The following is a 109,730-nucleotide window of genomic DNA, read 5'->3' on the forward strand; positions in this document are numbered from 1 at the left end:
CTGCGCAAGATCCTCGGGACCGAGGACAAGCCCGATTTCATGGACGAATACGAGACAGAGGAGACCGTCTGATGACCACCGAGACCCTTGAGGCCGAGCGCGGTGGCGCGATGGTCGACAGCCCCTTTCTCAGCCAGCTTGCCGCGGTGATCCGCGCCGAGGACAGCTATGGCCAGTGGGACGACAAGACCGATGCCGACATCATGGCAGAGTTCATCGTCACCCGGGAGGAGCGCCGCGAGATCCCGATCATCGGCGATCCGGACCCGGACGTGATGTGGCGCGTGACGAAGTTCTACGACGCCGTGGGCCTGCTGATCGAGAAACGGACCGGCTGCATGGCCTCGCAGATGCAGAAGATGAGCCACGAAGGTTTTGGCCGGATCGTGCTGCTCGCGGGCAAGCTGGTGGTGGTGTCGAAGCACCTGCGCGACATCCACCGTTTCGGCTTTCTCTCGTGGGAGGCGCTTGCCGAGGCAGGCGAGCAGATGGTGGCGAAGGCCGTCGAGACCATCGAGGCCTATCCCGACGCCGCGAAGGCCTGAGAGATGGAACTGCCGCGTCTTCCCGAGCGGTTCACGCCCTTGACGTGGCTGAGGCCGCGCGCGGCGGCGAAGGCCCCCTGTCCGGCCGCCCCGAAGGAGGCGGAGACCGCGCCGCGCTGCTGCAGCCCCTACGTGCAGATCAGGCCGCTCTGTCCCTTGCAGTCCGCCCGGACCGCCTGCGCCTGCACCGTGAAACCTGCGCCTCCGGTCGTGCTGGCGCGGCCGCGGGGACGCACGCCCCTCTCGCGCCACCTGCGCGGATGCTGACGAAAGGACCCCGCCATGACTGTCGAAGAGCTTGAAAAGAAGGTGAAGAGGCTGTCGATGCGCTCCACCGACGCCAAGATGAACCTGCACGACCTCTCTGAAGAACTGCCAACCGACTGGGAGAAGATACCCGAGGTGGCACAGGAGACCTACGAGGTGTTCCGCGATCTGGCTGCCGCCCGCAGGGATCTCAAGGCAGCGAAGCAGGCGGAGGCCGGGGCATGAGCGTCGTGGCCTACACCCGGGGCGGCGCGGCCTATGTGCCGGAGTTCCTCATGTCCATCGACCCGGCCAAGTGCATCGGCTGCGGGCGCTGTTTCAAGGTCTGCGGCCGGGACGTGATGACCCTGCACGGCCTGACGGAGGACGGCACCCTCGTCCGCCCCGGCACCGACGAATACGACGACGTCGAGGACGAGATCGTGAAGTCGGTGATGCACATGATCGGGCCGGACAACTGCATCGGCTGCGGCGCCTGTGCACGCGTCTGCCCTTCCGACTGCCAGACCCATGCGGCACTGGACTGAACCCTCCATTGCGGGCGGGGCCCCGGCGGGCCACCTCGCCGCGGCGATGCCGACCATTTCCGACATGGCCTGCATCCTCGACCGGGCGCTGGCAGAGCGGGAGGCCGGTCTCGGTCCCCTGACCGAGCGGCTGGGGCTGTCGGGGGCCGACCTCGCCGCGCTGCGCGACACCTGGGCCCCTGGCACCGCCCTGCCCGACCTCGACCTGCCTGCCCCCGACCGCCCTGCCGACCAACAGGCCATTGCGACGCTGATCCTGTGGCGCGCGCGGACCACGTCGCCGGAGGTCCGCTGGCTGGCGCAGATCCTCGCGCGGCGCGCGATGGAAGGACGGCATCTCTGGGAAGACCTCGGCCTCGTCTCGCGTGACGCGCTTTCGGAGCTGATCGCGCGGCACCTGCCGGGGCTGAAGGCCGCCAACGCGCAGAACATGCGCTGGAAGAAGTTCTTCTACCGGCAGATCTGTTCTGACACCGGGTTTGCGCTGTGCCTCTCGCCCACCTGCGACGACTGCGACGAACGGGCGGACTGCTTTGCCGATTGATGCCGCGGACCTGCTGGCCGGGGCCGAGGCGGCCCGGACAAGACCGGTGGAGAGCGCCGCCGCCATCGACCGGGCGCTGAAGGCCGCGCCGCACGATCCGGAGGTGCGGCTGGCGGCCTACCGCTTTGCCTTCTACGCCCACGACTACGCGCAGGCCCGCGCCCATGCCGGGGTGCTGGTCGCCCACGCCGCCCGGCAACTCAACATCGCCACCGACTGGCGGGCGGTGCGGCCCGGCGACGCCGCCTTCAGCGCGATGGAGTTCGCCCCCGGCCTCTACATGCAGGCACTGATCGCTCAGGGCTATTGCGCTGCACGGCTGGGCGCGCTGGACGAGGCGCGCGCGGTGCTGTCTCACGCCGCACGGCTCGACCCGACGGACCGCTTCGGCGGGGCGTGGCTGCTGCGGCATCTGGAGGCCGCGGGCGAGGACTGACGCGCCCTGCACGGTCACCGGCGCGGCGCCTTCGGTCCCCCGCTCTCCCCCGAACCTGACAGTGCGAAGAACATGCCAACCGACTGTCGGCTTCCGTCCAATCGGTTTTGTCCGTTCCCGACAATGGCGGGCAAGCCGCTGAAAACCCCGGGAAAGACCGGATGGCACGGTCCTTGCTTTAACAATCGCAGGACCAACCGACAGACCGGACAGGAGAAGGCACAATGATCGAGATCACCGAACCCGCCCGCAGCGCCATCAAGACGGCCATCGACGGCGCTGGCCAGCCCGTCGCCGGGCTGCGCGTCATGGTGCAGGGCGGCGGCTGCGCCGGCATGAAATACGGCATGGCACTGGAACTGACCGCCCAGCCGGACGACGCCATCGTCACCGCGGGCGAGGTCACCGTGCTGATCGACCCGGAAAGCCAGCCGCACCTGAGCGGCACCACCATCGACTTCGTGACCGGGCTGGAAGGCTCCGGCTTCGTCTTCGACAACCCCAACGCCTCCAGCTCCTGCGGCTGCGGCAAGTCCTTCTGCTGAGGAGCGCGGCCAATGTGGGATTACTCCGATAAGGTGAAGGACTATTTCTTCAACCCAAGGAACGCGGGCGCGCTGGCCGATGCCAATGCGGTCGGCGAAGTGGGCAGCCTGTCCTGCGGTGACGCCCTGAAGCTGATGCTGAAGGTCAACCCGGAGACCGACGTGATCGAGGACGCCCGCTTCCAGACCTTCGGCTGCGGGTCGGCCATCGCCTCGTCCTCGGCCCTGACCGAGCTCATCATCGGCAAGACCATCGCCGAGGCGAAGACCCTGACCAACCAGGATATCGCCGACTTCCTTGACGGGCTGCCGCCGGAGAAGATGCACTGTTCCGTCATGGGGCAGGAAGCGTTGCAGGCCGCCGTCGCCGCCTACACCGGGGAAGAGGTGGACGAGGACGACCACGAGGAAGGCGCGCTGATCTGCAAGTGCTTCGGCGTCGACGCCGGGATGATCGAACGCGCCATTCGCGGCAACAAGCTGACGACGCTGGAGATGGTGACCTTCTACACCAAGGCCGGCGGCGGCTGTAACTCCTGCCGCGAACCGCTCGAGGAGCTGCTGGCCGACGTGAACGCCGCAATGGTCGCCGAAGGCGCCCTGCGCGCGGACGAGGCCCATGTCTTCGGCTCGGCCCCGAAGCCGGTGAAGAAGAAGGCGCAGGGCTTCGTCATCCCCGACATGGCGCCCGCGCCGATGCCCCCGGCCAAGCCCTCGGCCCCGGTGCAGATCGCGATGCCGGAGGGTGGCTTGGCCGTGGCAGAGAAACCCGCCGCTCCCGCCGCCCCGGCGCCTGCCGCCCTGAGCCCGGCGAAAGAGGCGATCGCTGCCGCCCGCATCATCGAAGAGCTGCGCCCGGTCTTCCGCCGCGACGGCGGCGACGTGGAGCTTGTCGACATGGAAGGCAGCCTCGTGCTCGTCCATCTGACCGGCGCCTGTTCCGGCTGCCAGCTGGCGGCCCAGACGCTCGGCGGAATCCAGAAAAAGATCAGCGACGCGCTTGGCCGCCCGGTGCGCGTCATGCCCGTGGCGAAGACGTAAGGAGACGCAAGGATGCCCCCCATCTATCTCGACAACAATGCCACCACCCGCGTCTTCCCCGAAGTGGTCGAGGCCATGCTGCCCTACTTCTCGGAGCAGTTCGGCAATGCATCCTCGATCCATGCCTTCGGGGCGGAAGTCGGCGGCGCGCTCCGGCAGGCCCGGCGGTCGCTGCAGGCCCTGATCGGGGCCGAGTTCGACCACGAGATCATCTTTACCTCCGGCGGCACTGAATCGAACAACACCGCGATCCGGTCTGCCCTCCAGGTGATGCCGGGCCGGAACGAGATCGTCACCTCTGCCGTCGAACACCCCGCCATCCTGTCGCTGTGCGACTGGCTGGAGAAACACGAGGGCGTGGTGGTGCACCGCATTCCGGTCGACGGTCTGGGGCGGCTCGACCTCGACGCCTACCGCGCCGCGCTTTCCGACAAGGTGGCGCTGGTGTCCTTCATGTGGGCCAACAACGAGACGGGCACGATCTTTCCGGTCGACGGTCTCGCGGAGATGGCGCACGAACACGGCGCGCTGTTTCACACCGACGCGGTGCAGGCGGTGGGCAAGGTGCCGATGGACCTCAGGAACACCGAGATCGACATGCTCTCCCTGTCCTCGCACAAGCTGCACGGGCCGAAGGGGCTGGGCGCGCTCTACCTGCGCAAGGGCACCCGCTTTCGCCCGCTGCTGCGCGGCGGCCACCAGGAGCGCGGGCGCCGTGCCGGGACAGAGAACGCCCCGGCGATCATCGGCCTCGGTCGCGCCGCCGGGATGGTCATGTCGACCATGGCAGAGGACATGGCCCGCATGACGACGCTGCGCGACAGGCTGGCCAACGGCCTGATCGGCAGCATCGGCCATTGTTTCCTGACCGGCGACCCGCACGACCGCCTGCCCAACACCGCCACCGTGGCCTTCGAGTACATCGAGGGCGAGGCGATCCTGCTGAAGCTGAACGCCGCCGGGATCGCGGCCTCTTCGGGGTCGGCCTGCACCTCCGGATCGCTGGAACCGAGCCACGTCCTGCGCGCCATGAACATCCCCTTCACCGCGGCCCACGGCGCGATCCGATTCTCTCTATCGAGAGAAACAACCGAAAAAGAGATCGACTACGTGCTGGAGGTCATGCCCGGCATCATCGCCGGCCTGCGCGCCATGTCTCCGTTCTGGTCCGGAGACGGTGCGCAACCGGACGGCTTCCAGCCGGAATACGCCTGAGACCGCCCGATTTCGTGCAGCAAACACCGTCAAGGGGAACCCGCCATGTACCACGCTCCGCTCTGTACGCCGAATGCCGTCGCCCTGTGCGACACCACGCTGCGCGACGGCGAACAGACCGCCGGCGTCGCCTTCTCCTTCCATGAGAAGCGCGCCATCGCCCGGGCGCTGGACGTGGCGGGCGTGGCAGAGGTCGAACTGGGCATTCCCGCCATGGGTTACGACGAGGTCGCAGAGATCCGGGCGCTGGCGCAGGACCTGACCTGCGCGGTGCCGGTCGCCTGGTGCCGGCTGCGGATGACCGACCTCGACATGGCACTGAAGACCGGCGTGCGGCGGGTGCATTTCGCCGTCCCCAGTTCTGACCGGCAGCTCTCCGGCAAACTGCGGCAGGACCGCGACTGGGCGCTCCGCGAAACCGCGGCGCTGGTGTTCTGCGCCACGCAGGCCGGGCTGTCGGTCTCTGTCGGGGCAGAGGACGCCAGCCGCGCCGACCCGACCTTCCTCGCCAAACTGGCGGCGGTGGCAAAGGCCGCGGGCGCGATCCGCTTCCGCATCGCCGATACGCTGGGCGTCCTCGATCCGATGGGCGCCTACCGGCTGGTGGCGGAACTGAGCACGCGCATTTCCCTGCCGCTGGAAATCCACGCGCACAACGACTTCGGCATGGCGACGGCCAACACGATGATGGCAGCCCACGCCGGTGCCACGCACCTCTCCGTCACGGTCAACGGGCTGGGCGAGCGCGCGGGAAACGCCGCGCTGGAGGAGGTCGCCGCCGCGCTGGCCGCAAACGACATTCACACCGGGATCGACCTGCGCGCCCTGCCCGCCCTGTCGCAAACCGTCGCCCGCGCCTCGGGCCGTCCGCTGCCGGCATCGAAGCCGATCACCGGGCCGCTGGCCTTCGCCCACGAGGCAGGCATCCACGTCGACGCGCTGCTGAAGCAGGCCGACACCTACGAGGACGAACGCTGCGCACCGGGCCGTTTCGGGCGCGAGCGGCAGATCGTTCTGGGCAAGCACTCGGGCCTTGCCGGGCTGCGCGTCGCGCTTGAAGCCGCGGGCCTGCCCTCGGGCGACGACCTGATCAGCCGCCTGAAACCCCTGCTCCGTGCCCACGCAACGCGCACCAAGCGCCCGCTCGCGCCCGAGGAACTCGCGCGGCTCGCCACCCGGGCCAGCCGCTCCGCGATGATGGCCGGGGGGCAGTCATGACCCGCTTCGCCTTCATCCGCGACGACTTTGCCGCGATCCGCCAGCGCGATCCCGCGGCCCGCGGACGGCTGGAGACGGCGCTGACCTATCCCGGCCTGCACGCCATGCTAGCCCACCGCGCCGCGCATGCCCTCTGGACGAGACGTCTGAAAACGCCCGCGCGGATCATGTCCTACCTCGCCCGGATGGTCACGGGCATCGACATCCACCCCGGTGCGCGGATCGGTCCCGGCTTCTTCATCGACCACGGCGCAGGCGTCGTCATCGGAGAGACCGCCGAAGTGGGCCGCGACGTGACGCTCTACCACGGGGTGACGCTGGGGGGCGTGTCATGGTCGCCCGGCAAGCGCCATCCGACCCTTGGCGACGAGGTCATGGTCGGCGCGGGGGCCAAGATCCTCGGGCCGGTCACCATAGGTGCAGGCGCCCGGGTCGGCGCGAATTCCGTCGTCGTCGAGGACGTCCCGCCGGAGGCAACGGTCGTCGGCATCCCGGCGCGGATCGTGCAGACCCGCCAGGCCTCGCGCGATCCCTACCGCATCGACCTGAACCATCACCTGATGCCCGACCCGGTCGGGCGCAGCCTCGCGCGGCTGGCCGACCGCGTGGCCTTCCTCGAAGCGCGCCTCGCCGCGCGCGACGCCGCCCTGCGCGCCGCGGAAAGCGGCTGCACGCCACCGCCGCAGGACCACCTCCCCCACTGATCCAACCTGACCGCGAAGGAGACACACATGACCGAGACAACCGTTCTGGAGACCATCGACACCCTTTCCTCCGCCGAGGACATCTTCACCTACCTGCTGCTGCCGTTCGATCAGGAGGTGCTGAACGTCTCCCGCCTGCACATCATGCGCCGGTTCGGCAGCTACCTGCGCGACCTGGACCTCGCCGGGCAGGACGAGGATGCGATCTTCCTCGCCGCCCGGGCGGAACTGAAGCGCGCCTACGGCGACTTCGTCGAGAGCACGCCGCTGAAGGAGAAGGTCTTCAAGGTGTTCCGCGACGAGGAAGCCAAGCTGAAGGCGAAGTTCGTGGTCATCGACAGCCTGAAGGTGGCGCAATGATCCGTGTGGCGGCGCTCTGTCTGCTGGCGGGGGCCGCGCAGGGCGACCCGATGCTGCTGGCCGCCGCCTCCACCGGCGCGGCTCTGGACGCAGCCATCGAGCAGAGCGGCATCGCCGCGCTGACCAGCTACGGCGCGTCCGGCCTGCTGGCGCGGCAGATCGAACAGGGCGCACCGGCGGACCTCTTCGTGTCGGCCAATCCGAAGTGGATGGACCACCTCGTTGACGCGGGCCTTGTCGAGGGCGACGCCGTGCGTGTCCTGATGTCCAACCGGCTGGTGCTGATCGCTCCGTCCGGTTCGCGGGTCACCGCCGACACCCTGGCCACAGCCCTCGAAGGCGAGGTCTTCGCCATGGCCGATCCGGAAACCGCCCCCGTGGGCGCCTACGGCAAGGCGGCACTTGAAAGCCTCGGCCTCTGGGACGAGGTCGCGCCCGCCTTCGTGCCGATGCGCAACACGCTGGCCACCGTCGCTGCCGTGGCGCAGGGCGAGGCGGCGCTTGGGCTGGTCTATGCCTCGGACGCCGCCGGACAACCCGGCATCGCCGTGGTCTGGCAGATACCCGAGGACAGCCATCCGCCGATCCGTTACCTCGTGGCCCCGGTCGCGCAGGGCGACGATCCGGAAGGCGCCTCGGCGCTGATGGCCTTCCTCGTGTCGCCTGCCGGGCAGGCCGTGCTGGCCGCGCAGGGCTTTGTCACCCTGCCCGCAACCCTTCCGGCGGAGGGCTCATGACCCTGACGCAGGTGGAGATCGACGCGCTGACACTGTCGCTGAACGCCTCGGCGCTTGCGGTCCTGTGGTCGCTGCCTCCGGCCATCGCGCTGGGGTGGCTGCTGGGCACGCGGCGGTTCCCCGGGCATGGCCTTGTGAATGCCCTGGTCCATCTGCCGCTCGTCCTGCCGCCGGTGGTGCTGGGCTACCTGCTGCTGGTGCTCCTGGGCAGGAACGGCCCGCTCGGCAGTTTCCTTTGGACACAGTTCGGCCTGCGCATCGCCTTTTCCGAATCGGCGGTGGTGATCGCCTGCGCGGTGGTGGGCTTTCCCCTGATGGTCCGCGCCATCCGGCAGTCCGCCGAGGGCATAGATCCGCGGCTGGGCCGCGCCGCCCGGTCCCTCGGCGCGTCCGAGATCCGGATCTTCGCCACCGTCACCCTGCCGCTGATGGCGCCGGGCATCCTTGCCGGTCTGACGCTGGCCTTCGCCCGCGCGGTGGGCGAATTCGGCGCGACGATCACGCTGGCGGGCAACATTCCCGGCCGCACGCAGACCCTGCCGCTCGCCCTGTTCTCCGTCACGCAAAGCCCCGGCGGCGAAGACGCGGCCCTGCGCCTGTGCCTGCTGTCGCTGGCCCTTGCGGGCGCCGCGCTGATGGCATCGGAGGCCGTGTCGCGCCGTCTGTCACCGCAGGGAGAGCCCGCATGATCGAGATCCGCCTCGACCACCGGCAGGGCGATTTCCGCCTCACCCTCGACCTTGCGCTGGAAGCCACCGGCATCATCGGGCTGATCGGGCGCTCCGGCTCCGGCAAGTCGACGCTGTTCAACTGCCTGGCCGGACACGTCCGCCCGACCCGCGGCTGCATCGCGCTGAAGGGTCGCGCGCTCTATGCCTCGGACCGCGGCGTGAATGTTCCTGCCGCGCAGCGCCGGATCGGCCTCGTTTTCCAGGACGGGCTGCTGTTCCCGCACATGAGCGTCGCCCGCAACCTCGCCTTCGGCGCGCGCAACAGGGGTACCGACTTCTGGCACGAGGTGATCGGGGCGCTGGACCTCGGGCACCTGATGGCCGCCCGTCCCGCCCGCCTGTCCGGCGGAGAACGCCAGCGCGCCGCCATTGCCCGCGCACTGATGGCCGAACCGGAGCTGCTGCTTCTGGACGAACCCGTCTCGGCCCTCGACCCGGGGCTGAAGGCGCGCACGCTCGACCTGATCGCGCGCGTGCAGGAACGCACCCGGATCCCGATGATCCTCATCTCCCACGCACCCGAAGAGGTCGGCCGCCTCTGCGACCGCACGGTGACGCTGAACGGCGGGCGCATCCAGTCGGTCGCCACGCGCAACGCGACACCGGTTTTTCCGGCCCTCGCCCCCGCCGGTGCCATCAGGTGTGCCACATGACGCCCCGATCGCCCACGAAACGCGCAGCAACGCCGCTTTCTCTGCCGCCCGGACCTGCGCGGCCCCCCGTTCAACCGCCCCGGATGTAAGGTGACGACGATGGAAATGCTTCAGGGACTCAGCCAGCGCCAGACGCAGACCATGAGCGGGCAGATGCTGCATTCGCTGACCATCCTCGGCATGTCGTCCGAGGAACTCTCCGACTACCTCGCGGAGCGCGCGCAGGCCAACCCCTGCGTCGCGTATCGCCCGCCGGCCGCCTTCACCCGCGCGCGCTCGGAAGACTTCGACGCCGTGGCGGCCATCGCCTCCGACCGGCCCAGCCTTCTGGCGCATGTCGCAGAGCAGATCGAACTGGCCTTCCCGCAGACCGCCGACCGGCTGATCGCCCTGCGCTTTGCCGAGGCGCTGGAACCGACCGGCTGGCTCGGACAGCCCGTCGACACCATCGCCATGCTGGCCAACGTGCCGGAGGCGCGCGCCCTGCGCATCCTCGACCGGCTGCAGTCCTTCGAACCTGCCGGCCTCTTTGCCCGGAACCTCGCGGAATGCCTGACGCTTCAGGCGCGCGAGGCCGACCTGCTGACATGGGAGGTCGAGACGCTGCTGGCCAACCTCGACCTCGTGGCGAAGAACCGGCTGAAGGAACTGGCCGACCTCTGCGACTGCGAGACATCGGACATCCCCGACATCATGGCGCAGCTCAAGGGGCTGAACCCCAAGCCGGGGCTGGCCTTCGACCACACGCCCGCGCCGGTCTTTCCGCCGGACCTCATCGCCACGAAGGGGCCGGACGGCTGGACGGTGGAACTGAACCGCGCCACGTCTGCCACGATCACCGTGCAGGAAGACCGCCTTGCCGACGGCACCGCCAGCACGGAGGCCCGCGCCGCCCGCCGCCGCGCGCTGGCCGAGGCGCGCTCTCTGGCGCAGGCGCTGGAACGCCGCGGCGACACGCTCCTGCGCACGGCAGCCGTGCTGGTGGCGCGGCAGGCGCACTTCCTCGACCGCGGCCCGGCGTATCTCGCGCCCCTGACGCTGGAGGACGTGGCGGCAGAGCTTGGCCTGCACGCCTCCACCATCAGCCGCGCCGTGTCGGGCCGGATGATCCAGACCCCCACACGCGCCCTGCCGCTGCGCGCCTTCTTTGCCCGCGCGGTGGGCAGCAGCCACGACAACGACGGCGTCTCGCGCGACAGCGCGCTGCAGTTCGTCCGGCGCGCAGTGGAACGGGAAGACCCGGAAAACCCGCTGTCGGACGGGGCCATCGTCGACCTTGCCGAACGGTCCGGCCTGCGCATCGCCCGCCGCACGGTAACGAAGTACCGCCTGTCTCTCGGGCTCGGCTCTTCCTACGACCGGCGGAGGCAGGCGCTTGCCCGCAAGCGATGATCGAACGACCCACGGAATCACTCAGGTTCGGAAGGGGCCGGCACCCGTAGCCCGTGCCCGTCCCCCGCTGGCGATCCGCCCGGAAATTGCGCAGTCCTGGCGCAAATTCCGGACCATCCGGGGGCTCACCCGGCGAAATGACACCGCCCGCTCCCGCCAGGACCTCTCGGCATGGTAGAACAGTCAACGGAGGAAAGCGCCGGACCGCAAGAGCGGGCCGGTGAGACGACAAAGACTGCCGACGGGAGGAGCCGAGACGTCCTGACAGAGGGGTCCCAGATGGGCTGCATCATCCAAGACGACAAGACGGCCAAGACAAACGGCGCCGGGGAACGGCGCACCGGGAGGACCACCGCCGGCACAGGCCCCGAAACCGCGGGCATGGACCGGCTGGCGCTCGACGCGATCTACGAGATCGCCAAGACCTTCACAGCGGCGCCCGACCCGATCCAGGTCGTGCCCGATATCCTGAACGTGCTTTCGTCCTTCCTCGACCTGCGGCACGGCGTCCTGGCGCTGCTGACGGACCCGGAGACCGACGTGCCGGGCCAGCGCAACCCCTATTCCATCGCCGCCACCGCGTTCTCGCGGGATGCGACCGCACCCGCCTCCGAAGTGCTGCCGGACAGGGTGGCACGGGTGGTGTTCAGCTCCGGCGTGCCGCTGGTGTCCTTCGACCTCGCCGCGGAGTTCGGCGAGGACGCCGTGCCGACCCGCCTGCGCGGAGAAGGCCAGACACTGATCGCCGTGCCCCTGCGCGACCCGGAACAAAGCCACTTCGTGCTGGGCCTGCTCTGCGCCTTCCGCAGTCACGCGGACGCGCGCGCCGGACTGTCGGACATCGACGTGCGGGTGCTGACCATGGTCGCCTCGCTGCTGGAACAGGCGCTGCGCTTCCGCCGCCGGATCGCCAAGGACCGCGACCGGGCGCTCTCGGACACCCGCCGCCTGATCCAGTCGCTGCGCGAACAGTCGGGCGAGACGCCGGGGCCGGTCAGCTTCGACGGCATCATCGGCGACAGCCCGGCGATCTCCGACGTGATCCAGCAGGTCAAGCGCGTCGCCCCCAAGCGGACGCCGGTCCTGCTGCGCGGCGAATCCGGCACCGGCAAGGAGCTGTTCGCCCGCGCCGTGCACAGCCAGTCGAAACGACAGAAAGGCCCCTTCGTCCGCGTCAACTGCGCGGCCCTGTCGGAAACCCTGCTGGAATCGGAACTCTTCGGCCACGAGAAAGGCGCCTTCACCGGCGCGGCCCAGCTCAAGAAGGGCCGGTTCGAGCTGGCCGACGGCGGGACGCTGTTCCTCGACGAGATCGGCGAGATCAGCCCGACCTTCCAGACGAAACTGCTGCGGGTGCTCCAGGAAGGCGAGTTCGAACGCGTCGGCGGCACGAAGACCATGAAGGTCGACGTCCGCATCGTCGCCGCCACCAACCGCGATCTCGAAGCGGCGGTGGCCAAGGGCGACTTCCGCGCCGACCTCTACTTCCGCATCTGCGTCGTACCGATCGTGCTGCCCCCGCTGCGCGACCGGCCCAGCGACATCCGGCCGCTCGCGCAGCTGTTCCTCGATCAGTTCAACAAGTCGAACGGCACGAAGGTGCGTTTCGCCGCCGACGCCTTCGACACGATCTGCAAGTGCAAGTTTCCCGGCAATGTCCGCGAACTGGAGAATTGCGTGAACCGTGCCGCCGCCCTGTCGGACGGCGAAATCGTGCTGGGGCAGGAACTTGCATGCCGGCAGGGCACCTGCCTCTCGGCCGATCTGTGGCGTCTTCAGGACGGCGGATCGCCCATCGGCGGCCTCGCCTCGGGCCAGGTCGTCACCCCCGCCATTCGCCGCCCCGCGCCCCCGCCCGCGACCGAACCTGAACCCGCAAGTTTCCCCGAGGACCCGGCGCCCTTCGGACCCAGGAAGACCGCCAACACCGCCCGTGAAGAGCTGATCGCCGCCATGGAAGAAGCCGGCTGGGTCAAGGCCAAGGCCGCCCGCCTCCTCGGCCTGACACCGCGCCAGATCGCCTACGCACTTCAGAAACACGGCATCGAAGTACGCAGGATCTGACTGCTCCCCCTCTGGACGCGATCAAAAGGTGTGCTGCGCACCCGGTATTAGCGCGCTGCGCGCGCCGCCGCCTCCGGCGGGAGTATTTGCAAAGCAAAGAAGCCTCGGACCGTGCCCTGCTTCTTTGCTTCCGAAATACTCCGGGGAGCGCGAGGGGCTGGCCCCTCGCCTGCACGACACCGGGTCGGGTGCTGCGCTCAGGACGGCAACCAGTCCGGATCGCTGTCTGTCTTGAACGGGAAATAGGGGCGGAAGAAACGGGCGTCGTCTACCGTCGCCGCAACGGAAGGCCTGGTGAGCAGCCGCTTGCGGTAGCTGTGCAAAGCCCGCAGGTCCATCGGGATCGGGTGCACCCAATGCGCATAGAACAGCGCCGGGGCCGCGGCGCAGTCGGCGATGCCGAAGGCACCTGCGGCCCAGTCCCGGCCCGTCATCCATCCGTCCAGCCATCGATAGGCCTGGGTCATCTTCTCCCGCACCTCCGCCACGCCGAACGCATCTCGACAGGTTTCGGGGCGGAGTTCGTTCAGCACGATGCGCCCCACCGGCGCGTTCAGGTAGTCGTCGAAGACGGCATCCATCTGCCGCGCTTCAATGGCCGCATCTCTGTCCTTTGGCACCATGGGGGCGGCCTTGCCAAGCCCGTCGAGATATTCGACGATCGCGGCGCTTTCGATCACCACATGGCCGTCGTGATCCAGCACAGGGAACTGGCCGGTGGGCGCGGCTTCCCGGCAGAAGGCCTGGTGCTCCGGCTGCGTCGGATCGACGGTGCGCGCCTCCCAGTCCAGCCCTCGTTCGCGCAGAGCGATGTAGACCTTCCAGCAATGAGACGAGAACGGGTGGCCGTAGATCGCGATCATGACAGGCGCTCCCGGCCGAAGGTGCTCTCGATGGCACCGTCCTGCAAGCTGGCCCTGTGCTTGCGGTCCGCGGCTCTGCCCTCCCCGTCAGGGCAGACAACCTGTCCGGTGCAGGCGACGTGCGTCGCCCCGGGTGTCACCGATTGCTGCGCCCCTTCGACCCGCATGTCGTAGGCGCAGACCGGCCGCCTGCCGGGCTCGACCACGCGATGGCGCGCGGCAAGGCGCGACTGCCTGCCCGGGGGGAAGCTCTTCCAGTACCTCCTCGCCGCCGGGGCGCCAGTCCATGCGGCGGTCCGCCAGCCCCCTGCCCGCGGGTCCGGTGAACCGGCGCGCCTTCCGGTCAGGGCCCGGCCATGCGGCAAATACCCGGGCTGCCGGTGCCTTCCATCGCCGCCGGATCGGGAACGTCCCGTGGTCGGGCGCCTTACGCATTGCCATCCTCCTCAAGCATCGCGCCCAGCGCATCGAACCGCTCCTCCCAGAGCATCCGTCGCGCCCGCAGCCAGCCTTCGACCTGCGCCACGGCCTTGCGCGAGATCCGGCACTGGCGCACCCGGCCGACCTTCTCCGTGTCCACCAGTCCCGACGCCTCCAGCACCTGGATGTGCTGGTGGATCGCCGACAGGGTCGCGTCGAAGGGGTGCGCCAGGGCGCTGACCGACTGCGGCCCCCGCGCAAGGCGGTCGAGGATCGCCCGGCGCGTTCCGTCGGACAGCGCGTGAAAGGCGCGGTCCAGATCCTTCGAATACTCAACCATGCGCTGAAGTTTCGGACCAAAGCCGACAATAGTCAAGTCATCTCTTGAGTATCGTCTTTCAGCAGAGGCCCCGGTTGTCCCCTATACGACAATCCCCTGCGCCGGGCCGCTTGGCACCGATCTTGCTGAACCCATTCCGACGGACCGAACCATCAGGAAGGAAGCGCCATGAACGCGAACGTGATTTCCCTCGACGGGCTTGCCATCGGCTCGAAGGATGCCCTGACGAAGGCCATGGAGTCGGACGGCTGTTCGTCCTCGTCCTGCGGGTCTTCCGACGCGCCCGAGGACATGGACCCGGCCACCTGGGAAAAGGTCAAGGACCACCCCTGCTACTCGGAAGAGGCGCACCATTACTTCGCCCGGATGCACGTCGCCGTCGCTCCCGCCTGCAACATCCAGTGCAACTACTGCAACCGCAAGTACGACTGTGCCAACGAAAGCCGCCCCGGCGTGGTCTCGGAACGGCTGACGCCGGAGGCCGCCGCCCGCAAGGTCATCGCGGTCGCGAACGAAATTCCGCAGCTTTCGGTGCTCGGCATCGCCGGGCCGGGCGATTCCGCCTACGACTGGCGAAAGACGCGAGAGACCTTCCAGCGTGTCCACGCGCAGCTTCCCGACATCAAGCTCTGCCTGTCGACCAACGGCCTCGCCCTGCCCGACCACGTCGACGACCTCCTGGACATGAACATCGACCACGTCACGCTGACCATCAACATGATCGACCCGGAGGTGGGGACGAAGATCTATCCGTGGATCTTCTGGCAGCACAAGCGCCGCACCGGTCTGGAGGCCAGCCAGATCCTGCACGAGCGCCAGATGCAGTCGCTCGACATGCTGCACGAACGCGGCATTCTGGTGAAGGTGAACTCGGTGATGATCCCCGGCATCAACGACGCGCACCTGCTCGAGGTCAACCGGGAGGTGAAGAAGCGCGGCGCCTTCCTGCACAACATCATGCCGCTGATCTCGGCACCGGAACACGGCACGGCCTTCGGGCTGAACGGTCAGCGCGGGCCCACCGCGCAGGAGCTGAAGAAGCTTCAGGATGCCTGTGCCGGTGGCGCCAACCTGATGAAGCACTGCCGCCAGTGCCGTGCCGATGCCGTGGGTCTTCTGGGCGAGGATCGGGGGCAGGAATTCACCATGGACCTCGTGCCGGACGCGGTCACCTACGACCCGACGAAGCGCGAGGCCTACCGTGCCTGGGTGGCGGAGGAGCGCGGCGAACGCCGGGTCGCGGCAGAGGAGGCGAAGGCCGAGACGCAGGCCGCCGTCGCCGCGGATGCGGGGGCCATGCTGATCGCCGTGGCCACCAAGGGCGGCGGGCGCATCAACCAGCATTTCGGCCATGCCACCGAGTTCCAGATCTTCGAGGTCGATGCGGACGGCGTCCGTTTCGTCACCCACCGCCGTTGCGACAACTACTGCGTCGGCGGTTACGGCGAGGAGGAGAAGCTGGAACTGGTCATCAAGACGCTGGAGGGCATCGACACGATCCTCTGCGCCAAGATCGGCGACTGCCCGCGCGAGGACCTCGCCGCGGCCGGGATCGTGGCGATCCAGGATTTCGCCTACGAGTACATCGAAACCGCGGTTTCGGCGGTCTACCGCGCCAGATGCGGCCTGCCTGCGCTGGAGGCCGAGACCGCCTGACGTCACGAGGACCGCCGCGTCGCGCCCGCGCGCCGGCATGCAGGGTGGGGCTTTGCGCCACCCTCCGCCCCGACAGCCACGAGGAACCCCCATGGCCCTGACCATCGTCCAATCCAACTGCACCGTCTGCGGCGCCTGCGAGTTCGAATGCCCGAACGCCGCGATCTCCTTCAGCGACGACACCTACGTGATCGACCCGGCGCTCTGTACCGAGTGCAAGGGCAGTTTCGACACCCCGCAGTGCGCCGAGATCTGCCCGGTGCCCGAAACCTGCATCCCGGCCTGACCGGTGCCCGAAGGACCTGCCCCCGTGGACTGGCAGGGCGCGCCGCTCGACTGTGCGTCCTGCCGTTTCAACGCGCGCCTCGACCCGGGGCGCTGCGGCCTGGGCTGGTCCTGTGCGCACGACCGCTACGCCAAGCGGATCGAGCGCTTCTTCCTTCTGAACCGCGATCTCGCGGACGAATGCCTGACCCACCCCTATTTCGAGACGCGGGCCAATGCCGCGCGGGCGGCTTCCGTCTTTCGCCTGCCGCGGCTGCTGGACGACGAGGATGCGGGCGTGCGCGGCATCGCCATCCTGCGCCTGCCCCCCTCACACGCGGAGCGCGCGCTTGGCGACGGCGACCGCCGGGTGCGCATCGCCGTGGCCCACCGGCTGCCGCAGGAACGGCTCTCCGCGATGACACATGACGCCGACAGCTACGTGCGCACCATCGTCGCGCGCCGGGCCGAACCGGGGCTGCTGCCGATGATGATCGCCGATCCCGACCCGGAAATTCGCCGGATCGTCGCCCGGCGCGTGATCGACCCGATGCTCGACCGTTTCCGCACCGATCCCGACCCGCTTGTCCGGCGCGAGGCCGCCCTGCGCCGTCCCGCGCTGTTCATCGCCGACGAGGACCTGCGCGTGCGTCACGTGGTGGCCGAGAACGGCGGCCGGGCAGAGGCGGAGTTCCTCACCGGCGACCCCGACGATTTCATCCGTGAGACCGCCCGCGCCCGTCTCGCCCAGCTCCAGGAGGAAGCCTGATGTCCACCGACGACCGCGAGATCGAGGTCTACCGCGATCCGGCCTTCATGCCCGGCGACCGGGTCATCTCGAAAAAGAACGTCAGGAACGACGGCACCATGGCCGGCAAGGAGATCGGCGAAACCGTCGTGAAGAAGGGCGACGTGGGCTATGTCCGCGACATCGGCGTCTTCCTCCAGCAATTCTACATCTACGCCGTCGATTTCGTCGACCGCGCCAGCATCGTCGGCATGCGCGAGCGCGAGCTGATCCCCGACGGCCAGCAAATCCGCCGCACCGAAGACCCGTCGGCGCTGCAGTCCCACATCGTCACCCGCCCATCGGCCCGAACGCGCGAGGAGCCCGCCGAATGAAAGTCATGATCCGCGAAACCCCCAAGGGGATGGAAGCCTACGTCCCCAAGAAGGACCTCGAGGAAATGATCGTCGAGACAGAGGTCCCCGGCCTCTGGGGCGGCTGGGCGCGGCTGGCGAACGGCTGGGTTTTCGCCATGCCCGCCTTCGACGAGCCCCCCGCCCTGCCGATCACCGTCGACGCCCGCCGCCTGACCGCCGGAGAGGACTGAGCCATGACCCCGCACGACCAACTCGAACAGGCGATGAACGAAGTCGCCTCGGGCCGGCGCATCGCCTACCTCGGTCCCGAGGTCGCGGCCCTGTCGGACACCGCCGCACCGACGACGCCGCAGGCGCTTTCGGCGCTGCTGGAAAGGCAGGTGCGGGCGCCCCGCCGCGCCGCCGGCAATCTCTGGGCCGTGGCGCAGTACATCGAAAGCCGCAAGTTCCGTGCCACGCTGAACAAGCTGGTGGAGTATGCCTTCGACACGCCCGCCGCCGGGTCCAACCCGGTGCATGACTGGCTGGCCCGCGTCGGCCCGCCGATGATCGTCGACACCTGGTACGACGACGGTTTGATGCGCGCCTTCGCGGGCAAGCCGCACGGACTGGTGCAGGGCGTCAGCCGCAATGGCGAGTGGATCGACATCTTCACCCGCGCCTACGATGCGGATGGCAACCAGGTGCCTGAGGCCAGCCCGGAATGGGAGACGCTGATCTACAAACCACACGGCATGGCGCGGAAGGGATCGTCCTTCCTGATGTCGGACAGCGACTACGTGGAGGTCCTGACGGAGATCGACATCCAGCGCCCGATTCCCGAGGAGGTCACCCGCCGTCGCACCGGCCGGCCCTTCCTCTTCCTCGGCTGCCGGTTCGACGACCAGATGCTCCGCACCTTCGCCCGGCAGATCGCCAAGCGGTCCGCCCCTGGGCATGTCATGGTCATCCACGGACCGCTCACCCGGATGGAAGAGAAATTCGTGAAGGAAATGAACGCGCTGCACATCGACCTGCCGCTAGAGGCCGTGGCAGAGGCGTTGACCGTTCCCGAAGGCTAGACCCGCGGACATCACCGGGCGGCCGGTGCCGGCACCGCGTCCCCGGGGGGCGGTTCCCACGCGGCTGCCTGCAACGCGCATCGCCCCGATGCCGCGGCCCAACAGACGCGAAAGGCCCTCTGCCATCACAGCCGAAGGGCCTTTTCGCTTTGCGTCCTGAAGGAGATGGTACCACCTCCCCGGCTCGAACGGGGGACCTCCTGATCCACAATCAGGCGCTCTAACCAACTGAGCTAAGGCGGCACTGGCAGGCGATTTACAAACTGCGCCCTTGGAATGCAAGCGCTAATCCCGGAAATTTTTTCCCCGCGGCGTGCTCAGGTCGATCTCCCAGGCCTGTTCCACCACGGGCACGCCGAAGCTGATTTTCGGCTCCGACCGGAGCAGCCGCCACCCGGTTGCTGCATAAAGCGCGCAGGCCGCGCGGTGGCTTTCATGCGTCCAGAGCACCATTCTAGCATACCCCGCCTGCCGCGCAAAGGCGAGGTTCTCGGCCAGCAGCCGCCGCCCCAGCCCCTTGCCGCGCGCCTCCGGCATCAGGAGGAACAGCCGCAGCTTTGCCGCGTCGGGATCGTCGGAGCGGGCGCAGAAGATGCTGCCCAGCCGGGCGCCATCCTCCCACGCGATGAAGGCCCGTTCCCGCGCCGGATCGCGGCGTGCGACGAAATCGTCAAGCACCTGCCGCACCAGCACCGGGAAGCTGTCGTCGAACCCCTCGTCCCGCGCATAGAGACGCCCGTGCTGGGTCACCAGCCAGTCTGCGTCGCCCTCGCCCAGATCGCGCAATTCCACCGTCATCGTCCCATCCTCCTGCGCTTGCATCAAAGCGCGGCGGTGGCTAACTGACAAGATCACCGCGAGGGACAGCCATGAGCATCAACGACGAAAGCGAAATCGAGGCCAACCTGCAGATCGGCCCGACCGACCTGGGCATGGTCCGGATGTACATCTTTGCCGGGGACCTGGAGATCCCGATGGACTTCGACCCCGAAGAGGCCGAGGACATCGCCGAGGAACTGCGCGCCGCCGCGGCGACCGCCCGCGGCATGAAACCGAAGAATAAGAAGCGCTGAACGCGGCGGCGCCGACCACCGTCGCAACGGAACGCGCGGCGCCCTCAGCCCCAGCCGTCCAGCACCGCACCCGGGTCGCGCAGGCCCTGCAGGCGCCGGGCGGCATGGAAGGCGAACTTCTGCATCAGCACCTTGCGCCGCGCGCCCGGCAGCTTGGATTCCGGGGACATGCGCAGGATCTCCGCATCGTAGCCGTCGGCGACGATCAGGCCGGTGCCCTCGGGCAGCAGGTCGGTCGGAAAATCCTGATCCACGGCCCAGAAGTAGCGGTCGCACCAGTCGAGGTAGCCCTGCCACTTGGCGTCGCACATGAAGTCCGCGCGCGAGGACTTGCATTCGACCACCCAAAGCTCTCCCTTCGGGCCAAGCGCCATCACGTCGACCCTCAGGCCGCGCTCGGGCACGAATTCCTCCACCGTGGCAAAGCCGTGTGTCGCAAGGTGGCGGCACACGCCCCGGGCCAAGAGCTGCCCCGGCATCAGGCCGGAATCCAACAGGGTGTCACGCAATTCCATGCTGAAAACATATGAACAATACGTGAACAAATGCAACCCCCACGGCGAGAGGCGTTGCAAATTGCCGCCCAGGGGTCATGTTTTACGGGCCGGCCGGTTTTGGCCGACGCGCACGGAGACCGCATGAGCCAGAGCCCACGACAGGACACCGTCCCCCTCAGCCGGGAGGCCGCGCGCGGTGTGCGCAACGCCCGCGACCTCGAAGGTCACATCACGTGGCTCGACACCTTCTCCGGCACGGCGCTCGGCGTGCTGTCGGTGGCCTCGGGCATCTACACCTACCTCGGGGTGAGTTCCCTGCTGGACGAGAACGGCGCCATGTCGGTCTTTGCCGCCATCGCCTATTCGACGGCCGTCTCGGTCGGCATCTTCGTCTTCTGGTCCTACATGCTGCGGCTTTTCCCGGCCGTCACCACGACGCGCGCCCGCACCGGCCTTCTGGCCGCGATGGGCATGGGCAGCCTCGCCATCGTCGCCATGTCGTCCTGGCTGAACGCAGCCGCGCTGGCCGGGTCGGCGGCGGTGGAGCAGCACCTCGCCAAGACCGTGCAGGACTACCAGACGGCGCTGGAGCGCGCCCACGAGATCGCCCTCACCGGGCAGGCGCTGGAACGCGACGTCGCCCGCGTGCGGCAATCGTTCGAGGACCTGTCGGAGCAGGAGGCGCAGGGCTCGCTCTCCGGCCTCGCAGGCCGCGGCGCGGTCTTCCGCGTGCTGCGCCAGAAGTCGGCAGAGCTCTCGGCGCTGGAAACCCAGATCGCCGAACAGACCCCGCTGGTCGAAAGCGCCTTTACCGAGGGCAACACCATCCTGTCGCGGATGCGCGCCCTGACGGTGGAGCCGGGCAGCGTGGAGGCCCGCTCCATCGAGTTCTCGGAGGCCGCGGTGCGCCTTCAGGGCCTGATCACCCAGCTTCGGCAACTGTCGGTGGCGCAGCTCGTGGAACGGGCGGCGCAGGACCTCGCCGCCTCCGTGGTGTTGCCGGAGCTCGACAGCTCCACCGCCGCAGGACGGGCCGACCAGTCCGCCACCATCTCCTCGGTGCTGGAAGTGCTGGGCAGCCGCGCCGCGACGCTGGAACGGGCGGCGCAGAACGTGCAGGCGCTGGAAAGCCCGACCGACGTGACCTACACGCCGATCTCCGCCGCCGACGCGGTGATCCTCTACGCCCGCAACTTCGTGCCGTCCTGGGCCGGGGCCATCGCCATCGACCTCCTGCCCATGGTGCTGGTCTTCATCCTCGCCATCACCCAGGGCGCGATCCGCCACGGGCGCGACGGCACGGGGATCGAGGACACGCTGACGCTGGCCGAGCTGCGCGCCGCCGTCACCGCCCTGCGCGACGTGGAGCAGCTCTCGGCCCCGCCCCCGGCCACGACCGCCGCCCCCACCGTCCTGACCCCGGACCCCGCCCCGAAACCGCAGGAGCCGCCGCGCGAGGCTGCCGAATGAACGCCGGTGAAACGACAGACGCGCAGGCGTCAAGCGCCTGCATGGCGGGCCGTGCGGTGCAACGCCGCATGAAGGCGCCGGTCCCGGGACACCTGCGCTTGCAGTGCGCCGTCCCGATGCCCGACCCTCGGGGCCTGCACTCATGAGCACCGGCCGCACCGCCCGGCCCGTCGCCCGCACCCTGGCCGCCGTGCTGATCTTCCAGGTCGGCATCGGCACCCTGCTGGTGCTGGGCGACATCCGCAGCGCGCCCTTCTCGCTGCCCTTCTCCTCGCCACAGGCGCCGCGCCTGTCCGAACCCGTGCGCCCCGGCGACCAGCGCCGCACCTACGATCCGGCGCGCGACCGCCCCACCGTGCAGCCCAGCCGCGACGCCGGCGAACTGCCCGACCGTCTGACGCTGACCTACGAGGACGCCACCTGGCGGCTCGAAGGCACGATCGAGGACGGCGACGCGCAGCGCCTCATGCCGCAGATCACCGAGGCCGACCCGAAGATCGAGACGCTTGTCCTGCAATCCCCCGGCGGATCGGTGCGCGACGCCCTCGACCTCGGGCGCCACCTGCGCGCCGCCGGGATCGCCACAAGCGTGCTCTCGGGCGAGATCTGCTATTCCGCCTGCCCCTACCTCTTCGCGGGCGGCGCGACCCGCACGGCGGAACCCTCCGCCTCCATCGGCGTGCACCAGCATTACTTCGGCGAAAGCACCATCCTGCCCGCCTTCGTCGCGGTCGAGGACATCCAGCGCGGCCAGGCCGAGGTCATGACCTACCTCGACGACATGGGCCTCGACGTGCGGGTCATGAGCCACGCGCTGGCCACCCCCGCGGACGAGATCTACATCCTCCTGCCCGAGGAACTGGAACGCTACGGCTTCATCACGCCTGACAGCTGATCCGGCGCACGCAAGTCGCGATACCAAAAGGTATTGCATTTTGCGAAACCAAATGGTATCCCTTTGACCACGCACCGTCCAAAGGAGGCGCCATGACCGCTTTGCTCCAACCCGCCTTCCGCGCCCTCGCGGACCCGACCCGACGCGACATCCTGCACCGCCTCGGCACCCGGGAAATGACCATCGCCGAAATCACCGAACACTGCGCCATGACCCGCGCGGCCGTGAAAAAGCACCTCGTGGTGCTGGAGGAAGGCAACCTCATCACCATGCGCCGGCAGGGGCGCGAAACCCTCTCCAGCCTCAACGCACCGGGCCTGAAGCCCGTCACCGACTGGCTCAGCCACTTCGACGCTTTCTGGGACGACAAGCTGTCCGCCCTCTCCAGAACCCTTTCCGAAAAGGACAACACATGACCCTCACCATCCGCAAATCCGTGATGCTCTCCGCCAGCAAGGACACCGTCTGGGACCACCTGACCCGGGCCGAGCTGCTGGGCAAGTGGTTCAACCCCGCCCGCGCCGACCTGAGCGAAGGCCAGCCCTATGAGCTCTACAACGCCGCCAACGACAACACCCTGTGCTGGGGCACGGTGGAGAAGCTATCGCCCAAGGATCACATGCGCTGGTCGTTCACCGTCTCGCCGCTCAACGGGACCATGACCACGGTCACCTGGGACCTGGAAACCGTGCCGGGGGGCACGCAGCTGTCGCTGGTGCACTCGGGCCTGCCCGAAGGCGCCGAAGACTTCGCCGTGGTGCTCGGATTCGACAAGGGCTGGCACGAGTTCATGGGCCGCCTTCACGAAATCGACAAGATGGACTTGCCGACGCCCTGTCACGAGCTTACCTGAGGCACTGGCGGGTTCTGCCCCTCTCGTGAACGGGTACATTCCGGTGGCCTTAAGCAAATCCGAGGGAGCTGGCTCTGACGTAGCCGTGGCTTCGTTACCTGGCGCCCACCTGTATATACAGGTCCTCGGGAATGCGTCACCCACACGGTCGTGGTGGTTCCCGCCGCTCATCGGGCCGGCCGCAAATTCTTCGGCGAAGAATTTGCGGCGGCACCCGGTGCTTCCCGTACACCCGGAACGACAAAGGCGCAGGCCTCTCCGCCCGCGCCCTCAAAATTTTCGGCGAAAATTTTGCGCCCTGCCCCGGGCGCGGCGTCTCAGCGGCGACGGAAGGTCCGGCCCTGCGCGCGCGCCTCCCCGGCGGGCACCCGCAGCACCGCAGGCTCCCGCACAAGCCGTGGCTGGCGCTTGCCGCCGGCCGGCGTGTCGTCCTCGCCCATGCGCATGACCGAGATCGCGAACTGCACGCCCGCGAAGACGATGCCGTTGGCGAAGAACAGCATGGCGACCGCGATCCAGCCCACCGGCGAGGTGCTGACCAGATGCCAGAGGTTCGCCACGTTGGCCCAGAGCAGGAGCCCCACGAAGATCGCCGACAGCCCGAAGCCCGCCAGCACCTGCAGGATGTAGAGTCGGATCAGTTTCGGCATGGCGCCCTCCATCACATTCGAGATACAAGATACATCATGCGCGGGCCGAAACAAGAGCGCACAGCGCCGCAGCCGCCCGGAGTGGCACGGGGCCGCGCGGAGCCGGGCCGAGGCAGCGTTAACCCTTTGCGACGCAACGTCACGGCCAAAGGTTAACAACCGGCCGAACCGGGGGGTCGAACCGGCCGGTTCACCCCTTCCGGCGCGTTCACATCCGTTAAGATCCGGTAGCGGGATTGCGGCGGGCCCGTGACACACCCCCACATCCTGCGCGGCAGGAGAACTCCGGCGACGCGTTAACCCCGGCGCGCGCCGTGTTAACGACGGTCCCGCCTCAGAACGCCTCGGGCTTCGCCTCGCGGGCCATGTGGTCGAGCACGGCGTTGACGAACTTCGCCTCCTTGCCGTCCGGGTAGAAGGCCACCGCAACGTCCACGTATTCGACGATCACCACCTTCGGCGGCGTGTCCGTGGCCACCAGCTCCGCCCCCGCGGCGCGGAAAAGCGCGCGCAGGACCGGGTCGATGCGGGCGATGGGCCACTTCGCCACAAGCGCGCGATCGGTCATCTGGTCGACCTTGGCCTGCCAGCGCAGCGCCTCTTCAAGCACCTGGGAAAACAGCGAAACATCCCCGTCGAGCATCTCTGTCCCGTCCTCGTCGACAACCGCGCCGAAGCGGAACTCGAGGAACTCGCGGCGGACCTTGTCGACCGGGGTGCCGGACTGTTCCATCTGGTAAAGCGCCTGCACGGCATAGAGCCGCGAGGCGGAGCGCATCTTGCGCTTCTGGTTGCCGGACGGCTTGCCCGGCTGCGGTTTGGGCGCGTTCGCCTCGCTCATGCGACTGGACCTTTCCCGGACGTGGCGATCTCGTACTCGCCGCCGGACGGACGGAACCCGACGCCCTTGCGGGCCCCGCCGAATTTCCGTGCGATTGCAATAAGATGAAGGGCCGCCGCCGCTGCGCCGCCGCCCTTGTTCTGGCCGTCCGAATCGGCACGGACCGCCGCCTGATCGTAGTTCTCGACCGTGAGGATACCGTTGCCGATGCACAGGCCCTGCAGCCCGAGCAGCGTCAATGCGCGCGACGAGTCGTTGCAGACCGTGTCGTAATGCGTTGTTTCTCCACGGATAACGCAGCCCAGCGCGACGTAGCCGTCGAAGCTGGACATCCGTTCCGCGATGCCGATGGCGGTGGGAACCTCCAGCGCGCCGGGCACCTCGATGATCTCGTGCCAGCCGCCGCAGGCCTCGATCTCTGCGACCGCGCCCTTAACGAGCTGGTCAGCAATGTCCTTGTAATATGGCGCCACGACGATGGCGATCTTCACCGGCTTGTCGAATTCCGCCCGCGGCAGCGTGTAATGCGTTTCGTTCGATGCCATCAGCCCAGCTCCGAGATCCTGCGGGTTTCAACGATTTCAAGGCCGTAGGCGTCCAGGCCCACCACCCTCGGCTTCGGCGAATTGGTCAGCAGCACCAGCTTCGACAGGCCCAGCGACGACAGGATCTGCGCGCCAAGACCGTACTGGCGCAGCGTCCTTGGAGAGACCTCCTCGCCCACGTCCAGCTTCATCGAGGTGTCGCGCAGCAGCACGACGGCGCCGCGCCCTTCCTCGGCCACGGCCATCATAGCGTTGCGGAATTCGTCCGCCCGTCCCTTCAGCCCGGTGCCCACCACGTCGAGCATCGGGTCAAGCGCGTGCATCCGCACCAGCACCGGCTCCTCGCCGGAAATATCGCCTTTTACCAATACGATATGCTCGTCGCCGTGGGTCTCGTCGGTGTAGATCCGCATGGTCCACTCGCCGCCGAACTCCGTCTGGATCACCTCTTCGGTGCGCACCTTCACGAGGTTGTCGTTGCGGCGGCGGTACTTGATGAGGTCGCTGATGGTGCCGATCTTGATGCCGTGCTTCTGGCCGAAGGCGATCAGTTCCGGCAGGCGCGCCATGGTGCCGTCGTCGTTGATGACCTCGCAGATCACGCCGGAGGGGTTCAGCCCCGCCAGCCGCGACACGTCCACGGCCGCCTCCGTATGGCCGGCACGCACCAGCACGCCGCCGCGCTTGGCCCGCAGCGGGAAGACATGCCCCGGGGTCGCGATATCCGCCGGCCCCTTCGAGGAGTCGATGGCCACCTGCACGGTGCGCGCCCGGTCGGCGGCAGAGATGCCGGTGGTCACACCTTCGCGCGCCTCGATCGACGTGGTGAAGGCAGTCTCGTGCCGCGACGAGTTGTTCGTCGACATCAACGAAAGGCCAAGGTCTTCAATACGTTCCGGTGTCAGGGCCAGGCAGATCAGCCCGCGCCCGTAGAGCGCCATGAAGTTGATCGCATCCGGCGTCGCCCACTGCGCGGGGATCACGAGGTCGCCCTCGTTCTCGCGGTCTTCGTGGTCGACAAGGATGAACATCCGACCGTTGCGGGCGTCCTCGATGATCTCCTCGACAGAGGAAATCGCGTCGCGCCAGTTCTGCTCTACCGGGCCGGGGTTTTCGTAATCGGTCATAGCGTCTCGCCTCACTCGGGTCTGTGGCGGGATAATCCAGCGAGGCCCCAAAGGCCAGAGGCTATGGCAGCTCACCGACCCGCGGGCACGCAGGGTCTTTCCCGAAAATATGCACGATGGCCCGGCGGCGGTCAGTCGAAGATGTCGTCGAGCAGGTCGAAGGCCTCATGCAGGAACCCCTTCTTCCTGCGTTTCTTCGAGGTCCTGCGCATCGCCGTCTCCACCAGGTCGAAGGGCGAGTGCGCCGCGCGGCGTTTGCCCTTCCGGCCCTTCTGCGGCACGCGATGCGCCTCTGGCCGGACGGCGTCGGTGCGCAGCTTCTTCAGGTCGTGCAGCGGCGCCCCGCAGGAGGAGCAGGCCAGTTCATGCGACCGCTCGCCCTTCAGGACAAGCGCTGCGCGGGTGCCGCAGTAGCAGCAGGTGGCGATCTTGGTGTTCGGCATGTCCCTGACCTAAGTACGGCACAGGGTCAGGACAAGTCGCGTCAGGACCCGCGATCAGCCCCGCACGGCGTAAAGCGCCACGGCGGCCGCGTTCGACACGTTGAGCGAGCCGAAATCGCGGGCGAAGGGGATCTTCACGAGGGCATCCACCGTCTCGCGAGTCTTGGGGCGGAGGCCCGGCCCCTCTGCGCCCAGCACCAGCGCGATGGGCCGGTCGCGCTTGCCTTCCACGGCTTCCTCGATGGTCATTTCTGCCTCCCCGTCGAGACCCAGGACCATGTAACCGATCCCCTGAAGCGCGGTGATCGTGTCGGCGAGGTTCCTTTCCCGCAGGTAGGGCTGACGTTCCAGCGCGCCGCTCGCCGTCTTGGCCAGCGCGCCGGTTTCGGGTGCGGCGTGATGGCGCGTGCCGATCACCGCCTGCGCGCCGAACACCTCAGCCGAGCGCAGGATGGCGCCGACGTTGTGCGGATCGGTCACTCGGTCGAGCAGCACCAGACGCAGCGCGCCCTCGCCCGAGAGCGCCACGTCCTCCAGCTTGCCCCAGTCCAGCGGCTTGACCTCGAGCGCCGCGCCCTGGTGGACGGACTGCGGGTCGAGCGGCGCGGCAAAGCGGCGGGGATCGCTGATCTCCGGCTCGATCCCGGCCTCGGCCACGGCCTCGCCCAGCTTTTCGGCGGCGTTGGGGGTCAGGATCAGGCGCAGCTTCACCCGGTTCGGGTTCAGAAGGGCGTCGCGCACGGCATGATGGCCGAACAGCCAGACAGTCTCCGCCGCAGAGGCGCGCTTGGCCTGTTCCTTCTCGACCACCCATTTCGGTTTCTTCGCCATGTCGTCTGCACCGTCCTTCGCAGCCTGTCCCGCAGAGCGTTCACTCATGCACGGGCGCCGGGTGAATTCCAAGGGATTTTCCTGTTGACGCCCCTTTGGGCCGGTTGTAATCAGCCCCCCACGTCCGGGGCCGCTGGCCTTCACGGACGCCCGGTGGGCGACAGGCCGCAAGGTGTGGCAGGGGACTGTAACTCCCTCGCGGAGACGCACGCTTGGTTCGATTCCAAGGTCGCCCACCATCTCCACTCTGACAATGACGACGCTCTTGCAGGCCCTGTGCGGGGCTGGGGTGCGTCGGCGCAGTCGGGCGGGCCATTCATCCCTGAACCGCTGCCATTCACACTTCACGGTTGTCCGACTCGGGGCGGATCGGGCACCGTTGCGTCACCCTGCATCCAACGGGAGGACGCCCATGGACCGCCGCTCTTTCATGACAACCTCTTTGCTGGCCGCCGCCGGCGCCCTGACCGGCCTGCGAATCGCGCCGGTCGCGGCGCAGTCGGGCACCCCCGGTATCGCCGTCGCGCAAAGCTTTCCCGTCGGAAGCGCGACCGTCACCGCCTTTTCCGACGGCTTCCTGCCGATCACCGCGGAGGCGCTGCAAGGCATCACGCCTGAGGACTTCCAGAGCCTGCTTCGGGCCGCCTACATCGACGGTGACGGCCATCCGACCGGCGTCAACGCCTACCTGATCGAGCTCGGCGAAGAACGCATCCTCGTCGACACCGGCACAGGGCAGCTCATGGGGCCGGGGCTGGGCCAGCTTGGCGCCAACATGGCAGCCTTCGGCGTAGACCCTGCCAGCATCGGCCGGATCATCGCCACCCACCTGCACCCAGACCACATCGGCGGCATCCTCGCGCCGGACGGCAACCCCTACACCGGCGCGGGCCTGACCGTAAGCCAGCCGGAGATCGACTTCTGGCGCAGCGACGAGATCCGCAACGGCGCGCCGGAGCAGTTCCACCCGTTCTTCGATCAGGCGCGGGCCGCCGTCGACGCCTTCGGCGACCGGCTGGAGGTCGTGGCCAAGGATGCCGATCTGGGCAACGGGATCACGCTGGTGCCGCTGCCGGGCCATACGCTGGGCCATACCGGCGTGATGCTCGAGAGCGAGGGCAGCCAGCTTCTGATCTGGGGCGACATCGTGCATGTCGGGCCGGTGCAGTTCGCCCGCCCCGAGGTCACCATCGTCTTCGACACCGCCGCCGACATGGCCGCGCAGACACGGGCCGACATCCTCGCCCGCGCGGCGGCCGACCGGATTCAGATCGCCGGGATGCACATCGCCTTCCCCGGGATCGGTTACGTCGAGGCGGCGCAGGAAGGCTATCGCTTCGTGCCGCGGGCCTTCCCCTATGGCTGAGAGCACAGGCCGGGGTGGCGTCAGCGGCGCCCCCCGGCCACCGCGCTGATCGCAAACAGCACGGCCGCCGCGCAGACCACCGCAGGCCCCGCGGGCAGGTCCAGCACCCATGCGCCCCACAGACCGCCAAGCGCCGAGAGCACGCCAAGCGCCGCCGTTCCGGCCAGCATCACCTCGGGCGTGCGCGACCAGGGCCGCGCCGCCGCCGCCGGGATGATGAGCAGCGCGCCGATCAGCAGCGCGCCCACCACCTTCAGCGCCACGGCGACGACAAGCGCCAGCGCCAGCATGAGGATCAGCCGCTCCCGCTTCGGGTCGATACCGGCAGCAAAGGCCAGGTCCTCCGACACGGTCGAGGTCACCAGCGCCTGCCAGCGCCAGCCGATCAGCACGGCGACCACCGAGCCGCCGCCCCAGATCACGGCGAGGTCGGCCTTGCCCACCGCGAGGATGTCACCGAACAGGTAGGCTTCGAGGTCGAGGCGCGGCCCCTGCAGGAAGGACACGGCGACAAGGCCAAATGCCAGCGCGCCATGGGCGGCCACGCCCAGCACCATGTCGGCGCCATAGCCGCGCCCCGCCAGCCGCGCCACAGTCAATGCCATGGCCAGCGCCACCACCAGCGTCCCGGCAAAGACCGGCGCGGACATGGCCAGCGCGAGCGCGACGCCCAAAACGGCCGCATGGGCCGTGGCGTCGCCGAAATAGGCCATCCGCCGCCAGACGACGAAAACGCCCAGGGGGGCCGCCGCAAGCGCCGCCCCGACCGCCGCCAGAACCGCACGCACAAGGAAATCGTCAAGCATCAGTGGGCACCCTCGTGCGTGTGCGCATGGTCGTGGTCGTGCGTATGGTCGTGGTCGCAGCCGTCGTGCCGGTGCGAATGCTCATGCCGGTAGAGCGCCAGTGCCCCCTGCGTGCCGGTGCCGAAAAGCGCGCGGTATTCCTCGGCCTGTGCCACCGTCTCCGGGTGGCCCTCGCAGCAGATGTGACCGTTCACGCAGATCACCCGGTCGGACGCGCTCATCACGACGTGCAGCTCGTGGCTGACCATCAGGACGGCGCAGCCCAGCTTGTCGCGCACCTCTTCCAGCCTGCGGTAGAAGGCCGCCTGCCCCGGCTGGTCGAGCCCGGTGGTCGGCTCGTCGAGGATCAGCAGTTCGGGCCGGTCGAGCAGCGCCCGCGCCAGCAGCACCCGCTGGAACTGCCCGCCGGACAGCTCCGTCAGCGCGCGCTCCTCAAGGTCCCCCGCGCCGGCCTCGTCCAGCGCCTGCCGCCGCGCCTCTGCCGGGACCTTTCGGGGCAGGTTCAGGAAGCGGCCCACGGTCATCGGCATCGACGCATCCAGCCGCAGCCCCTGCGGCACGTAGCCGACCCGCAGCCCCGGTTTTCGGGTGATCCGCCCCTTCGCCGGAGGCAGCGCCCCGATCAGGGCCCGCAGGAGCGTCGACTTGCCGGACCCGTTCGGGCCGACAACGGTCACGATCTCGCCGGGGTGGATGCTGAACCAGACCCGCTCCAGCACCACGCGGCCACCCTGCGCGACGTCCAGAGCCTCCGTCCAGATGAGCGCTGCGGTCAAGCCCGCGCCTCGGTCTCGGGCAGCGCCTCGGGCCGCTCCTGGCAACTCGGGCAGAGACCCTCGGCCTCGATGGCGACGCGCTCGACCTCGAAACCCACCTCGCTCGCCACGTTGCGCAGCGCCCGCCCAGCCCGCCAGGCCGGTGTCTCGGCGACCGAGGAACAGCCGCGGCAGATCAGGAAGGTGGGGGCGTGGCTTTCGCCGGGGGCGACGCAGGCGATGAAGGCGTTCAGCCGTTCGATCCGGTGCGCCAGCCCGTTCGAGACGAGGAAATCGAGCGCCCGGTAGGCCACCGGCGGCTGCGAGCCGAGCCCCTCCTCGCGCAGGTGATCCAGGACCTCGTAGGCGCCCATGGCCCGGTGCTTCTCCAGCAGGATCTCCAGCACGCGGCGGCGCACCTTGGTCAGTTGCAGACCCTGCTCGTCGCACAAATGCTCCGCCGCGCCTATCGCGCTGGCAATGCACTGGGTGTGGTCATGCGGCTCGAAGCCCTTGGTTTCCATGCCTGTTCTCCTGCGTGCCGTCGGGTGCTTCTTTTTGGCTTGAAGTGTTATGATATAACTCATACCAACACGAGGACCAAAAGACAAGAAGGACCGCCGCCATGCGCCTGCCGCTGTTTCCCGCCTGCAACGCAACCGCCCTGTGCCTGACCCTCGCGGCCGGACCGGCCCTGGCCGAGGTGCCGCGCGTCGTCACCGACATCCCGCCCGTCGCCAGCCTTGCCGCGATGGTGCTGGGCGATCTCGGCACGCCGGAGGTGCTGGTGGCGCCGGGCGCCTCCGCCCATGGCGCCTCGCTGAAGCCGAGCCAGGCCCGCGCGCTGGAAGCGGCGGACGTGGTGGTCTGGATCGGGCCGGAGCTGACGCCGGGCATCGCCCGCCAGATCGAGGCGCTGGCAGAGGGCGCGCAGCGCCTGACCCTCGCCGACCTCCCGGAAACCCGCGTGCTGCCGTTCCGCGACGGCGGGCTGGAGCCGCATGACCACGGCGACGATGACCACGCCGAAGACGACCACGCGGGTGAAGAGCACGCAGGCGACGACCACGCCGACGAGATGCACGGAGAGGACACCCACCTCGACCCGCACCTCTGGCTCGACCCGGAAAACGCCACCGTCTGGCTCTCGGCGATCGCCACCGCGCTCTCCGCGCAGGACCCGGAGAACGCGCGGGCCTACGACGCAAACGCAAAGGCCGGTGCGGCGCGCATCGCGGAAGCCACGGAAACGGCGAGAAGCGCCCTCGACCCGGTGCGCGACCGCCCCCTCGCCGTGACCCATGATGCCCTGCAATACTACGAGGCCGCCTTCGGGCTGCGGGTGGTCGGCGCGCTCACAGACGGCGACGACACCGCACCGGGCGCACAGCGGCTCGACGCGCTCCGAGCGCTCTACGCCGAAACCGCGCCGGTCTGTGCGCTCGCGGACCCAGGCACCTCGCCCCGGCTGATGCACGCCGTGGGCCTCGACACGATCCCGCAGGCCGAAATCGACCCGCTGGGCAGCGCCCTGCCGCAAGGCGCGCCCCTCTACCCCGCATTGCTCGGGGACATCGCGAACCGCATCGCCGCCTGCGCCAGCCAGTAACGCATACGCATCCCAACCCCGCCCCCCCCCACCGGCGCCCCGGGGTCCATGACAGGGGCCGACCCCCGCCAGTCCCCTTCATCTTGGCGAAAAATACCTCGGGGGGCGCGGCACGCGCGGGGGCGGAGCCCCCTCTGCCCGCACCGGTCCCGAAAGCGTCAGATCGACCCGCGCCGCCCCTCGAAGGTCCTGACCTCGATCCCGGCCTCCACCAGCGCCGCCCGCACTGCCCGGGCGATCTCCAAGGCCGTGGCCCCGTCGCCATGCAGGCAGATCGTGTCCACCGCCGCGGGGATCGCCTCGCCCTCCTCGGGCAGGATGGCGCCTGCCTGCACCATGCGCACGATCCGCTCCGCCGCGTGCTCCGGGTCGTGGATCACCGCCCCAGGCAGGGACCGGTCGACCAGCGTCGCGTCCGCGTTGTAGGCGCGGTCGGCAAAGATCTCTCCGGCCCAGAGGCACCCCAGCCGCTCGACCGCGCGCTGCTGCGCCGTCGCGGCCAGAACCATCACGATGATCTCAGGCGCCACTTCCAGCGCCGCGCCATAGCAGACCTCGGCCAGGGCCTCGTCCTCCGACGCCATGTTGGCCAGCGCGCCGTGCAGCTTCAGGTGCCGCACCTCCGCGCCCACCGCCCGCGCGATCCCCAGCGCCGCCCCAAGCTGGTACTGCACGAGGTGCCGGAGCGTCGCCGCCGGCAGGTGCATCCGGCGCCGGCCGAAGCCCTGCAGGTCGGCAAACCCCGGATGCGCGCCGATGCCCACGCCCTGCGCCCGCGCGACCTCCATGGTGCGCGCCATCACGTCCGGGTCGCCCGCGTGCATCCCGCAGGCCACGTTGGCCGATGTCACCACCTCCAAGAGCGCCGCATCCTGCCCCATCACCCAGGGGCCAAAGCTCTCTCCCATGTCCGCGTTCAGATCCACCGACGTCATCGTGTCACCTCTCCGTCCGTCACGCCGCTGACCAGGTTGTGGTCCAGCAGGTTGATGTCTTTCGGGTCGCGCACCAGCGGCGCGATCTTCTTCGGCAGGCCCTTCAGCGCCTCGCGCATCGCCCGCTCCGCCGCCAGCGCCTCGTCCCGCGTGACGAAGCGGAAGCGGATCTCCGCCCCCGGTGCCGCCTGCGCGATGCGCGGCAGGTCCGCCGGGATCACCGTCCCGATCCTCGGATAGCCGCCGGTGGTCTGGCACTCGCTCAGCAGCACGTAGGGCGCACCGTCCCCGGGGATCTGGATGTCGCCCGGGACGATCACCTCGGAGAGGATCCGCCCCCCGGCGTCGAGGCCGAAGCCCTCGCCCTCCGGCACCAGCCGCACGCCCATACGGTTGCCGCGCGCGTCCCGCTTGAAGGCCTCGGCGCAGAACCGGGTGCGCATCTCCTCCGGGAAGACCTCCGTCTGCAGGGACGGCAGCACCCGCAGGACGCCGCCGCCAAGCCGCGCTATGGGCTCCAGCCCGAGGCCCGTCGCGCCGCCCGCGTCGTCCCCCAGCGCCAGCCGGTCGCCCGCTTCCAGCGCCCGTCCGATGCCGGCGGCAAGATGCGCCCCCTGCGACCCCAGGACCTCCGGCTGGTCGAAACCGCCGCCAACGCTCAGGTAGCCGTAGACCCCGTCCTGCGCCGCCCCGATCTCCAGCGTCTCGTCCGCCGGCAGCAGCCAGCAGGCGTTCCAGCGCAGCGCACGGCCATCGACCGAGGCCGCCATGCGCGCCCCGGTCAGCGCGATGCGCAGGTCGCAGGTGGCGCGGAAACGCCCGCCCATGCCCGCCATCTCCAGAGCGACGCCGGGCACCTGCCCCAGCAGCGCCGCCCCTTCGGCCAGAGCCACGAGGTCGGCGGCCCCGCCGCGCGACAACCCCTGCGCCAGCCAGCCGGGCCGCCCCGCATCCTGCAGGCTGAGCCCCGGACCCGCCTGCACCACCTCCAGCGCGCCGCTCATGCCAGGGGCTCCACCGCGATGCCATCCTCGCCCGCCTCGCGCATCGCCTCGAAGGCGGCGCGGTCGACGGCGGGAAAGCGCACCGCGTCGCCAGGACGCAGCAGGAAGGGCGCCTCGGCCTCGGGCCGGAACAGCCGCGCATGGGTCTGGCCTACGTGCCGCCAGCCGGTGGGCGTCGTGACGGAGAACAGCACAAGCTGCCGGATCGCCACCACCAGCGCGCCCACCGGCACCTTCGGTGTCAGCGCGGTCTGGCGCGGGATGTCCCAGCATTCCGGCAGGGTGCCGAGGTAGGGCTGGCCGGGCGCAAAGCCGATGGTGGTCACGCGCACCTCCGCCTCCGACAGCGACCGGATCGCCTCCTCCTCCGACAGGCCCGCAGCGGCGGCGGCCTCCGCCAGTTGCGGCGCAAGGTCGGTGCCGTAGAGCGTGGGAATGGTCACAAGGCGCCGGCCTTCCGGCAGGTCCTCCGCATACCAGTCGCGGGTTGCGAGCAGGTCCGACAGGCGGCGTTCCAGCACGTCGGGCGCCAGCGCCAGAGGGTCGAATCGCACGAAGGCGGAAACCAGCGAGGTGGCGCATTCCTCGACCCCGTCCGGGGTCTCCCGCTCCAACGCGGCGCGGAACGCCAGCGCCGCACGGTTGGCCCGCTCCGACAGGCTGTCGGCAAAGCGCACCAGCAGGCCGTCGAGGCCCACGGGGTCGATCCGGGGAAAGGTCATCTCAGCAGTCATGGCGGAAGGGGATCACGCCCGGCGCAGGCTGTCCAGAGGGCGCGCACCGGGCACCATCCTTGCCGGAAGCACCGGGACGGCCCGGGTACACCGGAGCGGGTTACAGCCCCATCCCGTGGATCACCGACAGGAAGCGACGCACCTCGTCGGGACTGTTGTAATGCGCCAGTGAGACGCGCACGCAGCTGTCCTGGCCAAGCGGCGTCAGGATGTTGCCCGAATAGTGGTCGGCCTTGCGTGTGTGGGTCCGGATACCCTCGGCGTTCAAGGCCGCGACGATCTCTGCCGCGGGCTTGTTGTCGCTCCAGAAACTCACCAGCCCTTCGCGCGCCGGGTTTTCTGCCCCGCCCACGATGTGCACGCCGTCGATGGCCGCCAGTCCGCGCAGGTTGTCGGTGCCCTCGATCATCATCCGGGTCAGCGCCGCCTCGTGGTCGTGGATCGCCAGCCCCGCCGCCTCGATCCGGGCGCGCGGATCGGTGGCGTCGGAGACCTGCCCGCCCAGCCAGTCGAAATAGGCCACCACGTCGGAAAAGGTCGCATAGGCGCCGGTGTCCCGCGTGCCCAGCTCCCAGTTCCCGGCAGGCCCGCCGACAAGGCTGTCATGGGCCATGGCCGTCAGCCGGTCCGAGGCCCAGGCAAGGCCGTAGCCGTGGCGCGAGAAGACCTTGTATGGCGAGATCACGTAGGCATCGACACCCGCCGCCGCCACGTCGATCCGCCCGTGGCAGGCGTGCTGGATGCCGTCCACGATGACGATCGCCTCCGGCGCCACGGCCCGCACCGCGCTCACGATGGCGGGCAGGTCCATGCCCATGCCGGTGACAGGCGAGGTGTGCAGGATCGTCACCACCGCGGTCTCCGGCGTCACCGCCGCCGCATAGGCCTCTGCCGTCACCTGTCCGGTGGCATCGTCATGGGCGATCAGCACGTGGCGACGCCCCGCCACCTCAGCCCATCGCGCCGCCGCGCTGCGCGACGCCGGATGCTCCACGGTCGAGCCCAGCACATCCCCGGGCCCGGCACCGAGGCAGGCGTCGCGGATCACCCGGAACAGCAGTTCCGTCCCGCTCTCGCCGAACAAAACCGCGCCGCCTTCGGCGTTGAAGAACCGCCGCACGTCGGCCCGCGCCCGGTCGATCACCGCGACCAACGCCTTAGACGCCGGGTTGTCCCGGCCCTGGTTGTCGGGAATCGCCGCGAACCGCGACGATGTTTCCACCACGGAGCGCAGCGTCAGTGCGCCCCCGGCGTTCTCGAAGAAAATGCGCGGCCCGGTGAAGGGACAGTCGTCCACATGGGCAAAGCGCGCGCGGATGGCGGAAAGGAGCGTATCGTCGAACATGCCAGATGACTACGCCCGCCGCGCGGCGAAGGGAAGCGTCATCGTCAGGCGAAAAAGGCGCAACCCGCCCCTTCATCTTGGCAGAAATACCTGTGCCTCACCCGCCGTCCCGCGCACCCAGCCGGATCAGGGACGAGGCGCCGCCGCAGGCGGCGCGGATCGGCGCGCGTCAGCGCGGCGAAACGTCTTTCAGTGCGGCTTGCGCAGCGCCTCTTCCGCGGCCTGCGCGGCCTCCTCAAGGTCCTCCGGATCGTCCGAGGGGATGGCGTAGCCGCCCCCCAGCCACTTCGCGAGGTCCACGTCGGCGCAGCGCTTCGAACAGAAGGGCCGGACTTTGGGCTCCGTCGGCCTTCCGCAGATCGGACAGCTCACAGCAGCCCCCCGACCGGCACCCGGTCCCGTTTGCGCTGCAGTTCCAGCAGCCCGAGGTTGGTCCAGCCGACGACGATGGTCTCCACCGCGTCCTTCTTCAGCGCCGCCTTCAGCGCGCTCTCGACCTGGCGGCGGTCCTTCTTCGGCATCGGCGCCGGGTCGACGACCACCTGTCCGCCGAGGCCCCTGAGCCGCAGCTGGCGCGGCAGGTCGCGGAAGGCGGCGATCGTCGCCTTCAGCCCCGCCGCCGGAGAGGTGTCGCCGCCGGTGTTCACATCGACCGCGATCAGCGCGGTGGTCGGTTCGATCACCATGGAGGCATTGGCCCCCAGCGCCACGCGCGGCGACTTCAGCGCCTCGAGCGCCTCGTCCACGCCGTGCCGTTCGAAACTTCCAGGGGCATCGTCGACTTCGGCGGGGTCCGCCCATTCGCGCCAGGCCAGCGCGTGGGGGCCGTCGCCCTCGACCAGCAGTTCGGCGCCGCCGGTCGCGTCCGCCAGCACCGCCGTGGCGAGCTGCGCCATGGCAAGGATGTCCTCGGCCACCGCGTCGTCGGCCGCCCCCTCGCAGGACGAGCGCAGGATCAGGCCCGCACCCTCCGGCAGAGGTGTCTCCGACAGCACGTCATGCGCCAGTTCCAGCACCGCCTCGCGCGCGTCGTCGTCGCGGATCTGGCGCGAGACGTTGATGCCGGGCGCGTCCGCCGTGACGATGGCATGGCGCGACTTGAACAGCAGTTTCGAGGTGACCGGCAGCGCCTTGCCCGGCTCTGCGAAACCCGTGACCTGCACGAGGATCGGTCCGCCCTGCGACAGGCCCTTCACCTGACGCAGGAAGGCATTGCCGTCCGGCGTTTCGAGGAACATGCCCCCCTGCCCCTTCATCGGGCGTTGCGCGATGGCGCGGTAGAGGTTCCCGGGACGCGGCAGGTCGCCGTCGATGAAGAGGTCCTCCAGCCGGCCATCCACCATCAGCGCGGCGGCCTCCCGGCCGTTCCACGTGTCCAGAGCGATCGTGCGTCCCTTCATGGCGCGTCCTTGTATAGCGGGTAGCCCGCAGCTTGCAGCAGATGCGCCGTCTCGGCCAGCGGCAGGCCGACGACAGCGGTGAAAGAGCCGGAGATCCAGGGGATCAGCGCGCCCGCGGGTCCTTGTATCCCGTAACCGCCCGCCTTGCCACGCCAGTCGCCGGAGGCAAGGTAGGCGTTCATTTCCTCGTTCGAGAGCATCTTCATCTTCACCTGCGTGACGACGTCACGCTCCCACACACGGGTGCCGCGGCGGACGGCCACGGCGGTGACCACGCGGTGACGGCGCCCCGAAAGCAGCGCAAGGAAGGCCGCGGCCTCCTTCTCATCCTCCGGCTTGCCGAGGATGCGGCGGCCAAGCGCCACGGTCGTGTCGGCGGATAGCACGATCTCGTCGTCCTCCGCCGGGATCGCCAGCGCCTTCTCGCGCGCAAGGCGCACGCAGTAGGGGCGCGGCAGTTCTCCCTTCGCGGGGTTCTCGTCGATGTCGGGCGGACGGATGTCGTCGGCCACGATGCCGAGCTGCGCCAGCAGTTCGCGGCGACGCGGAGAGCCTGACCCGAGGATGAGGCGGGGTTTCGTCATGTGATGCCTTCCGGACCGTCGCTGCAAAGATCAGCCGTGACCTACGCCAGGCGGGCCGGATGATAAAGGGTGCGCCGCACAAAGCGCGGGCGCAAACCGTGCGTCAGACAAGGAAAGACCGCGCCGAAAGCGCGGTCCATCTTCGTCGTCTTCTTATTTGAAGCGGTAGTTGATGCGGCCCTTCGTCAGATCGTAGGGCGTCATTTCCACCTGGACCCGGTCGCCGGCCAGAACGCGGATGCGGTTCTTGCGCATCTTGCCTGCCGTATGTGCGATGATCTCATGGCCGTTTTCAAGCTCGACCCGGAACGTCGCATTGGGCAGGAGTTCCTTCACGACACCGGGAAATTCGAGCGTATCTTCCTTGGCCATGGTCTCTCCTTCGTGGTCCGCCCCTGCTGCGCAAGGGCAAGGCGCACCACGATATGGTCCGATCCCACCCGGTTTTCAAGTCACATCTTGACAGTGCGTCATTTCAACAGCGTTACAGGCGCCCTGCCGTCACGGCCGGACTGCTCTGCCCAATGGGTGCGGTTCAGGACGACGCCATCTCGCCGGACCTCCGCGACCGCCGAAAGATCCACCTCCGCAAAGGTCCAGCCCGGCGCGTTCAGCTTGCCCTCCGCGATCACGCCTGTCGAGGGAAAACCCCGGTCCGGGGGCCCAAAGACTCCGCCCGCGCCGCAATTGGTGTCGACCGCGTAGGACCAGTCGCTGGTGCCGACGGTGGAGGACATGGCCACGATGCACTGCTGTTCCAGCGCCCGCGCCATCGAACCGATTCGCACGCGCCAGTAGCCGGCCAGCGCCTCCGTGCAGGACGGCACGAGCAGCAGCTCCGCCTCCGACAGGGCACGCGCGAGCAGCGGGAATTCCGAATCGTAGCAGATCAGGACGCCGATCCGCCCCAGCGCAGTGTCGAAGACCGCCAGCGGGTCGCCGCCGCGCACCCCCCATTCCTCGCGCTCGAAACGGGTCATGATCTGCTTGTCGATTGCCGCCATAGCCCCGCCCGGCGCGAAGAAGCGCGCACGGTTCACCGGCAGCCCCTCGCCCGTCTGCACCGGCGCGGAGGCGGCAAGGATGTGCACGCCGTAACGCTCCGCCAGCTTGGCATGGAGCGCGTCGGCCTCCGGCACACGTTCGGAGACCGCCCGGATGGACCCCTGCAGGTCCATTGCCACGTCCCGCCCGGCCAGCGTCGCCAGTTCCATCGCGCCGTATTCCGGGAAGACCAGCAGGTCCGCGCCCTCGCCCGCCGCATCGCTCACCCAGCGTTCGAGCTTGGCCTCGTAAGCGGCCCAGTCGTCGAGGAAATCCATGTTGTAGGCGGCGGTGGCGATCTTCATTCCGTGGTCCTCATTTCGTGCAACGTGTGCGGTCCTGTCCCTGCCCCGGGCGGTACGGCGCCGCAAGGGTCAAAGCCGGCGTATCCAGGCCTGAAGCGTGTGCGGGCTTTCTTCGGTGGCGCCCAGGTCCGTCCAGTGGAAGGTGGCGGTCACACCCTCTGCCTTTTCGTAGCCGCGCTTGCGCCAGAAGGCGTCGAGCGGGCGGTAGCCTTCCGGGCGCATGGGGTGATCTTCGGGGCGAACGACGCCGCAGAACAGGGTGAAATCGAAACCCTGTTTCCGCGCCTCCGCCTCCCGCAGGTCGAAGAACGCGTGCCCCAGCCCGTGCCCGCGATACTCCGGCAGCAGCACGCTTTCGGCGCAGTAGAAGATCCGTTCGACCGGCGGCAGCGGACCGGAGATCTGCGAGGCGTCGGCGTGGTCGGCCAGCGGCATGCCCGTCGCAGCCCCCACGATCCTGTCGCCGTCGCGCGCCGCGACCAGCACCGCGCGCGGGTTGTCGGTGTAGGACCGCAGGTAGTGGCGTTCGTAGTCGAGATCCCCGTCATAGAGATAGGGAAAGGCCCGGAACACCGCGATCCTCAGCTGTGCCAGATCGCCAAGCGCCGCCTGCAGCGCATCGCCTGTCAGCCGCTCGACCTTCATGAGACCTGGCGCACCCAGTCGGCGAGGTTGTAATAGGTCACGACGCGGGTGATATGCCCGTCCTTCATCGAGAAGAACGACCCGGCGGGCAGACGGTAGGTCTGCCCCCCGGCCTCCGGCAGGCCGGAATCGGTGGCCTTGTAGGTGCCGTTGACGATGTATTCGGCCGCACCGCGCGTGCCCTCGTCGTTGGCAAAGATCACCATGTCGGTCAGGTTCTCTTCGTAACAATGGCTCATGTGCGCGCAGAATTCCGCGAACTTCACCTTGCCGACGCGGATCTGGCCCTCGTTGACGTGATGCTCGACGTCCGTGGCGAGGCAGGCCAGCATGCCCTCCGTGTCGCCCGCGTTGAATGCTGCGAAATACCGCTCGATGACCTCACGCCCCATGGCTGTCTCCTTCTGTCGCTCCGAAGGCCGCCTTAGCCGGTTTCGGAGCCGTGGAAAACACCTCCGTCGGTCGGTAGGGTCAGACGCCCCAGAGCTCCTGCACGCGCTTCACGATCTGGTCGCGGGTCTGGCGGTAGGCATTCAGCTTCTGTTCGCGCGACTCGCCGATGCCGGTCGGGTCCATCACCGGCCAGTAGTCCACGGTCAGGTGATAATAGCGGGTCAGTTCAAGCGCCTTGCGCTGCGAGGCGGGCGACATGGTGACGATCATGTCGAAGCCCGACAGCATCTCGCCCATCTGTTCCATCTCCTCGAAGGAGCGCGAGCGGTGCCGTTCCAGCGCGACGCCGATCTCCTTGCAGACGGCGATGGCGAAGCCGTCGATCTCGAGGTCGTTGACCACGCCGACGGATTGCACGTAGGTCCGGGTGCCCACGAATTTCTTCATGATCCCCTCCGCCATCGGCGAGCGGACCGCATTGTGGTCGCAGGAAAACAGAACCGACTGCGGATAGTCCTTCAAATCACCCCCCGAAGTGCAGCACGCAGACCAGCGTGAAGAGCCGCCGGGCGGTGGCATCGTCCACCTCCACCTTGCCCTCCAGGCGTTCCTGCAGCACGCGTGCCCCTTCGTTATGGATGCCCCGCCGCGCCATGTCGATGGTTTCGATCTGGCTGGGGGCCGCGGTCTTCACCGCGTCGAAGTAGCTTTTGCAGATGGCGAAGTAGTCCTTGACCACCTGCCGGAAAGGGCTGAGCGAGAGATGGAACTCCGCCGCCGTCTCTCCGGCCTCGGTCATCACCAGGAAGACCAGCCGCTTGTCGCGGATCGACAGGGCGACGTTGTAGGGCCCCGGGGGAACCACGCGGTCGTCGCGCTGTGGCAGGACGAAGGAGTTCTCCTCCATCAGGTCGAACATGGCGACGCGCCGCTCCTGCTCGATCTCCGGGGTCGGAGGGGGCAGGTTGGCATCGTCAAGCTGGATGTGGGCGATATGGGTCATTGGGACGTCTTTCGCATCTGCAGCAAAAACGTTACCAGCCGGTTAACATTTTTGGCAAGGGCGCGCGGCGCCTTTGGTCAACCGACCTTCGGACCATCCCGTAGGCCCGGGCCCTGCGCGTCAACCGTTCAGTTTCTGCAGCCGCGCGGTGACACTCAGCCCGTGCGCCTCGAGGCTTTCGGAACGTGCCAGCACCTCTGCCGCGGGACCTATTGCACCCAGCGCCTCCGGCGACATTCGGGCCATGGTCGTGCGCTTGAGGAAATCCATCACCGACAGCCCCGAGGAGAAGCGCGCAGACCGCGCCGTCGGCAGGACGTGGTTCGGGCCGCCGACATAGTCGCCGATGGCTTCCGGCGTCCATGCGCCGATGAAGATGGCACCGGCATGCACGCATTTCTCGGCCAGCGCCTCCGGATCGGCGACGCAAAGCTCGAGGTGTTCCGGCGCGATGCGGTTCGACAGCCGCGCGGCCTCATCGAGGTCGGACACGGTGATGATCGCGCCGAAGTCGCGCCAGGAGGCGCCCGCGATCTCGCGGCGCTCCAGCGTTTCCAGCCGCTTCTCCACCGCCTCCGCGACCTTCTGGCCAAAGGCGGCGTCGGTGCAGATCAGCAGGGCCTGCGCCGATTCGTCGTGCTCGGCCTGGCTCATGAGGTCCAGCGCCAGCCAGTCGGGATCGTTGTCGGCATCGGCGATGACCAGGATCTCGGAGGGGCCGGCGATCATGTCGATGCCCACCTTGCCGAACACCCGACGCTTGGCGGCGGCGACGAAGGCATTGCCGGGGCCGGTGATCTTGTCGACGGGTGCAATGCTCTCGGTGCCGTAGGCCAGCGCCGCAATCGCCTGCGCGCCGCCGATACGGTAGATCTCGTCCACGCCCGCGATCTTCGCAGCCAACAGCACCGCCGGGTTCACGACCCCGTCCGGCGTGGGCACGCAGATCGCAAGCCGCTCCACCCCCGCCACCTTGGCGGGCACGGCGTTCATCAGGACAGAGGACGGATAGCTCGCCAGACCGCCGGGCACGTAGAGCCCCGCAGCCGAGACAGGCGTCCAGCGCCAGCCCAGCCTGGCCCCTTCCGGGTCGGTCCAGGCGGCGTCCTCCGGCATCTGGCGCACGTGGTAGGCGCGGATGCGTTCGGCGGCGAGTTCCAGCGCGCGGGCCTCGGCCTCCGGCACGCGGGCGCACTCTGCCTCGATCTCTGCCGCGGAGAAACGCATGGTGTCGGAGGTCAGGGCCAACCGGTCGAACTTTGCCGTAAGGGCAAGGACCGCGGCGTCACCCTTCTTGCGCACGTCGGCGATGATCCCGGCGACGACATCGTCCACGTCCGGGCTGTCTTCGCGCTTGGCCGACAGGAGGGCGGTGAAGCGGGTCTCGAAATCGGCGGACGTGCTGTCCAGGAACACGGGCATGGGGCAAACCTCCGTTGACGCTGGCTGACATAGCTTGCCGGGCGCGAAGCCTCAACACCCGGTCGCCGCGCATGGCGGCTGGGCGGATCAGCCGTGGTCGGGCATCTTGCGCGAGGGGGCCACGTAAGGCCGCGTCACGTCGCGCAGTCCGACCTCGAGCGCCTCGACATGCGCCCGAAGCGCGCCGTCACCGGCCAGCGTCAGGACGACATGGCCATCCGCGTCCTCGCCCGCTTCCCAGTCGATGGACAGGATCTGCAGCACGAGGTCCTTGTCCGCCCGGTCCACGCCCTGGCTGGACACACCCAGCACGTTGTCGATCACCAGCAGCGACTGCACCCGTTCCACGTCCGGCGTACCGACCTCGCGGCGCAGGCGGTTGACCAGAAGACCCAGCCGCCGTTTCGCCTTCTGCCAGCGGATCTCCGTCACCGGCAGGACCGCATCCTGCGCGAGGGCAGAGATCACCTGCAGGTCCTCCGCATCCAGTGCGCCGAGGTTCAGGGGGCGTTCGCCGCCGTCTTCGAAACGGGCATCCTCGGTCATTGGCCGGCCACCCGCTCGATCCGTGCGCCAAGCGCCGACAGCTTCTCTTCGACGTTCTCGTAACCGCGGTCGAGGTGGTAGACACGGTTCACGATGGTCTCGCCCTCCGCAGCGAGCCCGGCAAGGATCAGCGAGACGGAAGCACGCAGGTCGGTCGCCATCACGGGCGCGCCCTTCAGGCGTTCGACGCCGCTGACCGTCGCGGTCCCCCCGTGCACGTCGATGCGCGCGCCCATGCGGATCAGTTCCGGGGCGTGCATGAAACGGTTCTCGAAGATTTTCTCTTCCAGCACCGCCTTGCCGTCGGCGGTGCACATCAGCGCCATCATCTGCGCCTGCAGGTCGGTGGGGAAGCCGGGGAAAGGCTCCGTCACCACGTCCACGGCCTTGACCCGCCCGTTCTTGCGCGCGACCTTCAGGCCCTTGTCCGTCTCCTCAACGGAGACACCGGCAGCATCGAGCCGTTCGCAGAAGGCCTGCAGCAGGTCGATGCGGCCGCCAAGGCAGGTGACCTCGCCGCCGCAGATCGCGGGGGCCAGCATGTAGGTGCCCAGTTCGATCCGGTCGGTGACCACGCTGTGGGTCGCCCCGCCCAGCCGCTCGACACCCTGCACCTCGATGGTCGAGGTCCCCTCGCCCGAGATCTGCGCGCCCATCTTCCGCAGGCAATGCGCAAGATCGACGATCTCCGGCTCCCGTGCGGCGTTCTTGAGGACGGTGGTGCCCTTGGCGAGCGTCGCCGCCATCAGCGCATTTTCCGTCGCGCCCACCGAGACGAGGGGAAACTCCACCACGCCGCCCTTCAACCCGCCCGCCGGGGCCTTGGCGTGCACGTAGCCGTCGCGCAGGTCCATCTCTGCGCCCAGGGCCTCCATCGCCTTGAGGTGCAGGTCCACCGGGCGGGCGCCGATGGCGCAGCCGCCGGGCAGCGAGACCTCGGCATAGCCGAAGCGCGCCAGAAGCGGCCCGAGCACGAGGATCGACGCCCGCATCTTGCGGACGATGTCGTATTCCGCACGTTGCGAGGTCAGCGCATGCGACGACATGGCCAGCACCTTGCCCGCGTTCATCGCCGTGACCTCTGCCCCCAGCGACTGCAGGAGCAGCGTCATCGTGCGGATGTCCGACAGGCGCGGCGCGTTGGTCAGCGTCAGCGGCTCTTCCGACAGAAGCGTTGCGGGCATCAGCGTCAGGCAGGCGTTCTTGGCGCCCGCGATGGGAATCTCGCCGTTCAGCGGGCCGTTGCCCGTCACCAGAATGGAATCCATGCCTGCCTGCCTCTCAATCCGAGTCGTTGTCCGTTGTCTGCCCGGCGTCCCCGGGCTCGTTCTCGGACCGGGCCCGCGCCTGCGCCTTGCGGCGGGCCAGATTCGCCTTGAGGGCCGCCTTCAGGCGGTCCTCGCGGTCACTGTCCTTCGACGCCCTGGTCTTGCGGTTGCCCCGATCCATGGGCCGGATGTATCTCAGCCGCGATAACGGGTCCAGCCTTCGGAAAACGGCGCTACGTTTTTTCTCCAAACCCCTCTTGCGCGCTTCAAAGAGAGAGTCTAAACGCCCCCTCACGGCGCTGCTGTAGCTCAGAGGTAGAGCACTCCCTTGGTAAGGGAGAGGTCGAGAGTTCAATTCTCTCCAGCAGCACCATCCTCCCTTCCTTTACAATACGGCGTTTGTGGCGCGACGGCTGCGCGTGGTTTCATCGGCTGCTGCCGGTGAGGCGTACGGTCAGTTCCTTCGGTTCAGGCATCGCCAACAGGGCGGTTGGCCAGCAGGCGTGTACCGGGCGCGCGTTTGTGCGGTGCCCGGCGCGCCGGAGGTCCCTGCCCCGGTCAGCCCATCCGGCCCCCTGCTGTTGGACCGGATAGTCGCGCGGTGCAAACAAACACGTAAATCGTTGAATAAAATTGACGAATTGCGGCTCGCCGTTAGGGAAACAACCCGGCGGCTGCGCCCTTCAGCGTTCGCGCTGCGTGACCAATGACGCAAAACCTTCGCCTTTGCGCCCAATCGCACCCGGATTCTCTGGCGACTCTGGCCGCGGGTTCGAAACGCCCCTCGCAGCCGGTGCCTGAATGGCGGCCGCGCCCCATGCCGATCAGAAGGATCGCTCTTCCCCCGTCCCGACGTCCGCGCCCGGCGGACGGCCCGCCACCGAAGAGAGCGTCCAATCCATGTGTTTCCTTTGCCAAGCCCGCGACCCGTCGAAATCCGTCTACGACACCCACGGCGCCACCTCTCTCGATTCCAGCGGCGGCACGACCGGTGCCAGCCTTTCGGCCACCCTGCCCAGCTACACGCTGGACCAGATCGCCGCACAACTGACGGACGGGTACTGGAACTCCACCGGCCGGGCGCGCCGGTCGTTCGAGGCGGAGGCCGGTGACACGCTGACGTTCAACGTCTCCCAGCTGGATTCGACAGGCCGCGCCACCGCCATCGAGGCGTTCCAGGCATGGTCGGCGGTCTCCGGCCTGAACTTCCAGATCACCACGTCGAACAGCGCCGACTTCGTCTTTACCGACGATTCCTCGGGCGCGTACTCCTATTCCTACGTCGCCGGGCAGACGATCAGCCAGTCCTACGTCAACGTGAACACCGGCTGGCAGGCCTATGGCGACTACTACCTGCAGACCTACATCCACGAGATCGGCCACGCGCTGGGGCTGGGACACGCGGGCAACTACAACGGTTCTGCCGACTTCGGCACCGATGCGCACTACCAGCAGGACAGCTGGCAGTATTCTATCATGTCCTACTTCGGCCAGTGGGAGAACCCGCACACCAACGCCTCTTCGAACTACCTCGCGACCACGCAGATGGCCGACATCCTTGCCATCCAGACCCTCTACGGCACGCCCACCAATGCCAACACCGGCAACACGGTCTACGGCGACAACACCAACCTGACGCAGAAGGGCATGGGGCTGACGACGCAATGGGCGGTGGCGATCTTCGACAGCGCCGGGACGGACACGATCAACCTCGGGTCGCGGTCCGCGAACCAGCGGCTCGACCTGCGGGACGGCACCTTTTCGGACCTGAACGGAGAGGTCGGCAACTTCGCCATCGCCCGGGGCGCGTTGATCGAGAACGCGACCACCGGAAGCGGGCGCGACACGATCACCACCAATGCGGCCAACAACAGCATCCATTCCGGTTCCGGGAACGACACCATCTTCGGCTCGGCCGGGAACGACACGATCAACGGCGGCGCGGGCAGCGACCTTCTGGTTATGGGCGGCGCCTTTACCGACTACACCTTCGGCTGCAACAGCGCGGCCACGCTGACGATGAACGGCAACACCACGCGCTTCACCGGGATCGAGACGCTGACCTTCGCCGACGGCACGGCGGTTGTCGGCTCCTCGGCGGACGGGCAGACCATCACCTTTACCGCAACGGGCGCCAATTATGCCGCCTGCCGCGTGACGGTCGACACGACCAATTCCGCGAACTGGAGCGCCTATACCGACACCTTCGACAGCTCCGGCACGCTGCTGACCCGCACGACGCTGAACGACGACGGCACGACCCGCACCGAGAGTTTCGTCGGCACCGCCTATTCCACGACGGCGACCGACGATGCCAACCAGTTCGACTGGGCGTCGATCACCTACGACTACGATGCCGACGACGCCCTGCTGCGGACCACCACGGTCATGGACAACGGCGTGCTTCGGGTCGCCGACTACGCGAACGGCGCCGCGACGCGCATGACGGCGACGGATCAGTCGGATGTCTACGACTGGCACAGCTACACCGACACCTACGGCGCCAACGGGGCGCGCCTGTCACAGAACATGACGCTGGACAACGGGCTGGAGGTAGAGACCGCGTTTTCCGGCGGGCGCCGGTCCTCCGTCACCGTCAACGATGCGCAGAACGGCCGGAACTGGACCAGCTACACCGACAGCTACGATGCGGCCGGGAACCGGACCGCGCACAGCATCACGATGGACAACGGGCGGCAGATCGAGACGACGTATTCCGGCGCGACCCGGACCAGCCAGACCGTCACGGACGGCGCGGACACGACGTGGTGGCGCAGCTACACCGACACCTTCGATGCCTCGGGCAACCTCGCCATGCGCAGCATGCGGCACGACAGCGGCTTGCGTGTGGACACCAGCTTCGACGGCGGCGTCCGCACTTCGGTCACCGTCACGGACACGACCGATATCCGGTCATGGAGCAGCTACACCGATACGTTCAACGCCTCCGGTGCCCACGCCACGCGAAGCATGCTGCTGGACAACGGGCTGCAACTGGACACCGTCTTCGTCAATGGCAACCGCGCGACGGTCACCGTGACCGACACCGACAATTCGAGGATCTGGAGCAGTTACACCGACCATTACGATGCGTCGGGCGCCCGGACGATGCAGAACCTCCAGCTCGACAACGGGTTGCAGGTGCAGACCGCCTACCTTGGCGGCCAGAGAAGCACCGTGACCGTGACGGACGCCGCCAACGACCGACCGTGGAGCAGCTACGTCGACACCTACGACCAGAACGGCAACCGCGTGTCGCAGGTGATGACCTTCGACGACGGGCGCACGGTCGAAACCAGTTTCAGCAGTGGCCGCGTGCTGACAAAGACGGTGCATGACACGGCCAACAACTTTACCTGGGAAAGCACCGCCGACCACTTCGACATGGACGGGGCGCGTATCCGGCAGGTGCTGTGCCGCGACGACGGGGTCGAGATCGACACCACCTTCGTCAACGGCGTCCGGACGGCTGAAACGGTCACCGATGTGCAGGACGACTGGAACTGGGCCAGCTACACCACGACATTCGATGCCAGCGGCAATGCCGTGCAGCGTGTCCTGTATCTGGACAACGGGTATGAGATCACCACGAACTTCATGGATCCGGCGGTAGAGATCGCCTGACACGACCGTCAAACGAAAACGGCGGCCCCTGCCCCGGGACCGCCGTCAAGCAATGCGAAACCGACGAAGCCGGTCAGTCGGCCTTGTCGAGCTCGAACGCGTCGTGCAACGCCTGCACTGCCAGTTCCATGTACTTGCGTTCCACCAGAACGGAGATCTTGATCTCCGACGTGGTGATGACCTGGATGTTGATGCCTTCCTGTGCCAGCACCTTGAACATCTTGGCGGCGACACCGGCGTGGGACCGCATGCCGATGCCCACGACCGAGATCTTGCAGACACCCGTGTCGGCAAGGATCTCGTGGAAGTTGATGTGGCCGGACGCCTTGGCGTCGTTCATCGCCTTCTGTGCGCGCGCCACCTGGTTCGTCGGGCAGGAGAACGTCATGTCCGTCCGCCCGTCTTCCGAGATGTTCTGAACGATCATGTCGACGTTCACGCCCGCATCCGCCAGCGGCGAGAAGATCGCCGCAGCGATGCCGGGGCGGTCGGCGACAGAGACGAGGGTCATCTTGGCCTCGTCACGGGAATGGGCCACACCGGCCACGACCTTGCTTTCCATGATGTCCTCCTCGTCGCAGACCAGGGTGCCGGCCGCGTCGTCCATTTCCTCGAAGCTGCTCAGAACGCGCAGCTTCACCTTGTAGCGCATCGCCAGCTCGACCGAGCGGGTCTGCAGAACCTTCGCGCCGAGGCTGGCCAGTTCCAGCATTTCCTCGAACGCGATCCTGTCCAGTTTCCGCGCCTTGTCGCAGATGCGCGGATCGGTGGTGTAGACACCGTCCACGTCCGTGTAGATGTCGCAGCGCTCTGCATCGAACGCGGCGGCAAAGGCCACGGCGGTGGTGTCGCTGCCGCCGCGGCCCAGCGTGGTGATCCGGCCTTCGGGCGAGATGCCCTGGAAGCCCGCGACAACGGCGACGCGCATGCCTTCGCCGAACTTCGCCATGATGTTGTCGGTCGGGATTTCCTCGATCCGGGCGGAGGCGTGCGCCGAGGTCGTGCGCACCGGCACCTGCCAGCCCTGCCAGCTGCGCGCCGGCACATCCATTTCCTGAAGGGTCAGCGCCATGAGGCCGGCAGTCACGTTCTCGCCGCTCGACACGACGGCGTCGTATTCACGCGCGTCGAACAGCGGCGAGGTTTCCTCGACATAGCCGACCAGCTTGTTGGTTTCGCCCGACATTGCGCTGACGATGACGATGACGTCATAGCCCTTGGCAACTTCGACGCCGACGCGCTTTGCAGCGCGCCGGATGCGGTCCAGCGTGGCGACGGACGTGCCGCCGAATTTCATCACGAGAACAGGCATGATCTTTCTTCCTTCAGGTCGGAAGGGCCTTTACGCCTGTGCATGACGCTGCGCAAGAGCGGCGTGCGGCAGCAGCCGCGCAACGTGGCTTGCTATCGGGTCAGTTGGATTTGCGGGTGGGCCGGAAAGGCAGCGGCGCGATCCGGATGCCGTCCTCGGCCAGCGCCTTGGCCTCTTCAGAGCGCGCCTCGCCCCAGATCGGGCGTTCCGGAACTTCGCCTACGTGCATGGCCCGCGCCTCGCGCACAAAGTCACGCCCGACGTAGTCCGAGTGTTTCTCCACGTGATCGCGCAGCGCGGCCAGCGCCTGCTCCGCCGGATGCTGCGGGGCGCCGGTCAGGGGTTTAACCTGTTCCGCCTCTCCGTTGCGGACGCGCGGGGCCATCATCGCCTTGTCCACCTCGGTAGAGCCGCAGACGGCGCAGGTGACGTGTCCGGCGGCATCGAGCCGGTCAAAGGCAGACGCGGACTGGAACCAGCTTTCAAAGCTGTGACCTTCCGCGCATTTCAGGGCATAACGGATCATTCCGTCCTCGATCCCGTAAACATCTTGACTGCACTATATTAAAGTAAGCGTTTATCCCGGCTCAAGGGTTCCCGCGATCTTATCGCAAATCGTTTCGAGCCCTGCCTCCGGACGCAGCGTTTCGCGGGCCAGATCGCCCATGCGCGCCTGTTCGGCAGGGTCCGCAAGCGTGGTCAGCGCCTGCACGAGGTCATCCGTCCCCGTAACGGCAATCGCCGCACCGAACCCAGCCAGACGGGCATAGGCCGCGCGAAAGTTGCGCACGTCCGGGCCGTGGATCAGGGCGGCGCCGAAGGCGGCAGGTTCGTAAGGCGTGTGGCCGCCCCTGTCGGTCATGGTGCCGCCGACGAAGACTCGCCCCGCCGCCGCGTACCACAGGGCCATTTCGCCCATTGTGTCGGCAAGATAGACTGTACCGTCGGTTTCTCCGAGGCTGCGCTGCGCCACCGTCAGCCCCAGATCCTCGGCCATGGCGCGCACCTCTGCCGCGCGGCGCGGATGCCGCGGGGCGAGAATGAGCCGCAAGTCGGGCTCGGATGCCCGCGCGGCGAGATGCGCGGCCAGAACGGTGGCCTCCTCCCCTTCGTGGGTCGAGGCGGCCAGCCAAGTGCTCTCTCGCCGGAACTCTGCGGGGGGCGAGACCGTCGGGGGCGCGTAGAACGCCTTCAGATCCACGACCGGGCCGCGCGCCGTCTCCGGCAGTCCGAGTGCATTCAGGCGTGACATCGACGCCGCATCCTGTGCCGAGGCGAACCCAACACGGCCCAATACCCGCCGCGCCAGACCGGGCACGCGGCCCCAGCCACGCGCCGTGCCCTCGCTCATACGCGCGCCCAAGAGGATCACGGGTCCCGGGCACTGGAGGAAGCGATGTGCCCAGATCTCCGCTTCGAGCGAGATATGCGCGGTGACGGACCACTCGCGGAGGACCTTGCGGGTGACGCGCTGCAGGTCCACCGGGGCGAGCCGCGCGCTGACGCCGGGCAGGTTCCAGCCCGCCACCATGTCGCGCCCGGTTTCGGTGTTTGCGGTCACAAGCCACCTTCGGTCCGGACGGCTCTCTATCAGCCGCTCCAGAACCGGGCGGACAGAGGCGAGTTCACCGTTCGAGGCACCGTGCAGCCAGACGTGCGGTCCTTTTTGGGGGTCAGGCACGCTCAGCCGGGACGAGCCGTGGCGCAGGAGGACTGCGGCGGCGAAGAGGCTGATCAGCAGTCGGTAAAGCAGCATGCCCGTCTCCCTTGCCCGGAACCGCCCCCGCGCATATGACGCCGGCCGCCGGCTTTGCAAGCCAAGCACCGCTGTGCACGGGTCGCAATTTGCATCGCTGCCTGCCGAATGACATGACAGTTTCATGATATGCTTGGTGGATATTTTCGGGCCGCCGTCCTCGGTCGCGAGGCCGCGCAAGGCATCAGCGGCCTGATCTTCTGCTCCGAATTCTTGACCTTGTACGACCAGAAATCGCAGGGAGCCGAACCTGAAAGCCATCGGGATCCCATATACACGGTGAGTCCACAGAGTTATCCCCAGCCGCGTGCCGCCCAACGCGACACGTCTGGGGACAACTCGCAAAACCGCCGGGATTCAATCGGCTGTAAGCGGACCTTCGTCCTGGGCCACCCATGCAGGGTCACGCTGAAATCCACATCGTTCGGCCCCGGGATTTTCGCCCTTAACGGGAAAAATGCCGCGCGCGTTTTGAAAAGCCATTTCCCAACGCGGCCTCAATGCTCTATCCCTGCAAGCCGCACGGTCCGAGGAATGCAAGTCAATGGTGCCCAAATCAGAATCGGAAAGCCGCAAGCTCCTTGGGCGGCTGCGCGACACGATGGCCGAGGACTCCGCCGGTCAGGCGCGTCTGGACAAGATCACCCACCTCACCGCCGACAGCATGGGGACGGAGGTCTGCTCCATCTACCTCTTCCGTGATGCCAATACGCTTGAACTGTGTGCCACGCAGGGCCTGAAGCCGGAATCCGTGCACGAGACCCGCATGAAGCTGGGCGAGGGTCTGGTGGGCCGCGTCGCCCGCTCTGGCAAGCTGATCAACACCGCCGACGCCCCCGCCGCGCCCGGTTTCCGCTACATGCCGGAGACCGGCGAAGAGATCTATTCCAGTTTCCTCGGCGTTCCGATCCAGCGGCTGGGCGAGAAACTGGGCGTGCTGGTCGTCCAGTCAAAGCAGGCGCGGGAGTTCTCCGACGACGAGATCTACGCGCTCGAAGTCGTCGCCATGGTGCTGGCGGAGATGACCGAACTGGGCGCGTTCACCGGAGAGGGCGCCGCGCTCAAGGCACGCCATACGCAGGCCGTGCTGTTCCGGGGCGCCACCGGGCAGGAAGGCACGGCCATGGGCCAGGTCTGGCTGCACGAACCCCGCGTCGTCGTCACCAACCTCGTGACCGATGACCCCGAACGCGAGGCCAGCCGCCTGCGCGAGGCGGTGGACAAGCTGCGCGTGTCGGTGGACGAGATGCTGGCTGGCGCCATGGGCGACCAGGAACAGGTCGACGTGCTGGAAGCCTACCGGATGTTCGCCAACTCCAAGGGCTGGCTGCGGCGCATGGAAGAGGACATCGCCCTTGGCCTGTCCGCCGAGGCCGCGGTGGAGAAGGAACAATCGCAGGCCCGGTCCCGCATGAGCCAGGTCACCGACGGCTACCTGCGCGAACGCCTGCACGACCTCGACGACCTGTCGAACCGGCTGCTGCGCATTCTGACCGGACAAGGCCGCGAAACCGGGGCGGAGATGCCGGACGCCCCCATCCTGATCGCCCGCAACATCGGCCCCGGCGAGCTGCTGGACTACGGCCGCAGGCTGAAGGGTGTGGTGCTAGAGCAGGGTTCGGTCGGGTCACACGCCGCCATTGTCGCACGGGCGCTGGCCATTCCGCTGGTGATCCACGCAGAGCGCATCACCAACGAGGCGCTGAACGGCGACCTGATCCTTGTCGACGGCGATCAGGGCGTGGTGCACCTGCGCCCGGACGAAACCGTGGTGAACGCCTTCCGCGACAAGATGGCTATGCAGGCCAAGGCGCAGGAGCGCTACGCCTCCATCCGCGAAACCGAATGCGTGTCGGCAGACGGCAAACGGGTGCACCTGATGATGAACGCCGGGCTGATGGCGGACCTGCCGTCGCTCGTAAGCTCCGGTGCAGAGGGCGTGGGCCTGTTCCGGACCGAGTTGCAGTTCCTCGTCCGGAACCAGATGCCGCGGCGCGACGAACTGGCCGCGCTTTACAAGCGTGTCATCGATGCCGCAGGCGACAGGCGGGTGATCTTCCGCACGCTGGACATCGGCTCCGACAAGGTGCTGCCATACATGAAGCCGCAGGAAGAGCCGAACCCGGCGCTTGGCTGGCGGGCAATCCGGGTGGCGCTCGACCGGCCCGGTGTCATGCGGATGCAGCTGCAGGCCCTGCTGCGCGCCGCCGATGGCCGCGCCATGTCGATCATGTTCCCCTTCATCGCGCAGTACGAGGAATACGCCCGTGCCCGCGCCGAGGTCGACAAGGTCATCGCGCGTGAAAAACGCCTGGGCCACAAGGTGCCGGAACGGCTGTCCGTCGGCTGCATGCTGGAAACGCCGTCGCTGGCCTATGCCTCCGACCGGTTCTTCGAGGAGGTGGAGTTCCTGTCGATCGGCGGCAACGACCTGAAGCAGTTCTTCTTCGCCGCCGACCGCGAAAACGAGCGCGTCCGCCGCCGCTACGATTCCCTGAACGTGTCGTTCCTGACCTTCCTCGAACAGATCGTGAAGCGGTGCGAGACATCCGGCACCGCCCTGTCCTTCTGCGGCGAGGATGCGGGCCGCCCGGTCGAGGCGCTGTGCTTCGCGGCCATAGGCATCCGCACGCTGTCGATGCGCCCGGCCTCCATCGGGCCGGTCAAGTCGCTGCTGATGCGCTACTCGCTGACCGAGATCCGCGATGTGATTGAGGAATCGCGCGTGCGCGGCGAACAGTCGGTGCGGCAGGCGGTCATGGAATACCTGCGGGATTCGAGCTAGGCCCTGCGGCGGCTCATGTTCGTTATGCCATGACGCGGCCCTTGGACCCGGGTTGGCCCACCGCAACGGATGCCAGAACCGCCAACCCCGGTGAAAAAGCGCCCCGGCCGGCGCGTTTTGCACCGAACCGGAGCGCGTTAGTCTCTGACGTCTCGTCTCCGCCCTCCGCCTTCTGGCAAAGAGCCCTGCGCACACTTCTGCGCGGCAGGAACCGGTTCCCACATGCAGGTACTGTGTGCCTTCAGGACAGCCTGTCGCGTAGGGTCTTGGGACCGGATTGCTTCGCAGGGCTTTCTGCACCCCGGATAGCGGCCAAGCTACAGCCTGCGCCTTAAGCCAAAGTTACCGAAAATCCGAAATTCAATTACGGCGTATGCGCGGCGGCTCCAGTTCCTGGCGGAGCATGTCCAGCAGCTCTTCCCGCGGGCGGCCGCTGTCCTCTGCCAGCCGCAGGAGACCGAAATGCACATGCGCCATCTGCTGATAGTAGGAGGTATAGGCGTAGTTCACGGCGGCCCCCGCCGCGGCGCCCAGAACCGGCACCGTCTGGGCGGCCAGCTTCTGGCCAAGCGCGGTCGCCACACGCGGCGCGACACGGGCGATCAGGCCGTTCACGCTGGCCCCTGTCAGCGAAACACGCGCCGCCAAGAACCCGATATCCGCCCCGTCGTCCTTCGCCAGCGGACCGGCTGAGGCAAAGACCGCAAGGCACTCCTTCGCAACCTCGGGGCTTTCCGGGTCAAAGCCATGTTCGGCGGCGATGCCCAGCATGGCGCGCATCAGAACGGTAACCGTGACCGGCAGTTCCGCGAGGGCCGACGGCAGGCCGCCCATGCCGCCCGCAACCCCCATGGCCGTCGCCATCGCAGTGTTGAGCCAGCCCTTCTGGTCCGGGACCACACCGCGCGTCCGCCCGGCGGCGTCCAGCGCGGCGCCCAGGGCACGCTCTGCGGTGACCTCGAGCCGGTCTTTGGCCGAATCCGGCAGCCGTTCCAGCAGGTTCTCCGCCTGTCCGCCGATCAGGTTGAGCAGTTGCATCCCCACCGAATTGGCGGATTTGTAGCGCTTGGCCAGCAGGCGCACCTGCTCTTCCGTGGTTCCGACAGGTATGATCTCGGTCATGGCGCGTCCTCCTGCTGAAAAAGATGTGACCGAAGTCGCGCCGTTCAAGACGCCGCTGTCATGCCGGGATCGCGCGTTCCACTTCACCGGTCACGCCATCCCATGCGCCGTCGACCAGTTCCAGCCCCAGGATCCGCGCCGGGTTCGTGGGCGGCGGCATCTCGACGCCCTCCAGCCGATCGAACCCGAAACGGCCGTAATAGGGTCGGTCACCCACCAGCAGAACCCGTTCAAAGCCCAGCTCTGCAGCCTTCGACAGCGTCTCGCGGATCAGGAGCGCCGCCAGCCCTGCGCCCTGCGCCACGGGGTGGACCGCCACGGGGCCCAGCAGCAGGACCTCGGCCTCACCGATCCGGACCGGCCAGTAGCGGATGGCCCCCACGGTGGTGCCAGACCCGTCGCGGGCCATGCGGCAGAGCGGTGCCACGGGTGGCACATCTTCCCGCAGCCGGTAAGAAGACAGGGCCGTGCGCCCCGGTGCAAAGGCCAGGTCGAACAGCGCCTCGACTTCCCACCAGTCCTCGGGCCGTTCCTCGGTCGTCACATACACCCGTCGCGGTCTCCCTTCCCGCCTGCATCGTTGCAGGTCGCCTGCGCCGTGAGGCACGTGCACTTCGCTTCCAAACGCCCTATCACCAGCAGGAATCCCCTGCAAACAGGAGCGACACCATGTTCTACCGCCCAGCTGACGGCCACGGCCTGCCACATAATCCGTTCAATGCCATCGTCACCCCCCGTCCGATCGGATGGATCTCGACCCGGGGGGCCGACGGGCGCGACAACCTTGCGCCCTATTCCTTCTTCAACGCCTGCGCCTACACGCCGCCGCAGGTCATGTTCTCCTCCACCTCGTCGAAGGAAGACCGCGGCGACACCAAGGACAGCGTCGCCCAGATCCGCGAAACCGGCGTCTTCTGCGTGAACATCGTCGAATTCGCCATGCGCGACGCCATGAACGCCACCTCTGCCCCCCTGCCCGCCGGAACCGACGAGTTCCTGGAGGCCGGGATCGAGAAGGCCGAATGCGAGACCATCGCCTGTCCGCGCGTGGCAAAGGCCCCCGCGAACCTCGAATGCCGGCTGACGCAGATCGTGGCGCTGGAGGGCACCAGCAACTTCGCGGTGTTCGGAGAGGTCACGGGCATCCACATGCGCGACGACTGCCTGATCGACGGCATCTTCGACGTGCTGGCCTACAACCCGCTGTCGCGGATGGGCTACCGCGACTACACCGTGGTGCGCGAGAAGTTCTCGCTCAAGCGTCCGGGCCAGTAAAGGCGCGCCGGGGTCGGCGGGTGGGCGCCTTCGGTCGCAGGCCGAACAGGTTACCCGCCGCCCCCGTCATGACCCTCCCGCCGGTCCGCAGGACAAGGGCCGTGGCCAAGCTGTCCGCCCCGTGCTATGGACGGCCCGCAGCCGATGGAGAGCGAAATGGACCAGCACCTTTGATCCCCTGACACCCGTTCAGCATTTCAAAGGAGGCCCCATGCCTGCTCCCTTCGCCCTGCCCGACGCATCGCGCCGTCATCCCATCACCCTTCCTGACGGCACGCCACACCTTGGCACCGTCTTCTTGAAGAACGTCGTCGACCATCCGCGGTTCGTCGTCGGCGACTACACCTACGCCTCCGACTTCGACCCGCCCGAGGACTGGGCCACGCGGCTCGCGCCCTTCCTCTTCCCGTTCTCGCAAGAGTGGCTGACCATCGGCAAGTTCTGCCAGATCGCCCACGGCGTGCGCTTCATCGGCTCGTCCGCCAACCATGCGACGGACGGCCTGAGCACCTTCCCCTTCGCCGTGCTCGATCCGGCCGCGATGACAGGCTACCAGCCGGACACCCGCGACATGACCATCGGTCATGACGTCTGGCTCGGCTATGGCGCCATGGCCCTGCCCGGAGCGCGGATCGGAAACGGTGTCATTGTGGGGGCCGGTGCCGTGGTGCGCGGGTCGATCCCGGATTACGCCGTGGTCACCGGCAACCCTGCCTCGGTCGTCCGCATGCGCTTTCCGGACGACGTCATCGCGCGCCTGAACGCGCTCGCGTGGTGGGACTGGGCGCCTGAGCGGATCGCAAGGGCGCGGCCTGCGCTCGAAGCGGGCGATGTTGCCGCGCTGGAACGGCTGGCGCCCTGAGCCGTGCGCTGCCGCGCGTCCGGACATGAAAAGGGGCGGCCCGTGCAGGCCGCCCCGATCCGGAGTTCAGCGGGGTCAGTGCCCGCCGAGGATGCCGGTCCGCACCCCGTAATCCACCGCCAGTTCATAATCCGGATCGTCGTCGGAATCGATCATCAGGTGCCCGGCCTTGTTGAGCAGCCGGTGGCAGTCGCGCGACAGGTGCCGCAGCTGGACGGTCTTCCCGATGGCCGCGTATTTGCCCGCGACCGCCTCGATCGCCTGAAGCGCCGACTGGTCGACCACGCGGCTGTCCGCGAAATCGACCACCACCAGCGAGGGGTCGCTGGCCACGTCGAACATCTCGACAAAGCCGTCGGAGGAGCCGAAGAACAGCGGTCCCTGCACCTGGTAGACCTTGGCCCCTTCGGGCGTCACGTAGGTGCGGGAGTGGATGCGCCGCGCGTTGTTCCAGGCGTAGGCCAGCGCCGAGACGATGACACCGACGACCACCGCGACGGCCAAGTCTTCGAGCACCGTGACCACGGTCACGAGGATGATGACGAAGGCGTCCATCGCCGGGACCTTGAGCAGGATCTTGAGCGAATTCCACGCGAAGGTGCCGATCACCACCATGAACATCACGCCGACCAGCGCCGCCAGCGGGATCATCTCGATCAGCGGCGAGGCAAAGAGGATGAAGGACAGCAGGAACAATGCCGCCACGATGCCCGCGATCCGCGTGCGCGCGCCGGACTTCACGTTGATCATCGACTGGCCGATCATGGCGCAGCCGCCCATGCCGCCAAAGAAACCGGTCAGCACGTTGGAGGCGCCCTGCGCGATGCACTCCTGGCTGGCGCCGCCGCGCTTGCCGGTCATCTCGCCCACGAGGTTCAGTGTCAGCAGGGATTCGATCAGGCCGACCGCCGCGAGGATCACCGCGTAGGGGAAGATGATCTGCAGCGTCTCGAGGTTCAGCGGCACCATGGGCACATGGAACGTGGGCAGCCCCCCTTCGATGGAGGCCATGTCACCTACGCGCGGCACGTCCAGCCCGAAGCCGATCACGATGGCCGCGACGACGGCGATGCCGGCCAGCGGCGCGGGCACGACCTTGGACACCTTGGGCATAAGCCAGATGATCGCCATGGTCAGCGCCACGAGGCCCAGCATCATGTAGAGCGGCAGGCCGGTCAGCCATTCGCCGCCCCCTGCACCGTGGCCGGAGACCTCGGTTGTGCCCGGAACCTTGAACTGCGTGAGCTGCGCAAGGAAGATCACGATGGCCAGCCCGTTGACGAAGCCCAGCATGACCGGGTGCGGCACCAGCCGGATGAACTTGCCCCACTGCATTACCCCGGCAAAGACCTGCAGGATGCCCATCAGCACCACCGTCGCGAACAGGTATTCGACCCCATGATCCGCCACCAGCGCCACCATGACGACGGCGAGGGCGCCGGTCGCGCCCGAGATCATGCCCGGACGGCCGCCGAAGAGCGCAGTGACAAGCCCCACCATGAAGGCGGCGTAGAGGCCAACAAGCGGGTGCACCCCCGCCACGAAGGCGAACGCCACCGCTTCCGGCACGAGCGCGAGCGCAACCGTCAGGCCGGCCAGCACCTCGATCCGGAGCCGTTCAGGTGTCAGTTTACCCTCCGGCATCAGGGACAGGTCGGGCATGGCAAGGCGTTTGGCGAAGTTCGCCAGGACGGTGTTCTTCATCGGGGATCCTCTTCGTCGCGAGGCGGCGGCATAGCGCAACGGGAGCGCAAACACCACCGACAATGCTGCAAAGCAGCGCGTTCGGCTGTGCTATAGCCAGTTATTTGCGCGGATGCACGGGTTTCTTCTGCCCCGCGGACGGGTTTCCAGTGCCCTGCCGTCCTCCCACGCGGCACGAAGGTCCACAGCGCGTGCGGCGGCTTGAAGATGCGTGGCAGACCTGCAAGACGGACAGCAGAGCTGACCTGACGGGCGACCGCGTCCGGGTCCGCGCCGGAAAGGACATCCCGTGCTCGAAACCTCTCTCCTCCTGTTCGCGGCGCTGATCGTCGGCTTTTCCAAGGGCGGGCTCGCCTCTGCCGCGGCCATCGCGGTCCCGATGCTGTCGCTCTTTATGAACCCGGTGACGGCGGCGGCGACGCTGCTGCCGGTCTTCGTGGCCACCGACTGGATCGGTGTGTGGCTCTACCGAAAGGACTATTCCCGCCGCAACGTGGCCATCCTCTTGCCGTCGATCCTGCTCGGCGTGGCCATCGCCACCGTCATCACGCCCTACACGCCGGAATGGGCGCTGCTGATCTTCACCGGGCTGATCGGCCTGTGGTACATCGCGCGCACATGGGGACGCGCCCTTCGGCAGAAAGAGGCACCGGAACCGACCCGCCCGGACGTGGCGCCCGGCGTCTTCTGGGGCACGATTACCGGCGTTGCGAGTTTCATCACCCATTCCGGCGCGCCGCCGGTGCAGGCGTACCTGCTACCGCAGCGCCTGCCAAAGCTGGAGTTCGCGGGCACCGTCGCCATCTCCTTCGCCATCGGCAACCTCGTGAAGCTGCCGGCCTACTGGTCCATCGGCCAGTTCGATGGTCTGCGCTGGGGCCTTGTCGCGGCGCTGTGCGTCACCGGGATGATAGGCACCTATGGCGGCCGATGGCTGACGGCGCATCTGCCGGAACGCGCCTACCGGATCGTGATCGAGGTCTTCCTGCTGATCCTCTCGGTCGTGCTTCTGGTGAAGGGCGGGCTGGACATATACGGCTGACCTTGTCGTTCCGGCAGGCATGGTGACGACATTGGCGCCCCTCCCTGTTTCGTGATTTTTTCACCAATTCGGGAGACGGAAATCGAATCCGGGACCATCGCCTCTGGCAAGCCCCTGAATCCAAAGCGCCGACCGCCAGCGGCCTGATCCTGAGCCAATCGCCCCCTGCACCGATCCGCGGTTGCAGCCCCGCGCGGGCCATGGCTAACTGCGCGCGACACCTGCCCAGAACAGCCCGGAGACCCCCATGACAGAGACCATGATCGCCGTGATCGGCGGCTCGGGAATTTACGAGATCGACGGCCTCGAAGACGCCCGCTGGCAGGCGGTCGAAACCCCTTGGGGGACGCCGTCGGACGAGATCCTGACGGGGCGGCTTGGCGGGGTGAAGATGGCCTTCCTGCCGCGGCACGGGCGCGGGCACGTCCATTCTCCGACCACGGTGCCCTATCGCGCCAACATCGACGCGCTGAAACGGCTCGGGGCGACAGACGTCATCTCCGTCTCTGCCTGCGGGTCGTTCCGCGAGGAATACGCACCGGGCCATTTCGTGGTGGTCGACGACTTCATCGACCGCACCTTCGCGCGGGAAAAGTCTTTCTTCGGAACGGGATGCGTGGCGCATGTCTCGGTCGCGCATCCCACCTGCCCGCGGCTGGGCGACGCCTGCTACACCGCCGCGAAGGATGCAGGGATCACCATCCACAAGGGCGGCACCTACCTCGCAATGGAGGGGCCGCAGTTCTCGTCCACGGCGGAATCGAAGATGTACCGCGCCTGGGGCTGCGACGTGATCGGCATGACCAACATGCCCGAGGCCAAGCTCGCCCGCGAGGCGGAGCTCTGTTACGCCTCCATCGCCATGGTCACGGATTACGACAGCTGGCACCCCGACCACGGCGCGGTGGAGATCACCGAGATCATCGCCACCCTGACGGGCAACGCCGACAAGGGGCGCGAAATGGTGCGCCGCCTTCCTGCGCTTCTGGGCGCGGACCGTGCGCCCTGCCCGCACGGCTGCGACCGCGCGCTGGAGTTCGCCATCATGACCGCCCCCGACAAGCGCGACCCGGCCCTGTTGTTGAAGCTCGACGCGGTGGCGGGGCGGATGCTCTGACAGGTGCAACGGTCCCGGCGGGCTTGTCCCACGCGCCCACCGGGCGCTAGAGTTGGCGTCGAAGGAGACCGGAGATGCGCCATCTTGCCCTCGCCCTGATCGTGTCATGCGCGACGCCGCTGTCGGCGCAGGTCACCTTCAGTTCGACCGACAGCTACATCATGGGCGCCGGCGGCTGGACCTGTGCCGAGGTGATCGAGACCTTCCAGGGGTCGGACGAAAGCCTGAAGGGCCAGCTGGCGGGCTGGGTGCTGGGTGTCTGGACCCGGGCGACGACGGAGCGCGAGAAAGGGTTCACCGACATCGTCGAGAAGGTCGGCGGGCTGAAGATCTACGAGGCCACGCTGACAGAATGCCGGCAGGCACCGCCGTCGACCTACCTCTACCGTGTCGTCTACAAGATGATCGACAACACCAATCCGCAGAAGTGATCCGCCTGCCCATGCGTCCTGCCTTTTGCGGCCTGGTTCTGGCCGCCTTCACCGCAAACGCGGCCCCCGCCGCACAGGATTACGTGGAATCCGACGGCTGGCTGTCGGACGACGATTTCTACCGGCTCGTGGCCTGCGCGGCCCCGCCGGGGGCTCGCTGCGTCAAGCCGATGCTGCACTGGAGCGACGAACGCCCGGTGCGCGTGCGGATCGCGTCGATGGACCGGGCCTTCCTGGGCGGCAAGACCAAACGGGCGGAGGCGGCGCTGGCGCGTGCGGTGCAGTACATCAACGCGGCTGGTGCGGGCATCCGGGTCGAACAGGTGGGGCCGGCGTCCGAGGCAGACATCAGCATCCACTTCCTCGACACCGACGGCAGCAAACCCTTGGCGCGGACCGGGATCGACGGCGCGGACGGCACCACGGTCACGGGCGCGCGGGTCATCGTCTGGTCGCGCAGCGATACGAAGACCATCCTGCGGGCGACGATCCTCTTCGGCACGCGGCTGCACATCCAGCACTACGAATCCGCCATGCTGGAGGAGGTGACGCAGGCGCTGGGATTGCTGACCGACATCCGCAACCCGGTCTACGAAGGCGTCTCGATCTTCTCGCAGGACAGCAACGACACCAAGCAATTCTCGCCGCAGGACGTCATGGCCCTGCGCCGCCATTACCCACCGGAGTAACCCCATGGACCTTTCGATCTGGATGACTTTTGTCGCCGCCTCCACCGCGCTGCTGCTGATCCCGGGACCCACCGTCCTGCTGGTGCTGTCCTATGCCCTGTCAAAGGGAAGGTCGGTCGCCGTGGCCTCTGCCGCCGGTGTGGCCACCGGGGATTTCGTCGCGATGTCCGCCTCGCTCGCGGGGCTGGGTGCGCTGGTGGCGACCTCTGCCGCGCTGTTCACCGTGCTGAAATGGGTGGGCGCGGTCTACCTGGTCTGGCTGGGCGTGAAACTGATCCGTTCGGCGCCCGCCGAGGGCCTGTCCCTGCCCCGCGCCGAGGTTTCTGCCCGGTCGGTCTACTGGCACAACGCGGCGGTGACGGCGCTGAACCCCAAGAGCATCGCGTTTTTCGTGGCCTTCGTGCCGCAGTTCATCGACCCGGCACGTGCGCTGCTGCCGCAATTCGCCATCCTGATCACGACCTTCGTGACGCTGGCGACGCTGAACGCGCTGGCCTATGCGCTGGCTGCCGACCGGCTGAGGAAGTGGATCGCCAAACCCTCGGCGCTGACCTGGCTGACCCGGGCCGGGGGGGCGACGCTGATCGGCATGGGTGTTCTGACAGCGACCCTGCGCAGGGCGTGATGTCTGGCGGGGCGGCGGCGCAAAGCCCCGCCCTACGCCATGCCGCGCCTAGCCATTGCTTTTCAGGAAGTCCCGGATGAAGCGCCGCACCTCGCGCGAGGCGGAGGTGTCCATGTCCTTGCACAGGGCGATGAAGGCGTCACGGTCCTCACGATCCAGTCGCAGCACCAGCTGGGCGTCCTTGCCTTTGGCCTTTTTCTTGTCGTCCTTGCCCAAACCGGTCTTCTCCTGTTGCCGTCATTGACCTTCGGTTCACGAATTGTATATACAAAGTACAGCGTAAAACTATAAAAACTGAGGTATACCCATGAGCCCTTTCCATGCCAAGTCCATCTTCATGAACGACAGTCTTGACGGCCGCCGCCCGCGGTTGAGCTGGTTCAAGCGCGCGCTTTACGCATCCTGGACCCGCCTGCGCTGACCCGACACCGCCACTCACGGCAACACGCTTGCGGCAGGACCGCCCCCGCGCTACCGCTTGGGGCGGTTTTTTCTTATCCGGAGGCCTCATGCCACCCCGTCGCGAGATCAAGGACTACATCCGCACCATCGTCGATTTCCCGCACGAGGGGATCATGTTCCGGGACGTGACGACTCTGTTCGTCGATCCGCGGGGATTCCGGATGGCCATCGACCAGTTGCTTCTGCCCTATGCCGGTGTCCGGTTCGACAAGGTGGTGGGATTGGAGGCGCGGGGGTTCATCCTTGGCGGCGCGGTGGCGCACCAGTTGTCGGCAGGCTTCGTGCCGGTCCGCAAGAAAGGCAAGCTGCCCGGCGCCGTGATCTCGGAGGAGTACCAGCTGGAGTACGGCGAGGCGGTGGTCGAGGTGCATGACGACGCCATCGAGGCGGGCGAGAAGATCCTGATCGTGGACGACCTGCTGGCGACCGGCGGCACCGCCGAGGCCGGGATCAAGCTGGTTGAGCGGCTTGGCGGCGAGATCATCGGCTGCGCCTTCATCGTCGATCTGCCGGACCTTGGCGGGCGCAAGCGGCTGGAGGCGCTCGGGATGGATGTGCACACGCTGGTGGAATACGGCGGGCTCTGAAGGCACTCGCCAACTTGCCCCCGTAGACAGACCGATCCGCCTTGCGGGACGTGTAGCGGCAGGCCAGTTCCCTGGAAACGCAAAAGGCGCGCCGACCGGGCGCGCCTTTTTCATCGTCGGGAATGGGGTGTCAGAGATTGACGACCTTCGATTCCGCCTGTTTCGGAGCGGCCGAGTTGGCGTCGATGAAGTCGAGCACCAGCGGACGGATGTTGTTCCGCCAGCTCTTGCCCGCGAAGATGCCATAGTGGCCTGCGCCCGGCTCGAGGTGGCTCGCCTTCTTCGATGCCGGCAGACCGGTGCAGAGGTCGAGCGCCGCAACACACTGGCCAGGGGCGGAAATGTCGTCCTTCGACCCTTCGACCGTCTTCACCGCAACGCTGGTGATCTTGCCGATGTCGACCTTGTGGCCGTTCACCACGAATTCGTTCTTCGCGATTTCGCGGTTCTTGAAGACCCGCTCCACCGTCGACAGGTAGAATTCCGCCGGCATGTCCATCACGGCGAGGTATTCGTCGTAGAATCGGTTGTGTGCGTCATGGTCCGACGCCTGCCCCTTGGCCACGCGCAGGATCTGGTCCTGGAACGCCTTGACGTGCCGGTCCGCGTTCATGCTGACGAAGGAGGTGAGCTGCAGCAGTCCCGGGTAGACCATGCGGCCCACGCCCTTGTACTTGAAGCCCACGCGCTGGATCATCGTCTCTTCGAGTTGACCCATGGTTACGCGGCGGCCGAAGTCGGTCACATCCGTGGGCGTGGCATCTGGATCGATCGGGCCGCCGATCAGGGTCAGCGTGCGCGGCTGCGCATCCGGGTCGATCTCGGCCAGGTAGGCGGTCGCGGCCAGCGTCAGCGGCGCGGGCTGACACACGGCGATCACGTGGGTGTCGGGCCCGAGGTGACGCATGAAATCCATCAGGTAGAGGGTGTAGTCCTCAACATCGAACTTGCCGCAGCTCACGGGGATGTCGCGCGCGTTGTGCCAGTCGGTGACGTAGACTTCGCAATTCACCAGGAGCGACTTCACGGTGGAGCGGACGAGTGTCGCGTAGTGGCCGGACATCGGGGCGACCAGCAGGATCTTGCGCGGCTGTTCCTCGCGTCCGGAGACGTCGAAGTGAATCAGGTTGCCGAACGGCTTCTCGACCACGTTGCGGATATCGACGAGGTGGTCCTTGCCGTCCTCGCAGGTGAACGTGCGGATTCCCCAGTCGGGCTTGACCACCATGCGTTCGTAGGTGCGTTCCGTCACTTCGCCCCAGGCGGCCATCCACTGGATCATCGGGTTGGGGATCAGGGACATCGCCGGGTAGGATGCAGCCGTTCGGGCCGTTGCGCCAAGCCATTGGCTGGTATTACGCATCGTTTCCATCAGATCGTACGTCGCCATGTAGCGCATGACAGCCACTCCTATTATCATGGGGGTCGACGCAGCCACGTCGGCGGTCGGACCCGAGCCATTTCGTCGCTTTGCCCCCCGACCCCGGCGACGGTATTTCTGCGTTTGCGAAGATAGGGGGGAATTCTTGAAATGACAACGAACACTGTTGCCGCAGGGAAAGATAGAGAACGGCTTGAGGAGAATCTCAAGAAGGTCGAAGAGCTCTCACAGCGCATGGTTGCAGCGCTGACACGGCGCCATCCCACCCCTGAAGCCCTGAACGGCCCGGACAGTTCCCTCTATGTAAAGGCGGCGCAGGCCTACATGCAGGAGTGGGTCACCAACCCCGCCAAGCTGATCGAGCAGCAGGTGGGATTCTGGGGAAAGACCGTTTCGCATTTCGTCGAGGCGCAGCATGCGCTCGCCTCCGGAAAGCTGTCCGCGCCCGAGGATCCGGGCCCCACCGACAAGCGGTTCAAGAATCCCCTGTGGGACACCCACCCCTATTTCAACTACGTGAAGCAGCAATACCTCATCAACGCGGACGCGATCCGCGATGCGGTCGAGTCGATCGACGACATGGACCCCAAGGAGAAGAGGCGCCTGCGCTACTTCAGCCAGCAGATCATCGACATGTTTGCCCCCACCAACTTCCTTGCGACCAACCCCGACGCGCTGATGAAGGCGGTGGAGACGGAGGGCGAGAGCCTTGTGAAGGGGCTCGAGAACCTCGTGGCCGACCTTGAGGCCAACAACGGCGAGATGGTCGTGCGGCTGGTCGACGAAAGCGCATTCGAGATCGGCGAGAACATCGCCACGGCCAAGGGCGAGGTGGTCTACCGCAACCGCATGATGGAGCTGATCCAGTACAGCCCCACCACCGACCAGGTGCACGAGACCCCCATCGTGCTGTTCCCGCCGTGGATCAACAAGTTCTACATCCTCGACCTGAAACCGCAGAACTCCTTCATCCGCTGGGTCGTGGATCAGGGTTACACCCTTTTCGTGGTCAGCTGGGTCAACCCGGATGGCCGCTACCGCGACGTCGGGATGGAAGAGTACGTCGAAGAGGGGTTCCTGAAGGCGATGGAGATCGCCAAGGACATCTGCGACGTCGACAAGGTGAATGCCGTCGGCTACTGCATCGCCGGCACGACGCTTTCCATCGCCCTGTCGCTGATGAAGAAGCGCGGCGACAAGTCGGTCAAGTCGGCCACCTTCTTCACCGCCCTGACCGATTTCAGCGACCAGGGCGAGTTCACGCCCTTCCTGCAGAACGATTTTGCCGACGGCATCGAACAGGAGATCGACCAGGAAGGGATGCTGCCGCACTTCATCATGGCGCGGACCTTCTCGTTCCTGCGGTCGAACGACCTGATCTACGGACCGGCGATCAAGTCGTACATGATGGGGGAAACGCCCCCCGCCTTCGACCTGCTCTACTGGAACGGCGATGGCGCGAACCTGCCGGGCAAGATGTTTCGCCAGTACCTCCGCGCGCTCTGCCAGCGCAACGAGTTCGCCGAGGGCGGCTATGAACTGTTCGGCGAAAAGCTGTCGGTGGCGGATGTGGACGTGCCCCTGATGTCCATTGCGACGGAAACCGACCACATCGCCGCCGCGCGGGACGTCTATCGCGGCGTGCAGATGATGGGGTCGAAGAACAAGCAGTTCGTTCTGGGCCAGTCCGGCCACATTGCCGGCATCGTCAACCCGCCGGGCAAGGACAAGTACGGTCATTACATCAACGACGATCTCAGCCTGTCCTTCGAAGACTGGAAGGCCAGCGCCGAACATCACCCCGGATCGTGGTGGCCGCATTGGGAAGCATGGCTGAAGAAGCGCGCCGGGAAGAAGGTGGATGCTCGCGTTCCGGGTGATTCTGGCTACGAGGTTCTCGCCCCTGCACCCGGCACTTATGTGAAGATGAAAGCGGCGAAACAAATTCAATGAGTTGAAGGAATTTTTGCTGCGGCGCAGAAAAACACTTGAAATGCTGCGCTGCAGCATGCATATTTCTCTCAGTTGCACAGACGCGGGGCGGGCCCGCAGAGCAGCAGAGAGATTACGAGGAATAAAATGGCACAGACGCAAGACTTCACCGCTATGATGAAAGAAATGATGGGTTCCTTCCCGGTTGACACGAAGGCAATGGAAGACGCCTTCAAGACCACCGCGACGATGAGCGAGAAGCTCTCCGCAGTGGCGCTTGAAGCTGCCGAGAAGTCGACCGAGCTGTCCGCATCCTGGACCAAGGAAACCCTGTCGAAGATCGCCGAGCTGTCTTCCGCCAAGGAAGAGCCGGCCGACTACGCCAAGGCGATGACCGACTTCGCAGCCTCCCAGGCCGAAGCCGCAGCCGAGCACATGGCAACCTTCGCCGAAATCGCGAAGAAAGTGCAGATGGACACCGTCGAGCTGATGATGGCCGCTGGCAAGGACTTCTCCGAGGACATGACCGCGGCTGCCAAGAAGGCAACCGACGAGATGACCGCGGCGACCAAGAAAGTCTCCGAAGCGGCCAAGTAATCCCTGGGCCCTTCTGGGCCGAGGACCGGTTTTTTGCGCCCTCTCCTCCCATTCAGGCGCAAAATCCTGGGGCGGGTTCTTAGGAGCCCGCCCCTTCTTTATGCGCCTCCCTGTATGCCGGGATTACCTCGTGCGGCCTGCAGGGAGGCGCAGTCGCTTCCGATTTCGACATGACGCTTCCCAAAGGTGGTTGCGCCGGTCCGCCGACGGGTGACGGCACAGGAACGGTTCGCATCAGGACATGAAAACGCCCGCGCGATCCCTCGCGCGGGCGTTTCCTGTTTTCCGGGTATCCCGCGCCGGTGCGGCTGTGTCCGCATGGCGCGACGATGTCCTCACCGATCTCCCGGCGGTTCGTCGTCGGGCGAGGTGTTGATCGACGAGTCCAGCGTTTCCGGCTGCCCCGTCGTCCCGCCGGACGGCGCGGGGGCGGACTTCGGCGTCTGTTCGATGGTCATGCGGACCGGCGCCGCGGGCGCCTGCCCCTGCTTGTCCTCGCCGAAATAGATGGTCTGGTGCGGGAACGGGATTTCGATGCCGCGCTCGTCGAAAATCCGTTTCAGGATCTCGTTGTAGGCACGCCCGATGCCCCATTGCTGGCCCGGCACCGTCTTGATCCGTGCGCGCACCACCACTTCGCTGGCACCAAAGCTGTTCAGGCCGAACCACTGCAGGTCCTCGAGGATATGCGGCCCCCAGTCGGGATTGGCGCGCAGCTCCTCGAACCCGTCGAACATCGCCTGTTTGGCCTCGCCGATGTCCTCGCGGTAGGCGATGCCCATGTCAGTCACGCAGAAGGCGAATTCGCGCATGTAGTTCGTCACCATGTCCACCGAGGAGAACGGGATGATGTGGAATGCGCCGTGCAGGTCGCGCAGGCTGACCGACCGGATCGTCAGGCGTTCGATCGTCCCTGTGGTCCCGCCGACGGTCACAACGTCGCCCACGTTCATCGCGTTCTCAAGCTGGATGAAGACGCCCGTGATGATGTCCTGCACCAGCTTCTGCGCACCGAAACCGATGGCCAGACCCAGCACCCCGGCCGACGCGAGGAGCGGCGCGATGTCGATGCCCACCTCCGACAGCACGAACATCAGCGTGATGACCACCAGTACGATGGTCACCGCGTTGCGCAGCAGCGCCAGAAGCGTCTGTTCCCGGGACGTCGGGACGGAGCCGAATTCCGGGTTCAGACGGAAATCCACCCAGGAATTCACGGCCAGCCAGATCAGGAAGGCCACCGTAAGGATGACCGCGACGCGCAGGACGACGGCGGTCGTGCGCACGCCGATCTGGCTTTCCATCCAGCCCTGAACGTCCAGCACACCGACGGTATTGAGCGTGAACATGACCACCGCCAGCACGATCGCCACCTTGAGGATCGTCAGCACCCGCGGCACGAAGGCATTCAGGCGTCGCTCCAGCAGCGGCAGCCTTTGCGACACCCCGGAGGGCACCCGCACGCCCCGCATGATGGCGCGGCTCACGAGGTTGGAGGCGATGAAGCCCAGCACGATGGCACCCAGCACCTTCGCCGATGTGCCCAGGAGCGGGAAAAGGATGCCGCCCGGACGGGCCAGCACGATGGCCAGCACGACCACGAGATAGATCAGTGCCGGGACGTGCCAGTTGCGGGCGAGGAACTTCAGGAGCCCGCGCCCCTCGCTCAGCCTGCGTTCACCCAGAAGCCAGTCGGCCACCACCCGGCGCCACTTCAGCACCATCCAGATCAGGATGGCGATGGCCACGGCAGAGATCAGCGTGGACACGCCCCGGCCGGTGGTGAAATTGACGTTCTGGTTGATGATCGGCACCACCAGCAGCTGGCCGTAGCCCAGCAGGCTGACGAGGAAGGTCAGCCACCGCGCGACATAGCGCGCGCCCCGGTCCGGAACGTTCACGGTGCGCAGTTGCGCGGTCGTGGGCGACATGACGGCGCGGATCAGCACCTTGACCATTTCCACGATCAGGAAGGCGTTGAGGTACATCGTCTGCCGGATGCCGATCTGCCCGGCGTCGCCGAAGGCCGTAATCGCAAGGGCGTAGCCGGCTCCCCAGGCGATCACCACCACGATGGCGTCGATGATGACGGAGGTGACAATGATCAGCGCGGTCTGCGCCGGACCGGCATCCCCGGCCAGGTTGCCCATCCGTCGGAACAGCCGTTTCGCGATCCACCTGAGGACATTGTAAAGCAGGACCGTCGCGACGATCACCAGGGCGAGGTCGCGCAGCGCGGTCAGGATGATGTCGGGATTGATCGACAGGGCGCTGCCCAATGTCTCGGGCGCCCGGCTGAACCCCTGCCAGAACCCTCCGAGGCTGCCCGCGATGCGCTCTGCGGTGTCCTGCGTGGCGGCTGCAATCCGGCGGCTGAAAGAGGTTTCACCGGGGTCCGTCGCCTCGTCCTCGACCGCGCCGGTCACCGCTTCGGTCACGGTTTCGCCGGAGGTATCGCTGGCCTGCGCAGGCTCTCCGGTGCGGTTCAGGGCGTCGATCAGCGCGCCGCGCGTGGCGTCGTCGGCCAGAAGATCGGCCAGCGCCTTGGCCTGCGCGGGTGTGAGTGCCTCGACACCGCTGGCGACACCGGTCGTTGCCGCGGTGTCCTGCGCCTGCACAGAAGCCGGAAGGGCAAGGATTGCGAGTAAGGCGACAAGGCAGGCAAACAGACCCTGCCGGATATGAACCCTCATGAAGAGCTCCTTGTTCTTGTTCTGCTCAACGTTCCGAGACCGCGATGTCCCCCGCGGGGCCAATGTCCCTGCCCCGCCAGGCGCGGATTGCGCCAAACGACTTAGCGCTGCGGGTGCGAGGTCAAGAAAATGCGCCGCCGATGACCGTGTGGAAGCGGTCTGCCGCCCCGCCCGGTCAACAAAAAAGGCGGCCCCAAGCGGAGCCGCCCCTTATGCCGTGCATCGAAAATCAGACGATGGTCGCGTCGGTCGCCGCGCGGATCTCGTCCTCGGTCACGCCATCGGCACATTCGACGATCTTCAGACCGCCCTCGACCACGTCGAGCACGCCGAGGTTGGTTATGATGCGGTTCACCACGCCCTTGCCGGTCAGCGGCAGGGTGCATTCCTTCAGCACCTTGGACTCGCCTGCCTTGTTCTGATGGTCCATCACCACGATGACCTTGCCGACACCGGCCACCAGGTCCATCGCGCCGCCCATGCCCTTCACGAGCTTGCCGGGGATCATCCAGTTCGCGAGGTCGCCGTTTTCGGCCACTTCCATGGCGCCGAGGATCGCCGCCGCGATCTTGCCGCCGCGGATCATGCCGAAGGACATGGCGCTGTCGAAGTAGGACGTACGCGCCAGTTCAGTGATCGTCTGCTTGCCCGCGTTGATGAGGTCCGGATCCTCTTCGCCCTCGAAGGGGAACGGACCCATGCCCAGCATGCCGTTCTCGGACTGGAGCGTGATGTCCTTGTCGCCCACGTAGTTTGCCACCAGCGTCGGAATGCCGATGCCGAGGTTCACGTACATGCCGTCTTCGAGTTCTTCCGCCGCGCGTGCGGCCATCTGGTTACGATCCCAGGGCATTACGCTTCCTCCCGCTTGCGCGTCGTGCGCTGTTCGATCCGTTTCTCGTGTTCGCCCTGGACGATCCGGTGCACGTAGATGCCGGGCAGATGGATGTGATCCGGGTCGAGGGAGCCACGGGGCACGATCTCTTCGACCTCGACCACGCAGACCTTGCCGCACATCGCGGCCGGCGGGTTGAAGTTGCGCGCCGTCTTGCGGAACACGAGGTTGCCGGTATCGTCGGCCTTCCATGCCTTCACGATGGAGAGGTCGGCAAAGATCCCGCGTTCGAGGATGTAATCCTCGCCGTCGAAGGTCTTCACTTCCTTACCTTCGGCAATCTGGGTGCCGACGCCGGTCTTGGTGTAGAAGCCCGGGATACCTGCCCCACCGGCGCGCATGCGCTCGGCCAGGGTGCCCTGCGGGTTGAATTCCAGTTCGAGCTCACCGCCGAGGTACTGGCGCATGAACTCCTTGTTCTCGCCCACGTAGGACGACATCATCTTCTTGATCTGGCGGGTCGCCAACAGCTTGCCGAGGCCGAAATCGTCGACGCCCGCGTTGTTGGACGCGACCGTCAGGTCCTTCACGCCGCTTTCCACCAAGGCGTCGATCAAAAGCTCGGGAATGCCGCAAAGACCGAACCCGCCCGCCGCGATCAGCATGCCGTCGCTCAACAGGCCGTCCAGCGCTTCGGACGCCGAACCGTATACCTTCTTCATGAAACACCCCTCCTGTGCGGTACTGACGCAGGTTGTCGCCGCTCTGCAGCAGAGAGTCAACGCGGCCGCGTCATGGTAGCGCCCCAACGCGACGGGGGCGGCCGAACCGACCGCCCCCTCGTTGTGTCACTGACCCTTGATGATCCCGCAGGCGACGCGGTCGCCCGCCCCTCCGATGGGCTGGGACATGTGGTCGTCACCCTGTGCGTGGATGATGAAGGTGGAGCCGTCCTCGTCCAGCAGGGAGGCCACATCCACGAGTGTCGAATAGGCCTCCATCTCGCCGATGCCGTCTTCTCCCACGAAGATGTTGGGCAGGTCGCCCGGCTCAGGTCCTTCGGGGTTCAGCAGGCCGTGGCCGCCCTCCACCTTGCCGACATGGCCGGTGGCGGTGGTGAAGCCCTCGGAGGACTCGCAGGTGCCGACGGCGTGCAGGTGCAGACCGTGCTTGCCCGGTGTCAGGCCTTCGACGCGGACATGGATCAGCATGCCCGCCGGACCGTCGGTCAGGGTGGCGGTGCCGATGCTCTCGTCGTCGGTGTTGATCAGGTCGGCCGAAGCGGTCTGCCCCGGCTGGTCCATCGCGGCCCCGTGGCTTTCGGCCCAGGCGCCCGATGCAAGCATCGCCGCCATGGCCGTGGTCAGCATGAAACGTGTCACGATCTATCCTCCTCTGGTTGGGTGCCCCTAGTCGGCACGGGCTTCCCGGAGGAGCCCGTGCAGGGGCGTACCATGGACAAACGCCCGCGTTGTCCCGGTGGTTCGGAGGTAGCGCAAAAAGCGCGGTACCCCAGTCAGAGGCCTGCAGTCACGGACCCTCAGTCAGATCAGGCGGACCTGCGTTCCGATGGGCGTGATCTCGAACAGTTCGGCGATCTTCTCGTTGTAGAGCCCGATGCAGCCGTCGGACGACCGGCGCCCGATCTTGCGCGTGTCGTGGGTGCAGTGGATCAGGTAGGCGGGCCAGCTCAGGTACATCGCATGCGTGCCCAGCGGATTGTCGGGCGCGCCGCCTGCGACGGGCTTCCAGTCGGGGAAACGCTCCATCTGGCTGGCGGTGGGGGTCCAGGAGGGGCCGACCTTCTTGCGCACGATCTCGGTGTAGCCGCGCTTCGTCAGCTCGTCGGACTTCGGAACGGAGGTCGGGTAGATGCGGTAATCGACGCCATCGGCCGCCCAGTAGTGCAGCGCGCGGCTTTCGGTATCGCAGACGATGCAGCCTTTCCCGATCTCCGAGAAATGGTCGCGCCAGTCCTGCATCACGAAGCTGGAGACGTTGCGCCGCACGTCCGCCGCACGCGCCGTGGCCGGGACGATCAGCGCCGCGGCCCCTGCCACGAGACCGGTGTTCAGCAGCTTGCGCCGGGTGATGCTCGACTTCGTCATGAAGGGGTCCCTCCTTGTTGCCTGTTTCGATGCGGGCACCATGGAGGCGGGTGGCGAGTTTTGGAAATCACACATTCTTTACCACGAATGTGAGTGCTTTTTCGCAACAGATCAGACGGTTGGAGGCGGCTTTCCGCCTCCGTCGCCGATCCGTCAGTCCTTCTTTGCCGCCTTCTTGGCCGCCGGTTTCTTTGCGGCGGTCTTCTTCGTGGTCGACTTTGTGGCGGTCGATTTGGCCGCGGCCTTCTTGGCCGGTTTCTTCTTCGCCTTCGCGGCGATCAGTTCCAGCACGGTTTCCATTGTCACGTCCGCAGGCTCCACGTCCTTCGGCAGCGTGGCATTGACCTTCTCCCACTTTACATAGGGACCGTAGCGGCCCTCCATGATGGAGATCTTGCCGCCATCGGGATGCTCGCCCATGTCGCGCAGCGCCTTGGCCGTCTGACGTCCGCGGCCGGGGTTCGCCCGCTTCTGCGCCAGCAGTTCGACGGCGTGGTTCATGCCGATCTCGAAGACCTCCTGGAACTCCTTGACGTTCACGTAGACCGGTTTCTCCTCGTCCGGGAGTTGGTGCATGATGTAGGGACCGAAGCGCCCGAGGTTCGCACTCACGACGCCGCCATCGGGGTGCATCCCCACTTCGCGCGGCATGGTCAGCAGCGTCAGCGCCTTCTCCAGCGTCATGTCCGCCGGGTCCCAGCCCGGCAGGAACTGTCCGCCCTTCTTTGGCAGGGACGCACGCGGCGGTTTCTTGTTCTCCGGCGTGGGTTCCCCGCGCTGCACGTAGGGGCCGAAGCGCCCGGCCTTCAGCCAGATCTCGTCGCCCTGATCCTCGCCCAGCAGACGTTCCTCGCCTTCTGCACCCTCGCCCGCGATGGGGCGCGTGTAGGTGCATTCGGGGTAGTTGCCGCAGCCGACGAAACCGCCGGTGCGCGAGGTCTTCAGGTGCAGTCGCCCCTGCCCGCACTTCGGACATATGCGCGGATCGCTCCCGTCCTCACGCGGCGGATAAAGCTGGGGCGCAAGCGCCTCGTCCAGCACGTCCAGAACCTCCGAGATCCGCAGGTCGGACGTCTCGGCGATGGCCGCGCTGAAGTCGCGCCAGAACTTAGCGAGCAGTTCCTTGTAGTCCTCGGCACCTGCGCTGACCTGGTCCAGCTCGTCCTCCAGCGCTGCGGTGAAGTCGTACTCCACGTAGCGCTTGAAGAAGTTAAGCAGGAAGATCGTCACGATCCGGCCCTTGTCCTCCGGGAACAGACGGTTCTGTTCCTTGCGGACATATTCGCGGTCCTGGATCGTCGTGATGACGGAAGCATAGGTGGAGGGTCGCCCGATGCCGAGTTCCTCCATCTTCTTGACCAGCGTCGCCTCGGTGTAGCGCGGCGGCGGGTTGGTGAAGCTCTGCGTGCCAAGCGTCGCGCCGTCTCCGGACAGCACCGCGGGCAGACCGCGGTCGGTGCCCTTCTCCATCGCCTTCGCATGCTCGGACTTGAGCGCGCCCGCGTCGAACTTCGCCGGCTCGCCCTGCATGATCTGCGGCAGGCGCTTGTCGTCATCCTCGACCGGCTCGTCGCGGCCTTCCTCGTAGACCTTCAGGAACCCGTCGAAGAGCACCACCTGGCCGGTGGCGCGCAGGCCGACCTGCCCGTCGTCAGAGCCGATCTCGACCGTGGTCCGCTCTAGCCGTGCGGCCTCCATCTGGCAGGCGAGCGTGCGCTTCCAGATCAGGTCATACAGCTTGCGCTGGTCGGATTCGGACAGGCGCAGGCTCTCGGCGTCCTTCGTCATGTCGGTCGGTCGGATGCACTCGTGCGCTTCCTGCGCGTTCTTCGCCTTGTTCTTGTAGACCCGAGGCGAGGACGGCACGTAATCCTTGCCGTAGCGCTCCGCGATGGCGTCGCGGCAGGCGCTGACGGCTTCCGGCGCCATGTCGATGCCGTCCGTCCGCATATAAGTGATGTGCCCGGCCTCGTAGAGCCGCTGGGCCGCGTTCATCGCCGCCTTGGCGCCCATGCCGAACTTGCGGCTGGCCTCCTGCTGGAGGGTGGAGGTCATGAACGGCGCCGAAGGGTTGCGCGAGGCGGGCTTCGCCTCGACGCTCAGAACCTTCAGGCTGCGCTTGGCGACGGCATCCACCGCCATCTCGGCCTGCGTGGCGTTTTCGAGGTCGTAGCGGTCGAGCTTCTTGCCGGCGAGGCTGACCAGCCGGGCCTCGAACGTCTGGCCGCGCGGCGTCGCGAGTTGTGCCTTCACCTGCCAGTATTCGCGGGGATTGAAAGCCTCGATCTCCATCTCGCGCTCGACGATCAGGCGGAGGCAGACGGACTGCACACGACCGGCCGACCGCGCTCCGGGCAGCTTGCGCCAGAGCACCGGCGACAGGTTGAAGCCCACGAGGTAATCGAGGGCACGGCGGGCGAGATAGGCCTCCACCAGCGGCGCGTCGATGTCGCGGGGGTTCTTCATCGCCTCGGTTACGGCGGCCTTGGTGATGGCGTTGAAAGTGACCCGGCTGACCTCTGTCGTCTTCTTGATCGAACGGCGCTTCGTCAGCGCCTCCTTCAGGTGCCACGAGATCGCCTCCCCCTCACGATCGGGGTCGGTTGCGAGGATCAGCTTGTCGTCGGTTTTCAGGGCTTCGGCGATGGCGGCGACGTGTTTGCGCGAATCGTTGGCGACCTCCCACGTCATCTCGAAATCATGTTCCGTATCGACCGAACCATCCTTCGGAGGCAGGTCCCTCACGTGACCGTAAGACGCCAGAACCGTGTAGTCGGATCCCAGATACTTGTTGATTGTCTTGGCCTTGGCGGGCGATTCGACGACGACGACGGGCATCTGGGACTGCTACCTCTACTGATTTCTTGGCGGCCTCGCGCGGCTGCTTTCCGGGCGGCGTATCGCGGCGCTAGATGTGGGGTGCAAGGGGTAATTGTCAATGCGGGCGGAAGAGCCGCGCTTGTCCCAGGGGTGTTCCGGCGTTGGCTGAGCGCCGCAAAAGGGAGCCGCGGACATGCGGTTTCCCGCTCTCTGGATGACCTCGCGTCGCCTGCCCCGGGGCGCGCGGGAGACCCCCGAAATCGGCAGAAGCCTTTGCGCCTATCGGATGGTCGAGACGTGCCCCGACGCCGGGTAGGTCTTCGGAGCGCCGCTTTTGTTTCGGGTCGAAGGGCTGCGGGTGGACGGCGCTGTCGCTCTTGCCATGCCGGATCCGTTGCGCGGTTGCGAGAGCCGACCGCCTCCTAGGGCGCAGCCCCGATATCTTCGAATAACGCGGGCAGGAGGTGAAGGCCTTGTGCCAGCGGTAGGCATACACCTCGGTCGCGGGCCAATGGACCATGGGTGCGACAGACGCATGATGGTTTGGGCCCTTTTCTGCGCCAAATAGCAGACCGTGGTCCTGCTGATTCAGCGTGGCACAAGCGACAGGAAACCGCCCGGCTGACGCCGTATGCGCCCTTCCAGCTCCAGATCAGTTAGGGCCGGCGAGACGTGAGCAGAGGCCGCGCCGAGATCGCGGATCAGCTGGTCCTCGGCCAGAGGCGACGGTCCGAGCCGGTCAAGGATGCGCGTGTGCAGGTCCGCCGTCTGGCGCAGGGTCCGGGTCTCGAGCTCCGGCGCCTTCACCGAGTCAATGCCCGCCCCCGCCGGGTCCGGCAGGCCCAGTTCGGCCTGTGCCGATGTCTGGCCCTCCAGCGGCGGCAGCGCCTCGAGAACATCGTCGACGTGCCGCACGAGGTGCGCGCCGTCACGGATCAGCATGTTGCAGCCCGCGGCCCGAGCGTCGAGCGGATGACCGGGCACGGCCAGCACCTCCCGCCCCTGGTCGAGCGCGCCGCGCGCGGTGATCAGCGACCCGGACTTTGCCGCAGCTTCCACCACCACCACGGCCCGGGCCAGTCCGGAGACGATCCGGTTGCGCATGGGGAAATGGCGGGCGAGCGGCTGCATGCCCATGGGTTGTTCGCTGATCCGCGCACCGTGGTGAGAGACGATGTCATCCGCCAGCCCGGCGTTCTCGGCCGGGTACAGCACATCCACGCCGCCCGCCAGAACGGCGACCGTGCCGGTCCTGAGCGCGGCATGGTGCGCCGCCGCATCTATCCCGCGCGCCAGTCCGGAGACGACGCAATAACCCGCCTCGCCCAGTCCTTCGGCAAGGTTGCGCGCCATCCGCAGGCCCAGAGACGACGCGTTGCGCGCACCGACAAGCGCCACCATCGGACGGCTCAGCACGCGCGCATCGCCCACCGTCCAGAGCGCCGGGGGCGCGTCGGAGAGGTCGGCCAGGTCTTTCGGGTAATCCGCCTCTCCGCGCAGGATCAGCCGGGCGCCGCACAGGCGGGCGGCCTTCATCTCTGCAAGGATCACGTTTTCGGGGCAGACGGTGTAACGCTCCACCCCCGCTGCCCTCGCCACTTCGGGCAGCGCGTCGAGTGCTGCGCGGGCCGAACCGTGTTCGCCCAGAAGCCGCCAGAAGGTTGCCACGCCGACGCGGCGTGAGCGCAAGAGGCGGAGCCAATCCACACGAGCATCTTCCGTGGTGGGTGGGAGTGGGGGGTGAGTGGAAGAGTAGCTGTCGTCGCGCATCCTGGCCCCGCCGTCTTGCACCTTCATCCATAGCGTGAGGGTGGTTAACCGCAGGTAAACTCTGGCGAGAGAATTATTCCCGCGGTGCGCGGCCAGTGGACATGCCCTGGAAAAGCTTCAGGTCGGCGTGCCGTCACCCGGCAGGTCGCGCTCCGCACGTCCGGCGATCACGCGCAGCATGGCAAGCTGCAGCACGGCCAGGAAAGGCCCCAGCCCGACCGTCAGCCCCGTGCCAACCACCGGCTTGAGCAGCGCGCCGACGAAGAAACCGCCCAGCATTGCCACGCCCCAGCGGCCGAAGCCGCGCACCAGAGCCGCGTGAAGCACGAACGCTCCGGCCAGGTGGCCGATCCAGGTGAAGACGACCGAGAACACCAGCACGTAGCCAACGACAACCAGCGCCCCCGCCGCGGGGTCCGAGACCGTCGCGACCATCAGCGCGAGCGTCACGACGGAAATCCCCGCGCCCAGCGTGGCGGCCAGCGTCGCCAGAATGGCCAGCCCGTGCTGCCGGAACGTTGGCCGGATCACCGGCGCCTGCACGGGGTGCCACCAGGGCAACGGGTCCGGCGTGTCAGACACCCGCACCGCCGACCGTCAGGCCGCCGATCATCACCGTCGGCTGCCCGACGCCCACCGGCACCCACTGCCCCTGCTTGCCGCAATTGCCCATGCCCGGATCGAGCGCCATGTCGTTGCCAAGGGCGCGGATCTGCTGAAGCGCAGAGGCGCCGTCGCCGATCAGCGTGGCGCCCTTCACCGGCCGACCGACCTTGCCGTCCTTCACGCGGTAGGCCTCCGTGCAGGAGAAGACGAACTTGCCGTTGGTTACGTCGACCTGTCCGCCGCCGAAGCCCACGGCCCAGATGCCGTCCTTCAGATCGCCCACGATGTCCTGCGGATCGGCATCGCCGCCCAGCATGTAGGTGTTGGTCATGCGCGGCATCGGGATATGCGCATAGCTCTCGCGGCGGCCGTTGCCGGTGGGGGTCACACCCATCAGGCGCGCGTTTTGCCGGTCCTGCATGAAGCCGACCAGCTTGCCGTCCTCGATCAGGACGTTCTTGCCGGAGGGCGTACCTTCGTCATCCACTGTGATGGAACCACGCCGGTCCGGGATGGTGCCGTCATCCAGCACCGTCACGCCCTTCGACGCGATCTGCTGCCCCATCAACCCGGCAAAGACGGATGTACCCTTGCGGTTGGCATCGCCTTCGAGCCCATGGCCGATTGCCTCGTGCAGCAGGATGCCGGGCCAGCCGGGGCCAAGCACGATATCCATGACGCCCGCCGGAGCAGGCTCCGCCTCGAGGTTGACGAGCGCGATGCGCAGCGCCTCGCGCGCCTTCGACTGCCATTCGATGGGCTCCAGCAGTCCTTCCAGCGTGACGCGCCCGCCGCCGCCTGCCGTTCCGGCCTCGCGCCGCCCGTCCTGTTCCACGATCACCGACACGTTCACCCGCGTCATCGGGCGCACGTCGGTCACAAGTCCGCCTTCGGGGCGGAGGATCGCAACCTCCTGCAGCGAGGCGGCGATGCTGGCCGTCACCTGCACCACGCGGCTGTCGAGGTCGCGGGCGAAGGCGTCGATCTCCTTCAGGGTGTCCACCTTCACCGGGAAGCTCGCCCCGGCAATCGGGTCGGCATCGGTGTAGAGTGTGCGGTTCGTGCCCGGAGGCGGCGGGGCCATCACGCCGCCGCCGTCGCCCACCGCCAGACGCGCCGTCTCTGCCGCGCGCCTGAGGGAGGATTCGCTGATCTCCGTGGCATGGGCGTAACCGGCCACCTCGCCCTTCACCGCGCGCAGGCCGAATCCTTCGGAGGCGTCGTAACTCGCCGTCTTGAGCCGCCCGTCGTCCAGGACCAGCGATTCCGAGCGCCGCCGCTCAAGGAAAAGTTCGCCGTCCTCGGCCCCGGAAAGGGCCTCCCGCACCAGCGATACAGTGCGATCGAGATCCAGATGTGTCTCGAAAGGGCGGAAAAGTGCGTCGGACATATGGACCTCTGGATTGATCTGGATCAAGTAAAGCGGCGCTTTGCCGCAAGCTCAAAGCTTTCACGGGTGGAAAGAATATGGTTTCTAGACCGCCAGAACGCAACGGTATGCCGCGGAGGAGGACGGGCGCCAGCCTGCGCTTCCTTTTTGCATGTATATCAAGTCATTCCGGGTCGGCGGGCCCGTGCACAACTCGAATCGATCAGGGTGACATATGACCTTCAAGACGATGATGACGGGCCTACTCAGCGCCTTTGTCGCCGCGCCGGCCTTGGCGCAGGACCTGCCCGTTGTGGGCCGCCCGCACCAGGGTGGCATGGGTTTCCAGCCGGCCTCCACGGAACTGGCGCGTGACCTTCAGTGGCTCGACGGCATGATCCTGGTGATCATCACCGCGATCTGCCTGCTGGTGGTTGCCCTGCTCGCCTTCATCGTGGTGCGCTACAACCAGAAGGCCAACAAGACGCCGGGCACCTTCACGCACAACTCCCCGCTGGAGATCGCCTGGACCATCGGCCCCATCGTGATCCTCGTGTTCATCGGTGCCTTCTCCCTGCCGGTGCTGTTCAAGCAGCAGGAAATCCCGGAAGGCGACATCACCATCAAGGTGACCGGCTACCAGTGGTACTGGGGCTACGAGTACGTGGGTGAGGACCTCGCCTACGACAGCTACATGATCGGCTCCCCGGCGACCGGCGGCGACAACCGCTACTCCGAAGACGTGCAGACCATGCTGACCGACGCGGGCTACACCAAGGACGAGTGGCTGCTGGCCACCGACACCGCCGTGGTCGTGCCGGTCGGCAAGACCATCGTGATGCAGGTCACCGGCGCCGACGTGATCCACTCGTGGACTATTCCGGCCTTCGGCGTGAAGCAGGACGCGGTCCCCGGCCGCCTCGCAGAGCTGTGGTTCACTCCGGAGCGCGAAGGCGTCTACTTCGGCCAGTGCTCGGAACTTTGCGGGATCGCCCACGCCTATATGCCGATCACGGTCAAGGTGGTCAGCCAGGAAGCCTACGACGCATGGCTCGCCGCGTCGAAGGACGAAGGCTGGTACACCGACGTGCGCGCGGCACTGACTAACTGATCGCCCCCGGCGACAAAGACATGACGCGCAGGCCGGGACCGTTTCCGGCCTGCGCTGCACCAAACCGACCATGGCACTTCAGGCAGGAGCCGACATGAGCGACGCCAGCTTCGAAACACGCACCCAGATGGGCACCGAGATGCGGGCCGACTCGCAGGAAGCGCAGTTCGGCGACTATTTCGCGCTGCTCAAGCCGCGTGTGATGACGCTTGTGGTGTTCACCGCCTTCGTCGGCCTGCTTGCCGCGCCCGTGGCGATCCACCCGTTCCTCGGCTTCTGTGCGGTGCTGTTCATCGCCATCGGCGGCGGCGCATCCGGCGCCCTGAACATGTGGTACGACTCGGACATCGATGCGCTGATGAAGCGCACGGCCAAGCGTCCGATCCCCGCCGGCAAGGTCGACCGTGAAGACGCGCTGGCCATCGGCCTGACGCTTTCCGCCTTTGCCGTCGTCTTCCTCGGCCTCGCGACCAACTGGCTGGCCGCATCCCTGCTGGCCTTCACCATCTTCTTCTACGTCGTGATCTACACGATGTGGCTCAAGCGCTCGACACCCCAGAACATCGTGATCGGCGGCGCCGCCGGGGCCTTCCCCCCGATGATCGGCTGGGCCGCCGCCACTGGCGAGATCTCCACCGCCTCCGTGCTGATGTTCTGCCTGACCTTCCTCTGGACGCCGCCGCACTTCTGGGCGCTCGCGCTGTTCGTCCGCATGGACTACGACAATGCCACCGTGCCGATGCTGACCGTCACCCATGGCCGCAAATCGACCCGCACGCACATTCTCGTCTACACCGTCCTGCTGGCCGCCTTTGCCATCGGGCTGGGCTTCACGCAGGTGGGCGGGCCGGTCTACCTCGCCACGGCCATCGTGCTGAACGCGCTGTTCCTGAAGGGCGCATGGACCATCTGGCGCCGCGACGAAGCCGCCTCTGAGGCCGACAACTTCAAGGCCGAAAAGGCATTCTTCAAGCTGTCCCTGCTCTACCTTTTCGCCCACTTCGGCGCGATCCTCGTGGACACAGGGCTCGAACGCTTCGGGATACTGTCATGAGCATCAGCCGCGAACACGAGCTTCACAAGCGCCGCCGGTCCCGCAACATCGGTGTCGGACTGGTGCTGGGTGCGTTCATCGTGATCGTCTTCGGGATGACCATGGTGAAGATCAACCGCGGCGACTTCCAGATGCAACCGGCTGCGGCAACACAGGGAGACGGCAATGGCAATTGATCCAAAGACCAAGACCCTTTTCCAGACGCTCGGCGTCGTTGTCTTCATGGGCGCGATGGCCTGGGCCTCCGTCCCGTTCTACAACTGGTTCTGCCGCGTCACCGGCTTTGGCGGAACCACGCAGGTGGCCGAAGCCTCGGCCAAGCGCGACATCCTCGACCGCACCATCAAGATCAAGTTCGACGCCTCGAAGGACCGCGGCATGCCGTGGGAGTTCAAGCCCATGCAGACCGAGATGACCGTCCGCATCGGCGAAGAGGGGCTGGCGTTCTACGAGGCCTACAACCCGACCGACCACCCGGTCGCCGGTCAGGCCACCTACAACGTGGCGCCCTACCAGGCAGGCGGCTATTTCAACAAGATCGAGTGCTTCTGCTTCACCGAGCAGGTCCTGATGCCCGGTGAACGCGTCGAGATGCCGGTCAGCTTCTTCGTCGACCCCGAGATCGTCGACGACCGCGACGCGAAGTACACCAAGCATATCACGCTGTCCTACACCTTCTACGAGATCGACCTGCCCGAAGAAACGCAGGCCGCACTCGATATCACTGGCGATGCCCCCGGCATCGACGATAAGACCGATGCGAAAGCATCCGTGAACTAACGCCTAACGAGGGATTGCCATGGCGCATGCTAAGAACCACGACTACCACATTCTGAACCCCTCCATCTGGCCTTTCCTGGGCGCAGTGGCCGGGTTCATCATGCTCTTCGGCGCGGTGCTGTGGATGAAGGACATCACGATGTGGATGTTCCTCATCGGCTTTGTCGGCGTCCTCTACACCATGTTCGGCTGGTGGAGCGAAACCGTGAAGGAGAACCTGGTCGGCGACCACACGCCCGTCGTGCTGATCGGCCTGCGTTACGGCTTCATCCTGTTCATCATGTCGGAGGTGATGTTCTTCTTCGCGTGGTTCTGGAGCTTCTTCAAGCACGCGATCTACCCGATCGACCCGAACGGCATGAGCCCGGCTGTCGACGGTGTCTGGCCGCCGGCGGGGATCGAGACGTTCGACCCCTGGCACCTTCCGCTGATCAACACGCTGATCCTGCTGTGCTCCGGCTGTGCCGCGACCTGGGCGCACCACGCGCTGGTCCACGGCAACCGCCGCGACGAGATCAAGCAGGGCCTGATCATCGCCGTCGTCCTCGGCCTGCTGTTCACCGCCCTTCAGGCGTATGAGTACAGTCACGCGGCGTTCGGCTTCTCCGGGAACATCTACGGCGCCAACTTCTTCATGGCGACCGGCTTCCACGGCGCGCACGTGATCATCGGCACGATCTTCCTGTTCATCTGCCTGCTGCGCGTCTACCGCGGCCACTTCACCCCGGAAAACCACCTCGGGTTCGAGGCGGCCGCCTGGTACTGGCACTTCGTCGACGTAGTGTGGCTGTTCCTCTTCGCAGCGGTCTACATCTGGGGCGGTTGAGCCTCCCCGACGGCCACAGGGCTTGCGCCCGACGCCTCACGCGGTAAACCAAGGCGCGCCCCACCGGGCGCGCCTTTTCCGTTTCCGGAGACGCATGTGACACGCTACCTCGCCCCCCTGCTGATCGGCATCGCCGGATGCGCGATCCTGCTGTGGCTGGGCACATGGCAGATGCAGCGCCTCGACTGGAAAGAGGGCCTGCTCGCCGACATGGAGGCCACGATCTCCGGACCCGCGCAGCCCCTGCCCGTCATGGTCGACCCCACGGCACAGCGCTATCAGCCCGTGGAACTGTCGGGCGAGATCGGCGCGGAGGCGCTGCACGTCCTCGTCTCGGCAAAGCTGCGCGGCGCGGGCTGGCGGGTCATCTCCCCCTTCACCACCGACGACGGGCGTCGTCTCCTGGTGGATCGCGGCTTCACCCCGATCGATCAAAAGGACGCCCCGTTGTATGCGGGCCCCGCCCGGCTGACGGGCAACCTGCACTGGCCGGACGACCGCAACTCCTCCACTCCCGACAACGACCCGGACGACGATACCTGGTTCGCCCGTGACATCGGCCCTATGTCAGAGGCGCTGGACACGGAGCCGCTGCTGGTGATTGCCCGCAGTCTCGATCCGGCGGACGACGCCGTCGATCCGCTGCCCGTGGACACCTCCGGCATTCCCAACGATCATCTGCAATACGCCATTACGTGGTTCTCACTGGCCGCGGTTTGGCTCCTCATGACCGGCGTATGGCTGCGCCGTATCGCGAAAGGCACCGACTGACATGCGTTACATCTCCACCCGAGGCCAGGCCCCGGCCCTGTCATTCGAAGAAGCCATGCTGTCCGGGCTCGCCCGTGACGGCGGCCTCTACGTGCCGGAGACCATTCCCCAGATGTCCGCCGACGACATCCGCGCGCTGGAAGGTCTCAGCTACGAGGAAACCGCCTTCCGCGTGATGCGGCCCTTCGTGGGCGACGGGTTCACCGACGAGGTCTTTGCCGACCTGATCGCCAAGGCCTACGCAGGTTTCGGTCACAACGCCCGAGCGCCGCTGGTGCAGCTGGCACCGAACCACTTCCTGCTTGAGCTGTTCCACGGGCCGACGCTGGCCTTCAAGGACTTCGCCATGCAACTCATCGGCCAGCTCTTCCAGGAGGCGCTGGAGCGGAGGGGCGAGCGTGTGACCATCGTCGGCGCCACGTCGGGCGATACGGGCTCGGCCGCTATCGAGGCGTTCAAGGGGCTCGACAATGTCGACGTCTTCATCCTCTACCCGCATGGCCGGGTGTCCGAGGTGCAGCGCCGCCAGATGACCACACCGCCCGAGGCCAACGTGCACGCACTGGCGCTGGACGGCCACTTCGACGATTGCCAGGCGCGGCTGAAGGACATGTTCAACCACTTCGAGTTCCGCGACGGCGTTCGGCTGGCCGGCGTGAACTCGATCAACTGGGCGCGCGTGCTGGCGCAGGTCGTCTACTACTTCTCCGCCGCCGTCAGCCTCGGCGCCCCGGACCGCAAAGTCAGCTTCACCGTGCCCACCGGCAACTTCGGCGACATCTTCGCGGGCTACATCGCCAAGCGCATGGGCCTGCCCATCGACCGGCTGGTTGTGGCGACGAACCAGAACGACATCCTGCACCGCTGCCTGACGTCGGGCGACTACCAGACCTCCGAAGTCCATCCCTCGATCAGCCCGTCGATGGACATCCAGGTCAGCAGCAACTTCGAGCGTGCCCTCTTCGACGCCTACGACCGCGACGGTGCGGCGGTGGCGCAGCTGATGGACGAACTGAAGGCAGGCGGCTTCAACGTGAGCCAGGGCGCGCTTCAGGCCCTGCGCGAACACTTCGACTCCGGCCGCGTGTCAGAGGAGGAGACGCTGGACACCATCCGCCTGGCGCAGGCCACGATGGGGGAACTCCTGTGCCCGCATTCCGCGATAGGCGTCCGCGTGGCAGAGGACGAGCGCGATCCGAAGACGCCGATGATCACGCTGGCCACCGCGCACCCGGCCAAGTTCCCGGATGCCGTTGAAAAGGCCACGGGTATTCGTCCCCCTCTTCCAAATCGCATGGCTGACCTGTATGAGCGTTCGGAACGGTTGACCCGCGTGGCCAACGACCTGTCCGCCCTCGAAAACCTTATTCAGGAGCGTATCACCAAGTGACCGTCCAGATTTCCACGCTGTCCAACGGGCTTCGCATCGTCACCGAGAAGATGCCCGGCCTTCAATCCGCCGCGCTCGGTCTCTGGGTGACGGCGGGCGGACGGCACGAACGCGTGGAACAGAACGGCATTGCGCATTTCCTCGAACACATGGCGTTCAAGGGCACAAAGCGGCGCAGCGCGCTGCAGATCGCCGAAGCCATCGAGGACGTGGGCGGCTACATCAACGCCTACACGTCGCGCGAGGTGACGGCCTATTACGCCCGCGTCCTTAAGGCCGACACCGCGCTGGCGGTCGATGTGCTGGCCGACATCCTGCTCAACCCGGTCTTCGACGAGAAGGAGATCGACACGGAGCGCCACGTCATCCTGCAGGAAATCGGCCAGGCGCATGACACGCCGGACGACATCATCTTCGACTGGCTGCAGGAAAAGGCCTATCCCGATCAGCCCATCGGCCGGACGATCCTGGGCGAGGCGGCCCGGGTCGAGGGGTTCTCCCGCTCCGACCTGCAACGCTTCGTCGAGGAGCACTACGGCCCCGGCCAGATGATCCTTTCTGCCGCCGGTGCCGTCGACCACGACGCGCTGGTGAAGCAGGCCGAGGGTCTTTTCGGCAGCCTGTTCCCCCGCCCCGGCCGGAACGCCGACGGCGCACGTTTCCACGGCGGCGAGATGCGGCGGGTCAAGGACCTCGAACAGGCGCACATGGCGCTCGCCTTCGAGGCGCCGGGTTACAGGGACCCCGGGTTCTACACCGCGCAGATCTACGCCATCGCGCTTGGCGGCGGCATGTCCTCACGCCTGTTTCAGGAGATCCGCGAGAAGCGCGGGCTGTGCTACACCATCTTCGCCCAGTCCGGCGCCTACGCCGACACCGGGATGACGACGATCTACGCCGGCACCTCCGGCGACGAGATGGGCGAACTGCTGGACCTGACCGTGGACGAGATGAAGCGCGCGGCAGACACCATGTCGGATGCCGAGATCGAGCGCGCCCGCGCCCAGATGAAGGCCGGGCTGCTGATGGGGCTCGAAAGCCCGTCCAGCCGGGCCGAGCGCATGGCACGCATGGTGCAGATCTGGGGGAAGGTGCCGCCGATCGAAGAGACGGTCGCCCGCATCGACGCGGTCACGCGCGAGGGCGTGCTCGCCTTTGCCGAAGCGCAGGCCGCGCAATCCGCGGCGGCGCTGGCCCTGTATGGCCCCGTCGACAGCGCGCCCACCCTGGAACAACTGCAGGCACGGCGGGCTGCGTGATGCTCTCTTTCCGGCGGAAGCTCCGGATCGAGACGGAACGTCTCAAACTGCGCCCCCCCATGCATTCCGACTACACGCCATGGCAGACGCTGCGGTCGGGAAGCAGGGGGTTCCTGGCACCGTGGGAACCCACCTGGGCCGCCGACCACCTGTCGCGCAAGGCCTTCACGAACCGCGTCTACTGGGCGTCGCGCTCGATCAACGGCGGGACGGCGGTGCCGCTGTTCCTGATCCGGCGCGACGACGAAGCACTGGTGGGCGCCATCACGCTCGACAACATCCGCCGCGGCCCCGCGCAGGCCGGCACGCTCGGTTACTGGACGGGTCAGCCCTACGCGCGAAACGGCTACATGGCAGAGGCCATCGCCGCCGTCACCCATCACGCCTTCGAACGCCTGGGGCTCAGCCGCCTCGAAGCGGCCTGCCTTCCCGAGAACGCGGCCTCGCGCGGACTGCTCGAACGGTCCGGCTTCAAATACGAGGGCGTGGCGCAGAGCTACCTGCAGATCAACGGCCGCTGGCGGACCCACGTCCTCTATGCCTGCCTGCGCAGCGACCGGCGCGGCAAGACGACGGTCGGCTAGTTCACCTGCAGATCAAGCCGTTGTGAACGCATGGGCGCCGTCTGGCGGCTCTGCACGCTTTGGCGAACGCGGCTGTCGGGCTAGGCTGACCGGCAGGTCGGTGCCTTGCCTTCGACTTGGCGCTGGCCCCGCGTAGGTCGGAGTTCACTCCGACTCCCTTCCCGGAGCCAGGAGACGTTCATGATCCGCCTTGCCATCGCCTTCCTCGCCATTGCCGCCACCTCCGCCATGGCACAGGACCAACGCCGCCCGTCACATTGCATTGCCATCGCCGACGCCGCGCCCGGGATCGAATACCTGCACAAGGCGTCCTGGACCGAACCCGTCCCGGATTACTCCGTGCGCCTGCACTACCTCTCTCATGCCAGTTTCCTGCTGCAGACACAGGGCGGTCTGACTGCGGTCACCGATTTCACCGGGTTCATCGGCAACGTGCCCCTGATCCCTGACATCGTGACCATGAACCACGCCCACAGCACCCACTGGACGGCAAACCCCGACCCGGCCATTCCGCACGTCCTGCCCGGCTGGGGGGAACCCTTCGGCACCGGGATCGACCATTACCTGGACCTCGGCGAGATGCTCGTCCGCAACGTGTCGACCAACATCCGTTCCGGCTATGGCGGGATGGAGGAGAAGGGCAATTCCATCTTCGTCTTCGAGGTCGAGGGCCTGTGCATCGGCCACCTCGGCCACCTCCATCACATCCCCACCGACGAACAGTTCGCCGCGCTCGGGCGGCTCGACGTGGTTATGGTGGCTGTCGATGGCGGCATGACCCTGCCGCTGTCCCGCGTGGTGCCAATGCTGGAACGGCTGAAGTCCTCGGTGGTGATTCCGATGCACTGGTTCTCGGACTATGGGCTGGAGTCCTTCCTGACCCAGATCGGCGAGACCTTCGCCATCGACCGGCGCGACTCCTCGTCGATGGAAGTCAGCCTGCGCACCCTGCCCTCCCGCCCGACGGTTGTCGTCCTGCGGCCGGAGTGGCTCCGCGAATGACATCCGCCCCTTGATAAACCCGCGCGCATGGGGGACAGGCTGAAGCGACGACGGAAGGAGACCGCCATGCCCCTCGCCCCCGCCGATGACGCCTTTGCGGACACGCTGCGCGCCCTGTTGCCCGATGACACGCTGCGCCGGGCAGAACCACGCTACCTGGAAGAGTCGCGTGGCCGCTGGCAGGGATCGTCCACGTGGGTGGCCCTGCCCCGCAACACCGACGACGTTGCCACCATCGTCCGCCACTGCGCCGCCTCACGCGCCGGCATCGTGCCCTACGGCGGCGGTACGGGCCTCGTCGGCGGGCAGATCGCGCCGGAGGGCCAGCCGCTTGTGCTGTCACTAGAACGCATGACCGCCATCCGCGCGACCTACCCCGAGGAAAACACGCTCATCGCCGAGGCGGGCGCCATCCTGAGCGACATACACGACACGGCAGAGGCCATGGACCGGCTGTTTCCGCTGTCGCTGGCGTCAAAGGGCTCGGCGCGGCTGGGGGGGCTGCTGTCGACCAACGCCGGGGGGATCAACACCCTGCGCTACGGCAACGCCCGAAATCTGGTGCTTGGGCTGGAGGTCGTGCTGCCAGACGGATCGGTCTGGCATGGCCTCAGGCGCCTGCGCAAGGACAACACGGGCTACGACCTCCGCCACCTGCTGATCGGGGCAGAAGGGACGCTGGGGGTCATCACCGCGGCCTCCCTGGCCCTCTCGCCGCGCCCGGCGTCCACCGGCACCGCCTTCCTGACCGTGCCCTCACCGCGCGCGGCGCTCGATCTGCTGGCCCTGGCGCACGACCAACTGGGCGAAACCGTCTCCGCCTTCGAGCTGATCCACCGGCAGGGCATGGACTTCCTCGCATCCGAACTGCCCGAGATCCGCCGCCCGTGGGGGACGCCTCCCGAATGGTGCGTTCTGATCGAAATCGGCCTTGGCCGCGGCGCAGACCCGACAGCCGCGCTCGAGACGCTGTTTGCCGAGGCGCTCGACCGTGGCCTGTCGGACGACGGCCTCATCGCCTCCTCGGACACGCAGGCGCAGCAGTTCTGGGACGTCCGCGAGCATATTCCGGAGGGCAACCGCCGGATCGGGTCGATATCGAGCCACGACATCTCCCTGCCGCTCTCGGCGATTCCCGATTTCATCGTAAAGGCGACCGAGGCGCTGAACGCCATGGACACCTTCCGCATCAACTGCTTCGGGCACCTTGGCGACGGCAACCTGCACTTCAACGTCTTCCCGCTGGAAGGACGCACCCGCGCGGATCACGCCCACCAGAGGGAGGCGATCAAGTCCTGCGTGCACGACCTGACACATGCGATGGGCGGTTCGGTCAGCGCAGAGCACGGCATCGGGCGGCTGAAGACGGACGACATGACACGCTACACGGACCCCGTGAAGCTCGCAGCGATGCGCGCGATCAAGTCGGCGCTTGATCCGGCGGGAATCATGAACCCCGGGGCCGTGCTGCCCTAACGCGCCGCGACCTGGAACACGCAGCCGTCCGACGCCAGTTGCGGCGGGGTCAGGCACAGGCCGCGGGCGACCTCGAACGCGGCCAGCACCTTGGGCACGTAGTCGCGCGTCTCGGCGTAATTCGGCACGCCCTGGTTCGCGCCGATGGAGTTTTCGCCCGCGTTGTAGCCGGCCAGAACGAGAATCGGATCGCCAGCGAATTTTTCCATCAGGAAATCGAGGAACCGGACACCGCCCTTGATGTTCTGCACCGCGTCCAGCGAATCCTCGACGCCAAAGCGTTTCGCGGTATCGGGCATGAGCTGCATGAGCCCCTGAGCGCCCGCGCTGCTCTGCGCATCCGGGCGACCACCGGATTCGACGTATATAACCGCCAGGGCGAGCGCCGGAGACACGCGCGTCCCGACCGTCTCGCGCAGCAGGTCCTTGCCGTGCCGTGCCGCGATGTCCTGAAGGGCCTGCAGACGGGGTGCAGCCACCCGCGCGCCCCCCGGACCGTTGCCCAGCGATGCCAGAGCCGGTTCGAGGCGCCCCGGTCCGCTGTCGGACTGGGCGGGGGACACGGTGTCCCAGAACCATGCGTAACTGCCACTGCGCGACGGTGCGGCGCCCGCCCGCGGGGCCGAGGCCGACGCCGACGCCTTTTCAGCCGATGGCCGGGGTGCCGGCAGCGGCGGCACTGCCGGATTCGCGCGCGGGGCCACCTGAACGGTGATCCTCTTGGCCGCCCCCACCTTGGGAGGCGACACGCGCCGCGCCGAGAAATCCGAAAACACCTGCTGCGCCATCGCATCGGTTGCAAGGGCGCAGGATACGGCCACCACGGCCGCCGCGAAAAGTCTCTGTGTCATGTACTGCTCGTCCCCGGTTCTATGCCGTTTCGGGAGTATTCCTGACAGTCTCGCACAATCCGGTGAAGAAAACCACTTTTGTAAACGGATTGCGGCAATCTCTGTCCCAGTCGCCTGTACGTTAGGATATTTTGCCAGCCCTCAATGAAGGCATTAATTCATTTTTCCATTTAAAATCAGGCAACTAACCAGATCATTAAAAAAATCTCAACGACCGCGAAATTAATGCAAAGCGGCCAAAATCTCGCCCCAAACCAAGTGCTTTATAGGGTCATACCAACGAGGGACAGGGCAATGAGAGAGGCCCGCTACCGACCCCAAGCTGGTGAACGTGAGCAACACAACACACACTACGGAGAGAGACCATGATCAACTTCATCAAAAACTTCCGCAATGACGAATCCGGCGCCGTGACCGTTGACTGGGTCGTTCTGACCGCGGCCGTCGTGGGCTTGGCCATCGCCGCCTACACCCAGATCGAGACCAACGCCAACGCGCTGATCAACGCAGCAGCCGGCGAAGTCGCGGCAGAGCAGACCCTGCTCGAAGCGAAGAAGTAATCGCTTCTCGCGTCGGACCGCCCGGCACAGGGTGGTCCGCCCCGGCGCGGCAAATGCTTGCCGCGCCTTTTTCGATCCAGGCCAAAGCGCGTTCCCGGATCGCTTTCGCCACCAGACGACCACCGACCGATACCAAGGTATCCCGGAGCTTTCGGATGCGCGCAGAAGCATCTGTCGGCATGTGCTCCACATGAACGACCGCTGCTGCAGAACGCGGCCGCCCGACGAGACGGGACAATCCGCATCAGGCGGATCAGGCTACACGCGAGAGGCACTCCGGATGTTCACCACATTCCTCACAGACGAAACCGGCGCAGTCACCATCGACTGGATTGTCCTGACCGCGGCAATGGTCGGGCTGTGCCTGCTGGCGACCACCATCATGGACAGCACCACGTTGGAGCTCAGCGAGGGCATCGGCCAGTTCATGCAGGACACCGCGCCCGAAGGGAAATAATCCCGCGCCAGGCAGCCGGACCCGCGAAACCGCTCCGGCCACGAGATCGTCATGATTTCTGCCAGAGTTAACCTTTTTCCTTGGCTATCCCGATCCCAATGACCGGGCAGAAGCCCATTACAGGAGAAGCCACATGCGACTTGTATTCGGACTCGTCCTTCTTGCAGGCATCGGACTTGCCGGCTTTGCCGTCTACATGGCGCAGAACTACATCGGCGCTTATGAAACGGCGCTTGTCGAGGCGCGGCAGCAGACCCATGCGTCCGTCCCCACCAGGCAGATCTACGTGTCGGCGAAACCCATCGCCTACGGGCAGGAGATCACTGAGGAGGACATCCGCCTCGCCCCCTGGCCGGAAGAGATCATGCCGGAAGGCATCTTCGACGAGGAAAATCCACTCCTGACAGAAAACATGGAGCCGCGTGTCGCACTGCGCGCCATCGACGCGTTCGAGGCCATCGTGCCCAGCAAGGTCTCCCAGCCCGGCGGCTCTGCCGGCCTGACGCACTACTTGAAGCCCGGTGAAAGCGCCTTTGCGATCCGTGTGGACGTGGCCTCCGGCGTGTCCGGCTTCCTCCGTCCCGGCGATCGCGTCGATGTATACTGGACAGGACGCGTCGACAGCCGCGATCCGAACATGCCGCGCGGCGAAGTGACGAAGATGATCCTTGCGGGTATGCGCCTGATCGCCATCGACCAGAACTCCGAAGCGGACACCAGCGGGACGTCCATCGCACGTACCGTTACCGTCGCCGCTACCCGCGAACAGACGCTCGTGCTGACCCACGCGCAATCGACAGGACAGCTGACCCTTTCCCTGATCTCTCAGGACGAGGACGGCGAGGCGATCACCACGGAGGTCGACCAGCTCTCGATGCTCGGCCTGCAACGGGCAGAACCCGTCGCCGCGCCGGAACCGGTACAGCGCGAGCAGGTCTGCAGCACCCGCGTCCGTCGCGGCGCAGAGGTGGTCAACATCCCGATCCCCTGTACAAACTGATACAAGATAACACCTGCCCGTGTTCCGGAAGGGTCCCGCGATGCGGGGCCCTTTTGTGTAGCGGCGCACGTCACATACCGTCTGTTGCCCCTTATCCACAGAAACTGCGCGCTCAAAGCCCTTGATTCTTGATTAATTTTCCAAATTGAAACACACTCCCACGAAATGCAGGCATGAAGACCTGCGGATGAGGCGTGATCGAAAGGCAGGTCACATGACATTTGACGGCTATCTGAAGGCGGCCCTCTGCGGGCTGGCCTTGGGCGTTGCGACCGTGTCGCCGCCCGCGCACGCGGATTCCATCCGCGTCGTGCGAACCGGTACGGAATCCGTCCTGTCGGTTCCAATGAACCGGGCCGTGGTGGTCGAAAGCGATACGCCTTTCGCGGAACTGTCCATCGCCAACCCCTCTATCGCCGACATTTCGTCCCTGTCGGACCGCACCATCTATGTTCTCGGCAAGCAGCCGGGCACGACCACGCTGACGATCCTCGACCCGCAGGGGCAGCTCATCACCAACGTCGATGTGCGTGTCGCCGCGGATGTGACCGAATTCAAGGAACGCCTGACCCAGATCCTCCCGGAAGAGAAGATCGAGGTCCGGACGGCCAACGACGGCATCGTGCTGTCCGGCACCGTTTCTTCCATCGCCCGCATGGAACGCGCGCTCGACCTGGCGCAACGGTACGCGCCGGACCGGGTGTCGAACCTGATGGTGGTCGGCGGCATCCAGCAGGTCATGCTGAAGGTGCGTTTCGCGGAAATGCGGCGCTCCGTCTCCAAAGCCCTGCGCGCATCTCTCGCCACCGGCGGGTCGACCGGCGATCTGGGTGTCGAACTGGGGACAGGCAACGCCGCCACCATCGCCGAACGTGACCTCGTCTCCGACAAGCTGTTCCCCCGCCGCCTGGGCACCGAGGGTGCCGTGCTCTTCGGTTTCAACGCCGGCGGTCTTGAAGTCGGCATCCTCCTTGAAGCCCTTGAATCCAAAGGCATGGTCCGGACCCTCGCGGAACCGAACCTGACCGCCCTTTCCGGGCAGGAAGCCAGCTTCCTCGCGGGCGGTGAATACCCGGTGCCGACGGCGCAGGGCGACAGCAGCGTCACGGTGGAGTTCAAACCCTTCGGCGTCGAACTGGCCTTCGTGCCGCGCGTGATCGACGGCGACCTCATCAACCTCGAGCTCGAAGCGGCCGTGTCGTCTGTCGACTCGAGCAACGGGATTACCTTCCAGGACGTGACCATCGCCGGTTTCGCCCGCCGCGAAGCGAAGACCACGGTGGAACTGCGTGACGGCGAAAGCTTTGCCATCGCCGGTCTGCTGCAGGAAAACTTCTCCGACCTCAACGGTCAGGTGCCGTGGATCGGGGACGTGCCGATCCTTGGCGCGCTGTTCCGGTCGACGGAATACCAGCGCGAACAGTCCGAACTGGTCATCATCGTCACGCCGCACCTCGTGACCCCCACCCGGGGCGAGGCGCTGGCCCTGCCGACCGACCGCGTCACCCTGCCGTCCGAGCGTCAGCTGTTCCTGAACGGCCAGATCGACGGAAACGGGCGCAGGCCGCGGTCCGGTGCCGCCGCAGAAGTGGCAAACCAGGACTTCAACGGCTCCTACGGCTACGTGATGGATTGAGAGAGACCATGGCTCAACGACCCCTCCTCCGCCTCACCCTGACCGGGCTTGCCGTCGGCCTTCTGACCGCAGGCTGCGCGGGAAACACCCAGTCCACTATGACGCGCGGCTTCAACAACGAGGTGGGCGTCAAGGTCGATCCGGGCAACTTCGGTGACGCTACCATGAACAACCACCAGTACATGACTGGCGAAAAGCAATACGTCTACGACCTGTCGCAACGCTTCGCCGCCGAGGTCATGACCACCGTCAACTTCGCGTTCAACTCCGCCCAGCTCGATCAGGGCGCGTTGGATACGCTGCGCGAACAGGCGCACTGGATCCGCCAGTTCCCCGAGGTCCGCTTCCGCGTCTATGGCCACACCGACAAGGTCGGCAACCAAGCCTACAACAAGTCGCTCGGTCTGCGCCGTGCCAACGCCGTGGTTAACTATCTGGTGAGTCAGGGCATTTCGCGGTCCCGCCTCGAAGCCGTGGTGTCCTTCGGCGAAACGCAGCCGCTGATCGTGACCGAAGGCCGCGAACGCCGCAACCGGCGCACCGTGACGGAGGTGTCGGGTTTCGTCGCCGGGCATCCGCAGGTGCTGGAAGGCAAGTATGCCGAGATCATCTACCGCGAGTACGTCAACAGCGCGGCGCCCGCATCCAACCTGAACAGCCAGTCGGGTGCGGAGCTCCAGCTCGGCAACTGACGCGAGCTCAGGCCTGACACGTAGCAAACGCCGCGCCTCCGGGGTCGCGGCGTTTGGCATTTGTGGCACCCCTCTTCGCTCAATCCAGCCCTTTTCCCGCCTGCGCGAACAATCTCTTTTTGACCGCTAAACTTCGCACAAATTCGGAAATTTGGCCCCATTGTCGCCGCCTTTCGAAGTGACTTTGGAACGGAACCACCCATGCGCCGATCCGACTCGGCGCCCGCGTTCACCGGGGGCGGGCAGAAGCCCGCCGTTGTCCGGGACGCGCGAGAAAAGGACGAAAGAGGCATGACCAGTACACCGACCACGCAGGCAGATCCCGCGCCGATCATTGCCTGCACGATCAGCCGGGACGTGCAGAACTTCGACCTGCTGATCGAGGACATGGAGACGATTCTGGGCGAAGCTTGGGGCGATCTCGGTTTCGACGAAGCGCTCGCCTTCATGTCGCAACCGGAAGCCTCGTCGCTGGAATTCGTGGCCATGGCCATCGACGCCATTGACGAAGGCGAAGTTTCGCAGTTGGCCGGGATCATAAAGGGGGCAAGAACACACGGCATAAAGGTGATCCTGATTGCCGAGGACGTGACACCCGCCTCGCTGCACCAGCTCTTGCGCAGCGGTGCCGACGAATTTGTCCCCTACCCGCTTCCCGAAGGCGAACTTGCCGCGGCGGTCGAACGCCTGCGCGCCCCCGAACCGGAACCTGTGCCGGCGCCCACTGCCAGCGCGCCGGCAAAGGTCAAGCTCTCGGGCGGCGGCGACGGCGTCCTGATCGCCGTTCAGGGGTTGTCCGGCGGATGCGGTGCGACCACGCTGGCGGTGAACCTGGCCTATGAACTGACCTCTGTCGGCGGCGACAAGCCCCCCAAGGTCTGCCTGATCGACCTCGGCCTGCAATTCGGCTCCGTCGCGACCTACCTGGACCTGCCGCGCCGCGAGGCCGTGTTCGAGACGCTGTCGGATATCGAGTCGATGGACGGCGAAAGCCTTGCGCAGGCGCTGGTGTCCTTCGAGGACAAGCTGCAGGTCTTCACCTCTCCGGCCGACATCCTGCCGCTCGACCTCATCGGTCCCAGCGAGGTGTCGAAGCTTCTGGACATCGCACGCGACCACTTCGACTACGTGGTGGTCGACATGCCCGGCACGCTGGTTCAGTGGACGGAAACCGTCCTGACGGAGGCACAGATCTACATCGCGCTGGTCGAGCTGGACATGCGTTCGGCCCAGAACACCCTGCGGCTGAAGCGGATGCTCCAGTCGGAGGATCTGCCGTTCGACAAGATCCGCTTCGCACTGAACCGTTCGCCGAAGTTCACCGACCTGCAGGGCAAGAGCCGGGTCAAGCGCATGGCCGACAGCCTTGGTATCTCGCTCGACCTGCAGCTTCCCGATGGCGGGCGGGCGGTGATGCAGGCCTGCGACCACGGCCTGCCGCTGGCCGCACACGCCGCGAAGAACCCGCTCCGCAAGGAAATCGTGAAGCTGGCGCAGCAGCTTAACGCAATCGGCGCCGACGACGCCGAAGCTGCCTGATCGCGAAGGACCGACCGAATGTTCTCACGCTACAAGAAACCCGGTCTCAAGGAGGCCCCCCGCCCCGTGGCCAAAGCGGAAGCCGTCGCCGCCCCGGCGGCGGACGACCGCAAGGTCGAGGTGCGGACACCGTCGGCCGTGCGCCGCAAGGGGCCGCCGCAGGCCCCGGCCCAGGCGGGCAATGCCGACAAGGAAAAGAAGCGCAAGGAACGCCTTGGCGAGGTGAAGCTGGAACTGCACCGCGCGCTGCTGGAGAACCTGAACCTCGCCGCGCTGGACCAGGCGTCCGAGGCGGAGCTGCGCGAGGAAATCTCCCAGATCGCGACGGAATCGCTCACTGAACGCGGCATCGTGCTGAACCGCGACGAGCGGCGCGCGATGATGACCGACCTCTACGACGAGGTGAAAGGTCTGGGCCCGCTCGAGGCCCTGCTGAAAGACGACACCGTCTCCGATATCCTCGTGAACGGTCCGCACCAGATCTTTGTCGAACGGTCGGGCAAGCTGCAGCTCTCGGACATCACGTTCAAGGACGAGAAGCACCTAATGCGGATCATCGACAAGATCGTGTCCGCCGTGGGCCGCCGCGTCGATGAATCGAACCCCTATGTCGACGCCCGTCTTATGGACGGCTCCCGTTTCAACGCCATGGTGCCGCCCATCGCCATCGACGGCAGCCTCGTCTCGATCCGGAAGTTCAAGAAGGACAAGCTGGGCATCGACGACCTCGTGAACTTCGGCGCCTTCACCGAAGAGATGGCCGTCTACCTTCAGGCCGCCGTGGCGACCCGCCTGAACATCATTGTCTCCGGCGGTACGGGTTCGGGCAAGACGACCACGCTCAACGCGCTGTCCAGCTTCATCGACGACAGCGAGCGTATCCTGACCATCGAGGATACCGCGGAACTCCAGCTTCAGCAGACCCACGTGGGACGCATGGAAAGCCGCCCGCCCAACGTCGAGGGCAAGGGGGCCGTCACGCCACGCGATTGCCTCAAGAACGCCCTGCGTATGCGCCCTGACAGGATCATCGTGGGGGAAACCCGCGGCGAGGAAGTCATCGACATGCTCCAGGCTATGAACACCGGTCACGACGGCTCCATGACCACAATCCACGCGAACTCCGCGCGGGACGGCGTGGCGCGTCTGGAAAACATGATCGCCATGGCCGGGATCGAGATGCCGCTGAAGGCGGTCCGCTCGCAGATCGCATCGGCCGTGAACCTCATCGTGCAGGCGTCGCGCCTGCAGGACGGCTCCCGCCGGATGACCTCCATCACCGAGATCACCGGCATGGAGGGCGACGTCATCTCCATGCAGGAAATCTTCCGCTACCAGCGCGTCGGGCTGACGCCGGACAACAAGATCATCGGTCACTTCACCGCGACCGGCGTGCGGTCGGCCTTCTCGGAGCGGTTCCGGATGTGGGGTTACGACATTCCGGCCTCGATCTACGAACCGTTCCGCCCGGATTAATTGAAAGCGAGTCACGAACATGCTCTCTGCAGCACCGATCATATACGGCCTGATTTTCGTCGGCGTCCTCGTCTTCGTGAACGGCATCTACCTGGTCGCCTTCGGCAAGTCGATCTCGCTGTCCAACAAGGTCAACCGGCGGCTGGAAATGCTCGACCGCGGCGACCGTCGCGAGGACGTCCTGGCCAAGCTCCGCAAGGAGATGGACCAGCACATGGAAAGCCGGTCCCTGCCGATCTATTCGCTGCTGGCCGACAAGGCGAACAAGGCGGCCATCGCCTTCACACCGCAGCAGCTGATGATGATCATGGCGGGCGCGTCGGTCGTGGCCTTCCTGGGCCTCAGCATCGGGACGGAGACCGGGCTGCCCATCCGCGTCATTCTGTCGGCGGGCATGGGCATCGGCGGCGTCTACATGTGGGTCGGCTCCAAGGCCAAGAAGCGCCTTTCGATGATCGAGGAGCAGCTTCCCGACGCGGTCGAGCTGATGGTGCGGTCGCTGCGCGTCGGTCATCCGTTCACCTCCGCGATCACCATCGTCTCGAAAGAGATCAAGGACCCGCTGGCGACCGAGTTCGGCATCATCGCGGACGAATCCGCCTATGGGCGTGACATCGGCGAGGCGCTGAAACACATGGCCGAACGGCTCGACATGCAGGACTTGCGCTTCCTCGCTGTCGCCGTGGCGATCCAGCAGCAGGCGGGCGGCAACCTCGCCGAGATCCTCGAAGGTCTGGCCAAGGTGATCCGCGCCCGCTTCCGCCTGTTCCGCCGCGTGAAGGCCATCACCGCCGAGGCGCAGTGGTCCGGCAAGTTCCTGTCCGGCTTTCCCGTCATGGCCCTGATCTTTATCCAGGTCGCCAAGCCCGACTACTACGACGAAGTTCTGGACCACCCGTGGTTCATTCCGGCCTGCTTCATCGTCGGCATCATGCTCGCCCTGAACATGATCGTCATGCGCTGGCTCGTGAACATCAAGGTCTGAGGAGACACCCATGCTAGACCAACTCAACACCGCGATCACCGATCTGCTGGGCCCCGCCGGTCCGCTGATCGTGGTTGCCGGTCTCGCGATCCTGCTGATCCTCGCGACCATCCCGATCTTGCTGAGCACCAAGCCCGACCCGCTCGACAAGCTCAAGGAGACCTCGCAGAAGAAGATGGACGCGCAGTCGCGCGCCGTCCTGCGCGACAAGCGCCGCAACGAGAAGCTGAACAAGTACGCGCAGTTCCTCGAACCGCAGGACGCCAAGGAGCTGTCCGAGATCAAGCTGAAGCTGCTTCAGGCAGGCTACCGCACGAAGGACGCGGTGCAGGTCTACTACTTCATGCAGTTCGCGCTCGGCCTCGGGATGCTGGCGGCAGGCACGGGGTACTACCTCTTCTTCGTGAACCCCGAAGAAGCGGACATGACCACGAAGCTGATGTATATTCTCGGCCCCGGCTGTGTCGGCTACCTCGCCCCGAAGTACTGGATCACCAAGCGCATGGAGAAGCGCAAGGAAGAGATCCAGCAGGGTTTCCCGGATGCGCTCGACATGATGCTCGTGTGCGTCGAGGCCGGCCAGTCGATGGAACAGTCGATCATCCGCGTGGCAAAGGAGCTGCGCGCCTCCTACCCCGCGCTGGCCGATGAGTTCGAGATCATCAGCCACGAGATGAAGGCCGGCAAGGACCGCAGCCAGGTCCTGAACGACATGTCGGAGCGTTGCGGATCGCAGGACGTGTCGAGCTTCGTGACCGTGCTGAATCAGGCGCAGACCTTCGGTACGTCGATCTCCGACGCGCTGCGCGTCTATGCCGGAGAGATGCGGGACAAGCGTGTGATGCGCGCCGAGGAAGCCGCCAACAAGCTGCCGACCAAGATGACGCTGACAACCATGATGCTGACGGTGCCGCCGCTGCTGATCATCCTCGTCGGCCCCTCTGCCGTGGGCATCACGCAGATGGGCGCCATGGCCGGCAACTGAGCCAGCCGCCATGAAAAAACGACGCCGCGTCCCGATGGGCGCGGCGTTTTCCGTTTCACGATGTGGCGGAAATCAGCCCGCGACCTGACCGTAGAACAGGCCAAGTCCGAGGTAGATCGCCATGGTGCCGCCAAGGGCGAGGCCCATGGGAAACTTCGACCCGGCGTTCCAGCTTTCCCAGTTCGGGGCCAGCCGCCGGATGGGTGTGAACTTGGCAATCCGGTGGGCGACAAAGGCCGCCAGCAAGTTCGCCGCGAAGAGGATCATCAGGAACCGCAGGTCGCCTAGCGCGATGAAGGGCGCGGCAGCGGCGGCCCACTTCGCATCCCCCGCCCCCACGGCGCCACCGGCGTTGAGCGCAATGCCCGCGACCAGCACCACGATCAGGTGCACGTAGCGCCAGAGATAGGCGTCGAACGGCATGGCGATGAACCCAACCACGACGAAAATGAAGAACATCGCAAGGACGGAGTGGTTGGGAATGCGCATTCCCTTCATGTCGGTGTACATGATGTACAGGCAGACCGGCAGGACGAATGGCAGTAACCAGGCGGCTTCGGTGACCGTTATCGACATCTCCGGCGCCCCTCAGGCGCCGTTTTCAAGCGCGGCCAGGGCACGGGCGGCCGCCTCGAAGTGCTGCGGATGGGTCTCCACCGCTTCGCGCAGCAACCCTTTGCCGATCTGCACGTCGCCGCGTTTTACCGCCGCAAGGCCCAGCGTATAGAGCAGTTCGGCGCGCTCCGGCTGTGTCATCGGAATGACCGGCAGGGTGTAGTTGCCCTGCGCGCCGCGCGCCATGACGAGGTTGTTCTTCGCGGTGAACATCGTCTGGTCGGCGTTTATCGCCTCTCCGAACAGCCGCTCCGCCTCGCGGAAGTCGCCGCGGGTCAGCTTCGAATAGCCCCAGTTGTTCATCACGGAGGCAGGCTTGGTCGTCAGACCCAGCGCGACCTCGTAGAAGGCATCCGCCTTCTTCCAGTCCTTCTTGCCGTCGGCGATCATCGCCTCGAGCCGGTAACGCTTGAAAGACTCGTGGGTCGGCGGGATCGAGGACAGGACCTTTTCGGCCTGATCCCAGTCATTCGTGCGGATCAGCGCATCGGCAAGCTCAACGCGGTCCTCGTTGGTGGCATCCTCGTGCGCAACCACCTGCGCCCAGGCGATCCGCGCCTCGGGAAAACGCTTCGCCCGGATCAGGCTGGACGCCAGGCCACGCTGGAAGTCGATCCGGTCCGGCTCGGTCGTGGAGGAACGCCTGAAGTAGTTGACCGCCTCGTTCGGGTCGCCAACGGTCAGCATGACCTCGTTCAGGTTCGTCTCGTCGATGACGTTGACGCCCTGGAACTTGCGGTCCACTTCGTCCTTGTCGATGGTCTTGTCGCACGCGGAAAGCGACGCCGCCACGGCCACGCCCAATGTCACACGGATCAGATGGCGCATGTTGCCTGCGTCCTCTTGCTGCTCTGCCTTGTCTCCACCTTGATGGCGGATGTATTTATGCCTCTGCCGCCACGTTGGACGGCCATTCAGCCCGGTTATACGTCGTTCCTGCGGATCTGGTACGATCCGCTGCCCCGCCGCACGAGCCTGAATTCTTCTTCTTGTTCCGGATCATACCGGCTATTTTCCAATTTTGCGAGCGCCAAGCGAAGATTATCGCGAATTGAGTCGTTTTGGCCATTGTCGAGGGCATAGGCCTTCTTGAACACGAGGCTTGCCTCGGAGGTTTCCCCCTTTTCCATCAGCAGGACGCCAAGGTTGTTCCAGGCTTCGGCCCATTCCGGGTCAAGCTCCACCGCGCGACGCAACAGCCCCTCCGCCTGATTCAAACGGCCGAGCGCGAGATTGACCGAACCGAGCGCAGTAAGGGTTTCGGCGTTGATGCCCTTCTGGCCCGCGGCGCGCGTGTAGGCCTCCAGCGCAAGATGGTACTCGCCCGCTTCCATCAGCCGGTGGCCGACGATCATGCCGTCGACCGCCTCCCCGTCCGGATCGACGGAGGGCGCAAACGGGTTCGGGTCATCCACGACCTCTTCGCCCGGCGCACATCCGGCAAGTGTCAAAAAGAGAAGGATCGCCGCAAGCGACCACCATGTGGAATTTGGGGTCATCTGTCGCCCCTTGGGAAAGCTGCTCGCCTATTGAAGTCGCGTGAAGCGCCCGCCACGTCAAGACGTTTCGCGGCGGCACAGGGGGTCGCGCCGCCCCTGCCCGACCGGCACGCACCCTCCAAATGTCCCAAAGCCCGCCCTAGACCTGCCACAAACCGTTGTCACTCTGGCAACCAAACAAACGGGCAATCCGGGCAGGACATCCACATGAACATGCAAAGCAGCACCGTCATTGCGCCTCCGGCGCCGCGCAGGCTCGAGGACATGAGCCTTTCGACCGTGATGATGCGCGACATCGTTCTCAAGACGCTGTTCCGCAAGAACACCAACAAGGTCACGCAACTGGCCCGTGCCGTCTGCCTGCCCGTGCCCGTCTGCCAGGAGATCATCGACATGGCCCGCGCCCAGGGCCTTATGGAGGCGATGGGCACGCTGGGGGCGGCCGGGCAGGTCGCCAACGAGATGCCCTACCAGCTGACCGACAGCGGCAAGGCCCGCGCCCTCGACGCGCTGGCGCAGTCGGAGTACTTCGGCCCGATGCCCGTCCCTCTGGAGGTCTACCGGGAACAGGTCGAACGCCAGTCGATCCGCAACATCCAGATCACCCGCGAACAGCTCACCTCGGCGATGGGCCACCTGATCCTGCCGAACGACCTGATCTCCAATCTCGGGCCGGCGGTGTCCTCGGGCAGGTCGATCCTGATGTACGGGCCGCCGGGCAACGGCAAGTCGTCGATCTCCAACGGCATCCGCGACGCCATGGGCGACCGCATCTACGTGCCGCGCGCGCTGGAATATTCCGGACAGGTCATCACCGTCTACGACCCGATCGTGCATTCGAAGGCCGAGGAGGACGCGGACGATCCCAACGCCCTGCGGCAGCGGGCCCGCTTCGACCGCCGGTACGTGATGTGCAAACGCCCGACGGTCATCACCGGGGGGGAGCTTTCGCTGTCGATGCTGGACCTCGTCTACAACCCCACGGCACGCACCTACCAGGCGCCGCTCCAGTTGAAGTCCACCGGCGGCATCTTCATCGTCGACGACCTTGGCCGCCAGGCGGAACCGCCGCAAAGCCTCGTGAACCGCTGGATCGTGCCGCTGGAGGAAGGCAAGGACATCCTCGCCCTCCAGTCCGGCGAAAAGTTCGAGGTGCCCTTCGACACACTGGTCATCTTCTCCACGAACTTCCACCCGAACGAGATCTTCGACCAGGCCGCGCTGCGCCGGATCTTCTTCAAGATCAAGATCGACGGCCCCAGCCAGGAGAACTTCCTGAAGATCTTCGCGCTCGTGGCCCGCAAGAAGAAGATGCAGCTGGACGAGGCCTCGCTCGTGCATCTGCTGAAGACCAAGTACCCGACGATCAACAACATCTTCGCCAACTACCAGCCGGTCTTCCTGATCGACCAGATGATTGCCGTCTGCGACTTTGAAGGGCTGCCCTACAAGATGACGCCCGAGCTGATCGACCGCGCATGGGGCAACATGTTCGTCAAGGACGAGAAGATCGTGAAGTAGGGGCTGTGGGCCCCTGCGCGCGGTTTCTGCCATGCGCCGTGAAGTGTCGATGGGTGGGACAGGGCGTACTTGCCGCGATCTCGCAGGCTGTCGCGCAGCGCTTCGCACCAGGGCATGCCGTGACCTGAACACCGCGCGTCACGGCACGGCAGAGTAAGGCACGATTTCCCGGAATTTCCGCTTGACGGCGCCCGCGCCCCCCCTTATCCCCCGCCCACGGTCTGGCGCGGTAGCTCAGTTGGTTAGAGCGAACGACTCATAATCGTTAGGTCGGGGGTTCGAGTCCCCCCCACGCCACCACAACACCCCTAAATCATTGCAGTTTGCAGCGACGCGGCGCACCACGCGTCCCGCTGCGCACGTTATATCCTGCGATGCGGAGAGCATCGGCAATCGCCGCCAGTGCCGTCGCAGCCAGCCCCGGACTGACACACAATCCAAGGCGCAGACGACTTAGCTTCGTCACCGGGAAACTGATGTTTGTTCAAGGGGAAAAGTGGCAGCCCGTAGGGGAATCGAACCCCTCTTTCCAGGTTGAAAACCTGGCGTCCTAACCGATAGACGAACGGGCCACGCATCGTGGTGAGCGGTCTTCTACGGAAGCGCGCGGCGACGTGCAAGACCAATCTTCACCCTGAATGCACACGGAATATCGGTTCCCACTGGACCGGCACGCATCTGGATTTTCAGGGAAAAGTGGCAGCCCGTAGGGGAATCGAACCCCTCTTTCCAGGTTGAAAACCTGGCGTCCTAACCGATAGACGAACGGGCCACGCTGTGGTGAGCGGTCTTCTAGGGAATGCGGGCGCCGCGCGCAAGCACAAAATCACGAGGCCGCACAGGAATCTTCAATCCAGCCGGTTGCGCCAGTCCACCGCCGCGCAACCCGATGGAATCACGCCTCAATCCGCCGCGGGCGCGGCATCGTCGAGCCGCATCTGGACGGTGTGCCGCCCCTGCCACGTGTTCACGTCCAGCTTGCCCGCCAGGTGAAAGCGCCGCCCCTCGTGGTTCAGCATCACCTGCCCCAAGGGGCCGTCCATCGCGTTGAAGCAGATCGCCTCCAGCCGGGCCCCGAGGCCGTCTCCGCAGGTGATCTTCAGATGCCCCGACCCCACGACCTTGGCAAAGGACAGCCGCACGTCCGGCACGACGAATCGCGGTCCGGGGGCGCCCTGCCCGAACGGTCCGGCGCGCTCCAGATCCTCCACCAGGTCGACCTGCGCGGCACCGGGCATCAGCACGCCGTCGACCCGCAGGTCCGCCGCGCCGCCCGTCCCGGCCCCCTGCTTCTCCAGCAGGTCGGAGAGGCGCGCCATGGCCTCCTCCAGCCGGTCGCGCGCCACGGTGAGGCCTGCCGCCATGCGGTGCCCGCCCCCCTTGATCAGCAGCCCCTCCGCCGCCAGCCGCTGCACCGAGGCGCCGAGGTCCACCCCTGCGACGGAGCGACCGGAGCCCTTGCCCTCCGCCCCGTCGAGGCCGATCACCACCGAGGGCCGCCCGGTGTGCTCCTTCAGGCGCGAGGCGACGATGCCCACGACCCCGGGATGCCATCCCTCGCCCGCGGCCCAGATCAGCGGCGCATCCAGCCCACGCGCCTCGGCCTGGTCCAGGGCTGCCGCGCGCACCGCCGCCTCGATCTCCCGCCGTTCCGCGTTCAGCGCCTCGAGCCGTTCCGCCATCGCCTGCGCCTCGGCAGGGTTGTCGCTGGCCAGAAGCCGCGCGCCGAGGTCGGCCTGCCCGATCCGCCCGCCCGCATTGACCCGCGGCCCCATGACAAATCCCAGGTGATAAGCCTCCGGCGCGCGCTCAAGCCGTGCCACGTCAGACAGCGCCACGAGGCCGACGCGCTCCCTGCGCCCCATGACCTTCAGCCCCTGCTGGACAAGCGCCCGGTTCACGCCCCGGAGCGGCGCCACATCGGCGACCGTCGCCAGCGCCACGAGGTCGAGCATCTTCATCAGGTCCGGCCCGCGCGCGCCCGTCTCGCGCAGTTGCCGACCCGCCTCGACCAGCATCAGGAAAACAACTGCGGCGGCACACAGATGCGCGAGTCCCCCGTCCTCGTCCTGCCGGTTGGGGTTCACCACCGCCACGCAGTCGGGCAGCGTTTCGCCACCAAGGTGGTGATCCAGCACCACCACGTCCGCCCCTTCGGCCGCGGCAATGGCGTCATGCGACAAGGTCCCGCAATCGACGCAGACGATCAGGTCATGCTCGCGGGCCAGCCCCGCCATGGCGGTCGGGTTCGGCCCATAGCCCTCGTCGATCCGGTCGGGCACATACAGCGTCGCCGGCCGCCCCATCTGCCGCAGCCAGTCGATCAGCAAGGCGGCAGAGGATCCGCCGTCCACGTCGTAATCGGCAAACACCGCGATCCGTTCGCGCCCGGAGACCGCCTTCAGGAACCGCGTGGCCGCCTTCTCCATGTCCTTGAGCGACCGCGGGTCGGGCAGCAGGTCGCGCAGCTTCGGCTCAAGGTAGGCCTGCGCCTCCTCCGGCGGAACACCCAGCCGCGCGAGGATCGCGCAGAGGGGACGGGCCAGTCCGGTCTGCTGCGCCAGAAGCTCAGCCTGACGCTCGGTTTCCACGTCCGGTCCGACCCAACGCCGCCCCGAGAGGCTGCTCTCTACACCCAGATACGCCAATGCCGTCCTTCCACTGCCCCACCGCAGGGGATAGCCAAATCCGGTGGCAAGCGAAAGGCCGCAGCCACACCCCCGCCATCACGCTGCACATCCGATGGGGCCCGGCGCAAGCGCCCTGTCTTCACCTTGGATCAAATACCTGCCTCAAAGGCTGACAGCCACGCGACGCCGGGCATGGGCAAAACGAAACGGCCCCCGCAGATCGCGGGGGCCGGTCCGGGCACACATGCCAAAGGAATTCAGACCTTGTGACGGAACGGATTGCGGTACTGCATCCGCCGCACCGACCCGGTCTTGGAGCGCATCAGGATCGTCTCCGTCTCGATCCAGCCGGGCGTGCGCTTGATCCCCGACACGACGGAACCGTTCGTCACGCCTGTCGCGGCAAAGATCACGTGGTCGGTCACCAGCTCGTCGCGGGCGTAGATCTTGTCCAGATCGGTGATCCCGGCCTTGGCGGCGCGGCCCCGCTCGTCGTCGTTGCGGAACAGCAGGCGGCCCCACATCTGGCCGCCCATGCACTTCAGCGCGGCCGCCGCCAGCACCCCCTCCGGCGCACCGCCCGAACCCATGTACATGTCGATGCCGGTCAGCACCGGTTCGGCGCAGTGCATGACACCGGCCACGTCGCCGTCGGTGATCAGCCGGATGCCCGCCCCGGTCGAGCGGACCTCGGCGATCATGTCCTCGTGGCGCGGCCGTTCGAGGATGCAGCAGGTGATGTCCTGCGGCGCGCAGTCCTTCGCCTTGGCCAGCGCAAACACGCGCTCGGAGGGCGACATGTCCAGCGACACCACGTCGACCGGGTAACCCGGGCCGATGGCCAGCTTGTCCATGTAGACGTCCGGCGCGTGCAGCATGGACCCGCGCGGCCCCATGGCGATCACCGTCAGCGCGTTCGGCATGTCCTTGGCAGTCAGCGTCGTGCCTTCCAGCGGGTCGAGCGCGATGTCCACGCCGGGGCCGCCCTGCCCCACTTCCTCGCCGATATAGAGCATCGGCGCCTCGTCCCGCTCGCCCTCGCCGATCACGACCACGCCGGAAATGTCGAGCTTGTTCAGCTCTTCCCGCATGGCGTTCACGGCGGCCTGGTCCGCGGCCTTCTCGTCTCCGCGGCCGATCAGGTCGGCACTGGCGATGGCGGCCTGTTCGGCAACCCGGGCGAGGCCCAGAGAAAGCATGCGGTCATTGAAATCCTTGGGCGTCGGCATCGGAGTATTTCCTTTGGATGAAGCGTGTCTTGGCTCTAGCGCAGGCGGCGCGCGGGGGGCAAGGCTGGTTGCGCCAACCCTCGCCGCCTTGCGCCTTTCCCGCCACCTTCGCCGCCGCCAAAGCCTGTTCGGTCAGCAGGCAGGCACCGACGCGGCGCCGACAGCGCCAAAGGCGGCGCTCCCGTACCGTGCCCGGCCCGTGCCGCGCCGTGCAGGTCCGATGTAGGGCGGGGCTTTGCGCCGCCCCTGCCTCAGACTTCCTCGATCCGCAGGGCGACGGGCGCCGCGACCACAACGGCCAGCTTCTGCATCGCCTCCAGCGCCTGGTCGAGCGCCGCGCGCGTGGTCTTGTGCGTCACGATCAGCACGGGCGCCCGGTCCTCGACGTGATCGTACTGGCGCATCCGGTGGATCGACACGCCCGCCTCGCCCAGAGCGGCGGCCACCTTCGCCAGTGCGCCCGGCTTGTCCGCAAGCTGGGTGCGCAGGTAGTAGGGCGCCGGCGTCGTGGCTTTCGCCGGCACCGCCGGAACGAGCTTCGACGCGGCCTGCCCGAAGGTCGAGACCCGCAGCCCGCGCGCCACGTCCATCACGTCGCCCATCACGGCAGAGGCGGTCGGCCCCTCGCCCGCACCTGCGCCGCGCATCACGATCTGGCCGACCTGGTCGCCCTCGATCACCACCATGTTGGTGCCGCCCGAAAGCTGGCCCAGCGGAGAGGAGGCCGGGACGAGGCAGGGTGCCATGGATTGCTCCAGCCCGCGGCCGGTCATCCGGGACACGCCCAGCAGCTTGATCCGGAAACCCATGTCGGCGGCCTGCTTGATGTCGTCGATGGTGACCTTGCCGATGCCTTCCAGCTCCACCCCGGAGAAGCTGACCTGCGTGCCGAAGGCGATGGCCGCCAGCAGGGACAGTTTGTGTCCCGCGTCGATGCCGCCCACGTCGAGCGTCGGGTCGGCCTCCAGATAGCCCAGGGCGTCGGCCTCGGCAAAGGCCGCGTCGTAGGTCAGGCCGCCGTCCTCCATCCGGGTGAGGATGTAGTTGCAGGTGCCGTTCATCACGCCCATCACGCGGATGATCTCGTTCCCGGCCAGGCCCTCGGTCAGCGCCTTGATGACCGGGATGCCGCCCGCCACCGCCGCCTCGAAGCGCAGGACCGATCCGCTGGCCTCGGCCAGTTCGGCCAGCGCCTGACCGTGGTGCGCAAGCAGCGCCTTGT

At 66.7% G+C, this 109,730-nt stretch carries 117 protein-coding genes, 6 tRNA genes and 1 other RNA gene (2 of these 124 cut by a window edge); 67 read left to right on the forward strand and 57 right to left on the reverse strand.

Annotated elements, in window-relative coordinates:
- The 17 genes from nifX to nifA form a co-directional block, all read left to right on the forward strand.
- Window positions 1-72, forward strand: the end of a protein-coding gene (nifX, locus tag ACU0DV_RS05145; protein ID WP_446241177.1) for a nitrogen fixation protein NifX. Its footprint begins 423 nt before the window's first position; 72 of the gene's 495 nt are visible here — the last part of the coding sequence; its start codon lies off the left edge, out of view; the stop codon is at window positions 70-72.
- Window positions 72-545: a NifX-associated nitrogen fixation protein gene (locus ACU0DV_RS05150; RefSeq protein WP_100929783.1), complete on the forward strand. Its 474-nt coding sequence runs from the start codon at window positions 72-74 to the stop codon at window positions 543-545. Before nifX ends, ACU0DV_RS05150 begins: the two co-directional genes overlap by 1 nt.
- A 282-nt stretch (window positions 546-827) precedes the next feature.
- Window positions 828-1,037, forward strand: a complete 210-nt coding sequence (locus tag ACU0DV_RS05155; protein WP_446241178.1) for a CCE_0567 family metalloprotein — start codon at window positions 828-830, stop codon at window positions 1,035-1,037.
- On the forward strand, window positions 1,034-1,339 hold the full coding sequence (gene fdxB, locus ACU0DV_RS05160) for a ferredoxin III, nif-specific (RefSeq protein WP_100929780.1): 306 nt from the start codon (window positions 1,034-1,036) through the stop codon (window positions 1,337-1,339). The genes ACU0DV_RS05155 and fdxB overlap by 4 nt, the downstream gene beginning before the upstream one ends.
- Window positions 1,323-1,883, forward strand: a complete 561-nt coding sequence (locus ACU0DV_RS05165) for a nitrogen fixation protein NifQ (RefSeq protein ID WP_446241179.1) — start codon at window positions 1,323-1,325, stop codon at window positions 1,881-1,883. The genes fdxB and ACU0DV_RS05165 overlap by 17 nt, the downstream gene beginning before the upstream one ends.
- Window positions 1,873-2,319 (forward strand): hypothetical protein, encoded by a 447-nt coding sequence (locus tag ACU0DV_RS05170; protein WP_446241180.1) that lies wholly within the window; start codon window positions 1,873-1,875, stop codon window positions 2,317-2,319. Before ACU0DV_RS05165 ends, ACU0DV_RS05170 begins: the two co-directional genes overlap by 11 nt.
- Window positions 2,320-2,543: 224 nt before the next feature.
- The gene (locus ACU0DV_RS05175) at window positions 2,544-2,864 is read left to right on the forward strand and encodes an iron-sulfur cluster assembly accessory protein (RefSeq protein ID WP_283980748.1); all 321 of its coding nucleotides are present in this window, start codon (window positions 2,544-2,546) and stop codon (window positions 2,862-2,864) included.
- 12 nt (window positions 2,865-2,876) lie between these two features.
- A complete protein-coding gene (gene nifU / locus ACU0DV_RS05180) occupies window positions 2,877-3,905 on the forward strand; it encodes a Fe-S cluster assembly protein NifU (protein WP_446241181.1) in 1,029 nt (342 codons plus the stop codon).
- Between the two features lie 12 nt (window positions 3,906-3,917).
- Window positions 3,918-5,120, forward strand: coding sequence for a cysteine desulfurase NifS (gene nifS / locus ACU0DV_RS05185; RefSeq protein WP_283980749.1), 1,203 nt, complete (start codon window positions 3,918-3,920; stop codon window positions 5,118-5,120).
- Between the two features lie 45 nt (window positions 5,121-5,165).
- A complete protein-coding gene (gene nifV, locus ACU0DV_RS05190; protein WP_446241182.1) occupies window positions 5,166-6,338 on the forward strand; it encodes a homocitrate synthase in 1,173 nt (390 codons plus the stop codon).
- On the forward strand, window positions 6,335-7,042 hold the full coding sequence (cysE, locus tag ACU0DV_RS05195; protein ID WP_283980751.1) for a serine O-acetyltransferase: 708 nt from the start codon (window positions 6,335-6,337) through the stop codon (window positions 7,040-7,042). The genes nifV and cysE overlap by 4 nt, the downstream gene beginning before the upstream one ends.
- Before the next feature lie 27 nt (window positions 7,043-7,069).
- Window positions 7,070-7,402, forward strand: coding sequence for a nitrogenase stabilizing/protective protein NifW (gene nifW, locus ACU0DV_RS05200; RefSeq protein WP_100929772.1), 333 nt, complete (start codon window positions 7,070-7,072; stop codon window positions 7,400-7,402).
- Window positions 7,399-8,139 carry a molybdate ABC transporter substrate-binding protein gene (gene modA / locus ACU0DV_RS05205; protein WP_446241183.1) on the forward strand — a complete coding sequence of 247 codons (741 nt, stop codon included), beginning with the start codon at window positions 7,399-7,401 and terminating at the stop codon, window positions 8,137-8,139. The genes nifW and modA overlap by 4 nt, the downstream gene beginning before the upstream one ends.
- Window positions 8,136-8,828 carry a molybdate ABC transporter permease subunit gene (gene modB / locus ACU0DV_RS05210; RefSeq protein ID WP_446241184.1) on the forward strand — a complete coding sequence of 231 codons (693 nt, stop codon included), beginning with the start codon at window positions 8,136-8,138 and terminating at the stop codon, window positions 8,826-8,828. Before modA ends, modB begins: the two co-directional genes overlap by 4 nt.
- Window positions 8,825-9,523: an ATP-binding cassette domain-containing protein gene (locus tag ACU0DV_RS05215; protein ID WP_446241185.1), complete on the forward strand. Its 699-nt coding sequence runs from the start codon at window positions 8,825-8,827 to the stop codon at window positions 9,521-9,523. Before modB ends, ACU0DV_RS05215 begins: the two co-directional genes overlap by 4 nt.
- Before the next feature lie 99 nt (window positions 9,524-9,622).
- A complete protein-coding gene (rpoN, locus tag ACU0DV_RS05220; RefSeq protein ID WP_370312594.1) occupies window positions 9,623-10,915 on the forward strand; it encodes an RNA polymerase factor sigma-54 in 1,293 nt (430 codons plus the stop codon).
- Window positions 10,916-11,296: 381 nt separating this feature from the next.
- Window positions 11,297-12,979, forward strand: a complete 1,683-nt coding sequence (gene nifA, locus ACU0DV_RS05225; RefSeq protein ID WP_100931003.1) for a nif-specific transcriptional activator NifA — start codon at window positions 11,297-11,299, stop codon at window positions 12,977-12,979.
- Between the two features lie 197 nt (window positions 12,980-13,176).
- Here nifA and ACU0DV_RS05230 read toward each other — a convergent pair whose 3' ends face one another.
- Window positions 13,177-13,842: a glutathione S-transferase family protein gene (locus ACU0DV_RS05230; protein ID WP_446241186.1), complete on the reverse strand. Its 666-nt coding sequence runs from the start codon at window positions 13,840-13,842 to the stop codon at window positions 13,177-13,179.
- Between the two features lie 427 nt (window positions 13,843-14,269).
- The gene (locus ACU0DV_RS05235) at window positions 14,270-14,638 is read right to left on the reverse strand and encodes an ArsR/SmtB family transcription factor (RefSeq protein WP_446241187.1); all 369 of its coding nucleotides are present in this window, start codon (window positions 14,636-14,638) and stop codon (window positions 14,270-14,272) included.
- A gap of 132 nt (window positions 14,639-14,770) precedes the next feature.
- Between ACU0DV_RS05235 and nifB the strand changes: the two genes are divergently transcribed.
- The 6 genes from nifB (at window position 14,771) to ACU0DV_RS05265 (ending at window position 18,687) form a co-directional block, all read left to right on the forward strand.
- Window positions 14,771-16,258: a nitrogenase cofactor biosynthesis protein NifB gene (gene nifB / locus ACU0DV_RS05240; protein ID WP_100929764.1), complete on the forward strand. Its 1,488-nt coding sequence runs from the start codon at window positions 14,771-14,773 to the stop codon at window positions 16,256-16,258.
- Window positions 16,259-16,349: 91 nt separating this feature from the next.
- Window positions 16,350-16,544: a 4Fe-4S binding protein gene (locus tag ACU0DV_RS05245; protein ID WP_100929763.1), complete on the forward strand. Its 195-nt coding sequence runs from the start codon at window positions 16,350-16,352 to the stop codon at window positions 16,542-16,544.
- A 24-nt stretch (window positions 16,545-16,568) separates the two neighbouring features.
- Window positions 16,569-17,291, forward strand: coding sequence for a 4Fe4S-binding leucine-rich repeat protein (locus ACU0DV_RS05250; protein WP_254698173.1), 723 nt, complete (start codon window positions 16,569-16,571; stop codon window positions 17,289-17,291).
- Window positions 17,291-17,644: a nitrogen fixation protein NifZ gene (locus ACU0DV_RS05255; RefSeq protein WP_446241188.1), complete on the forward strand. Its 354-nt coding sequence runs from the start codon at window positions 17,291-17,293 to the stop codon at window positions 17,642-17,644. The genes ACU0DV_RS05250 and ACU0DV_RS05255 overlap by 1 nt, the downstream gene beginning before the upstream one ends.
- Complete coding sequence (nifT, locus tag ACU0DV_RS05260) at window positions 17,641-17,856, forward strand: putative nitrogen fixation protein NifT (protein ID WP_100929760.1); 216 nt, start codon at window positions 17,641-17,643, stop codon at window positions 17,854-17,856. The genes ACU0DV_RS05255 and nifT overlap by 4 nt, the downstream gene beginning before the upstream one ends.
- Before the next feature lie 3 nt (window positions 17,857-17,859).
- Window positions 17,860-18,687 carry an SIR2 family NAD-dependent protein deacylase gene (locus ACU0DV_RS05265; protein WP_446241189.1) on the forward strand — a complete coding sequence of 276 codons (828 nt, stop codon included), beginning with the start codon at window positions 17,860-17,862 and terminating at the stop codon, window positions 18,685-18,687.
- A gap of 166 nt (window positions 18,688-18,853) precedes the next feature.
- On the opposite strand, the gene ACU0DV_RS05270 is transcribed toward ACU0DV_RS05265, so the two are convergent.
- Both ACU0DV_RS05270 and ACU0DV_RS05275 read right to left on the reverse strand, forming a co-directional pair.
- Window positions 18,854-18,930 (reverse strand) — tRNA-His (locus ACU0DV_RS05270).
- A 42-nt stretch (window positions 18,931-18,972) separates the two neighbouring features.
- Complete coding sequence (locus tag ACU0DV_RS05275) at window positions 18,973-19,485, reverse strand: N-acetyltransferase family protein (RefSeq protein ID WP_446241190.1); 513 nt, start codon at window positions 19,483-19,485, stop codon at window positions 18,973-18,975.
- Between the two features lie 71 nt (window positions 19,486-19,556).
- Between ACU0DV_RS05275 and ACU0DV_RS05280 the strand changes: the two genes are divergently transcribed.
- A complete protein-coding gene (locus ACU0DV_RS05280) occupies window positions 19,557-19,760 on the forward strand; it encodes a DUF6324 family protein (protein WP_446241191.1) in 204 nt (67 codons plus the stop codon).
- A 44-nt stretch (window positions 19,761-19,804) separates the two neighbouring features.
- On the opposite strand, the gene ACU0DV_RS05285 is transcribed toward ACU0DV_RS05280, so the two are convergent.
- Window positions 19,805-20,275 carry an MmcB family DNA repair protein gene (locus tag ACU0DV_RS05285; protein ID WP_254698168.1) on the reverse strand — a complete coding sequence of 157 codons (471 nt, stop codon included), beginning with the start codon at window positions 20,273-20,275 and terminating at the stop codon, window positions 19,805-19,807.
- Between the two features lie 123 nt (window positions 20,276-20,398).
- On the opposite strand from ACU0DV_RS05285, the gene ACU0DV_RS05290 reads away from it, so the two are divergent.
- The 5 genes from ACU0DV_RS05290 to ssrS all read left to right on the forward strand — a co-directional run bounded on the left by ACU0DV_RS05290 (window position 20,399) and on the right by ssrS (window position 23,639).
- Window positions 20,399-21,727, forward strand: a complete 1,329-nt coding sequence (locus tag ACU0DV_RS05290; RefSeq protein ID WP_370312602.1) for a hypothetical protein — start codon at window positions 20,399-20,401, stop codon at window positions 21,725-21,727.
- A gap of 142 nt (window positions 21,728-21,869) precedes the next feature.
- Entirely contained in the window at window positions 21,870-22,622 is a 753-nt protein-coding gene (locus ACU0DV_RS05295; RefSeq protein ID WP_446241192.1) for a hypothetical protein, read from the forward strand.
- A 92-nt stretch (window positions 22,623-22,714) separates the two neighbouring features.
- Window positions 22,715-23,038, forward strand: coding sequence for an ArsR/SmtB family transcription factor (locus ACU0DV_RS05300; protein WP_446241193.1), 324 nt, complete (start codon window positions 22,715-22,717; stop codon window positions 23,036-23,038).
- Window positions 23,035-23,475 carry an SRPBCC family protein gene (locus ACU0DV_RS05305; RefSeq protein WP_370312605.1) on the forward strand — a complete coding sequence of 147 codons (441 nt, stop codon included), beginning with the start codon at window positions 23,035-23,037 and terminating at the stop codon, window positions 23,473-23,475. Before ACU0DV_RS05300 ends, ACU0DV_RS05305 begins: the two co-directional genes overlap by 4 nt.
- Window positions 23,476-23,483: 8 nt before the next feature.
- A non-coding RNA gene (gene ssrS / locus ACU0DV_RS05310) (6S RNA) lies at window positions 23,484-23,639 on the forward strand.
- Between the two features lie 153 nt (window positions 23,640-23,792).
- On the opposite strand, the gene ACU0DV_RS05315 is transcribed toward ssrS, so the two are convergent.
- The 6 genes from ACU0DV_RS05315 to rlmB all read right to left on the reverse strand — a co-directional run bounded on the left by ACU0DV_RS05315 (window position 23,793) and on the right by rlmB (window position 27,960).
- Window positions 23,793-24,125 carry a hypothetical protein gene (locus ACU0DV_RS05315; RefSeq protein ID WP_446241194.1) on the reverse strand — a complete coding sequence of 111 codons (333 nt, stop codon included), beginning with the start codon at window positions 24,123-24,125 and terminating at the stop codon, window positions 23,793-23,795.
- 334 nt (window positions 24,126-24,459) lie between these two features.
- Window positions 24,460-24,966: a transcription antitermination factor NusB gene (nusB, locus tag ACU0DV_RS05320; RefSeq protein ID WP_100929752.1), complete on the reverse strand. Its 507-nt coding sequence runs from the start codon at window positions 24,964-24,966 to the stop codon at window positions 24,460-24,462.
- Window positions 24,963-25,511, reverse strand: coding sequence for a 6,7-dimethyl-8-ribityllumazine synthase (locus ACU0DV_RS05325; protein WP_100929751.1), 549 nt, complete (start codon window positions 25,509-25,511; stop codon window positions 24,963-24,965). The genes nusB and ACU0DV_RS05325 overlap by 4 nt, the downstream gene beginning before the upstream one ends.
- Entirely contained in the window at window positions 25,511-26,638 is a 1,128-nt protein-coding gene (ribB, locus tag ACU0DV_RS05330; RefSeq protein WP_100929750.1) for a 3,4-dihydroxy-2-butanone-4-phosphate synthase, read from the reverse strand. The genes ACU0DV_RS05325 and ribB overlap by 1 nt, the downstream gene beginning before the upstream one ends.
- A 131-nt stretch (window positions 26,639-26,769) precedes the next feature.
- The gene (locus tag ACU0DV_RS05335; protein ID WP_446241195.1) at window positions 26,770-27,081 is read right to left on the reverse strand and encodes a hypothetical protein; all 312 of its coding nucleotides are present in this window, start codon (window positions 27,079-27,081) and stop codon (window positions 26,770-26,772) included.
- Window positions 27,082-27,135: 54 nt separating this feature from the next.
- Window positions 27,136-27,960: a 23S rRNA (guanosine(2251)-2'-O)-methyltransferase RlmB gene (gene rlmB, locus ACU0DV_RS05340; protein WP_254698166.1), complete on the reverse strand. Its 825-nt coding sequence runs from the start codon at window positions 27,958-27,960 to the stop codon at window positions 27,136-27,138.
- A 107-nt stretch (window positions 27,961-28,067) separates the two neighbouring features.
- On the opposite strand from rlmB, the gene ACU0DV_RS05345 reads away from it, so the two are divergent.
- Window positions 28,068-28,151 (forward strand) — tRNA-Tyr (locus ACU0DV_RS05345).
- A 173-nt stretch (window positions 28,152-28,324) separates the two neighbouring features.
- Entirely contained in the window at window positions 28,325-29,278 is a 954-nt protein-coding gene (locus tag ACU0DV_RS05350) for an MBL fold metallo-hydrolase (protein ID WP_446241196.1), read from the forward strand.
- A gap of 20 nt (window positions 29,279-29,298) precedes the next feature.
- Here the strand turns inward: ACU0DV_RS05350 and ACU0DV_RS05355 are convergent, their stop codons facing one another.
- Genes ACU0DV_RS05355 through ACU0DV_RS05365 form a run of 3 tightly spaced genes read right to left on the reverse strand, consistent with a single transcriptional unit; the run spans window position 29,299 to window position 31,363 of the window.
- Window positions 29,299-30,084, reverse strand: coding sequence for a metal ABC transporter permease (locus ACU0DV_RS05355; protein ID WP_446241197.1), 786 nt, complete (start codon window positions 30,082-30,084; stop codon window positions 29,299-29,301).
- Window positions 30,084-30,860, reverse strand: a complete 777-nt coding sequence (locus ACU0DV_RS05360) for a metal ABC transporter ATP-binding protein (protein ID WP_100929746.1) — start codon at window positions 30,858-30,860, stop codon at window positions 30,084-30,086. The genes ACU0DV_RS05355 and ACU0DV_RS05360 overlap by 1 nt, the downstream gene beginning before the upstream one ends.
- Window positions 30,857-31,363 (reverse strand): Fur family transcriptional regulator, encoded by a 507-nt coding sequence (locus ACU0DV_RS05365; protein ID WP_446241198.1) that lies wholly within the window; start codon window positions 31,361-31,363, stop codon window positions 30,857-30,859. The genes ACU0DV_RS05360 and ACU0DV_RS05365 overlap by 4 nt, the downstream gene beginning before the upstream one ends.
- A gap of 101 nt (window positions 31,364-31,464) precedes the next feature.
- Between ACU0DV_RS05365 and ACU0DV_RS05370 the strand changes: the two genes are divergently transcribed.
- Window positions 31,465-32,448, forward strand: a complete 984-nt coding sequence (locus tag ACU0DV_RS05370; RefSeq protein ID WP_446241199.1) for a zinc ABC transporter substrate-binding protein — start codon at window positions 31,465-31,467, stop codon at window positions 32,446-32,448.
- Between the two features lie 158 nt (window positions 32,449-32,606).
- Here ACU0DV_RS05370 and ACU0DV_RS05375 read toward each other — a convergent pair whose 3' ends face one another.
- The 17 genes from ACU0DV_RS05375 to ACU0DV_RS05455 all read right to left on the reverse strand — a co-directional run bounded on the left by ACU0DV_RS05375 (window position 32,607) and on the right by ACU0DV_RS05455 (window position 45,257).
- A complete protein-coding gene (locus ACU0DV_RS05375; protein ID WP_446241200.1) occupies window positions 32,607-33,383 on the reverse strand; it encodes a LamB/YcsF family protein in 777 nt (258 codons plus the stop codon).
- Window positions 33,380-34,387 (reverse strand): 5-oxoprolinase subunit C family protein, encoded by a 1,008-nt coding sequence (locus tag ACU0DV_RS05380; RefSeq protein ID WP_446241202.1) that lies wholly within the window; start codon window positions 34,385-34,387, stop codon window positions 33,380-33,382. The genes ACU0DV_RS05375 and ACU0DV_RS05380 overlap by 4 nt, the downstream gene beginning before the upstream one ends.
- On the reverse strand, window positions 34,384-35,109 hold the full coding sequence (locus tag ACU0DV_RS05385) for a 5-oxoprolinase subunit B family protein (protein ID WP_373418405.1): 726 nt from the start codon (window positions 35,107-35,109) through the stop codon (window positions 34,384-34,386). Before ACU0DV_RS05385 ends, ACU0DV_RS05380 begins: the two co-directional genes overlap by 4 nt.
- 112 nt (window positions 35,110-35,221) lie before the next feature.
- Window positions 35,222-36,466 (reverse strand): aminotransferase class V-fold PLP-dependent enzyme, encoded by a 1,245-nt coding sequence (locus ACU0DV_RS05390; protein ID WP_446241203.1) that lies wholly within the window; start codon window positions 36,464-36,466, stop codon window positions 35,222-35,224.
- Between the two features lie 189 nt (window positions 36,467-36,655).
- Entirely contained in the window at window positions 36,656-36,838 is a 183-nt protein-coding gene (locus ACU0DV_RS05395) for a DNA gyrase inhibitor YacG (protein WP_100929739.1), read from the reverse strand.
- Entirely contained in the window at window positions 36,835-37,866 is a 1,032-nt protein-coding gene (locus ACU0DV_RS05400) for a ribonuclease E/G (protein ID WP_100929738.1), read from the reverse strand. The genes ACU0DV_RS05395 and ACU0DV_RS05400 overlap by 4 nt, the downstream gene beginning before the upstream one ends.
- Window positions 37,863-38,450, reverse strand: coding sequence for a Maf family protein (locus ACU0DV_RS05405; RefSeq protein ID WP_446241204.1), 588 nt, complete (start codon window positions 38,448-38,450; stop codon window positions 37,863-37,865). The genes ACU0DV_RS05400 and ACU0DV_RS05405 overlap by 4 nt, the downstream gene beginning before the upstream one ends.
- A gap of 153 nt (window positions 38,451-38,603) precedes the next feature.
- A complete protein-coding gene (gene infA / locus ACU0DV_RS05410) occupies window positions 38,604-38,822 on the reverse strand; it encodes a translation initiation factor IF-1 (protein WP_005620785.1) in 219 nt (72 codons plus the stop codon).
- 98 nt (window positions 38,823-38,920) lie between these two features.
- Complete coding sequence (locus ACU0DV_RS05415) at window positions 38,921-39,799, reverse strand: carbon-nitrogen hydrolase family protein (RefSeq protein ID WP_100929736.1); 879 nt, start codon at window positions 39,797-39,799, stop codon at window positions 38,921-38,923.
- A 69-nt stretch (window positions 39,800-39,868) separates the two neighbouring features.
- The gene (locus tag ACU0DV_RS05420; protein ID WP_446241205.1) at window positions 39,869-40,444 is read right to left on the reverse strand and encodes an N-acetyltransferase family protein; all 576 of its coding nucleotides are present in this window, start codon (window positions 40,442-40,444) and stop codon (window positions 39,869-39,871) included.
- Window positions 40,441-40,836, reverse strand: a complete 396-nt coding sequence (locus ACU0DV_RS05425) for a ketosteroid isomerase-related protein (RefSeq protein WP_100929734.1) — start codon at window positions 40,834-40,836, stop codon at window positions 40,441-40,443. The genes ACU0DV_RS05420 and ACU0DV_RS05425 overlap by 4 nt, the downstream gene beginning before the upstream one ends.
- Before the next feature lie 79 nt (window positions 40,837-40,915).
- Complete coding sequence (locus ACU0DV_RS05430; protein ID WP_005856653.1) at window positions 40,916-41,359, reverse strand: arsenate-mycothiol transferase ArsC; 444 nt, start codon at window positions 41,357-41,359, stop codon at window positions 40,916-40,918.
- Window position 41,360: 1 nt separating this feature from the next.
- Window positions 41,361-41,840: a UPF0262 family protein gene (locus tag ACU0DV_RS05435; RefSeq protein WP_100929733.1), complete on the reverse strand. Its 480-nt coding sequence runs from the start codon at window positions 41,838-41,840 to the stop codon at window positions 41,361-41,363.
- A gap of 120 nt (window positions 41,841-41,960) precedes the next feature.
- Entirely contained in the window at window positions 41,961-43,262 is a 1,302-nt protein-coding gene (hisD, locus tag ACU0DV_RS05440; RefSeq protein ID WP_446241206.1) for a histidinol dehydrogenase, read from the reverse strand.
- Window positions 43,263-43,349: 87 nt separating this feature from the next.
- A complete protein-coding gene (locus ACU0DV_RS05445; protein ID WP_370312621.1) occupies window positions 43,350-43,808 on the reverse strand; it encodes a DUF2948 family protein in 459 nt (152 codons plus the stop codon).
- The gene (gene murA, locus ACU0DV_RS05450) at window positions 43,805-45,076 is read right to left on the reverse strand and encodes a UDP-N-acetylglucosamine 1-carboxyvinyltransferase (RefSeq protein WP_100929730.1); all 1,272 of its coding nucleotides are present in this window, start codon (window positions 45,074-45,076) and stop codon (window positions 43,805-43,807) included. The genes ACU0DV_RS05445 and murA overlap by 4 nt, the downstream gene beginning before the upstream one ends.
- A 13-nt stretch (window positions 45,077-45,089) precedes the next feature.
- Complete coding sequence (locus ACU0DV_RS05455) at window positions 45,090-45,257, reverse strand: hypothetical protein (protein WP_157815019.1); 168 nt, start codon at window positions 45,255-45,257, stop codon at window positions 45,090-45,092.
- Window positions 45,258-45,374: 117 nt separating this feature from the next.
- On the opposite strand from ACU0DV_RS05455, the gene ACU0DV_RS05460 reads away from it, so the two are divergent.
- Together ACU0DV_RS05460 and ACU0DV_RS05465 are read left to right on the forward strand one after the other, a co-directional pair.
- A tRNA-Thr gene (locus ACU0DV_RS05460) sits at window positions 45,375-45,449 on the forward strand.
- A gap of 527 nt (window positions 45,450-45,976) precedes the next feature.
- Window positions 45,977-48,700 (forward strand): M10 family metallopeptidase C-terminal domain-containing protein, encoded by a 2,724-nt coding sequence (locus tag ACU0DV_RS05465; protein WP_446241207.1) that lies wholly within the window; start codon window positions 45,977-45,979, stop codon window positions 48,698-48,700.
- A 73-nt stretch (window positions 48,701-48,773) separates the two neighbouring features.
- On the opposite strand, the gene ACU0DV_RS05470 is transcribed toward ACU0DV_RS05465, so the two are convergent.
- The 3 genes from ACU0DV_RS05470 to ACU0DV_RS05480 form a co-directional block, all read right to left on the reverse strand.
- Complete coding sequence (locus ACU0DV_RS05470; RefSeq protein WP_100929728.1) at window positions 48,774-50,012, reverse strand: aspartate kinase; 1,239 nt, start codon at window positions 50,010-50,012, stop codon at window positions 48,774-48,776.
- 100 nt (window positions 50,013-50,112) lie between these two features.
- On the reverse strand, window positions 50,113-50,538 hold the full coding sequence (locus ACU0DV_RS05475; RefSeq protein WP_446241208.1) for a DUF1178 family protein: 426 nt from the start codon (window positions 50,536-50,538) through the stop codon (window positions 50,113-50,115).
- Window positions 50,539-50,589: 51 nt separating this feature from the next.
- Complete coding sequence (locus ACU0DV_RS05480) at window positions 50,590-51,768, reverse strand: 3-deoxy-D-manno-octulosonic acid transferase (RefSeq protein ID WP_446241209.1); 1,179 nt, start codon at window positions 51,766-51,768, stop codon at window positions 50,590-50,592.
- A 544-nt stretch (window positions 51,769-52,312) separates the two neighbouring features.
- Between ACU0DV_RS05480 and ptsP the strand changes: the two genes are divergently transcribed.
- Window positions 52,313-54,553, forward strand: a complete 2,241-nt coding sequence (gene ptsP / locus ACU0DV_RS05485) for a phosphoenolpyruvate--protein phosphotransferase (RefSeq protein ID WP_446241210.1) — start codon at window positions 52,313-52,315, stop codon at window positions 54,551-54,553.
- A gap of 360 nt (window positions 54,554-54,913) precedes the next feature.
- Here the strand turns inward: ptsP and ACU0DV_RS05490 are convergent, their stop codons facing one another.
- Both ACU0DV_RS05490 and ACU0DV_RS05495 read right to left on the reverse strand, forming a co-directional pair.
- Window positions 54,914-55,675 carry an EcsC family protein gene (locus ACU0DV_RS05490; protein ID WP_446241211.1) on the reverse strand — a complete coding sequence of 254 codons (762 nt, stop codon included), beginning with the start codon at window positions 55,673-55,675 and terminating at the stop codon, window positions 54,914-54,916.
- A 58-nt stretch (window positions 55,676-55,733) separates the two neighbouring features.
- Window positions 55,734-56,225 carry a GNAT family N-acetyltransferase gene (locus ACU0DV_RS05495; protein WP_283980794.1) on the reverse strand — a complete coding sequence of 164 codons (492 nt, stop codon included), beginning with the start codon at window positions 56,223-56,225 and terminating at the stop codon, window positions 55,734-55,736.
- A gap of 119 nt (window positions 56,226-56,344) precedes the next feature.
- On the opposite strand from ACU0DV_RS05495, the gene ACU0DV_RS05500 reads away from it, so the two are divergent.
- A complete protein-coding gene (locus ACU0DV_RS05500; RefSeq protein WP_100929722.1) occupies window positions 56,345-56,950 on the forward strand; it encodes a flavin reductase family protein in 606 nt (201 codons plus the stop codon).
- 211 nt (window positions 56,951-57,161) lie between these two features.
- Window positions 57,162-57,812, forward strand: a complete 651-nt coding sequence (locus ACU0DV_RS05505) for a CatB-related O-acetyltransferase (RefSeq protein WP_446241212.1) — start codon at window positions 57,162-57,164, stop codon at window positions 57,810-57,812.
- Between the two features lie 75 nt (window positions 57,813-57,887).
- Here the strand turns inward: ACU0DV_RS05505 and ACU0DV_RS05510 are convergent, their stop codons facing one another.
- A complete protein-coding gene (locus ACU0DV_RS05510; protein WP_446241213.1) occupies window positions 57,888-59,516 on the reverse strand; it encodes a SulP family inorganic anion transporter in 1,629 nt (542 codons plus the stop codon).
- Between the two features lie 289 nt (window positions 59,517-59,805).
- On the opposite strand from ACU0DV_RS05510, the gene ACU0DV_RS05515 reads away from it, so the two are divergent.
- From ACU0DV_RS05515 to ACU0DV_RS05535, 5 genes are all read left to right on the forward strand, one after another.
- Window positions 59,806-60,558, forward strand: a complete 753-nt coding sequence (locus ACU0DV_RS05515; protein ID WP_446241214.1) for a sulfite exporter TauE/SafE family protein — start codon at window positions 59,806-59,808, stop codon at window positions 60,556-60,558.
- 247 nt (window positions 60,559-60,805) lie between these two features.
- Entirely contained in the window at window positions 60,806-61,675 is an 870-nt protein-coding gene (locus ACU0DV_RS05520; protein WP_446241215.1) for an S-methyl-5'-thioadenosine phosphorylase, read from the forward strand.
- Window positions 61,676-61,749: 74 nt separating this feature from the next.
- A complete protein-coding gene (locus tag ACU0DV_RS05525; RefSeq protein ID WP_100929717.1) occupies window positions 61,750-62,106 on the forward strand; it encodes a 5'-methylthioadenosine phosphorylase in 357 nt (118 codons plus the stop codon).
- An 11-nt stretch (window positions 62,107-62,117) separates the two neighbouring features.
- Window positions 62,118-62,795, forward strand: a complete 678-nt coding sequence (locus ACU0DV_RS05530; RefSeq protein WP_370312631.1) for a DUF2927 domain-containing protein — start codon at window positions 62,118-62,120, stop codon at window positions 62,793-62,795.
- Between the two features lie 4 nt (window positions 62,796-62,799).
- Window positions 62,800-63,420, forward strand: a complete 621-nt coding sequence (locus ACU0DV_RS05535; RefSeq protein ID WP_446241216.1) for a LysE family translocator — start codon at window positions 62,800-62,802, stop codon at window positions 63,418-63,420.
- 48 nt (window positions 63,421-63,468) lie between these two features.
- Here the strand turns inward: ACU0DV_RS05535 and ACU0DV_RS05540 are convergent, their stop codons facing one another.
- Window positions 63,469-63,636, reverse strand: a complete 168-nt coding sequence (locus ACU0DV_RS05540) for a hypothetical protein (RefSeq protein WP_198521738.1) — start codon at window positions 63,634-63,636, stop codon at window positions 63,469-63,471.
- A gap of 293 nt (window positions 63,637-63,929) precedes the next feature.
- Here ACU0DV_RS05540 and ACU0DV_RS05545 point away from each other — a divergent pair, with 293 nt between their 5' ends.
- Window positions 63,930-64,469, forward strand: coding sequence for an adenine phosphoribosyltransferase (locus tag ACU0DV_RS05545; RefSeq protein WP_100929714.1), 540 nt, complete (start codon window positions 63,930-63,932; stop codon window positions 64,467-64,469).
- A 130-nt stretch (window positions 64,470-64,599) separates the two neighbouring features.
- On the opposite strand, the gene phaZ is transcribed toward ACU0DV_RS05545, so the two are convergent.
- Window positions 64,600-65,868, reverse strand: a complete 1,269-nt coding sequence (gene phaZ / locus ACU0DV_RS05550; RefSeq protein ID WP_283980803.1) for a polyhydroxyalkanoate depolymerase — start codon at window positions 65,866-65,868, stop codon at window positions 64,600-64,602.
- A gap of 132 nt (window positions 65,869-66,000) precedes the next feature.
- Between phaZ and ACU0DV_RS05555 the strand changes: the two genes are divergently transcribed.
- Both ACU0DV_RS05555 and ACU0DV_RS05560 read left to right on the forward strand, forming a co-directional pair.
- Window positions 66,001-67,803 (forward strand): PHA/PHB synthase family protein, encoded by a 1,803-nt coding sequence (locus ACU0DV_RS05555; RefSeq protein ID WP_100929712.1) that lies wholly within the window; start codon window positions 66,001-66,003, stop codon window positions 67,801-67,803.
- Window positions 67,804-67,929: 126 nt separating this feature from the next.
- Window positions 67,930-68,379, forward strand: a complete 450-nt coding sequence (locus ACU0DV_RS05560; RefSeq protein WP_100929711.1) for a phasin family protein — start codon at window positions 67,930-67,932, stop codon at window positions 68,377-68,379.
- Between the two features lie 335 nt (window positions 68,380-68,714).
- Here ACU0DV_RS05560 and ACU0DV_RS05565 read toward each other — a convergent pair whose 3' ends face one another.
- The 9 genes from ACU0DV_RS05565 to tldD all read right to left on the reverse strand — a co-directional run bounded on the left by ACU0DV_RS05565 (window position 68,715) and on the right by tldD (window position 80,601).
- Complete coding sequence (locus ACU0DV_RS05565; RefSeq protein WP_446241217.1) at window positions 68,715-71,072, reverse strand: mechanosensitive ion channel domain-containing protein; 2,358 nt, start codon at window positions 71,070-71,072, stop codon at window positions 68,715-68,717.
- A gap of 229 nt (window positions 71,073-71,301) precedes the next feature.
- Window positions 71,302-71,925, reverse strand: a complete 624-nt coding sequence (locus ACU0DV_RS05570) for a CoA transferase subunit B (protein WP_100929709.1) — start codon at window positions 71,923-71,925, stop codon at window positions 71,302-71,304.
- Window positions 71,925-72,629: a CoA transferase subunit A gene (locus ACU0DV_RS05575; protein WP_100929708.1), complete on the reverse strand. Its 705-nt coding sequence runs from the start codon at window positions 72,627-72,629 to the stop codon at window positions 71,925-71,927. Before ACU0DV_RS05575 ends, ACU0DV_RS05570 begins: the two co-directional genes overlap by 1 nt.
- A gap of 126 nt (window positions 72,630-72,755) precedes the next feature.
- Window positions 72,756-73,289, reverse strand: a complete 534-nt coding sequence (locus ACU0DV_RS05580; RefSeq protein WP_254698164.1) for a superoxide dismutase family protein — start codon at window positions 73,287-73,289, stop codon at window positions 72,756-72,758.
- A 162-nt stretch (window positions 73,290-73,451) separates the two neighbouring features.
- Entirely contained in the window at window positions 73,452-74,015 is a 564-nt protein-coding gene (locus ACU0DV_RS05585; protein ID WP_446273484.1) for a L,D-transpeptidase, read from the reverse strand.
- A 153-nt stretch (window positions 74,016-74,168) separates the two neighbouring features.
- Window positions 74,169-76,853 (reverse strand): type I DNA topoisomerase, encoded by a 2,685-nt coding sequence (gene topA, locus ACU0DV_RS05590; protein WP_446241218.1) that lies wholly within the window; start codon window positions 76,851-76,853, stop codon window positions 74,169-74,171.
- Between the two features lie 570 nt (window positions 76,854-77,423).
- The gene (gene dprA / locus ACU0DV_RS05595; RefSeq protein ID WP_446241253.1) at window positions 77,424-78,605 is read right to left on the reverse strand and encodes a DNA-processing protein DprA; all 1,182 of its coding nucleotides are present in this window, start codon (window positions 78,603-78,605) and stop codon (window positions 77,424-77,426) included.
- Window positions 78,606-78,722: 117 nt separating this feature from the next.
- Window positions 78,723-79,187, reverse strand: coding sequence for a hypothetical protein (locus ACU0DV_RS05600; RefSeq protein WP_446241219.1), 465 nt, complete (start codon window positions 79,185-79,187; stop codon window positions 78,723-78,725).
- The gene (gene tldD / locus ACU0DV_RS05605; RefSeq protein ID WP_283980810.1) at window positions 79,180-80,601 is read right to left on the reverse strand and encodes a metalloprotease TldD; all 1,422 of its coding nucleotides are present in this window, start codon (window positions 80,599-80,601) and stop codon (window positions 79,180-79,182) included. Before tldD ends, ACU0DV_RS05600 begins: the two co-directional genes overlap by 8 nt.
- 214 nt (window positions 80,602-80,815) lie before the next feature.
- On the opposite strand from tldD, the gene coxB reads away from it, so the two are divergent.
- From coxB to ACU0DV_RS05660, 11 genes are all read left to right on the forward strand, one after another.
- Window positions 80,816-81,691, forward strand: coding sequence for a cytochrome c oxidase subunit II (gene coxB, locus ACU0DV_RS05610; protein ID WP_100929702.1), 876 nt, complete (start codon window positions 80,816-80,818; stop codon window positions 81,689-81,691).
- 94 nt (window positions 81,692-81,785) lie between these two features.
- Window positions 81,786-82,745 carry a heme o synthase gene (gene cyoE / locus ACU0DV_RS05615; RefSeq protein ID WP_446241220.1) on the forward strand — a complete coding sequence of 320 codons (960 nt, stop codon included), beginning with the start codon at window positions 81,786-81,788 and terminating at the stop codon, window positions 82,743-82,745.
- Window positions 82,742-82,921, forward strand: a complete 180-nt coding sequence (locus ACU0DV_RS05620; protein ID WP_100929701.1) for a hypothetical protein — start codon at window positions 82,742-82,744, stop codon at window positions 82,919-82,921. The genes cyoE and ACU0DV_RS05620 overlap by 4 nt, the downstream gene beginning before the upstream one ends.
- On the forward strand, window positions 82,911-83,525 hold the full coding sequence (locus ACU0DV_RS05625) for a cytochrome c oxidase assembly protein (protein ID WP_100929700.1): 615 nt from the start codon (window positions 82,911-82,913) through the stop codon (window positions 83,523-83,525). Before ACU0DV_RS05620 ends, ACU0DV_RS05625 begins: the two co-directional genes overlap by 11 nt.
- 19 nt (window positions 83,526-83,544) lie before the next feature.
- On the forward strand, window positions 83,545-84,351 hold the full coding sequence (locus ACU0DV_RS05630) for a cytochrome c oxidase subunit 3 (RefSeq protein ID WP_100929699.1): 807 nt from the start codon (window positions 83,545-83,547) through the stop codon (window positions 84,349-84,351).
- 96 nt (window positions 84,352-84,447) lie between these two features.
- The gene (locus ACU0DV_RS05635) at window positions 84,448-85,122 is read left to right on the forward strand and encodes an SURF1 family protein (RefSeq protein WP_283980813.1); all 675 of its coding nucleotides are present in this window, start codon (window positions 84,448-84,450) and stop codon (window positions 85,120-85,122) included.
- A 1-nt stretch (window position 85,123) separates the two neighbouring features.
- Window positions 85,124-86,512, forward strand: coding sequence for a threonine synthase (gene thrC, locus ACU0DV_RS05640; RefSeq protein ID WP_446241221.1), 1,389 nt, complete (start codon window positions 85,124-85,126; stop codon window positions 86,510-86,512).
- Window positions 86,509-87,771, forward strand: a complete 1,263-nt coding sequence (locus ACU0DV_RS05645) for a M16 family metallopeptidase (RefSeq protein ID WP_446241222.1) — start codon at window positions 86,509-86,511, stop codon at window positions 87,769-87,771. Before thrC ends, ACU0DV_RS05645 begins: the two co-directional genes overlap by 4 nt.
- Complete coding sequence (locus ACU0DV_RS05650) at window positions 87,771-88,355, forward strand: GNAT family N-acetyltransferase (RefSeq protein WP_446241223.1); 585 nt, start codon at window positions 87,771-87,773, stop codon at window positions 88,353-88,355. Before ACU0DV_RS05645 ends, ACU0DV_RS05650 begins: the two co-directional genes overlap by 1 nt.
- 180 nt (window positions 88,356-88,535) lie before the next feature.
- On the forward strand, window positions 88,536-89,357 hold the full coding sequence (locus ACU0DV_RS05655; RefSeq protein ID WP_446241224.1) for an MBL fold metallo-hydrolase: 822 nt from the start codon (window positions 88,536-88,538) through the stop codon (window positions 89,355-89,357).
- Between the two features lie 66 nt (window positions 89,358-89,423).
- On the forward strand, window positions 89,424-90,833 hold the full coding sequence (locus ACU0DV_RS05660; RefSeq protein WP_446241225.1) for an FAD-binding oxidoreductase: 1,410 nt from the start codon (window positions 89,424-89,426) through the stop codon (window positions 90,831-90,833).
- Here the strand turns inward: ACU0DV_RS05660 and ACU0DV_RS05665 are convergent.
- A complete protein-coding gene (locus ACU0DV_RS05665) occupies window positions 90,830-91,684 on the reverse strand; it encodes a lytic transglycosylase domain-containing protein (RefSeq protein WP_446241226.1) in 855 nt (284 codons plus the stop codon). The two genes, ACU0DV_RS05660 and ACU0DV_RS05665, sit on opposite strands and share 4 nt — an antisense overlap.
- Window positions 91,685-92,049: 365 nt before the next feature.
- Between ACU0DV_RS05665 and ACU0DV_RS05670 the strand changes: the two genes are divergently transcribed.
- The 9 genes from ACU0DV_RS05670 (at window position 92,050) to ACU0DV_RS05710 (ending at window position 101,014) form a co-directional block, all read left to right on the forward strand.
- On the forward strand, window positions 92,050-92,244 hold the full coding sequence (locus ACU0DV_RS05670) for a Flp family type IVb pilin (protein WP_100929691.1): 195 nt from the start codon (window positions 92,050-92,052) through the stop codon (window positions 92,242-92,244).
- Between the two features lie 280 nt (window positions 92,245-92,524).
- Window positions 92,525-92,701, forward strand: coding sequence for a hypothetical protein (locus ACU0DV_RS05675; protein WP_446241227.1), 177 nt, complete (start codon window positions 92,525-92,527; stop codon window positions 92,699-92,701).
- Between the two features lie 133 nt (window positions 92,702-92,834).
- Window positions 92,835-93,701 carry a Flp pilus assembly protein CpaB gene (cpaB, locus tag ACU0DV_RS05680; RefSeq protein ID WP_370310914.1) on the forward strand — a complete coding sequence of 289 codons (867 nt, stop codon included), beginning with the start codon at window positions 92,835-92,837 and terminating at the stop codon, window positions 93,699-93,701.
- Window positions 93,702-93,915: 214 nt separating this feature from the next.
- Window positions 93,916-95,337 (forward strand): type II and III secretion system protein family protein, encoded by a 1,422-nt coding sequence (locus ACU0DV_RS05685; protein ID WP_100929689.1) that lies wholly within the window; start codon window positions 93,916-93,918, stop codon window positions 95,335-95,337.
- An 8-nt stretch (window positions 95,338-95,345) separates the two neighbouring features.
- Entirely contained in the window at window positions 95,346-96,029 is a 684-nt protein-coding gene (locus ACU0DV_RS05690; RefSeq protein ID WP_100929688.1) for an OmpA family protein, read from the forward strand.
- Window positions 96,030-96,320: 291 nt separating this feature from the next.
- Window positions 96,321-97,568: an AAA family ATPase gene (locus tag ACU0DV_RS05695; protein WP_283980826.1), complete on the forward strand. Its 1,248-nt coding sequence runs from the start codon at window positions 96,321-96,323 to the stop codon at window positions 97,566-97,568.
- Window positions 97,569-97,586: 18 nt separating this feature from the next.
- Window positions 97,587-99,044, forward strand: coding sequence for a CpaF family protein (locus ACU0DV_RS05700; protein ID WP_100929687.1), 1,458 nt, complete (start codon window positions 97,587-97,589; stop codon window positions 99,042-99,044).
- A 19-nt stretch (window positions 99,045-99,063) separates the two neighbouring features.
- Window positions 99,064-100,029: a type II secretion system F family protein gene (locus ACU0DV_RS05705; protein WP_100929686.1), complete on the forward strand. Its 966-nt coding sequence runs from the start codon at window positions 99,064-99,066 to the stop codon at window positions 100,027-100,029.
- Window positions 100,030-100,039: 10 nt separating this feature from the next.
- Window positions 100,040-101,014, forward strand: a complete 975-nt coding sequence (locus ACU0DV_RS05710) for a type II secretion system F family protein (protein WP_100929685.1) — start codon at window positions 100,040-100,042, stop codon at window positions 101,012-101,014.
- 72 nt (window positions 101,015-101,086) lie between these two features.
- Here ACU0DV_RS05710 and ACU0DV_RS05715 read toward each other — a convergent pair whose 3' ends face one another.
- From ACU0DV_RS05715 to ACU0DV_RS05725, 3 genes are all read right to left on the reverse strand, one after another.
- Window positions 101,087-101,590, reverse strand: a complete 504-nt coding sequence (locus ACU0DV_RS05715; protein ID WP_446241228.1) for a prepilin peptidase — start codon at window positions 101,588-101,590, stop codon at window positions 101,087-101,089.
- 12 nt (window positions 101,591-101,602) lie between these two features.
- Window positions 101,603-102,457 carry a tetratricopeptide repeat protein gene (locus ACU0DV_RS05720; RefSeq protein ID WP_100929683.1) on the reverse strand — a complete coding sequence of 285 codons (855 nt, stop codon included), beginning with the start codon at window positions 102,455-102,457 and terminating at the stop codon, window positions 101,603-101,605.
- A 95-nt stretch (window positions 102,458-102,552) separates the two neighbouring features.
- Window positions 102,553-103,128: a tetratricopeptide repeat protein gene (locus ACU0DV_RS05725; RefSeq protein ID WP_446241229.1), complete on the reverse strand. Its 576-nt coding sequence runs from the start codon at window positions 103,126-103,128 to the stop codon at window positions 102,553-102,555.
- A gap of 207 nt (window positions 103,129-103,335) precedes the next feature.
- Here ACU0DV_RS05725 and ACU0DV_RS05730 point away from each other — a divergent pair, with 207 nt between their 5' ends.
- Window positions 103,336-104,649 (forward strand): ATPase, encoded by a 1,314-nt coding sequence (locus ACU0DV_RS05730; protein WP_100929681.1) that lies wholly within the window; start codon window positions 103,336-103,338, stop codon window positions 104,647-104,649.
- Window positions 104,650-104,872: 223 nt separating this feature from the next.
- Window positions 104,873-104,949, forward strand: a tRNA-Met gene (locus ACU0DV_RS05735).
- Window positions 104,950-105,146: 197 nt separating this feature from the next.
- On the opposite strand, the gene ACU0DV_RS05740 is transcribed toward ACU0DV_RS05735, so the two are convergent.
- From ACU0DV_RS05740 to ACU0DV_RS05760, 5 genes are all read right to left on the reverse strand, one after another.
- Window positions 105,147-105,221 (reverse strand) — tRNA-Glu (locus tag ACU0DV_RS05740).
- Between the two features lie 125 nt (window positions 105,222-105,346).
- Window positions 105,347-105,421: transfer RNA gene (locus ACU0DV_RS05745), tRNA-Glu, on the reverse strand.
- Window positions 105,422-105,551: 130 nt separating this feature from the next.
- A complete protein-coding gene (recJ, locus tag ACU0DV_RS05750; protein WP_446241230.1) occupies window positions 105,552-107,297 on the reverse strand; it encodes a single-stranded-DNA-specific exonuclease RecJ in 1,746 nt (581 codons plus the stop codon).
- 239 nt (window positions 107,298-107,536) lie between these two features.
- On the reverse strand, window positions 107,537-108,508 hold the full coding sequence (gene glpX / locus ACU0DV_RS05755; RefSeq protein ID WP_100929679.1) for a class II fructose-bisphosphatase: 972 nt from the start codon (window positions 108,506-108,508) through the stop codon (window positions 107,537-107,539).
- Window positions 108,509-108,759: 251 nt separating this feature from the next.
- On the reverse strand, window positions 108,760-109,730 hold the 3' portion of the coding sequence (locus ACU0DV_RS05760; RefSeq protein ID WP_446241231.1) for a homoserine dehydrogenase. 316 nt of this gene lie beyond the right edge of the window; only the last 971 of its 1,287 coding nucleotides appear in the window; the start codon falls outside the window, past its right edge; it ends in the stop codon at window positions 108,760-108,762.

The sequence above is a fragment of the Sagittula sp. genome (assembly GCF_052825245.1).

Bases quoted from the DNA above. Each gene is read 5' to 3' on its own strand.
- ACU0DV_RS05245 (WP_100929763.1), top strand. From the start codon at position 16,350: ATGGCCCTGACCATCGTCCAATCCAACTGCACCGTCTGCGGCGCCTGC.
- ACU0DV_RS05365 (WP_446241198.1), bottom strand. From the start codon at position 31,363: ATGGAAACCAAGGGCTTCGAGCCGCATGACCACACCCAGTGCATTGCC.
- ACU0DV_RS05510 (WP_446241213.1), bottom strand. From the start codon at position 59,516: ATGAAGAACACCGTCCTGGCGAACTTCGCCAAACGCCTTGCCATGCCC.
- ACU0DV_RS05385 (WP_373418405.1), bottom strand. From the start codon at position 35,109: ATGACCTTTCCCCGGATCGACCCCGTGGGCCTCGACGGCCTGCTGGTG.
- ACU0DV_RS05420 (WP_446241205.1), bottom strand. From the start codon at position 40,444: ATGAAGGTCGAGCGGCTGACAGGCGATGCGCTGCAGGCGGCGCTTGGC.
- cyoE (WP_446241220.1), top strand. From the start codon at position 81,786: ATGAGCGACGCCAGCTTCGAAACACGCACCCAGATGGGCACCGAGATG.
- ACU0DV_RS05280 (WP_446241191.1), top strand. From the start codon at position 19,557: ATGAGCATCAACGACGAAAGCGAAATCGAGGCCAACCTGCAGATCGGC.
- ACU0DV_RS05155 (WP_446241178.1), top strand. From the start codon at position 828: ATGACTGTCGAAGAGCTTGAAAAGAAGGTGAAGAGGCTGTCGATGCGC.
- ptsP (WP_446241210.1), top strand. From the start codon at position 52,313: ATGGTGCCCAAATCAGAATCGGAAAGCCGCAAGCTCCTTGGGCGGCTG.
- ACU0DV_RS05700 (WP_100929687.1), top strand. From the start codon at position 97,587: ATGTTCTCACGCTACAAGAAACCCGGTCTCAAGGAGGCCCCCCGCCCC.
- ACU0DV_RS05290 (WP_370312602.1), top strand. From the start codon at position 20,399: ATGAGCCAGAGCCCACGACAGGACACCGTCCCCCTCAGCCGGGAGGCC.
- cysE (WP_283980751.1), top strand. From the start codon at position 6,335: ATGACCCGCTTCGCCTTCATCCGCGACGACTTTGCCGCGATCCGCCAG.
- hisD (WP_446241206.1), bottom strand. From the start codon at position 43,262: ATGCCCGTGTTCCTGGACAGCACGTCCGCCGATTTCGAGACCCGCTTC.
- ACU0DV_RS05445 (WP_370312621.1), bottom strand. From the start codon at position 43,808: ATGACCGAGGATGCCCGTTTCGAAGACGGCGGCGAACGCCCCCTGAAC.
- cpaB (WP_370310914.1), top strand. From the start codon at position 92,835: ATGCGACTTGTATTCGGACTCGTCCTTCTTGCAGGCATCGGACTTGCC.
- ACU0DV_RS05435 (WP_100929733.1), bottom strand. From the start codon at position 41,840: ATGACCCATATCGCCCACATCCAGCTTGACGATGCCAACCTGCCCCCT.
- ACU0DV_RS05720 (WP_100929683.1), bottom strand. From the start codon at position 102,457: ATGCGCCATCTGATCCGTGTGACATTGGGCGTGGCCGTGGCGGCGTCG.
- ACU0DV_RS05295 (WP_446241192.1), top strand. From the start codon at position 21,870: ATGAGCACCGGCCGCACCGCCCGGCCCGTCGCCCGCACCCTGGCCGCC.
- ACU0DV_RS05470 (WP_100929728.1), bottom strand. From the start codon at position 50,012: ATGCCTGTTCTCGTGATGAAATTCGGCGGCACGTCCGTCGCCACGCTG.
- tldD (WP_283980810.1), bottom strand. From the start codon at position 80,601: ATGTCCGACGCACTTTTCCGCCCTTTCGAGACACATCTGGATCTCGAT.
- ACU0DV_RS05455 (WP_157815019.1), bottom strand. From the start codon at position 45,257: ATGGATCGGGGCAACCGCAAGACCAGGGCGTCGAAGGACAGTGACCGC.
- ACU0DV_RS05230 (WP_446241186.1), bottom strand. From the start codon at position 13,842: ATGATCGCGATCTACGGCCACCCGTTCTCGTCTCATTGCTGGAAGGTC.
- coxB (WP_100929702.1), top strand. From the start codon at position 80,816: ATGACCTTCAAGACGATGATGACGGGCCTACTCAGCGCCTTTGTCGCC.
- murA (WP_100929730.1), bottom strand. From the start codon at position 45,076: ATGGATTCCATTCTGGTGACGGGCAACGGCCCGCTGAACGGCGAGATT.
- ACU0DV_RS05315 (WP_446241194.1), bottom strand. From the start codon at position 24,125: ATGCCGAAACTGATCCGACTCTACATCCTGCAGGTGCTGGCGGGCTTC.
- ACU0DV_RS05465 (WP_446241207.1), top strand. From the start codon at position 45,977: ATGTGTTTCCTTTGCCAAGCCCGCGACCCGTCGAAATCCGTCTACGAC.
- ACU0DV_RS05620 (WP_100929701.1), top strand. From the start codon at position 82,742: ATGAGCATCAGCCGCGAACACGAGCTTCACAAGCGCCGCCGGTCCCGC.
- ACU0DV_RS05690 (WP_100929688.1), top strand. From the start codon at position 95,346: ATGGCTCAACGACCCCTCCTCCGCCTCACCCTGACCGGGCTTGCCGTC.
- ACU0DV_RS05545 (WP_100929714.1), top strand. From the start codon at position 63,930: ATGCCACCCCGTCGCGAGATCAAGGACTACATCCGCACCATCGTCGAT.
- topA (WP_446241218.1), bottom strand. From the start codon at position 76,853: ATGCCCGTCGTCGTCGTCGAATCGCCCGCCAAGGCCAAGACAATCAAC.
- ACU0DV_RS05500 (WP_100929722.1), top strand. From the start codon at position 56,345: ATGTTCTACCGCCCAGCTGACGGCCACGGCCTGCCACATAATCCGTTC.
- ACU0DV_RS05475 (WP_446241208.1), bottom strand. From the start codon at position 50,538: ATGATCCGTTATGCCCTGAAATGCGCGGAAGGTCACAGCTTTGAAAGC.
- ACU0DV_RS05710 (WP_100929685.1), top strand. From the start codon at position 100,040: ATGCTAGACCAACTCAACACCGCGATCACCGATCTGCTGGGCCCCGCC.
- ACU0DV_RS05375 (WP_446241200.1), bottom strand. From the start codon at position 33,383: ATGACGTCGGTGGATCTGAACGCGGACATGGGAGAGAGCTTTGGCCCC.
- ACU0DV_RS05390 (WP_446241203.1), bottom strand. From the start codon at position 36,466: ATGTTCGACGATACGCTCCTTTCCGCCATCCGCGCGCGCTTTGCCCAT.
- ACU0DV_RS05380 (WP_446241202.1), bottom strand. From the start codon at position 34,387: ATGAGCGGCGCGCTGGAGGTGGTGCAGGCGGGTCCGGGGCTCAGCCTG.
- ACU0DV_RS05565 (WP_446241217.1), bottom strand. From the start codon at position 71,072: ATGAGGGTTCATATCCGGCAGGGTCTGTTTGCCTGCCTTGTCGCCTTA.
- ACU0DV_RS05725 (WP_446241229.1), bottom strand. From the start codon at position 103,128: ATGACCCCAAATTCCACATGGTGGTCGCTTGCGGCGATCCTTCTCTTT.
- rlmB (WP_254698166.1), bottom strand. From the start codon at position 27,960: ATGAGTGAACGCTCTGCGGGACAGGCTGCGAAGGACGGTGCAGACGAC.
- nifT (WP_100929760.1), top strand. From the start codon at position 17,641: ATGAAAGTCATGATCCGCGAAACCCCCAAGGGGATGGAAGCCTACGTC.
- ACU0DV_RS05575 (WP_100929708.1), bottom strand. From the start codon at position 72,629: ATGAAGAAGGTATACGGTTCGGCGTCCGAAGCGCTGGACGGCCTGTTG.
- ACU0DV_RS05665 (WP_446241226.1), bottom strand. From the start codon at position 91,684: ATGACACAGAGACTTTTCGCGGCGGCCGTGGTGGCCGTATCCTGCGCC.
- ACU0DV_RS05655 (WP_446241224.1), top strand. From the start codon at position 88,536: ATGATCCGCCTTGCCATCGCCTTCCTCGCCATTGCCGCCACCTCCGCC.
- nifU (WP_446241181.1), top strand. From the start codon at position 2,877: ATGTGGGATTACTCCGATAAGGTGAAGGACTATTTCTTCAACCCAAGG.
- nusB (WP_100929752.1), bottom strand. From the start codon at position 24,966: ATGAGCGAGGCGAACGCGCCCAAACCGCAGCCGGGCAAGCCGTCCGGC.
- ACU0DV_RS05335 (WP_446241195.1), bottom strand. From the start codon at position 27,081: ATGCCGAACACCAAGATCGCCACCTGCTGCTACTGCGGCACCCGCGCA.
- ACU0DV_RS05370 (WP_446241199.1), top strand. From the start codon at position 31,465: ATGCGCCTGCCGCTGTTTCCCGCCTGCAACGCAACCGCCCTGTGCCTG.
- rpoN (WP_370312594.1), top strand. From the start codon at position 9,623: ATGGAAATGCTTCAGGGACTCAGCCAGCGCCAGACGCAGACCATGAGC.
- ACU0DV_RS05490 (WP_446241211.1), bottom strand. From the start codon at position 55,675: ATGACCGAGATCATACCTGTCGGAACCACGGAAGAGCAGGTGCGCCTG.
- nifA (WP_100931003.1), top strand. From the start codon at position 11,297: ATGGACCGGCTGGCGCTCGACGCGATCTACGAGATCGCCAAGACCTTC.
- ACU0DV_RS05535 (WP_446241216.1), top strand. From the start codon at position 62,800: ATGGACCTTTCGATCTGGATGACTTTTGTCGCCGCCTCCACCGCGCTG.
- ACU0DV_RS05685 (WP_100929689.1), top strand. From the start codon at position 93,916: ATGACATTTGACGGCTATCTGAAGGCGGCCCTCTGCGGGCTGGCCTTG.
- ACU0DV_RS05715 (WP_446241228.1), bottom strand. From the start codon at position 101,590: ATGTCGATAACGGTCACCGAAGCCGCCTGGTTACTGCCATTCGTCCTG.
- ACU0DV_RS05175 (WP_283980748.1), top strand. From the start codon at position 2,544: ATGATCGAGATCACCGAACCCGCCCGCAGCGCCATCAAGACGGCCATC.
- ACU0DV_RS05705 (WP_100929686.1), top strand. From the start codon at position 99,064: ATGCTCTCTGCAGCACCGATCATATACGGCCTGATTTTCGTCGGCGTC.
- ACU0DV_RS05530 (WP_370312631.1), top strand. From the start codon at position 62,118: ATGCGTCCTGCCTTTTGCGGCCTGGTTCTGGCCGCCTTCACCGCAAAC.
- ACU0DV_RS05325 (WP_100929751.1), bottom strand. From the start codon at position 25,511: ATGGCATCGAACGAAACGCATTACACGCTGCCGCGGGCGGAATTCGAC.
- fdxB (WP_100929780.1), top strand. From the start codon at position 1,034: ATGAGCGTCGTGGCCTACACCCGGGGCGGCGCGGCCTATGTGCCGGAG.
- ACU0DV_RS05305 (WP_370312605.1), top strand. From the start codon at position 23,035: ATGACCCTCACCATCCGCAAATCCGTGATGCTCTCCGCCAGCAAGGAC.
- modB (WP_446241184.1), top strand. From the start codon at position 8,136: ATGACCCTGACGCAGGTGGAGATCGACGCGCTGACACTGTCGCTGAAC.
- ACU0DV_RS05355 (WP_446241197.1), bottom strand. From the start codon at position 30,084: ATGCTTGACGATTTCCTTGTGCGTGCGGTTCTGGCGGCGGTCGGGGCG.
- ACU0DV_RS05275 (WP_446241190.1), bottom strand. From the start codon at position 19,485: ATGACGGTGGAATTGCGCGATCTGGGCGAGGGCGACGCAGACTGGCTG.
- ribB (WP_100929750.1), bottom strand. From the start codon at position 26,638: ATGACCGATTACGAAAACCCCGGCCCGGTAGAGCAGAACTGGCGCGAC.
- ACU0DV_RS05405 (WP_446241204.1), bottom strand. From the start codon at position 38,450: ATGACGAAACCCCGCCTCATCCTCGGGTCAGGCTCTCCGCGTCGCCGC.
- nifW (WP_100929772.1), top strand. From the start codon at position 7,070: ATGACCGAGACAACCGTTCTGGAGACCATCGACACCCTTTCCTCCGCC.
- ACU0DV_RS05625 (WP_100929700.1), top strand. From the start codon at position 82,911: ATGGCAATTGATCCAAAGACCAAGACCCTTTTCCAGACGCTCGGCGTC.
- ACU0DV_RS05505 (WP_446241212.1), top strand. From the start codon at position 57,162: ATGCCTGCTCCCTTCGCCCTGCCCGACGCATCGCGCCGTCATCCCATC.
- ACU0DV_RS05630 (WP_100929699.1), top strand. From the start codon at position 83,545: ATGGCGCATGCTAAGAACCACGACTACCACATTCTGAACCCCTCCATC.
- ACU0DV_RS05560 (WP_100929711.1), top strand. From the start codon at position 67,930: ATGGCACAGACGCAAGACTTCACCGCTATGATGAAAGAAATGATGGGT.
- ACU0DV_RS05415 (WP_100929736.1), bottom strand. From the start codon at position 39,799: ATGAAGATCGCCACCGCCGCCTACAACATGGATTTCCTCGACGACTGG.
- glpX (WP_100929679.1), bottom strand. From the start codon at position 108,508: ATGCCGACGCCCAAGGATTTCAATGACCGCATGCTTTCTCTGGGCCTC.
- thrC (WP_446241221.1), top strand. From the start codon at position 85,124: ATGCGTTACATCTCCACCCGAGGCCAGGCCCCGGCCCTGTCATTCGAA.
- ACU0DV_RS05730 (WP_100929681.1), top strand. From the start codon at position 103,336: ATGAACATGCAAAGCAGCACCGTCATTGCGCCTCCGGCGCCGCGCAGG.
- nifS (WP_283980749.1), top strand. From the start codon at position 3,918: ATGCCCCCCATCTATCTCGACAACAATGCCACCACCCGCGTCTTCCCC.
- phaZ (WP_283980803.1), bottom strand. From the start codon at position 65,868: ATGCGCTACATGGCGACGTACGATCTGATGGAAACGATGCGTAATACC.
- dprA (WP_446241253.1), bottom strand. From the start codon at position 78,605: ATGCGCGACGACAGCTACTCTTCCACTCACCCCCCACTCCCACCCACC.
- infA (WP_005620785.1), bottom strand. From the start codon at position 38,822: ATGGCCAAGGAAGATACGCTCGAATTTCCCGGTGTCGTGAAGGAACTC.
- ACU0DV_RS05285 (WP_254698168.1), bottom strand. From the start codon at position 20,275: ATGGAATTGCGTGACACCCTGTTGGATTCCGGCCTGATGCCGGGGCAG.
- nifB (WP_100929764.1), top strand. From the start codon at position 14,771: ATGAACGCGAACGTGATTTCCCTCGACGGGCTTGCCATCGGCTCGAAG.
- ACU0DV_RS05570 (WP_100929709.1), bottom strand. From the start codon at position 71,925: ATGCCCTGGGATCGTAACCAGATGGCCGCACGCGCGGCGGAAGAACTC.
- nifV (WP_446241182.1), top strand. From the start codon at position 5,166: ATGTACCACGCTCCGCTCTGTACGCCGAATGCCGTCGCCCTGTGCGAC.
- ACU0DV_RS05165 (WP_446241179.1), top strand. From the start codon at position 1,323: ATGCGGCACTGGACTGAACCCTCCATTGCGGGCGGGGCCCCGGCGGGC.
- ACU0DV_RS05350 (WP_446241196.1), top strand. From the start codon at position 28,325: ATGGACCGCCGCTCTTTCATGACAACCTCTTTGCTGGCCGCCGCCGGC.
- ACU0DV_RS05555 (WP_100929712.1), top strand. From the start codon at position 66,001: ATGACAACGAACACTGTTGCCGCAGGGAAAGATAGAGAACGGCTTGAG.
- ACU0DV_RS05670 (WP_100929691.1), top strand. From the start codon at position 92,050: ATGATCAACTTCATCAAAAACTTCCGCAATGACGAATCCGGCGCCGTG.
- ACU0DV_RS05695 (WP_283980826.1), top strand. From the start codon at position 96,321: ATGACCAGTACACCGACCACGCAGGCAGATCCCGCGCCGATCATTGCC.
- ACU0DV_RS05585 (WP_446273484.1), bottom strand. From the start codon at position 74,015: ATGACGAAGTCGAGCATCACCCGGCGCAAGCTGCTGAACACCGGTCTC.
- ACU0DV_RS05480 (WP_446241209.1), bottom strand. From the start codon at position 51,768: ATGCTGCTTTACCGACTGCTGATCAGCCTCTTCGCCGCCGCAGTCCTC.
- ACU0DV_RS05215 (WP_446241185.1), top strand. From the start codon at position 8,825: ATGATCGAGATCCGCCTCGACCACCGGCAGGGCGATTTCCGCCTCACC.
- ACU0DV_RS05400 (WP_100929738.1), bottom strand. From the start codon at position 37,866: ATGAAGGGACGCACGATCGCTCTGGACACGTGGAACGGCCGGGAGGCC.
- ACU0DV_RS05675 (WP_446241227.1), top strand. From the start codon at position 92,525: ATGTTCACCACATTCCTCACAGACGAAACCGGCGCAGTCACCATCGAC.
- ACU0DV_RS05425 (WP_100929734.1), bottom strand. From the start codon at position 40,836: ATGGGGCGTGAGGTCATCGAGCGGTATTTCGCAGCATTCAACGCGGGC.
- ACU0DV_RS05660 (WP_446241225.1), top strand. From the start codon at position 89,424: ATGCCCCTCGCCCCCGCCGATGACGCCTTTGCGGACACGCTGCGCGCC.
- ACU0DV_RS05300 (WP_446241193.1), top strand. From the start codon at position 22,715: ATGACCGCTTTGCTCCAACCCGCCTTCCGCGCCCTCGCGGACCCGACC.
- modA (WP_446241183.1), top strand. From the start codon at position 7,399: ATGATCCGTGTGGCGGCGCTCTGTCTGCTGGCGGGGGCCGCGCAGGGC.
- ACU0DV_RS05650 (WP_446241223.1), top strand. From the start codon at position 87,771: ATGCTCTCTTTCCGGCGGAAGCTCCGGATCGAGACGGAACGTCTCAAA.
- ACU0DV_RS05265 (WP_446241189.1), top strand. From the start codon at position 17,860: ATGACCCCGCACGACCAACTCGAACAGGCGATGAACGAAGTCGCCTCG.
- ACU0DV_RS05150 (WP_100929783.1), top strand. From the start codon at position 72: ATGACCACCGAGACCCTTGAGGCCGAGCGCGGTGGCGCGATGGTCGAC.
- ACU0DV_RS05255 (WP_446241188.1), top strand. From the start codon at position 17,291: ATGTCCACCGACGACCGCGAGATCGAGGTCTACCGCGATCCGGCCTTC.
- ACU0DV_RS05525 (WP_100929717.1), top strand. From the start codon at position 61,750: ATGCGCCATCTTGCCCTCGCCCTGATCGTGTCATGCGCGACGCCGCTG.
- ACU0DV_RS05520 (WP_446241215.1), top strand. From the start codon at position 60,806: ATGACAGAGACCATGATCGCCGTGATCGGCGGCTCGGGAATTTACGAG.